Annotated in this window: 87 protein-coding genes and 1 tRNA gene (2 of these 88 cut by a window edge); 38 read left to right on the top strand and 50 right to left on the bottom strand. The window is 61.1% G+C overall.

The genetic code is table 11. The annotated features are described in order from the left end of the window. Together ACILSE_RS03355 and ACILSE_RS03360 are read right to left on the bottom strand one after the other, a co-directional pair. Nucleotides 1–534: the 5' portion of a bile acid:sodium symporter family protein gene (locus ACILSE_RS03355; protein WP_395715934.1), read on the bottom strand. 399 nt of this gene lie to the left of the window's left edge; only the first 534 of its 933 coding nucleotides appear in the window; it begins with the start codon at nucleotides 532–534; its stop codon lies beyond the left edge, outside the window. A 4-nt stretch (nucleotides 535–538) separates the two neighbouring features. Next, a complete protein-coding gene (locus tag ACILSE_RS03360) occupies nucleotides 539–5,836 on the bottom strand; it encodes a sialidase family protein (RefSeq protein WP_395715935.1) in 5,298 nt (1,765 codons plus the stop codon). 143 nt (nucleotides 5,837–5,979) lie between these two features. Here ACILSE_RS03360 and ACILSE_RS03365 point away from each other — a divergent pair, with 143 nt between their 5' ends. Next, a complete protein-coding gene (locus ACILSE_RS03365) occupies nucleotides 5,980–7,020 on the top strand; it encodes a LacI family DNA-binding transcriptional regulator (RefSeq protein WP_395715936.1) in 1,041 nt (346 codons plus the stop codon). A gap of 47 nt (nucleotides 7,021–7,067) precedes the next feature. After that, nucleotides 7,068–7,907, top strand: coding sequence for a glycosyl hydrolase (locus tag ACILSE_RS03370; protein WP_395715937.1), 840 nt, complete (start codon nucleotides 7,068–7,070; stop codon nucleotides 7,905–7,907). A gap of 2 nt (nucleotides 7,908–7,909) precedes the next feature. Here ACILSE_RS03370 and ACILSE_RS03375 read toward each other — a convergent pair whose 3' ends face one another. The 7 genes from ACILSE_RS03375 to ACILSE_RS03405 all read right to left on the bottom strand — a co-directional run bounded on the left by ACILSE_RS03375 (nucleotide 7,910) and on the right by ACILSE_RS03405 (nucleotide 21,257). Continuing rightward, a complete protein-coding gene (locus ACILSE_RS03375) occupies nucleotides 7,910–9,652 on the bottom strand; it encodes a LamG-like jellyroll fold domain-containing protein (RefSeq protein WP_395715938.1) in 1,743 nt (580 codons plus the stop codon). A gap of 261 nt (nucleotides 9,653–9,913) precedes the next feature. Next, nucleotides 9,914–11,833 carry a right-handed parallel beta-helix repeat-containing protein gene (locus ACILSE_RS03380; RefSeq protein WP_395715939.1) on the bottom strand — a complete coding sequence of 640 codons (1,920 nt, stop codon included), beginning with the start codon at nucleotides 11,831–11,833 and terminating at the stop codon, nucleotides 9,914–9,916. A 15-nt stretch (nucleotides 11,834–11,848) separates the two neighbouring features. Beyond that, entirely contained in the window at nucleotides 11,849–15,100 is a 3,252-nt protein-coding gene (locus ACILSE_RS03385; protein WP_395715940.1) for a PVC-type heme-binding CxxCH protein, read from the bottom strand. Nucleotides 15,101–15,114: 14 nt separating this feature from the next. Next, nucleotides 15,115–16,032, bottom strand: a complete 918-nt coding sequence (locus tag ACILSE_RS03390) for a hypothetical protein (RefSeq protein ID WP_395715941.1) — start codon at nucleotides 16,030–16,032, stop codon at nucleotides 15,115–15,117. Then, nucleotides 16,029–16,553 carry a sigma-70 family RNA polymerase sigma factor gene (locus tag ACILSE_RS03395; RefSeq protein ID WP_395715942.1) on the bottom strand — a complete coding sequence of 175 codons (525 nt, stop codon included), beginning with the start codon at nucleotides 16,551–16,553 and terminating at the stop codon, nucleotides 16,029–16,031. Before ACILSE_RS03395 ends, ACILSE_RS03390 begins: the two co-directional genes overlap by 4 nt. A 187-nt stretch (nucleotides 16,554–16,740) precedes the next feature. Beyond that, on the bottom strand, nucleotides 16,741–18,186 hold the full coding sequence (locus tag ACILSE_RS03400; RefSeq protein WP_395715943.1) for a DUF1501 domain-containing protein: 1,446 nt from the start codon (nucleotides 18,184–18,186) through the stop codon (nucleotides 16,741–16,743). Between the two features lie 20 nt (nucleotides 18,187–18,206). Next, the gene (locus ACILSE_RS03405) at nucleotides 18,207–21,257 is read right to left on the bottom strand and encodes a PSD1 and planctomycete cytochrome C domain-containing protein (protein WP_395715944.1); all 3,051 of its coding nucleotides are present in this window, start codon (nucleotides 21,255–21,257) and stop codon (nucleotides 18,207–18,209) included. Nucleotides 21,258–21,515: 258 nt separating this feature from the next. On the opposite strand from ACILSE_RS03405, the gene ACILSE_RS03410 reads away from it, so the two are divergent. Genes ACILSE_RS03410 through ACILSE_RS03425 form a run of 4 tightly spaced genes read left to right on the top strand, consistent with a single transcriptional unit; the run spans nucleotide 21,516 to nucleotide 24,649 of the window. Further along, nucleotides 21,516–21,767 carry a hypothetical protein gene (locus ACILSE_RS03410; protein WP_395715945.1) on the top strand — a complete coding sequence of 84 codons (252 nt, stop codon included), beginning with the start codon at nucleotides 21,516–21,518 and terminating at the stop codon, nucleotides 21,765–21,767. After that, on the top strand, nucleotides 21,764–22,198 hold the full coding sequence (locus ACILSE_RS03415; protein WP_395715946.1) for a TA system VapC family ribonuclease toxin: 435 nt from the start codon (nucleotides 21,764–21,766) through the stop codon (nucleotides 22,196–22,198). The genes ACILSE_RS03410 and ACILSE_RS03415 overlap by 4 nt, the downstream gene beginning before the upstream one ends. Nucleotides 22,199–22,211: 13 nt before the next feature. After that, on the top strand, nucleotides 22,212–24,233 hold the full coding sequence (locus tag ACILSE_RS03420; RefSeq protein WP_395715947.1) for a GNAT family N-acetyltransferase: 2,022 nt from the start codon (nucleotides 22,212–22,214) through the stop codon (nucleotides 24,231–24,233). Beyond that, nucleotides 24,230–24,649, top strand: a complete 420-nt coding sequence (locus ACILSE_RS03425; RefSeq protein WP_395715948.1) for an ASCH domain-containing protein — start codon at nucleotides 24,230–24,232, stop codon at nucleotides 24,647–24,649. The genes ACILSE_RS03420 and ACILSE_RS03425 overlap by 4 nt, the downstream gene beginning before the upstream one ends. 86 nt (nucleotides 24,650–24,735) lie before the next feature. Here ACILSE_RS03425 and ACILSE_RS03430 read toward each other — a convergent pair whose 3' ends face one another. From ACILSE_RS03430 to ACILSE_RS03480, 11 genes are all read right to left on the bottom strand, one after another. Beyond that, nucleotides 24,736–26,535, bottom strand: coding sequence for a right-handed parallel beta-helix repeat-containing protein (locus ACILSE_RS03430; RefSeq protein WP_395715949.1), 1,800 nt, complete (start codon nucleotides 26,533–26,535; stop codon nucleotides 24,736–24,738). Nucleotides 26,536–26,614: 79 nt separating this feature from the next. Next, entirely contained in the window at nucleotides 26,615–27,973 is a 1,359-nt protein-coding gene (locus tag ACILSE_RS03435; RefSeq protein ID WP_395715950.1) for a hypothetical protein, read from the bottom strand. 9 nt (nucleotides 27,974–27,982) lie between these two features. Further along, on the bottom strand, nucleotides 27,983–29,149 hold the full coding sequence (locus tag ACILSE_RS03440; protein WP_395715951.1) for an SGNH/GDSL hydrolase family protein: 1,167 nt from the start codon (nucleotides 29,147–29,149) through the stop codon (nucleotides 27,983–27,985). 360 nt (nucleotides 29,150–29,509) lie between these two features. Beyond that, nucleotides 29,510–30,739, bottom strand: coding sequence for a hypothetical protein (locus ACILSE_RS03445; protein ID WP_395715952.1), 1,230 nt, complete (start codon nucleotides 30,737–30,739; stop codon nucleotides 29,510–29,512). Between the two features lie 174 nt (nucleotides 30,740–30,913). Beyond that, entirely contained in the window at nucleotides 30,914–32,017 is a 1,104-nt protein-coding gene (locus ACILSE_RS03450) for a hypothetical protein (RefSeq protein ID WP_395715953.1), read from the bottom strand. Continuing rightward, nucleotides 32,017–33,426 carry an MBOAT family O-acyltransferase gene (locus ACILSE_RS03455; RefSeq protein ID WP_395715954.1) on the bottom strand — a complete coding sequence of 470 codons (1,410 nt, stop codon included), beginning with the start codon at nucleotides 33,424–33,426 and terminating at the stop codon, nucleotides 32,017–32,019. The genes ACILSE_RS03450 and ACILSE_RS03455 overlap by 1 nt, the downstream gene beginning before the upstream one ends. Before the next feature lie 4 nt (nucleotides 33,427–33,430). Continuing rightward, the gene (locus ACILSE_RS03460; protein ID WP_395715955.1) at nucleotides 33,431–33,892 is read right to left on the bottom strand and encodes a hypothetical protein; all 462 of its coding nucleotides are present in this window, start codon (nucleotides 33,890–33,892) and stop codon (nucleotides 33,431–33,433) included. Next, on the bottom strand, nucleotides 33,889–34,875 hold the full coding sequence (locus ACILSE_RS03465; RefSeq protein WP_395715956.1) for a hypothetical protein: 987 nt from the start codon (nucleotides 34,873–34,875) through the stop codon (nucleotides 33,889–33,891). Before ACILSE_RS03465 ends, ACILSE_RS03460 begins: the two co-directional genes overlap by 4 nt. A gap of 28 nt (nucleotides 34,876–34,903) precedes the next feature. Then, the gene (locus tag ACILSE_RS03470) at nucleotides 34,904–35,140 is read right to left on the bottom strand and encodes a hypothetical protein (protein ID WP_395715957.1); all 237 of its coding nucleotides are present in this window, start codon (nucleotides 35,138–35,140) and stop codon (nucleotides 34,904–34,906) included. Nucleotides 35,141–35,296: 156 nt separating this feature from the next. Then, entirely contained in the window at nucleotides 35,297–37,882 is a 2,586-nt protein-coding gene (gene clpB, locus ACILSE_RS03475; protein WP_395715958.1) for an ATP-dependent chaperone ClpB, read from the bottom strand. A 173-nt stretch (nucleotides 37,883–38,055) separates the two neighbouring features. Continuing rightward, nucleotides 38,056–39,243 (bottom strand): AI-2E family transporter, encoded by a 1,188-nt coding sequence (locus ACILSE_RS03480; protein ID WP_395715959.1) that lies wholly within the window; start codon nucleotides 39,241–39,243, stop codon nucleotides 38,056–38,058. 64 nt (nucleotides 39,244–39,307) lie between these two features. Between ACILSE_RS03480 and ACILSE_RS03485 the strand changes: the two genes are divergently transcribed. Beyond that, the gene (locus tag ACILSE_RS03485) at nucleotides 39,308–40,171 is read left to right on the top strand and encodes a M48 family metalloprotease (RefSeq protein WP_395715960.1); all 864 of its coding nucleotides are present in this window, start codon (nucleotides 39,308–39,310) and stop codon (nucleotides 40,169–40,171) included. Nucleotides 40,172–40,176: 5 nt separating this feature from the next. On the opposite strand, the gene ACILSE_RS03490 is transcribed toward ACILSE_RS03485, so the two are convergent. Beyond that, nucleotides 40,177–41,634, bottom strand: a complete 1,458-nt coding sequence (locus ACILSE_RS03490) for a sulfatase-like hydrolase/transferase (protein WP_395715961.1) — start codon at nucleotides 41,632–41,634, stop codon at nucleotides 40,177–40,179. A gap of 102 nt (nucleotides 41,635–41,736) precedes the next feature. Here ACILSE_RS03490 and ACILSE_RS03495 point away from each other — a divergent pair, with 102 nt between their 5' ends. The 3 genes from ACILSE_RS03495 to ACILSE_RS03505 all read left to right on the top strand — a co-directional run bounded on the left by ACILSE_RS03495 (nucleotide 41,737) and on the right by ACILSE_RS03505 (nucleotide 43,920). Next, nucleotides 41,737–42,522 carry a hypothetical protein gene (locus ACILSE_RS03495; RefSeq protein WP_395715962.1) on the top strand — a complete coding sequence of 262 codons (786 nt, stop codon included), beginning with the start codon at nucleotides 41,737–41,739 and terminating at the stop codon, nucleotides 42,520–42,522. 15 nt (nucleotides 42,523–42,537) lie between these two features. Then, nucleotides 42,538–43,266, top strand: a complete 729-nt coding sequence (locus ACILSE_RS03500; RefSeq protein ID WP_395715963.1) for an ABC transporter ATP-binding protein — start codon at nucleotides 42,538–42,540, stop codon at nucleotides 43,264–43,266. Between the two features lie 132 nt (nucleotides 43,267–43,398). Continuing rightward, a complete protein-coding gene (locus ACILSE_RS03505) occupies nucleotides 43,399–43,920 on the top strand; it encodes a glutathione peroxidase (RefSeq protein WP_395715964.1) in 522 nt (173 codons plus the stop codon). 4 nt (nucleotides 43,921–43,924) lie between these two features. Here ACILSE_RS03505 and recO read toward each other — a convergent pair whose 3' ends face one another. Continuing rightward, on the bottom strand, nucleotides 43,925–44,473 hold the full coding sequence (gene recO, locus ACILSE_RS03510; protein ID WP_395715965.1) for a DNA repair protein RecO: 549 nt from the start codon (nucleotides 44,471–44,473) through the stop codon (nucleotides 43,925–43,927). Between the two features lie 47 nt (nucleotides 44,474–44,520). Here recO and prfB point away from each other — a divergent pair. From prfB to ACILSE_RS03565, 11 genes are all read left to right on the top strand, one after another. Beyond that, nucleotides 44,521–45,670, top strand: a protein-coding gene (prfB, locus tag ACILSE_RS03515; RefSeq protein WP_395715966.1) for a peptide chain release factor 2 whose coding sequence is annotated in 2 segments (ribosomal slippage) — nucleotides 44,521–44,607 and nucleotides 44,609–45,670 — 1,149 coding nt in all. Because the reading frame shifts where the segments join, the coding sequence is not laid out codon by codon here. A gap of 67 nt (nucleotides 45,671–45,737) precedes the next feature. Then, complete coding sequence (locus ACILSE_RS03520; protein WP_395715967.1) at nucleotides 45,738–46,604, top strand: helix-turn-helix domain-containing protein; 867 nt, start codon at nucleotides 45,738–45,740, stop codon at nucleotides 46,602–46,604. Nucleotides 46,605–46,646: 42 nt separating this feature from the next. After that, a complete protein-coding gene (locus ACILSE_RS03525) occupies nucleotides 46,647–47,444 on the top strand; it encodes an Hsp33 family molecular chaperone HslO (RefSeq protein WP_395715968.1) in 798 nt (265 codons plus the stop codon). A gap of 10 nt (nucleotides 47,445–47,454) precedes the next feature. Further along, complete coding sequence (locus tag ACILSE_RS03530) at nucleotides 47,455–48,543, top strand: glycosyltransferase family 4 protein (RefSeq protein WP_395715969.1); 1,089 nt, start codon at nucleotides 47,455–47,457, stop codon at nucleotides 48,541–48,543. Between the two features lie 2 nt (nucleotides 48,544–48,545). Beyond that, complete coding sequence (locus ACILSE_RS03535; protein ID WP_395715970.1) at nucleotides 48,546–49,082, top strand: YkgJ family cysteine cluster protein; 537 nt, start codon at nucleotides 48,546–48,548, stop codon at nucleotides 49,080–49,082. Between the two features lie 48 nt (nucleotides 49,083–49,130). After that, entirely contained in the window at nucleotides 49,131–51,374 is a 2,244-nt protein-coding gene (gene rnr, locus ACILSE_RS03540; protein ID WP_395715971.1) for a ribonuclease R, read from the top strand. Nucleotides 51,375–51,499: 125 nt separating this feature from the next. Beyond that, nucleotides 51,500–52,507, top strand: coding sequence for a sugar phosphate isomerase/epimerase family protein (locus ACILSE_RS03545; RefSeq protein ID WP_395715972.1), 1,008 nt, complete (start codon nucleotides 51,500–51,502; stop codon nucleotides 52,505–52,507). Further along, nucleotides 52,504–52,812, top strand: coding sequence for a DUF2007 domain-containing protein (locus tag ACILSE_RS03550; protein WP_395715973.1), 309 nt, complete (start codon nucleotides 52,504–52,506; stop codon nucleotides 52,810–52,812). The genes ACILSE_RS03545 and ACILSE_RS03550 overlap by 4 nt, the downstream gene beginning before the upstream one ends. A 43-nt stretch (nucleotides 52,813–52,855) precedes the next feature. Further along, complete coding sequence (locus tag ACILSE_RS03555) at nucleotides 52,856–53,608, top strand: TSUP family transporter (protein WP_395715974.1); 753 nt, start codon at nucleotides 52,856–52,858, stop codon at nucleotides 53,606–53,608. Nucleotides 53,609–53,735: 127 nt separating this feature from the next. Then, nucleotides 53,736–55,148: a DUF1501 domain-containing protein gene (locus ACILSE_RS03560; protein ID WP_395715975.1), complete on the top strand. Its 1,413-nt coding sequence runs from the start codon at nucleotides 53,736–53,738 to the stop codon at nucleotides 55,146–55,148. A gap of 51 nt (nucleotides 55,149–55,199) precedes the next feature. Further along, nucleotides 55,200–56,633: an arylsulfatase gene (locus tag ACILSE_RS03565; protein ID WP_395715976.1), complete on the top strand. Its 1,434-nt coding sequence runs from the start codon at nucleotides 55,200–55,202 to the stop codon at nucleotides 56,631–56,633. Here ACILSE_RS03565 and ACILSE_RS03570 read toward each other — a convergent pair. After that, nucleotides 56,613–57,116: a DUF3592 domain-containing protein gene (locus ACILSE_RS03570; protein WP_395715977.1), complete on the bottom strand. Its 504-nt coding sequence runs from the start codon at nucleotides 57,114–57,116 to the stop codon at nucleotides 56,613–56,615. The two genes, ACILSE_RS03565 and ACILSE_RS03570, sit on opposite strands and share 21 nt — an antisense overlap. 75 nt (nucleotides 57,117–57,191) lie before the next feature. Between ACILSE_RS03570 and recJ the strand changes: the two genes are divergently transcribed. After that, entirely contained in the window at nucleotides 57,192–58,907 is a 1,716-nt protein-coding gene (gene recJ, locus ACILSE_RS03575; protein ID WP_395715978.1) for a single-stranded-DNA-specific exonuclease RecJ, read from the top strand. On the opposite strand, the gene ACILSE_RS03580 is transcribed toward recJ, so the two are convergent. From ACILSE_RS03580 to ACILSE_RS03590, 3 genes are read right to left on the bottom strand one after another with little or no spacing between them, the layout of a single operon-like run. Then, the gene (locus ACILSE_RS03580; protein WP_395715979.1) at nucleotides 58,908–59,492 is read right to left on the bottom strand and encodes a DUF1287 domain-containing protein; all 585 of its coding nucleotides are present in this window, start codon (nucleotides 59,490–59,492) and stop codon (nucleotides 58,908–58,910) included. 1 nt (nucleotide 59,493) lies between these two features. Continuing rightward, a complete protein-coding gene (gene nagA, locus ACILSE_RS03585; RefSeq protein WP_395715980.1) occupies nucleotides 59,494–60,702 on the bottom strand; it encodes an N-acetylglucosamine-6-phosphate deacetylase in 1,209 nt (402 codons plus the stop codon). After that, on the bottom strand, nucleotides 60,699–61,838 hold the full coding sequence (locus tag ACILSE_RS03590; RefSeq protein ID WP_395715981.1) for a Gfo/Idh/MocA family protein: 1,140 nt from the start codon (nucleotides 61,836–61,838) through the stop codon (nucleotides 60,699–60,701). The genes nagA and ACILSE_RS03590 overlap by 4 nt, the downstream gene beginning before the upstream one ends. Nucleotides 61,839–61,994: 156 nt before the next feature. Here ACILSE_RS03590 and ACILSE_RS03595 point away from each other — a divergent pair, with 156 nt between their 5' ends. Next, nucleotides 61,995–64,886, top strand: coding sequence for a PAS domain S-box protein (locus ACILSE_RS03595; protein ID WP_395715982.1), 2,892 nt, complete (start codon nucleotides 61,995–61,997; stop codon nucleotides 64,884–64,886). A gap of 2 nt (nucleotides 64,887–64,888) precedes the next feature. Here the strand turns inward: ACILSE_RS03595 and ACILSE_RS03600 are convergent, their stop codons facing one another. From ACILSE_RS03600 to ACILSE_RS03640, 9 genes are all read right to left on the bottom strand, one after another. Continuing rightward, nucleotides 64,889–66,223 (bottom strand): response regulator, encoded by a 1,335-nt coding sequence (locus tag ACILSE_RS03600; protein WP_395715983.1) that lies wholly within the window; start codon nucleotides 66,221–66,223, stop codon nucleotides 64,889–64,891. Nucleotides 66,224–66,257: 34 nt separating this feature from the next. Next, a tRNA-Pro gene (locus tag ACILSE_RS03605) sits at nucleotides 66,258–66,334 on the bottom strand. Nucleotides 66,335–66,445: 111 nt separating this feature from the next. Beyond that, complete coding sequence (locus tag ACILSE_RS03610) at nucleotides 66,446–67,576, bottom strand: mandelate racemase/muconate lactonizing enzyme family protein (RefSeq protein WP_395715984.1); 1,131 nt, start codon at nucleotides 67,574–67,576, stop codon at nucleotides 66,446–66,448. Continuing rightward, nucleotides 67,573–69,072: a M81 family metallopeptidase gene (locus ACILSE_RS03615; RefSeq protein ID WP_395715985.1), complete on the bottom strand. Its 1,500-nt coding sequence runs from the start codon at nucleotides 69,070–69,072 to the stop codon at nucleotides 67,573–67,575. The genes ACILSE_RS03610 and ACILSE_RS03615 overlap by 4 nt, the downstream gene beginning before the upstream one ends. A gap of 10 nt (nucleotides 69,073–69,082) precedes the next feature. Then, nucleotides 69,083–72,088 (bottom strand): right-handed parallel beta-helix repeat-containing protein, encoded by a 3,006-nt coding sequence (locus tag ACILSE_RS03620; RefSeq protein WP_395715986.1) that lies wholly within the window; start codon nucleotides 72,086–72,088, stop codon nucleotides 69,083–69,085. Between the two features lie 16 nt (nucleotides 72,089–72,104). Continuing rightward, nucleotides 72,105–73,679 carry a LamG-like jellyroll fold domain-containing protein gene (locus ACILSE_RS03625; RefSeq protein WP_395715987.1) on the bottom strand — a complete coding sequence of 525 codons (1,575 nt, stop codon included), beginning with the start codon at nucleotides 73,677–73,679 and terminating at the stop codon, nucleotides 72,105–72,107. Between the two features lie 19 nt (nucleotides 73,680–73,698). After that, complete coding sequence (locus tag ACILSE_RS03630) at nucleotides 73,699–74,811, bottom strand: formylglycine-generating enzyme family protein (protein ID WP_395715988.1); 1,113 nt, start codon at nucleotides 74,809–74,811, stop codon at nucleotides 73,699–73,701. A gap of 27 nt (nucleotides 74,812–74,838) precedes the next feature. Next, nucleotides 74,839–75,786, bottom strand: a complete 948-nt coding sequence (locus ACILSE_RS03635; protein ID WP_395715989.1) for a hypothetical protein — start codon at nucleotides 75,784–75,786, stop codon at nucleotides 74,839–74,841. Then, nucleotides 75,783–77,009 (bottom strand): MFS transporter, encoded by a 1,227-nt coding sequence (locus tag ACILSE_RS03640; RefSeq protein WP_395715990.1) that lies wholly within the window; start codon nucleotides 77,007–77,009, stop codon nucleotides 75,783–75,785. Before ACILSE_RS03640 ends, ACILSE_RS03635 begins: the two co-directional genes overlap by 4 nt. 175 nt (nucleotides 77,010–77,184) lie before the next feature. On the opposite strand from ACILSE_RS03640, the gene ACILSE_RS03645 reads away from it, so the two are divergent. Both ACILSE_RS03645 and ACILSE_RS03650 read left to right on the top strand, forming a co-directional pair. Beyond that, nucleotides 77,185–80,085, top strand: a complete 2,901-nt coding sequence (locus ACILSE_RS03645) for a PSD1 and planctomycete cytochrome C domain-containing protein (protein WP_395715991.1) — start codon at nucleotides 77,185–77,187, stop codon at nucleotides 80,083–80,085. A gap of 4 nt (nucleotides 80,086–80,089) precedes the next feature. Continuing rightward, a complete protein-coding gene (locus tag ACILSE_RS03650) occupies nucleotides 80,090–81,493 on the top strand; it encodes a DUF1501 domain-containing protein (RefSeq protein ID WP_395715992.1) in 1,404 nt (467 codons plus the stop codon). Nucleotides 81,494–81,502: 9 nt separating this feature from the next. On the opposite strand, the gene ACILSE_RS03655 is transcribed toward ACILSE_RS03650, so the two are convergent. The 8 genes from ACILSE_RS03655 to ACILSE_RS03690 form a co-directional block, all read right to left on the bottom strand. Next, entirely contained in the window at nucleotides 81,503–82,510 is a 1,008-nt protein-coding gene (locus ACILSE_RS03655; protein WP_395715993.1) for a succinylglutamate desuccinylase/aspartoacylase family protein, read from the bottom strand. Next, nucleotides 82,507–83,523, bottom strand: a complete 1,017-nt coding sequence (locus ACILSE_RS03660) for an alkaline phosphatase D family protein (protein WP_395715994.1) — start codon at nucleotides 83,521–83,523, stop codon at nucleotides 82,507–82,509. The genes ACILSE_RS03655 and ACILSE_RS03660 overlap by 4 nt, the downstream gene beginning before the upstream one ends. Beyond that, a complete protein-coding gene (locus ACILSE_RS03665; RefSeq protein ID WP_395715995.1) occupies nucleotides 83,504–84,736 on the bottom strand; it encodes a sialidase family protein in 1,233 nt (410 codons plus the stop codon). Before ACILSE_RS03665 ends, ACILSE_RS03660 begins: the two co-directional genes overlap by 20 nt. Before the next feature lie 32 nt (nucleotides 84,737–84,768). Further along, a complete protein-coding gene (locus ACILSE_RS03670) occupies nucleotides 84,769–85,818 on the bottom strand; it encodes a right-handed parallel beta-helix repeat-containing protein (RefSeq protein ID WP_395715996.1) in 1,050 nt (349 codons plus the stop codon). Continuing rightward, a complete protein-coding gene (locus ACILSE_RS03675) occupies nucleotides 85,815–86,426 on the bottom strand; it encodes a hypothetical protein (RefSeq protein ID WP_395715997.1) in 612 nt (203 codons plus the stop codon). The genes ACILSE_RS03670 and ACILSE_RS03675 overlap by 4 nt, the downstream gene beginning before the upstream one ends. A 128-nt stretch (nucleotides 86,427–86,554) precedes the next feature. After that, nucleotides 86,555–88,297 carry an L-arabinonate dehydratase gene (araD, locus tag ACILSE_RS03680; protein ID WP_395715998.1) on the bottom strand — a complete coding sequence of 581 codons (1,743 nt, stop codon included), beginning with the start codon at nucleotides 88,295–88,297 and terminating at the stop codon, nucleotides 86,555–86,557. 547 nt (nucleotides 88,298–88,844) lie between these two features. Then, the gene (locus ACILSE_RS03685) at nucleotides 88,845–89,636 is read right to left on the bottom strand and encodes a hypothetical protein (protein ID WP_395715999.1); all 792 of its coding nucleotides are present in this window, start codon (nucleotides 89,634–89,636) and stop codon (nucleotides 88,845–88,847) included. A 12-nt stretch (nucleotides 89,637–89,648) separates the two neighbouring features. Then, nucleotides 89,649–91,463 carry a right-handed parallel beta-helix repeat-containing protein gene (locus tag ACILSE_RS03690; protein ID WP_395716000.1) on the bottom strand — a complete coding sequence of 605 codons (1,815 nt, stop codon included), beginning with the start codon at nucleotides 91,461–91,463 and terminating at the stop codon, nucleotides 89,649–89,651. A gap of 107 nt (nucleotides 91,464–91,570) precedes the next feature. Here ACILSE_RS03690 and ACILSE_RS03695 point away from each other — a divergent pair, with 107 nt between their 5' ends. Together ACILSE_RS03695 and ACILSE_RS03700 are read left to right on the top strand one after the other, a co-directional pair. Continuing rightward, nucleotides 91,571–93,325 (top strand): serine/threonine-protein kinase, encoded by a 1,755-nt coding sequence (locus tag ACILSE_RS03695; protein ID WP_395716001.1) that lies wholly within the window; start codon nucleotides 91,571–91,573, stop codon nucleotides 93,323–93,325. Nucleotides 93,326–93,370: 45 nt separating this feature from the next. Further along, nucleotides 93,371–94,675: a serine/threonine-protein kinase gene (locus ACILSE_RS03700; RefSeq protein ID WP_395716002.1), complete on the top strand. Its 1,305-nt coding sequence runs from the start codon at nucleotides 93,371–93,373 to the stop codon at nucleotides 94,673–94,675. Nucleotides 94,676–94,745: 70 nt separating this feature from the next. Here ACILSE_RS03700 and ACILSE_RS03705 read toward each other — a convergent pair whose 3' ends face one another. From ACILSE_RS03705 to ACILSE_RS03715, 3 genes are all read right to left on the bottom strand, one after another. Further along, nucleotides 94,746–94,910, bottom strand: coding sequence for a hypothetical protein (locus ACILSE_RS03705; protein ID WP_395716003.1), 165 nt, complete (start codon nucleotides 94,908–94,910; stop codon nucleotides 94,746–94,748). 213 nt (nucleotides 94,911–95,123) lie between these two features. After that, a complete protein-coding gene (locus ACILSE_RS03710) occupies nucleotides 95,124–95,504 on the bottom strand; it encodes a hypothetical protein (RefSeq protein ID WP_395716004.1) in 381 nt (126 codons plus the stop codon). Between the two features lie 87 nt (nucleotides 95,505–95,591). Beyond that, nucleotides 95,592–96,749, bottom strand: coding sequence for a Gfo/Idh/MocA family protein (locus tag ACILSE_RS03715; protein WP_395716005.1), 1,158 nt, complete (start codon nucleotides 96,747–96,749; stop codon nucleotides 95,592–95,594). Between the two features lie 80 nt (nucleotides 96,750–96,829). On the opposite strand from ACILSE_RS03715, the gene ACILSE_RS03720 reads away from it, so the two are divergent. Next, complete coding sequence (locus tag ACILSE_RS03720) at nucleotides 96,830–97,915, top strand: Gfo/Idh/MocA family protein (RefSeq protein ID WP_395716006.1); 1,086 nt, start codon at nucleotides 96,830–96,832, stop codon at nucleotides 97,913–97,915. A gap of 1 nt (nucleotide 97,916) precedes the next feature. Here ACILSE_RS03720 and ACILSE_RS03725 read toward each other — a convergent pair whose 3' ends face one another. Then, nucleotides 97,917–98,792, bottom strand: coding sequence for a YicC/YloC family endoribonuclease (locus ACILSE_RS03725; RefSeq protein WP_395716007.1), 876 nt, complete (start codon nucleotides 98,790–98,792; stop codon nucleotides 97,917–97,919). Between the two features lie 112 nt (nucleotides 98,793–98,904). Here ACILSE_RS03725 and ACILSE_RS03730 point away from each other — a divergent pair, with 112 nt between their 5' ends. The 3 genes from ACILSE_RS03730 to ACILSE_RS03740 all read left to right on the top strand — a co-directional run bounded on the left by ACILSE_RS03730 (nucleotide 98,905) and on the right by ACILSE_RS03740 (nucleotide 102,001). Further along, nucleotides 98,905–99,816, top strand: a complete 912-nt coding sequence (locus tag ACILSE_RS03730) for a ParB/RepB/Spo0J family partition protein (RefSeq protein ID WP_395716008.1) — start codon at nucleotides 98,905–98,907, stop codon at nucleotides 99,814–99,816. 74 nt (nucleotides 99,817–99,890) lie between these two features. Then, nucleotides 99,891–100,406 carry a YybH family protein gene (locus ACILSE_RS03735; RefSeq protein ID WP_395716009.1) on the top strand — a complete coding sequence of 172 codons (516 nt, stop codon included), beginning with the start codon at nucleotides 99,891–99,893 and terminating at the stop codon, nucleotides 100,404–100,406. Nucleotides 100,407–100,435: 29 nt separating this feature from the next. Continuing rightward, nucleotides 100,436–102,001 carry a fused MFS/spermidine synthase gene (locus tag ACILSE_RS03740; RefSeq protein ID WP_395716010.1) on the top strand — a complete coding sequence of 522 codons (1,566 nt, stop codon included), beginning with the start codon at nucleotides 100,436–100,438 and terminating at the stop codon, nucleotides 101,999–102,001. 52 nt (nucleotides 102,002–102,053) lie between these two features. Here ACILSE_RS03740 and ACILSE_RS03745 read toward each other — a convergent pair whose 3' ends face one another. Next, the gene (locus ACILSE_RS03745; RefSeq protein WP_395716011.1) at nucleotides 102,054–103,466 is read right to left on the bottom strand and encodes a S41 family peptidase; all 1,413 of its coding nucleotides are present in this window, start codon (nucleotides 103,464–103,466) and stop codon (nucleotides 102,054–102,056) included. Nucleotides 103,467–103,528: 62 nt separating this feature from the next. After that, nucleotides 103,529–107,227 (bottom strand): PVC-type heme-binding CxxCH protein, encoded by a 3,699-nt coding sequence (locus tag ACILSE_RS03750; protein ID WP_395716012.1) that lies wholly within the window; start codon nucleotides 107,225–107,227, stop codon nucleotides 103,529–103,531. 558 nt (nucleotides 107,228–107,785) lie between these two features. On the opposite strand from ACILSE_RS03750, the gene ACILSE_RS03755 reads away from it, so the two are divergent. Genes ACILSE_RS03755 through ACILSE_RS03765 form a run of 3 tightly spaced genes read left to right on the top strand, consistent with a single transcriptional unit; the run spans nucleotide 107,786 to nucleotide 111,258 of the window. Then, nucleotides 107,786–109,054, top strand: coding sequence for a hypothetical protein (locus ACILSE_RS03755; protein WP_395716013.1), 1,269 nt, complete (start codon nucleotides 107,786–107,788; stop codon nucleotides 109,052–109,054). A gap of 19 nt (nucleotides 109,055–109,073) precedes the next feature. Next, on the top strand, nucleotides 109,074–110,051 hold the full coding sequence (locus ACILSE_RS03760) for an alpha/beta hydrolase fold domain-containing protein (RefSeq protein ID WP_395716014.1): 978 nt from the start codon (nucleotides 109,074–109,076) through the stop codon (nucleotides 110,049–110,051). A gap of 40 nt (nucleotides 110,052–110,091) precedes the next feature. Continuing rightward, entirely contained in the window at nucleotides 110,092–111,258 is a 1,167-nt protein-coding gene (locus ACILSE_RS03765) for a prenyltransferase/squalene oxidase repeat-containing protein (protein WP_395716015.1), read from the top strand. Here the strand turns inward: ACILSE_RS03765 and ACILSE_RS03770 are convergent. After that, nucleotides 111,241–112,053: a helix-turn-helix domain-containing protein gene (locus tag ACILSE_RS03770; protein ID WP_395716016.1), complete on the bottom strand. Its 813-nt coding sequence runs from the start codon at nucleotides 112,051–112,053 to the stop codon at nucleotides 111,241–111,243. The two genes, ACILSE_RS03765 and ACILSE_RS03770, sit on opposite strands and share 18 nt — an antisense overlap. 44 nt (nucleotides 112,054–112,097) lie before the next feature. Here ACILSE_RS03770 and ACILSE_RS03775 point away from each other — a divergent pair, with 44 nt between their 5' ends. The 4 genes from ACILSE_RS03775 to ACILSE_RS03790 form a co-directional block, all read left to right on the top strand. Beyond that, nucleotides 112,098–112,799: an orotidine 5'-phosphate decarboxylase / HUMPS family protein gene (locus ACILSE_RS03775; protein ID WP_395716017.1), complete on the top strand. Its 702-nt coding sequence runs from the start codon at nucleotides 112,098–112,100 to the stop codon at nucleotides 112,797–112,799. Between the two features lie 17 nt (nucleotides 112,800–112,816). Next, complete coding sequence (locus tag ACILSE_RS03780; protein WP_395716018.1) at nucleotides 112,817–113,845, top strand: zinc-binding dehydrogenase; 1,029 nt, start codon at nucleotides 112,817–112,819, stop codon at nucleotides 113,843–113,845. A gap of 43 nt (nucleotides 113,846–113,888) precedes the next feature. Further along, complete coding sequence (locus tag ACILSE_RS03785; protein WP_395716019.1) at nucleotides 113,889–114,569, top strand: family 16 glycoside hydrolase; 681 nt, start codon at nucleotides 113,889–113,891, stop codon at nucleotides 114,567–114,569. Between the two features lie 71 nt (nucleotides 114,570–114,640). Continuing rightward, nucleotides 114,641–115,343 carry the 5' portion of an FAD-dependent oxidoreductase gene (locus ACILSE_RS03790; RefSeq protein WP_395716020.1) on the top strand. 593 nt of this gene lie beyond the right edge of the window, so the window shows 703 of its 1,296 coding nt (coding positions 1–703); it begins with the start codon at nucleotides 114,641–114,643; its stop codon lies off the right edge, out of view.

The following is a 115,343-nucleotide window of genomic DNA, read 5'->3' on the forward strand; positions in this document are numbered from 1 at the left end:
AATCAGAACACCGAGCACCACCGGTGCGACGGTGAGTTGCAGCGCCGATTTGCACAGGCCCCACGCATCCACCGGCACATACTGCCCCGCCAGCGTGCTGGTCCACATCGGCGTGAAAAAGAACGCAAGGATGGTCGAGAACAGTGTCAGCACCACCGACAGCGCCACGTTCGCCCTCGCGAGGTAGCTGATCATGTTCGACGCCATGCCGCCGGGGCAGCTCGCGACCAAGATGATGCCCACCGCGAGTCCTGGCTCCAAACCAAGCATCTTCGCCGTGGCCCAGCCGGCGAGCGGCATGATCGTGTATTGCGCGATGAAGCCCAGCGCGACGCTTCCAGGCATGCGGCCGATCTCTTTGAAGTCCGCGAGGCTCAACGTGAGCCCCATGCCGAGCATCGAGGCCGCGAGCGACCAGAACACCCAGTCCGAATTGAACCACAGCATCACCGGCGGCTTGAAAAACGCGATGACGGCCAGCGTGACGAGCCACACGGGATACAGATTGTTGAACCAGTCGAAGAAGTGCTTCATGAGATCATTTGGAGGTGTCACGCACGCCGTTGAAGGCCGGACCACCCGCGCCGACATAACCGCCGCTGGCTCCGTTTTCATCCGAAGTGACCCAAAAGGCATACAACGAGCCCTTTGTCTGATGGAAGCGGAACTTCACATTCCGTCCGACCATGTCAGACAGGTCCGACGCGTCCGACCATTCCACTTTGAGCTTCGTTTGATCCCCGGAGGCCACTTTGGAGCTTTTCAGCACCCTTCCTGCTTCATCCAGCACTTCCACGCGCACTTCGCCGTGCACGTTCACGAAGAGATTTTTGCCTTTGAACTTCACCGGACGCGTCGTGAGTTCCCCAGGGCCTTCCATCGAGGCAAAGCCATCGCGTCGCAGCGTGGCGAGGCCGATGCTGCCGCCGGTATACATGCCGCGATGTCCGCTCGGCGCGATGCCGCTGGTGCCCATGTAGGGGAAGACGAGTTGGTCATCGAGCACGACAAACACACCCGCCGCGCCATGTAAATAAGCGCGGTCCCATGAACCCTCCGTGCGTGAGCCGACGATGAAGCCACGACGATCCGGGCGATCCCAATGAAAGCCGTCGCGACTGAAGCCAAGTTCGAGATCGACCAGCTTCGGGAACTTGCCCTTGTCGCAAATGCCGTTGTTCGGGCCGCGATGGATGTAGTGCATGCCGACCATGAGACTTTCATACGCCACCGCATTCAGGCTGTATAGCTGCGCAGGCTCCCCGCCGCCTGGATAACGATCTGCGGGCTCAGGGAGGTCGAGTTTGTCTGTGCAGGTCCAAAACACGCTCTTTTTCCAGTCGGCACCTTTGAGGAAGTCATCGCTTTCGTAGTAGTAGCGGCTGCGACCGCGTGAGGTGCCCATCTTGATGCTGAAGACCCACTTTTCGCGGAAGGGATTGTAGAAAAACGAGCAGTAATCATCCGCCTCGATGCTCGTCGTCACCGCATCGGAGAAGGTTTTGCCATCGGAGACGTGCAGCGAGTGCATGAAGCCCTGCGGACGCTGCTCCTTCGGCACGTGCAGCCAGCAGGTGAGGTATTTGATCTGCTCGGCAGGTGATTTGGCATTCAAATCGAGCCACACGCAGTTGTCAGAGCCGCCGGTGACGAGCTTCGGCCCCGTCCAGCGCAGGCCTTCATTCAAAAGCTGGCCTTTGCGCGTCCACGTCTTCATGTCCGGGCTCGTCGCGAGCGACAACGGCCCGCGCCAACCGGCGACATAAAACATCTTGAAGAGCTTTTCTGCCGGATAGTAAAACACACCGCCTTGGCCGGTGAAGGTGGTCGCTTCCTCGCCCTTCTCGCCTTGCGTGGCAGCGCCGAGTTCGCGCTCCGTTTCGGCTTTGAAGACCGGATTGCCCTCGAACTTCTTCGCCTGATGGAAAGTGCGTTTGAGCGTGGTTTTCTCGATGAGGAAATCATCCACAAAGAGCTGCCTGCCGAGGTCGATGGGGATCACTTTGGGCTTCTTCTTCAAATACGGCACCTCCATCACTGCGTCGCTCGGCTCGCGATAGCGAGGTGGCCATTGATCGGGCAGTTCGATGCCGTTGTAGAGCTTCTCGGGCTTCGGGCCGGTGGCTTTGTTGGCCAGCATGAGCAGCTTCGCCTCCTTCGACACGATTTTGCCCGCGAGCAGATCCTCCTCGCGAAACTTTGCCATCAGGATCTCCGCGTCGGTGTGGCGATTCCAATCATAGAGGATGTGGATGAGCCCGTCCGGCGATTCGAAGCCATCGGGATACGACACCGCATTGCGTTCATCGAGCAGCAGACCGCCCTTCCACGTCTGCCCTTCATCCTCGGACAGCCAGGCACTCATGTGCGTGCGCTTTGCCAGGCGCTCCGCTGGCGATCCATTCTTCACCAGCAGGATGCGGCCTGATTTGAGACGACGCAGGAAGAAGCGCGCATTCACATTCTGCACAGTCGCCGCTTGTTTCGGCTCGCTCCACGTTTTGCCGCCATCGGTCGAGAAACTCTCGTGTGGCTGCCCCTTCGTGCGGGCGAGCATCCACAGCCTTCCATCCTTCAGCTCGACCATCATGTGCTCGTCGAACTCCCAATCCGGGAACTGCAAGCTGCCGCGTTGCTTCCACGTCGCGCCTTCGTCGGTCGATTCAAAAACGCGGCAGGTCTTTTGATGCCAGTCCGACACCGGCAGCAGCCACGAGCCATCTTTGAGCACCGTCGGCTTGTTCAGCGTGCAACCTTCCGCAAACATCACCGGCTCGCTCCACACCGGCTCCGCCGCTTCGGGATCATCGCAGCGCATGAACCAGTTCGTGATGCGCTTCTGCGGATCACCGAGCTGCTGATCGAAAAAGAGCCACAGCCGCCCCTTCGGGTCCGTCCAAAGATTCCCCACTAGCGCCCCACTCACCTTCTGCGCCGCCTCCATCCGCGCCCCGACCGCCACGCGTGGCTTCGACCACGTCACGCCATCGTTATCACTCGTCGCCAGCAGGAAATACCCATCCGGCTTGTCCCCCGTGCCTGTCCAGCAGCCCCAGATGCGCCCTTTCGGCGTGCGATCCATCCCGATGATCATCGCGCCGCTTCGTTCGTCGTTTTGAAACTCCGCGCCAGGATTCAGGATGACGGAAGGAGTCAATCCATCCATCTCCTGCACCATCGCACCCTCCGCGAGCACCAGCAGCACCATCTTCTTGAACTGAAGTCGTTCACCGGCCATCACCGCTTTGCGATACAGGCTCACGCGATTCACCTCACCGGCGAAAAACTGCACCTCAGGCACATCCACCTTCGAGAAGCCCACTTTTTGCAGCGCTTCCTCCTGACTGGAGGCCTTCGGCCGGATCGTCGGCGTGAGCGCCAAAAGCGTGCCTGGCTTCGTGACGGTCACATCCGTCTTTTCGATGCTCGTGCGATGAAACGGCAGGTCGCGCACGGCTTCGGGCATTTCGTCGATCGCATACTCGCGATCCGTGAAAAGCTTCACGCCGCGTTTCATGAAGGCGGGCTCGGGTGGTGGTGGGGCGGGCCAGGCGATGCGTTTGTGGCCGGCTTGAGGCTCGAACTGGCCCGTGGACTCCAGTTTGCCGAACATGATGCGGTCGGTGCTGCCGCCGTGGTCGCTTTGGGTGACGGTGAGCCAAAGGGTGCCTTCGTGTTCGTGGAAGGTTGGGTATTGGAATGAGTGCGGCGACTCGAAGCGGTATTTGCGCTGCCAGGTTTTGCCGTCGCGGGAGATGTCCACGTTAAAGACGCTGCGATTGCAGTTCTGGATTTTGGTGTTCTCCTGCCAGCCGAGGTAATAGAGGCCGCCGAAGAGATCGAAGGTCGGCTTGGAGTTCAGGCCGTTGGGCACGAAGGGCTTTGGTTCGGCGACGGTCCATGTTTTGCCGTCGCGGCTGGTGGTAAAGTGGTAGTTGCCCGCGTCGTTGCGCACGATGGCCATCCAGGTGCCGTCGGGCAGGCGGTTCACGGCGGATTCGCTGAGTTGCTGCGCTTGCGGCTCGTTGTAATGGCCGATGACTTCGAAGGTGGCGAAGTCGTCGTGCAGCACGGCGAGGGCGTTTTGTTTGCCGGGGAAGTTGTTGAGCGCGATGTAGCGCTTGCCGTCGAACTCCTTGAACGAATCGAAGATGTAGAGGCCCTGATTCACGGCGGGTCGCTTAAAGCCCAAAGCGGCGGCGTCCGCATGGAAATGACGCGGCTCCATGTCGAAGGTGCCTGCGGCGGTCTTGAGCTTGGCTTTGTGGATGCTGTCCTCAAAGGTCTGCGAGCGCAGGTCAAAGTCGCGATACCAGGTCACGGCCTGTTCTTTGGCCGGCTGGCTGCAAAAGTAGGTGCGCAGCGTGTGCTCGTCCTTGCGGATGATGCGCGGCACAAAGACCTGCGCCTCCGGCAGCGTGATATTGGCGAAGGCCTGGCCCGCTTTGGCCATCGGATGCATTTTTTCGACCTGGAGCGTCTTCAGGTTCACCACCGTCAGCACGCAATACATCGCCACGCCCGCGCCGTGACCGGGTGTCACGTCGTTGTCATGCTCGACGATGTAAGCCCGCTCGCCGACACACACGAACTCCGCATCATGGGCCCCTTTCACCTGCGGTGCCGATACGCGGACGAGCCGCTGCATCACGATGTCGCCCGCAAGCGCGGGGTCCCAATTGGCGGGAAGAAGGCTCTGAGTAGCGGTTGTGGCCTTCTTTGCCAAAGCATCGGTTTCGCTGAGCTTGAAGCGGGTGCTGACGACGCTGCTCTTTTCAGGGCCGGCGGCATACTGGATGTAGGTTGTCGCGATGAGGGTGCCGTCGCCGAGAAGTTCGAGATCGGAGTAGCCGCAGTCGGTGTTGCCAGTGCCTGGCGCATCGGTGGGGCTGCGCTTGGTGTTGTGGAGAAGTTTGATGCGATACTGGCCTTCGCGGCGGTTCACGATGTCATCGAAGGTGCCGACCCATGCGACGTAGTGCCCGTAGGTGGTGCTCGTTTTTGCCATGTCGCGGAAGGCGATGACGAGGCGGCCATCAGGAGCGTGTTTGATGACATGGCGATCCCCGGTGAGCGCGGCGGGGAGTTCCTTGGGCTCACTCCAGGTGCGTGCGTCGTCATTGCTCACCGAATACAGTGAGTGATGCTGGCGCGTGTTTTCGCGCAAGAGCATGACGAGCTGTTTGCCATCATCGGACCGGGTGACGCTCGGCTGTGCCCATTGGCCAGGGACGACAAGGATGACGCGCTCCTTGCTCCACGTCAGGCCGCCATCGAGCGACTCGCTCTGCCACACGACGGGATGTAGATCCTTGGCATTTTTTGGATCGCGACGGTCAGACCACATGATGAGCCGCTTGCCGCCATCGAAGGAGAGAATGCTCTTCGGGGCGACTTCACCGACGAGGCCGAGTTCCTTCATCGGCGACCAAGTTTTGCCAAGGTCCGTGGAAAAGGCGCTCCTGAGATTGCCTGGGAAATCGCAGCCGCCGAAGATGAACAAGCGCTCGACGCCTTGCGGATCGGTGAGGCGGTGGAGCACTGGCGTGGTCATTGTCACAAGCTTCCAGTCCGGCGGCGTGGACAAAGGGGAAGTCCAGGTGAGACCGCCGTCATCGCTGCGGGCGAGCGGTCCGAGGTGTCCCGCGTGATTCATGCACCACGCGGTGAACATCGTCTTTCCATCCGCCATCAACACGGTGTCGCAATGGCCTTGGTATTCCTTTTCCGTGCCACGCGCGATGATGACATGCCGCGCCGCATCACCGGAGATGTCCACGGTCGGGATGGAAATGTCGCGCAAGGTGCCCGGCGTGGGGCCGGCAAAAGTGGGCACGTCTGCGGCATGGAGAAGCGGGCTGCATGAAATCGCGAGAAGGCAGGAAAGTGATCGAAGAGACATGATTCGAGAAAACGGGGCTGGTAGAGGAATTTCGCGGCTTGAATTCCGACATGGCGTGTTATGCTAACACCATACTCATGACCTCCACGCCCACGCTCAAAGACATCGCCCGCACCACCGGGGTATCGATCATGACGGTGTCGCGGGTACTGCGTGGGGCGCCGAAGGTGGCGGCGGCGAAGCGGGAGCTCATTTTGAAGGAGGCAAAGCGTCTCAACTATCAGCCAGACCCTCATTTGATGCGCTTGATGCAGGTGGTGCGCGGGAAGAAGCAAAAGCAGCTGCGGGCGGTGATCGCCGTCATCCGTGAACATGTGCCGCAGGATGGGTTGCTGGGGCCTTCTTATCAGTATGTTCCGATTGAGGACATCCGCCGTCGCGCTCATGGGCATGGTTATGCGGTGGAGGAGTTTTATCTGGGCAAGGACGGCCTCACGCCGAAGAAGCTGCAAAAGATCCTGCACGCACGTGGAATTGAGGGCGTGATCGTTTCGCCGCAGAGCATGACGCTGCCATGCAGCAGGCTCGATTACTCGCCCTTCGCCGCGGTGACGTTTGGCAATGCGATGAGCTCGCCCGCGCTGCACATGTGCGCGGGAAACATGACGCTCGGCATTCACATGGCAGCTGAGCAGCTCGCGGCCCGTGGCTACAAACGCATCGGCGTGGCGGTGACGAAGTGGATCGTGAATCGCTCGCAGTTTGGCTACAGCGGCGGCTTGTTTCACTGGCAGCACAGCCTGCCGGAGGCCGATCGCGTGCCGCTGCTGCTCTTTCCGAGCAACGACATCAGCCAGGGCTTCGACGCCTTCTCCAAATGGATGCGCGAACATCGGCCGGACGCACTCATCACCTTCGACACGCACGTGCCCGGCTGGCTGAAGCGGCTCGGCCTGCGATTCCCGAACAACATCGGTTTCGTGGTGCATGACTGGACACCGAAGATGGAGGGCTTCGCGGGTATCTACCAGCAGCGCGATCATTTGGCGGCTGCGGCGGTCGATTTGGTCGTCACGCAGCTTTCCCAGCATGAACACGGCGTGCCTGCGGTGCCGCGCCAGATCATGATCCCACCGAAATGGATTGAGGGGCCGAGTGTGAGGCCTTTCGGTGGCTGAACATGCTCATTGACCATCGCGCCGCCGTTCTGATACAAACACCGCGCATGATCACTCTCCCCACGCGCCGTCACTTTCTGCATTCAAGCCTCTCGCTTTCCACGCTGCTCCTTTCCGGCGCGGCTCAAGCGCAGTCCGCCAGCAAGAAGGCAGGCAAAAAAGGCTACGCGACCGGCCTGCGCGGCGCGATCACACCGGCCAAGCTCGCCGAGCTGAAGGTGAATTGGATCTACAACTGGACTTCGAAACGTCCCGCTGGTCTGCCGGAGGGCATCGAATGGGTGCCGATGGTCTTCAAAGACAACGAGAATCAGTTCGCCGCGAAAGCCGTCGATGAAATTCGCAGCGATCTTGCCAACAAACCGCCCGCCGTGCTCGGCTTCAACGAACCCGAAGGCAAAGAGCAGGGGAACACGACTGTCGAGCAAGCACTAGCCGTGTGGCCGAAGCTGGAGGAGCTCAACCTACCGCTCGGCAGCCCGGCGGGCGTGCATGCCGACAGCCCTTGGATGCAGGCCTTCATGAAGGAGGCGCTGAAGCGCAAATACCGCATCGATTTCATCACCATCCACTGGTATGGCGGCCCGATCGCATCGCAGCTCACCTCCCACCTCGACAAGATCGCCCGCCTGTATAAGCGGCCGCTGTGGATCACGGAGTTTTGCCCCGCCGACTGGAGTGCGACCAAAACAGGCAAGAACCAGCACGCCGAGAAGGATGTACTGCGCTTCATCAAGGATGCGCTGCCTCGTTTGGAGCGTTCGAACGATGTGGAGCGCTACGCGTGGTTCGGCACCGGTCCGGGAAACACACCCACCGGCTGCTCAGCCCTCTTCGACGCCAGCGGCAGCCTCACCAAGCTGGGCGAGGCTTACGCGGAGGCGTGAGCTTATTTCAGCTTCTCGATCGGGATCACCGCCATTTCGGCGCTGTTGTGATTGCCGCCACGGCCGCCGCTGTTGGAGAAGCCGATGTAGAGTTTGCCTTCGTGCTCGGTGGCGCAGGGATAACCCAAGGAGGCCTTCGGATTCGACTCGCCGGGGCCGCTGTGATCGGCGTGGCGGATGGCGAAGACCTTACCGAAGACCTCTTTGCCGGGCTTGCTGACGGCGATGGTGAGCGGTGAACGTCGGCCGCCGTTGTTCGCGGCATTGGTGCAGACGAGGTAGCGCTGTCCGTTGCTCAGCATGCCCGCAGCGGGCTTGCTGGTGGCCATGGGTAGGTTGCTTTCACCCATGGTGGTCCAGGTGCGGCCGTGGTCGGTGCTCTTTGAGATTAAGGCGAGCGGTTTGGCTCCGTAGCGGGCGATGTTGAACACGTTGGGGCCATCCACGATGAGGCTCGACTCGCCCCACATCTTCAGTCCGTCATGCACGGGGATGCTGACAAAGTCCCACTTCGTGAAATCATCGCCGTGACTGATCGCCACGGCGGCTGGGAAGGTGCCTTTGTTCGAGTAAGGCCCGGCGCTGATGCCGGGCATGATCCAGTTTCCATCGCGCATCTTCACGGGCTGATTCAGCGCCCAAAAGCCGTTTTCGAGCACCACGCCATGCTTGATCCATTCACCGGTGCTTTCATCGAGCGAGTAAGCACGCGTGTGGATGCGCTCCATGTGGTTGTAATAGGTGCCGTGGAAGGCCCAGAGCTTCCCGGCATGGGAAACGAATACGCCATGACTCACCGCGAGGTCCTTCTCCTCGCCCGCGTCGATCACACGCAGCTCGCTCCATATCCGGCCACCGTCCTCGCTCACGCGATACTGCGCTTCCTCGGTCACCGTGTTCTCATCGCCCTTGTTGTGACCGATCGACGCGTAGAGCTTGCCTTTGTGCCAGCAGAGGCCGACGCCATGCAGGAAGGTGTAGCCATCCGCCTCCTTGTCCCACTTCTTGATGACGTGAAACTCCACGCCATCGAGCACCGGCAGGTCTTTGGCCTCCGCGAGCCTCTGCGAGGCATCCCACAACGGGAAGTCCGCCGTTTTCGGCTTTGGCAGCTCATGCGTGGCTGTGACGGGCTGGTATGGAATATCGCGCAGCACTTGCGGCTCAATGCGCACTTCATCGAGTGCACCGAGGAACGTCTGGCGTGCGCGACCATCGTCAAAAATGCCGCCAAGCGTGACGGGAGCCTCCGTGGCCTCAATCGGCTGTTTGAGCTTCGTTTCGCCCACCAGCTTGCCATTAAAATAGAGGGTCGCTTTCGCCGATTCGACCACCAAAGCCGCAAAATGCCATGATCCGGCCTTCAGCGGCTCCGAGCAAGAAATCGTGCTCCAACCGCCTTGTTGCAAATAAGCCTTCAAATGCCCGTCCGGCTCAATCGTGAGCCCCCACTGCCTTTCACCACGCGAGTAGCGATTTTTGCCGATGATCATCTGCTGCTCGCCATCGAGCGCATACGGATTGAACCACAGTGAGGCGGTGAATGAACCCGTTGAGAGTTTCGCGCTGTCTTTGAGCTCGATCAAAGAAGCCCCATCCAGCAGCAGACTCGTTCCCGAGGCCCCCGCAGCCGTTTTGACGACACCACGAGCCAACATCGAACTATCCACGGCATCAAGAGGCCAGGTTTCGGCATAAACCGAAGCTGTGAGTGAAAGTAGAGCGAGAGTGAAGCGATGGAGCATGGAGGACAATTGGGTAGGTTTCGATTACTTTTCAACGACCTGCAAAGGCACATCCATCACCACTCCCTCACGGACATGGCGGCATGAGGTCAAATCCGACACCTCTCTAAATTCCAGGCGCTGCCTCGTCAGTCGCTTGAGAAAGTGTCGTCCTAGTCGTGGACAGCATCACGGGCCGCTGATCGAGTTGGCTTCGACAACGGTTGAAACACTCTTGAGGAACGGCGTTCAGAACGATGTCGGACAGGGTGACAGCGAGGCTCACTTTTTCTTCGGTTTCGCGCGTGCGGGCGCATCCGGCAGTTTGTTGCCATCCAGCGTGATTTCCTTCGTCGCATCGAGACCGAGGACGCGGCTGTTGCTCGTTGCATCGGGCTGCGTGTGGTTTTCGGGATCAATGAGCGTGTTGCCTTTCACGGTCACGCGGGTGCTGTGGCGGAGGAGGATGGCTTGGCGGTCGGTTTCGTCATTGGGGCGGGCGAGGAGGGTGGCGCGGACGGGGGAGTCGATGACGTTGTTTTCGATGCGGGAGTCTTGGATGCCGATGAGGTTCATGGCGGGGCCGCCGCTGCGGGTGATCGTGTTTCCCGTGATGATGAGGCGTTCGATGGGCGGGATGCCGAAGCCGCCTTGCGCATTGTGGGCGTGGGCCACGATGGCGGGCTGGTGGGGGCGTGAGCTGACGTCGATGAAGGTGTTGTCGGTGATGGTGATGTCGCTCGGGATGCCGCCTACGAGACCCATGCCGGTGTTGAGGCTGATGTTGCTGCCCATGCGGGTGAAGGTGCAGCCGCGCACGAGGCCGGGGCCGGACATGATGAGCAGGCGTTGGAAATTGTCCTCCCAGCGGCAGTTTTGCACCACCCAGCCCGCGCATTCGTGGTCGAGCCACTCGGCCTGCGCTTCGGCAAAGGGCGTGGCGTCTTGATCGAGGGTGAGTTGGTAATCGTGGTGCGAGATGAGCTTCGCCTCGCCGAGCAGGGTGCCGTTTTTGCGATGGATGAATCGCAGCCGGTCGCCTGGGCGGGCGTTGCGGAGCGTTGGAAGCAGCGCGCCATTCGTCTCCAGCGTGACCTGTTTGCCGGACACGGATTTCACCTTGCCCCAGATGCCGTGGAAGTTCTGCAAATCATCGGCAGTGTGGCGGATGGTGACGTTGTCCATCACGCAGCCATAGCGCGTTGAGCGGCAGAGGAAGCCGTCCGCGCCCTTCCACTGGCTGGTGCCGGGTCGCGGGCCGAAGTAGCAGTCCTTCCACAGATGCGCGCCATCGCCGCCGCTCTCGCTGGGGCCGCCTTTGGCCACATAAACGCTGACGCCGTGCAGGGTGATGTTCGCCGAATCATCGAGCACGATGGCTCCCGCGCCGGTGTAGAGGCAGGAGAGGCCGTCGCCCACGCGCACCACGCCGAGGTCGCCATAGGCACGCTCCCAGTTCGCATCGTGAAGGCGCTCCATGAGCTGCGGTTCGAGCATATTCACCCAATAACATCCGCCCTCGGAGGGCGTGATGTCTTTGTAGCGCAGCTTCCGCACACCGGCCTGCATGTCGTAGAGGGGCACGCAGAAGCGCCCGTCGCTCTTAAAGGGAAACAAGCGCTGCTCGTCGGCGCCTTTGTAGCTCGTGGGCACCACGACGCCGGGCGAGGGCTGGATCTCAAAGCGATTGCCCTCGCGGTCGATGCGCGTGATGCGGCCCTCGATGCAGCCGCGTGTGCCACGGTCGATGATGGCACCACGTAGCACGATGTTGCGGCAGTTGCGAAAGCCCACGCAGCGATGCCCCGGCGGCATCTGCTTGTCATCGAGGTCGAACCAAAACGTCGCTCCCGTGGCATCGATCACGAAGGGATGCGCGGCATCGCGCTGCAGGTTCTCAAAGCCGAGCGGGTAAATCACCTTCGCCCCCTGCCAGCGCTCCTGCCCGAAGCGATAATCCCCCGGCGGAATGCGCACGCCCTCCGCGCCACTCTCAAACGCCTTCATCACCATCGGCATCACCCCTTGGCCCAGCTCCCGCTGCGTCTCCTTTTCCGCCTCGGTGAACTGCGGCCCGGCGGGCAGATCAAAGCTGAAGCGATACTCCGCTGACGGTGGTGATGGTGTGGCGAGAATCTCTCGCTGAATCGGAGTGAGGTGGTCGAGGGCGGAGACTGTGGCGAGGAGAGCGGTAAGAAGCATGGTGTTGTGAGCCGATCATTTCAGTGTCTGAAGAAATGCCTGGATGTCTTCTAGTTCCTGCGGTTTGAGCAGGAGATTCATGGGTGGCATGGGCGAGACGCCGAGCTTTTCGAAGCCTTCGGCGAGTTTGGCATTCGGATTGATCAAAGACTGTACCAAGTAGGCGGCATCCTTTTTGGCGGCGATGCCATCCAGCGGTGGGCCGACGGCGTTTCCTTGGCCTTTGAGGACGTGGCAGTTTTTGCAGGAGGCGACGGGGTGATTCCAAAACAGCTCCTCGCCGCGTTTGGCATCGCCGGGTTGAGTTTGGGCGGCCAATGCCTCGCCGGGGATGAGTTCACAGAGCCTGATGTCATCGAAGAGAGCGCCGCCGCGCCCTGCGGTGGAGAGGAGGATGCGGGCCATCTTGCGGTCCTGGCTGTTGAAGATGGTCTCGACCTCGATCCAGCTTGTTTCGCGGGGCGAGATGGTGGCGCTGCGGGAGCCGCTGTGTTCTTCCATGAGGGTGACATCGCCCGCCACGCGATCCCAAATCCATCCGCTGAGGCGGTAGTTGGTGTTGGGTTTGATGGTCACTTCCTGAACCATGGCATTGCCTTGGGCTGTGTCTGATGGTGGGATGCCTTTGAGGCCGAGATTGCCTTCTTTGGCATCCTTTCCTTTCACATGAAACCAAGGCGTGATCTGCTCGGAAGCGGGCGGCTTGATGCGGCGATGATTGAAATACGCGGGGGACCAATTTGTCGGCAGTTTGTTCGGCCCGAGTTGCTCAAAGTTGCCATTGGTCAGTAGATTTGGCCCGTCTTTGTAGGCAGCGGCGCTGTGCTTCTTGGCCAGCATTTCCGCGGCTGACCTCAGCCATTCATCACGACGGATGCTGTCCTCCAGCGTGAGTTTGGCGATCAGCGTCTGCAACTCCGGCGTGGTGGCAAAGTCAGAGAGTTTTACCAAGGCTGCCAAGCGTGTGATGGGGTCGGGATCGGTCACCACGGTGGACGAGAAGTAGAGTGCTTGGGCCTTGGCATCAGCTCCCAAGGCACGGATGGCATTGCGGCGGAGTTTGGCCTCTTTTGCGGTCAAAGCATGACGCAGCGTGGCCTCGTCGAGCTGCTCCAGGCCTTTCAGCGTCCAGAGAGCGTGAATGGCGGCTGCGCTGGAGTTTTTATCCATCACGATTTTTCGCAGATCCGCAGCGGCGGCGGTCATGCGGCCCTCCACGAGCTTTTTTTGCGCGAGGAGCCGCCAGTATTGCACATCGTCACCGAGCGTCTTCACCAGCGTGGCGGCATCCGCGCCGACGAGTGACTTTTTCTCCGGTTTGGCCTCTTTTCCGATGATGCGGTAAATGCGGCCACGAGCGTGATCGCGCAGTTTGGTGAGGTGAGCGTTGCCTTCGCCCTTTTCGCCGTTCATTTCGCCGGTGAGCACGTCTTTGGCGGGATTGTGCTGAAGGATGAAGTTTTGCCAATCCGCGATCCACACCGCGCCATCCGGGCCGACCTCGGCAAACACGGGCGAGGTCCATTCATCACTGCTGGCGAAGAGATTCATGGCGTCCATGGCCTTGTAGCCAGCGCCATCGGGCCGCACATCCATCAGCGCCACGATCTTCACTGTTGGTTCGCAGATCATTGCTTTGCCCTGGAAACGAGCGGGCAGGTTCTTCGAGTAGATGAAGTGGCTGTTCGCCGCCGAGGTGTAGCCGCCGAATCCATCGACCTGAATCAGATTCGGCGTGATGGCGTGTGCCTCGCGAGTGACATTGATCTTCTTTGCGGTGATGACCGCCATGCCATCCGGCACAGCGGACTTCGGAATGCCGCCGAAGAGAATCGGTGCTCCATTCGCCAAGCCACCGAAGAGATCGCCAGCATCATTGGCGCTCCAGGCCCACGAGTTCAGGCCAAACTGATGCATGAACTCCAGCATCGAGCCATCCGCGCTGAACCGGTAGATCCCGCCAGTGAACTGCATCTTCTTCCCGCCCACCGTGCCATCAAAGCCGGAGTAGCCCACGCAGCCGTGGAGCCAGTTGTCATAGCCGTAGTGCAGATTGCTCGCCTGTGCGTGGGTGTCTTTGATGCCCCAGCCCTCCATGATGGTTTGGCGCACATCGGCTTTGTCATCGCCATTGGTGTCTTTGAGAAATAGAAAACGCATCGCCTGTGCGACGATCACACCGCCATTCGCCAGCACGAGCCCGGTGGGGATGTTCAGCTTGTCCGCGAAAACGGTGAACTTGTCCGCTTTGCCATCGCCATCGGTGTCCTCGCAGATTTTGATGCTGTCATGGCCTTCTCCATGGGCGGCGATCTCATGCGGATAGTCGCGAGTCTCCGCCACCCAGAGCCTGCCACGCTCATCCCAGGCAAAAGCGATGGGCTTGGCGATGTCTGGCTCTGCGGCAAAAATCTCCAGCCGGCAATCCGCAGGCACTTGCGTGCGCTCCATCGAGCCTTTGACCGAAAAAGGCTTCTGGAAAACCACGGCCGGTTTGTCTTTTTCATAGGCGGGCACCTTCACACTCGCATCACGCTGCTCAGGTTCGCGGCTCGCGAGGAACAGCTGCCACCCGGCTTTGCGCTCATCACCCACACACCACAGGATCGCATTGCGCAGCATCTTTTGGAAATCCGCATTCCCCCAGGTGCGCTCGTCATGCCCGCTGGCGGTGTAAAACACACGACCCTTGCCCTGCTCACGCACCCATGTCCACGGCTCGCGATGCTGCGGCTCCACACGCTCTGCCAGCAGCTTGCGACCCATCGGGTTGTGCTCGTCATGCACATAGGTTTCATCCCAGGTCTCGTATTCGTTCACGCCTTCCAGGATCGGGTGGGATTTATCGAGGAACACCGACTTGAAGACCTCCGCCTTGTGCGAAAGAAAACGCCCGCCCACCAGTCTGGCAAAGCGCGGCTCCCCTTTGAAACACGCACTGGAACTATGGATCGGCAGAAAGCCATGTCCGCTCTCCACAAAGCTCTGCAAGGCCTCAAACTGCGCGGGTGTTATCCCGCCGTGATTCCCGTAGTGCATCACCGCGTCGTAGTGCTGGAGGCGCTCCGGCGTGAAGCAGTCCGGCTTCACCTCATAGTCAAAGTAGATGCCCTCACGCCCGAGGTTCTGCATCAGCAGCGCACACCAGCGAGCCGAGGCATGAAACTTCTGCTCTTCGTGACCAAGAAAGAGCACACGAATGGGTCCGTCAGCAGCAGAGGCGCACAGAGCGAAGACGAGAGTGAATAGAGCAATGAGGCGAGGCATGATTTGAGGGTGTTTCATGGTGTCTGTTCATGTTGAGATGGGTTGCGCACGTTGAGCGTGAGAGACACGTCATCCACGAAGTGAGCCACCTTTGGCCCCGGTTGTGGCCGCGTGGATGCCCCCAGCCACAGGACGACTGACTTCACGCCTGGGGGGAGAGGCATCTTGATCGCGAATCGCTGCCAACCCGGATTTCCAGAGGACACCTCCAGCACCTGCGACAAGGTCACGATGCCACTTTCCTCCGTCTCCAGAGGAAACGTCGGCACTTCATCCGCCGTCTCCGCAAAGCCAAAGAGCCGCAGCTTGTAACGGCTCCCATGAGCCGGATCACTGGTGCGAAACGAGGCCGCCAGCTCCAGTTCGTGATCACTGCCCCCGTGCAAAGCACTCACGTCCACGATCTGCACCAGTCGCGAGTAAGGACGCTCATCGTCTGGCAAAAGTCGCAACACCCGACCGCTATCAGGCCCAGGCACCACCTCCGCGTGATCCGCCGCCCAAGCTCCCGTGGACTGCGGGAATCCTTCCGCTACCGCTCCGCTCAAGCCCTCAAAACTCCCTTCCGCTATCGTGACCCTCTCATGCTTCACCACATCTGGAACGGCCCGCATCCCATAAACGAGCGACGCACTGAAAACGCCGATGACCAAGCCTGCCGCCCCTGCGGTGAGCGGACGCCATCCCTGCCAGCGCGTGGAAGTCGCCCCCACGGGTGTTAGTGCACGTTGCGAAAGAGGCACCGGCAGGCTCAGCGCCGTCTGTGCAGACTCCGCAGCGGCTTCCAGCGCGGAGTCGAGATTGAGCGCATCGAGATACCAGTCGCGCAGCGCGGGATCGGTCTTGAGTTGCTGTTCCAACGCCTCCGTCTCGGCCTCGGTGATGGTGCCGGAGATGTAGCGTTGGATGAGATCATGCCAGTTCGTCGTCATAGGGGTTCCTCCTGAGCCAGGGTGCGCCGTACGCACTCCAGCAGTGCCTGCCGGATGCGGTGCAGCTTCTTGTAAATCGCCATCGCGGTCTCGCCGCGTTGCGCTGCCAGATCGTCCATGCGCGTGCCCTTCGTGTAGGCCGTGAGCACCAGCTCGCGTTGCACTTGCGGCAGCTTTTCCAGGCACTGCTCCAGCGCCTCGCGCTGTGTGACGTGCCGCTCCTCCAGCTCTGCCTGGCGGTCCGCGAGCTGCTGAATCAACTCCTCGCCAAACACATGCCGGTCGCGTTTACGACGCTGGAGATGATGCAGCACCTTCATTCGAGCCACACCGAAAGCCCAGTGACGAAAATCCACGGCACCCTCAAACTTCTGCCACAGCGTCACGATCACCTCCTGCATCACCTCCGAGGTCTCATGCCGGTCCGGCAGCATCGACCGCACATAACCATGCAACGCCTGCTCCTGCTCCGCGTAGAGGCGGAGAAACTGGTCGTGCTGTGGATCAAGCGGCGGTGGCATGGTGGTTAGTCACCCTAAAAGTCACAACAACCGACTTCGTTTGCCGAAAAAAGTTCGAGTCTGCGCAAATAAACAGCAGATGCTGCGCTCACGATGCGCCTGCTTCTGCGCCTTGGCCGTGCAAGCGGTCAAAGGCCTCAACATATCTGAGGGTTCGAGTTGAAAGGGGCGGATCAGGCGTCGCTCATCACGCGATCATCTTCTTCATCACATGCCCGTGCACGTCGGTGAGGCGGAACTGGCGGCCTTGGTAGCGGTAGGTGAGGGCTTCGTGGTTGATGCCGCAGAGATGCATGAGGGTGGCCTGCATGTCGTGGATGTGGACGGGGTCGTTCACGATGTTCCAGGCAAAGTCGTCGGTGGCGCCGAGGACGCTGCCGCCTTTCACGCCGCCGCCGGCGAGCCACATGGAGTAGGCGCGGCCGAAATGATCGCGGCCGTTCGGCTTGGCGGGGTCGCCCTGGCCGAAGGGGGTGCGGCCAAACTCGCCGCCCCAGATGACGAGCGTGTCCTGCAGCAGGCCGCGTTCTTTGAGATCGGCGACGAGCGCGGCGCTGGGCGCATCGGTGTCGCGGCACTGCTCTTCGAGCTGGGTGAAAAGATTGCCGTGCTGGTCCCAGCCGGCGTGCATGCACTGCACGAAGCGCACGCCGCGCTCGATGAGGCGGCGGGCGATGAGGCAGTTGTTGGCAAAGGTGCCCTTCGTGAGCACATCGGGGCCGTAGCGATCGAGGACATGCTTCGGTTCTTTGGAGAAATCGAGCAGGTCGGGCACGCTGGCCTGCATCTTGTAGGCCATCTCGAACTGCGTGATGCGCGTCTCGATCTCGGGATCGCCGTAGTCCTGGAGATGCGCTTCATTCATGAGGCGGATGTCATCGAGCAAGGCGCGGCGTTGCTCGCGGCTCATGCCGGCGGGATTGCGCAGGTAGGGCACGGGATCGCCGACATTGCGAAAGCGCACGCCTTGATACCGGCTGGGCAGGAAGCCGCTGCCCCAGTAGTAGTCGTAGAAAAGCTGGCCGCAGGTCTTGCCTTTGTCCGATGAGGTCATGGCGACGAAGGCGGGCAGATCGTCCGCATCACAGCCGAGGCCGTAGCTGAGCCACGCGCCCATGCTGGGCCTGCCGGGCACCTGCGCACCGGTCATGAAAAACGTGACGCCGGGGGCGTGGTTCACCGCCTCGGTGTTCATCGAGCGCACGAGGCAGATGTCGTCCGCGAGAGCGCCGATGTGCGGCAGCATGGTGCTCATCTCGGTGCCGCACTGGCCGTAGCGTTTGAAGGGCTTGATGGCCGGTGTAATGGGCCATTTTTTGTAGCCGGACGACATGGTGGAGAGGCGTGTGGCGCCGCGCACGCTGTCGGGGATGTCCTGCCCGGCCATTTTTTGCAGCACGGGCTTCGGATCAAAGAGATCGACATGCGATGGGCCGCCGCCCTGCCAGAGGCAGACGACACGCTTCGCCTTCGGCGCGAAGTGCGGGAGAGTCGGCAAACCGATCTGTCCCGCGTGAGCGCTTCGCTCACCGAGCAGCGAGGCGAGCGCGATGCCGCCGATGCCCTGCGCGGCGCTGCCGAACAACTGCCTGCGCGTGACACGCTGCTGATTGAGATGGAGATCGTGAAGCATGGTGGAGTGCATGACGGGGTTCATTCGCGGGTGAGGGCTTCGTCGAGATTCAGGATGCCGAGGCACACCGCGCTGAGCGCCGCGTGCGAGATGGCATCGAGCTTTGGCTGCTGCGGTGCTGCGCCGACGGCGAGGAGCTCGGCGGCGGCTTTGGCATCGTTTTGATAAACGGCACGCTGCCGCTCCAGCATCCGGCGCAGCGCGGTGAGATCGTTTTCGCCGGGCTGGCGACCGAGCACGCGTCGAAACGCGAAGATGAGCTGCGCATCCACCTTGTTGGAGGCCTGCATGGCCTGCGCCGCGAGCACGCGGGCGGCCTCCACCCAGGTCGGGTCATTGAGCGTGGTCAGCGCATGCAGCGGCGTGTTGGTGTTGCTCTGCCGCACCTTGCAGGTCTGCCGTGTGGAGGCATCAAACATGTTCGCTGGGCCCACGGTGCGCCGCCAGAAGGTGTAAAGGCTGCGACGATACAAATCCGCGCCGGTGGAGGCCGGATAGGTGAAGTCACGCTCCTTCGTGATGGCCAGCGTCTCCCAGATGCCATCGGGTTGATAAGGATAAACCGGCTTTCCACCGATGCGGCGATCCAGCAGACCGCTCGATGCGAGTGCGACATCGCGCAAGATCATCGCCGGTGCGCGGAAGCGTGCGCCGCGCCCCAGCAGGCGGTTCTCAGGATCGCTCTGCATGCCCTCGCGTGTGCTGCGGCTGCTCTGGCGATAGGTGGCGCTGGTGACGATGAGCCGGTGCAGATGCTTCATGCTCCAGCCGCGCTCACGAAACTCCACCGCCAGCCAGTCGAGCAGCTCCTGATGCACCGGCAGTTCGCTCTGCACGCCGAGGTCCTCGGCAGATTTCACAAAACCCGTGCCGAAAAACATCTGCCACATGCGGTTCACCTGCACGCGAGCCGTGAGCGGATGCTCGGGCTGGAAAAGCCACTGCGCAAAGCCGAGGCGGTTCTTTGCTGCATCGCCACGCTGTGCAGGCAAAAAGCCCGGCGTGCCTGCCGTCACATCCTCTCGCGGATTCAGGTAATCACCGCGATCGAGGATCTTCGTGGGGCGCGGACGACTATCCGACATGATCATCACTCGCGGCGCCGTGGCCCGGTAATCATTGAGCGCCTTCTCCGCAGCCTTCATCGTCTCACGGGCCTTCGCCACGGCGGGTGGCGGGCTGTTTTTCACGAGGTAGTCGCGCAGCTTCGCCGCGTCCTCCGGGCTGCGTGGCGACTTCTTGAGCAAAGCCGCGATGTCATCCGGCAGCGATGCCCGAGATGCAGGCAAACGCGTGGAAGTGACCCCCAGACGAAACCGCCCCAGCAGGTGCTGTTTGTTCGACGACTGGAACTCGAGCGTCACCTTCAGCCTGCCGCCCGCAGGAACCGCCTCCGCGCATTGCACGACGAGCGTGTAGGGCTTGTTCGTCTCCGGATAAAAGGCCCAACCTGTCTTCGCATCATCGTCAATCGCCCCCTGCGGTGAAAAACCGCCCTGCGAGTAGCTCGCCGTGGCGGCATCGCATTTGATCTCGCGACCATCAATCTCCAGGCGCAGTTTTGTCAGCACCGCATTGCCGCTGTCCGAGCGTCCCGCACCTTTCTTTGGAAGTCGAGTGTCAGGGATCGTTTCGAGGCGCAATCCCGTCACGGCGGCCGCGGCGGCTGGCAGTGTGAGCGTGTAGCTCGCGGTGTCTGGCAGCGCCCCTTCGGCATACACCGAGTCATCATCCAGGACGCTCAACTTCACGCCATCCGTCGCGGCGAGCGTCTCAGGCTTCACCGCGCTCCACTCCGTCGGTCGTTGGGCGGTCAGCTCTTGCTCCGTCGCTTCATAGAAGGCCTTCGTCTCCGGCGATTGCGCCGCTTTTTTCTCCTCCGCTCTCGCAGAGGCCAGCGTCGCCTCCAGCTCCTTGTGTTTCGCCTTCTGCTCATCATTGCCCGCCAGCATCCACGGGTCGGCGATGCGATACTGTCCGCTGCCCGATGGCACGCCGCTCTCCGGCACGTTGTTGAAGAGCGCCAGCATCGCGTAGTAGTCGCGCTGCGTCATCGGATCGTATTTGTGGTCGTGACATTGGGCGCAGGCCATCGTCAGGCCCAGCCACGTCGTCGCCGTGGTGTCCACGCGATCAAAGAGGATGTTAAACCGCTGCTCCTCGGCGATCGCGCCGCCTTCACCATTCAGCAGATGGTTGCGATTGAAGGCCGTGGCGATCAATTGCTCGTCCGTCGGCTTCGGCAGCAGATCACCGGCGAGCTGCTCGATGGAAAACCGGTCAAAAGGCATGTCCGCATTCAGCGCCCGCACCACCCAGTCACGCCACACCCATTGGAAAGTATCGCCGTCCTGCTGAAAGCCATTGCTGTCCGCATAGCGTGCCGCATCCAGCCACGGCAGCGCCATCCGCTCGCCGTAGTGCTCCGACTTCATCAGCCGCTCCACCACCTTCTCATAAGCATCCGCCGCCGTGTCCGCGACAAACGCATCCACCTCCTCCGGCGTCGGCGGCAGGCCGATGAGATCCAGCGAAAGCCGACGGATCAACGTCGCACGATCCGCCTCCGGCGAAGGTCGCAGCCCTTCCTGCTCCAGCTTCGCGAGCACAAAGCGGTCGATCTCATTTCTCGCCCAGCCAGCCTCCTTCACCGCAGGCAGCGCCGGCCGCGAAGGCGCGGCATAGGCCCAGTGCGTCTCATACTTCGCCCCCTCGTTGATCCAGCGCCTCAGCATCTCCTTCTGCTGCGCCGTCAGATTGCGATGCGAGTTCGGCGGCGGCATCAGCTCATCACTGTCCTCGGAAAACACACGCGCGATGATCGAACTCTTCCCCGCATCCCCCGGCACGATCGCGATGTCCCCGGACTCCACCGCCTTCATCGCCTCCTCCCGCACATCCAGCCGCAACCCCGCCTTCCGCTTGTTCCCATCCTGCCCATGGCAGTAAAAACAGTTCTCCGACAAGATGGGTCGGATGTCGCGGTTGAACTCGATCTTCCCCGGCAACAACGCCTCCGCCGCAGGACTCAGCGGATGAATGGCGACAAGAAAAAACAGCGTGGCTCGCATAAGCGCAGATTACGACCAGAACACAGGGTTGCTCACGGACTTTGTTTCGAACAGACAGCCCGATGAGCCCGAGCAGGAACGAACGTGATCTCAGAAGGCAGAAGAATGGGGGCAGAAGAATTAAAACCCTATTCTCTTGCCCCCATTCTCCTGCCTATTTCCGGCCCCCAAGTCGCGAAGCGCCCCGTGGCTGACGTGCTGATCGCTGCCTTCGCCGACGGTTTGACGGCACCGCCTCAATGATGTATAAAAGACATCATGACACGAACTCAAATCCAGTTCCCCGACCCGCTCTATCAGCGGCTCAAAGTGATCGCCGAGCAGCAGGACTGGTCGCTCTCGGAGGTCATGCGCAAGGCTGCCGAGCACTTCATCACCCGTTTCCCGGAGGACCCAAAGCCCAAAGCCGTCTGGCGCTTCCCCACGCTCGACTGCGGTGGCGATTTCCTCACGGATCCTGCCCATCTTCGTCCTGAAGCCGATGCCATCCTCCAGCGCTCCGGCTCATGATCCTCTCCGCCGACACGAACCTCTTCCTCTACGCGGCGAACCCCGATTCGCCGCACCACGAGACCGCCCAGCGATTCTTTGAGGAGGAGGCATCGGGAAAGCAGCGCTTTCTCCTCTGCGGCCTCGTGCTGGTGGAGCTTTACATGCAGCTCCGCAATCCCGCCGTCTTCAAAAAGCCCAAGACCGCCAAGGAAGCCACCGCCTTCTGCGATGCCCTCCGCGCCAATCCCGCCTGGGAGTTCGGCGACTACGAACCCGAAGTCGCCAAACCCCTCTGGAACTGGGCCGCCAAGACCACCACCGGCTTCCGCCACATCATCGACGCCCGCCTCGCCTTCACCCTCCGCCACCACGGCGTCACCCACTTCGCCACGGCGAACGAGAAGCACTTTGAGGGCTTTGGGTTTGAGAAGGTGTGGAATCCCATTTAGTCGCCAAACGATCATGGCCGTCCAGATATCTCACCTCACTGATCTTGCAAAATGCGATGAGGTTTTTGCGCTTTATCGAGGTGATAGCGGCACTTTGGGGTGGATGCCAAAAGGTGCCTTCGCTGAAGGAATAGAGAATCGGCGGCTACTCGTCGCAAAAAGTGATTCGGGAAGCCTTCTTGGCTATCTCCTCTATCGAGTTGTCGGGCGGAAGGCAACGATTGCGCACCTTTGTGTATCCAAAGAAGCCCGGGGTAAGGGGGTAGCGGCTAGTCTGGTTGACGAGCTTAAAAAGCAAACTGCTGATCTTGATGGTATCACGCTCAAGTGCCGAAATGACTTCGATGCACATCGGTTCTGGCCAAGAATGGGATTCGTAGCCAAGGGAGTAGCTCGCGGCAGAGGGGCTGACCGAGCAGAGCTAACCATTTGGCACGTGGATCACGGCCATCCTGATCTGTTTACGATTGAGCCGACAAAAACGCGGGTGGTCATTGATGCGAACGTCTTTTTCGACTTGTGGGCACCAGACCGGCCAAAGCGGGAGGTTTCTGGGGCTCTTACCGAACCTTGGGTGGAAGACACGGTAGATCTGGTGCTCACACCCGAGATCTACAACGACATTCAACGCGCTGGCACCTCAGAAGAAAGGGAGCGCAGCAAGGCGATAGTCAGAACTTTTGAAGAGATTCGGCCGCCAACTATCGATGTTGATCGGGTAGTGCCCCAACTTCGTGAGCTCTACCCGAAGTCCGTGCTGCTGAACCAACGTGACGAATCCGACATCCGACACCTCGCGAACACGATCGCTGCTGGAGTGAAGTTTTTTGTGACACGTGACGAAGGGCTGTTGGACAAAGCTTCCGAGGTGCTTCAGCAGTTTGATGTCCAGGTGTTTTCACCCGTTGAGTTGGTTTCCCACTTGGATTGGGTAGCTCGTGAGCAAGCTTACCAACCTCTGAGATTAGAAGGCTCTTCGGTTAGCACCAAACGCGCGGAAGCTCTGATGCTGGACGAGTTGGCAACCACCTTTTGCGACACTCCATCAGAGCGTCGCATGACATTCCGGGCCAGCCTTGAAAAATGCTTGGTAGATCCTCGGAAGCACAACGTCCATGTCAGCTTCTCAGGCAAAGACGGTCATTTAGCTCTAATCGCTGTTTCATCATTCACTGAAGAAGAGTGGATCATCCCCTTGGTCCGGCATGCCAAGCAAGAGTTGGCCCCCACTGTTTTGAGGCATCAACTGATGGTGGTTGTTCGTGAGGCAATCACCAAAAACGCTCGAATCATACGCGTTCTGGATGCTTGCATCCCTGCTTCGGTGGAAACTGCTCTCGAAGAGATTGGCTTCCGAAAGGTGTCAGGAGTGTGGCTAAAGCCCCTGATATCAGGCTTTATGCCGCGCGATGAAATCCTGGAGTTTCTCTCAAGATTGGGAGTTGTTCCAACATCCCTGAGTGAGGACAAAATCGATGATTTGGAGACAATTATCTGGCCTGCAAAAGTCTCCAAGTCCGACGTCCCCTGCTATCTGATACCAATAAGGGCTGAGTGGGCTGAGCACTTCTTCGATACCGATCTAGCCAAGCAAAGGCTGCCCGGCTTGTCGGGCATTCGAGAAGAGCTGCACCTAGGAATCGAGGCAGCCTACTACACTTCATCCAACATTGGGTTTCGTGCTCCTGGACGAATTCTTTGGTATGTGAGCCAAGGAAACGAAAAGGTTGGCACAATGGAGGTAAAAGCCTGCTCTCGACTTCGCGAAGTCGCCAAAGCTGGTCCGAAACAGCTATTTAAACGCTTTCGTCGGCTTGGGGTATATGGCTGGAAAGACATCTATTTAAAGGCAGGCAAGAAGGTGGACGCCGAGCTGACTGCTTTGAGGTTCTCGCATACTGAACGCTTTCCGAACCCAATCGGCACCGACTTGCTTTCTGGATTGGGGGTTTTGCCCCCATATCCAGGCCCACGACCGATTCCACATTCCACTTTCGTATCAATCTACAACCAAGCGCTATCGCCCAACGCATGAGCAAAACAGCCGTCTTAATGTCGATCAAACCCGAGTATGCAGAGATGATCTTTGATGGCCGCAAAACCGTCGAGCTTCGTAGAGTGTGTCCCAAGGTCAGCCAAGGTGATCTGGTGCTTGTTTACGTTTCTGGACCGAAGATGGCGTTGGTAGGAGGATTTGAGGTCGAGGGTATTGTCTCGTCGCATCCCACGAAGCTCCGCAAAGAGGTATTGCTTGAATCAGGTGTATCGGCAGAAGTTTTTGACGCATACTTCAAAGGATCTGAAGTTGCCTATGGCATCAAAATTGGACGGATATGGCAGATGGAGAAACCCACTCACCTTCGCACCTTGCGGCGTCGCAAGGGTGGCTTTCAACCACCACAGTCATATCGCTATATTCGGAGTGGGGAGTTCTCGTCACTTTTAACTTAAACTGCCAAAAGAGTCTCGGACACCCCCGGCAAGATAACGCTGAGCCGCATCAGACGGAGAATGATTCGGCTAAAGCCGAAGCCACTTTATGGGTCCGTGAGCGGTCGGTTGTCTTTCACGACGATGTCTTGGCACTGTTTCAGCAGCACCGGCTGCGAGTCCTCCTGGGGCGATGCTTTGCCGCTGAGTGCACGGGGTTTGCCGGAGTTTTCGAAAGTGTTGCCCGTGATGCTGCCGCCGGACACGAGGTTGAACTCAATGGCGCGTCGGCCTGAGTTGAGGAAGCGGTTACCTTGCACGGTGAGGTCGCTCAGCAGCGGCGTGCTGGCGGCGTGGTTCAACGACTGAAAACCGGCCGCCAACGCCACGCCATCGGGATGGATGGCGACATCTTCGAAGACGTTGTCGAGGATGCGGATGCCCTGACAGATGCCGCCTTCGTTGCGGGTGAAGAAATTGCTCGCCAGGACGATCCCGGAGCCGATGCGGGTGAAACGGCAATTGCGCAGCGTGCCACCGTGGCTGCCCTGAATGAGGAACCGCTGGTAGCAATCGCGGAAATCGCAGTCGCGGACTTCCCAGCCGTTGTTTTGCCAACGCGGATTCTCCGCCACAGCCCGGGCCAGTGGCGCGGCATCGCGGTCGAGCGTCAGCTCGGGATGCTTCGCCGATTCGACGACGGCGCTTCCCAGCGGTGCGCCGGTTTGCGCGCCATAGAACTGCAGCCGATCACCGGGATGCGCGGGCATCTCGGAGTCGCGATGCAGCGTGATCGTGCGGCCTGAGACCTTCTCGATATAACCCCAGAGGCCGTTGAAGTTGATCAGGTCATCGGTGGTGTGCAGCATGGTGCAGCCATCGAGCGTGCTGCCACGCTCCATGCCGCCGCTCAGGAAGCCATCGGAGCCCTGCCAGTGACAGGTGCCCGGACGCGGGCCGAAGTAGCAGCCTTTCCAAAGGTGCCCGCCGCCGCCACGCGCCTCGAGCAGGCATCCTTTGGTGATGTAGTTGCTCACGCCGATGAACTTCATGCCCGTGCAGCCGATCACGCCAATCGCCGTGGTGGAGGTGCGGATCAGGCACAAGCCATCGCCCACTTGAAGCGTGCCGCTGGTGCCATAAGCACGCATCCATGCGGGATCGTTGTTGGCCTTCAGCAGTTCGGATTTGGCATCCAGCACCACCCAAAAGCGCCCCTGCGCCGTGCCTGGCTCCACGCGGCTAAAGTTCAACCCCGCCTGGCTGCTGACCTGAAAGGAATAGAAAGCAGCGCAGAACGTGCCGTCGCCATTGAAGGGCACCAGCCGCCCGCTCGTGGTTCCGCCGGACTTCGTGAGATCGAGCGTGCCTTGCGTCGCCTCGATCTCGATGCGGTTTCCGTCCGTGTCGATCTGCGTGATGCGACCCTCCATGCAACCACGCGGATCACGATCCAGCGTGGCACCCTCCAGTGTCACATGGCTGCAATCGACAAAGCCAAGCGCGAAGTGATTGCTGGGCCATGGGTCCGGCGGCAGATCGAACCAAAACGTGACCCCATGCGCGAGGATGCGAAACGGCTTCGCGGAGTCGCGCTTCAAGCCGCGAAAATCCAGCGCATACACCGGACCGTCCTTATCCCAAGTCTCCTGTCCAAAGCGATAGTCCCCCGGAGCCAGCGTCACCGACTCCGCCCCCGCCTCAAACGCCTTCCGCACCATCGGCACGACCTGCGCTCCCTTCGCCCGCTGCGCCTCCTTCTCCGCCACCGTGAACTCCGGCCCGGCGGGCAGATCAAAGCTGAAGCGATACTCCGCAGCCGGTGGCGGCGAGACATGATTGCGAGCATCAGCGGCATGGAGCGAAGTCAGCGGCATAGCTGCGAGGAATAGAAGCGTGGATCTCATGAAAGTGGCTGCGGGTTCGCTTCGCGGCTTCGCAGTAGCCGCATGGTATGGCGGATTCGGCTAAAGCCGCAGCCACTTTTTACGGCTCGATCTTCAAGAGCTGCCCCTCTTCGATGAGCATCGTCCCTTCGACGCCGTCCAGGGTGTAATCGACCTTCAATTGCTTCTCGATGCCCTCCGCCGGATCGCCAAAGTTTTCGGCGGTGGCGTGAACGGGGAGTGCCTCCTCGACCCAATCCGCGATCTTTTGCGTCACGTTGACCACGGCGTTGTTGGCGAGGTCGCCATAGACGGCGTTCTTGATCACGAGGCGCGTGTTGGCCTCGCGTTTCACGGGTTTGAGCATCAGGAAAGGGTTTCCGATCATCAGAATACCGGAGACGATGTCACCCGGAGTTTTGTCGCCCATCGCGTGCTCGATCTCGTGCGCTTGCTTGCAGGGAAGATAGGCTTTCCCGAGGTAGTCACCGGCTCGCAGACGATGGTAAATGAGATCATCGAAACCGACGCCACCACTGCGGACCTGACCGACGACCGCCTGGCCGAGGTGCTTGCCGAAAACCCAGCTCAGGCCGCAATTGGGGCCGTTGTCATCGTGTTCGGTCTTGATCCAGTTCGCCGCGAAACAGCCGTGGCTGATGGTGATGAGCGATCCCGTCTTCAAATCGAAGATTTCCTGCGCCATGAGATCCTCGTCAAACAACGCGTGTCCCGTCTCATCCGAATGCAGCGCCACGCAAGTGAGTGAGTAAGTGTGCTTCTTGAGCGCCTCCAGCGCCGCCTTGTGCGTGCATGACTTGCCCTCCAGGATCGTCACATCACCCGGCGCAGAAAAGCGGGTGCCACCTCGCCTCTTGAACCAATCGCCAGTCCCCGCCCAATCCTCCGTTGGCTCCTCGGAGCTGAAGAGCAGCGTGCGCAGTTCGGGCACGACTTTGCCCGTGTAGTAATCGTGCGTCTTCGCAAAGAACCGACGCAGCGCAGGGACGTCATCGTGGTTGGCCTTTTCGGTGGCGCGGATGTTGGCGACCCAGAGTTTGAGCTGAGGTTTGCCACTGTAGGCCTCGTCCACGCCATCCTTGTTGTTGTCCACGAACCGCAGATCGAAGTCCTCATAGTAGAGCGGATTGGGATTCGGATGCTCATGCATGAAGAAGCGGTGCATGGGCATCGCGCCAATGAGGATGACACCGCTGATGCCACTTTGGTCATGCAGGCTCTTGATGGCCGCTCGGACTTCCGCAGGCGTCTGCCAATCGCGGGCCACGACATGCAGCTTCACGGGAAAGCGCTGCTCCACATCGGCAACGTAAGTGCGCAGAGGCTCCGCGAGCGCTTTCAGTGTCGGCTCGCGCAGCAGGATCACCACACGATCCGTCTCCTCGGCGAGCAGTGTCGAGGCGACGAGAAGATGGAGGAGGGTGAAGATGCTTTTCATCAGTCGTGTCTATTCGAGCGCCCCGGCGGCACCGACGGACCAAATCTTCACCTTGGCATTTGATCCGGCGGGCACTTTGCTACCTGCAAAGTCGATACGCACGTTGTGCTCGCCTGCGGGTAAGTCATCGGCGAGCGGCAAACGGTTCGGACTGTTTTTCAAGGGCTGCGCTTGGCCGCAGTCGATGGAGAAAGTGGCGAAGGCTTCGGAGTCCTTATCGATGTCGTATCCGACGAAGAGCAACTTGCCCGCGAAGCCAAACTCGATGCTGCCATCGGTCGAAGCGGGGCTTTCCCACTTGGTGTGGTCCGCGTTTTGGGTCCAGCCGATGTTTTGAGTGGGCTTCAAGTCGGTGCCTTGGGCATAGCGACAGGTGGCGAAGAGGTCGGTGATCATCGGCGCGGGGAGGTCCGCACGGCTCGCAGTGGCACTCGATTCGGGCTTGGCGTTCACGTCATTGAGCAGCGCGATCAAAAGCTCGGAGGCGAGGATGTGTCCGGTGTCGTTTGGATGCACCACATCGGCATACATCGTCTCCCACACCGCACGTCCGCTGTAAATCTCCGGCCACCACGCATCGCGGAAACTGACCATCGGCAGGTCATAGTGACGACCGAGCATGTGCTGCGTCTCCTGGGCGTTTTCGCCCTTCCGCTGCATGAAGAACAACTGCACCAAGGCTGGCTGCTGCGGCTCGCGAAGGATCTGCCGCAGCACGCCCTCGTAACTGCCCCAGAACATCGGCACCGGATGATTGTCGTTCACGGCATACTCCACAATCACGAGGTCCGGCTTCTTGCTCAGCACATCTCGTTGCACACGCATCGCACCATAGAGCGAGTTCGTGCCGCCGATGCCTGCATTCACAAAGCGCACCTTCGCCTTCGGAAACGTCTTCGTGAACCAATCCGCCACCCGCGCGATGTAGCGATTTTTCGGGTCCTTCGTCTGCAAGCCGCCCGCCGTGATCGATCCCCCAATCGCCGCCACGCAAATCTCCTCCCCACGCCGCGCCTTCGCCATCACCGCCGCCAATCGGCTCACATCTCCTTGGGAGACAAGGCCTCGCTGCTTGATGGATGGCGTGGTCACAGGTGACTCCGCATGAACCACGGCAGTGAGTTGAAACGAGATGCCCGTGAGCAGGGCGAGGCAAAGGGGCGAGATATTGATCATGGAGGCAAGAGCATGGACGCAGAGAAATCGAATCGGAGACAGACCGGTTCATTTCCTCGCTCGCATTTCTTAGCAGCCCGCTCATTGAAATCTACCTCCGTAGTGCGTTGATCAGCTCATCCACTTGTTCAGCACATCCTGTATCTGGAACCGGTTGTAACCGCCGTGGGCACTCATGCCGTTGGAGTTGTTGCTGGTGCCCGCGAAGGCATATTGAAAGGTGGCCCGCACAATCCTCTGTGCTGGGTTTTGGGGTAAAGGCAGCCGCACAGGGGACTGTGCGGACCACTTTGACTCGATACCGCAAGGCGCATGGGCAGCCTTGGAACGCGGGAAAGTGGCTGGGGCTTTAGCCGCAGATCATCGAGATGATTCGGCTGAAGCCGAAGCCACTTTGCAGAGCCTTGCCATTTCCTCAGCGGTCAACGCCCGATCAAACACCGCCACGCCGCCGATCCAGCCGGTGAAGCCGACGCTGCGGCTGCTGTGGATGACGCGGCCGATGGTGAAGGGGCCGCCGCTTTGGGCGTCTTTCGGCGTGTAGAGGTCGTGCGGATACCACCAGGGGTTCAGGCGCAGCGCCACGAGATCACGGGCGACCTCTTTTCCACCGCGCAGGATGACTTCGATCTTCGTGAAGCGATGCTCGCGCAGCTCGACGCGTTCATCGGCGGAATCGCGGAGCACTTTCACGCTCAGCGGCTCGGCTTCAGGCGGGTTGTAGTATTGGTCTTTCGGGAATGCTTCGTCTTCGCCGTCTTGTTTGCCCGGCAGCTTCGCGTAATGGCCCTGCATGTAGGCGTTGTAGGCGTAGGAGATGAGTTTGTCCTTCTTCGGGTTGTCGAGCCAGCGATCACCGGAGACGCCGTTCAACCAGCCGGTGAGTTCGTCTTTCTCATGATCAAAGGTCATCGCAAAGCACTGCCAGGACTTGTCGAGCACCTCGGCAGGCGAATCAGCAGCCACTTCGGGCGAGAGATCGGCGGAGTTGGATTTGTGCAGCGCATACTTGTTCAGGAAGGAACTCGCTCCGTTCTCCGACACATGGCCGCAGGCGCTGCCTTGCTTGTTCAGGCCGGCAAAGAGCGCGTATTGTCGCTGCCCGCGCTCCACCTTCGCGATGGTGGTCGTGGTCTTTTCCTTCAAATCGGTGCCCTCATGCCAAATGCCCGCCAGCGCATGATTCCCACTCTCGCGGATCGCCCACACGACCACCGTGACCGACTTGCCCGCGCCCTTGATGTCGAGCGGCGTGTCATGCAGCCGCGAGCGAGGCACGAAGAGGAAGGGCCGGAAGTCAGCATCGGTTTCTTTGACGATGCGAATGGCATTCCCAAACGGCCCACGACCTAATTGCGGAAAGTCCGCATACGTCGCCTCACGACCCGCGCCCCAGTAGTCTTTGATGTAGTTCGCGGCATCGAGCGGGTAGTCCGTCTTCGCTCCAGCTGGCACATGCGCCGTGAAACGCTTCTGACCGTCCGCTTCACGCTTCACAAAATCCCAGAAAGCGACGAGTCCAGGTGTGCTCGTGACCGTGGCGACGGGTCCGGTAATGCTATCTGCGGAGTAGGCGCAGAACACGGACATGAATAATAGGGTGAGTAGGCTTGATGACTTCATTGAAAGAGTAGGAACTGTGCCGCCACCCTGTTCATGGTAGAGCGTTGATTGCGGGCATTGAAATAGAATATAAGAGGTGTCGCGTCCAGGCTGATGAAGGCTGTTGAGTCGGCCTTGATGCCGATACAACGGAGAGATGTATCATGGCGGGGTGAGTGAAGTGGTTGGAGGAAGAGGAACAATTTGCCAACCTTCCATGCCGAGTCGGAGGTCGCGTTCGGTGAATTCCCAAAGGACGACCTTCGCCGTCACGAGGAGTTCCGGCCTGCGGAAAAGCTCCTGACGAACAAGCGTGGATGCTCCACCGTCATTCACCAGACTGGCAACAGGATGACCGAGTTGCCGTGCAAGATGGGCGATGAATCCGGCATCTCGCGGTTCGTCGGTTTGGAAAATGCGCGAGAAGCTGTCGCCGAGCACGAGCACCGGCGCAGTCAGGGTCGAGGTGCCGGGGATTTGCGTGGTCTCGATGTGCTCAGGGGTGAGTCCTGATTCGATAACAGGCGACTGAAGCATCTTCACGAGGTCGCCATGGGCATCGACCGTGACGGCGCGGGTTTCAAAACGGGCCTTACCGCGGGTGCCGATGCGCTCAGCGACAGCCTGCGCCGCAGCTTCGATTCCGTGCGGGGACCAGTGCGTGTCCTGCCTTAGGTAGTAGGGAAAGCGGCTGATTTCCCGATAGCGTGCAAAGAGGTCCACGACCTCGACGCCTGCGGCCGCGCAGCCATCGAAGAACTCGCGGGTATCGGGATAGATGATGCGCTTCGGCGGCTCGCTGCCGGACGAGAGCCATTGCGGATAGACGCTCTCCTTGTTTGGCACCGGCATGACGATGAGACGTATGCCGCGGGCTGCCAAGGTATCGCGGAAGGCGGTCACCGCAGCGATGGCATCCCGTGCCGTGCTTTCGCCGGGCTGGCGACGCTGGGTGATGGCATTCACGCCGGGCGTGTAGAACATCCAGCCGTTTCGACCGACGTGAACTTTGGCTCCGCCATCATTCAGCGCAAAGAACTGAGCCGCCTGCATCCACGGGCGAAGCGTGCGGGCCGTCACGCTCGCATCTTCCAGCGAGCGCTCGAATGAAGCGAGCGAGGCGCGGGTGGGGCGCTCAAGGAACACCCGGAGCACTCCGGGCGTTTCGCCGCGCCGCCATTCCACCACACACTGCGTCACGGGCACAGCGGCGAGCAGTGTCAGGAAGGCGATGATGAGTGCGCGGCTGGCTGCGGTGGAGTTCATCAAAACTGAAAATAGAGAAACGGATTCGACGACTGTGAAATCATGGCGAGCAGCGCCAGAATGAACACCAGCAACACGACCGCGATCTTCGGCCACGTCACGGTTTCGCTCCACTCGTGAGCCTGCCGACGGGCGAAGAGAAAGCATAAGGCGACAGCCATGACCGCGAGTTTGCCCGGCGCGAAAAGCTGTCCGGCCAGCAGCGCACCAACCTCCGACGACCCGCCACCGCCGAGCATGGCACGAAAATATAACAGTGCATCGCCCAGCGTGGCCGCGCGAAACCACACCCACGAACCCAGCACGAGTAAGAACGTTGCGGCGATGCGCACGGGCTTTGGCAGCCGCTGATAGGCCGGTCGTTTTCCCGCCCACCGCTCGGCAATGAGCAAGCCGCCGTGCCACGCGCCCCACACGATGAAGGTCCAGTTCGCGCCATGCCACAACCCGCCGAGCAGCATGACGATGGCTAGGTTCGCATAAGTGCGCGTCGTGGTGCCGCGGTTTCCTCCGAGCGGAATGTAGAGATAGTCGCGCAGAAAGGTGCTCAGCGATATGTGCCAGCGCCGCCAGAAGTCCGTGATGCTCTCGGCACGATACGGCGCGTCGAAATTCTTCATGAACTCGAACCCGAACATCCGCCCGAGGCCCACGGCCATGTCCGAGTAGCCGCAGAAGTCGAAGTAGATTTGCAGCGCATACGCCACCACTCCGAACCACGCTCCCACGGCATCGAGTGACTGCGCGCCGAACGCGGCATCGGCCACCGTGCCGAGCGGATTGGCGAGCAGCACTTTTTTGGCAAAGCCGAGAATGAAGAGCGTAATGCCCGAGGCGAATTGCGCCGCCGAGTGGGAGCGGTCGCGCAAGTCGTGTTCGACGGTGTTGTAGCGGATAATCGGCCCGGCGACGGACTGCGGGAAGAGCGCGATGTAGCAGGCGAAGTCGGCGAACGACCGCGCCGCGCGTGCCGTGCCGCGATAGACATCCACCGCGTAGCTGAGCGCGTGGAAAATGTAGAACGAGATGCCGATGGGCAGCACCACCTGCCAAACGGGAACGCCCCCGACGCCGAATGCCGCGAGGATGTGGTTCAGGTTCGTCTGCAGGAAGACGAAGTATTTGAAAAAGCAAAGCGTCCCGAGGCTGAGCACCACCGCGGAGGCGAGGCTCCAGCGTCGCTGCCCGGGTGTTGTGCCAGGGCGGGCGATGAGTCTGCCGCAGACGTAGTTGACCGCAGTCACGCCGGCCATCAGCAGGACAAACCACGGGTTCCACCAGCCGTAGAAAACGTAGCTTGCGAGCAGCAGCCAAGCATTCCGCCATCCCGAACGCGCCGGCAGCGCGTAGTATCCCGCCAGCACCAGCGGCAGGAAGTAGAAGACGAAAAGGTAGCTCGTGAAGACCATGCGCTCAGTCCGCCGGATTGGTCCACACCGCCCAGTAAGCGGGGCCGTCGTGCTTTCCGAAATACTTGTCCACAATGCCGCCGAGGTAGTGCTCATCCATCGGCGTCTCCAGTGCCATGCGATGGGCCTCTCCCGCGCGGAATTCGCGCAGCGTGCCGCCGATGTCCTTCACTTTCCTGTCAGCCGCTTCGGCGCGCGGTTTCCACGGGTTGTAGTGGCCGACGAAAATGACCGCGCCCTTATCCAAAGTGCCGCGATGCACGGCGGTGACTTCGTATTTCAGAATGACCGCGTAATCGTAGAGGTCGCGTTTGAAAATTGCGCCCTCGGGCACTTCGACAAGGCGCGCAGTGACCTCCACGGTGCCGCGCGCGGATAGCTGCGGGTCGGGCGCAGCAGGCTTCTTGTCGCAGGCAACAACGACGATGCTGACGAGCAGCAGGGAAAGGAAGTGGCGGGCTCTCATCTGGTGAACGTGATTTCGTGATAGGTCCAGCACGGCTCCCAGCCTTTGGGCAGTGTGAGCACAGGACCGCTGCGGGCTTTCGGATGCAGTTTGCGCAGCGCCGCACTGTCACCGCCGATGACGGGCGCATCGGCGAGACGCATCAGCGCCATCGGCGCGCCGCCATTCGCGGGGTCGCCGTCCTCCTGCGGATTCCCGGTGAAAAGCACATATTTGCCGTCCGGCGAGACATGGCCGCCATAGATGTGCCGGCCATCCTCGGCATAGACGAGCTGCGGATTTTTCCCGTCCGCATCGGCCATCCATAGCTGTGTCCAGCCGGCCTTTCCCTGCGCCACGTCGGATGCGTGGCGATTGGAAAAAATCATGCGCTTGCTATCCGGGAACCAATCGGGCGTGCAGTTGTCCGTGGTGCTCACGGAATTGGTCTCGCCGGTCGTCGCATTCATGCGGGCCACGCTCCATGCGGTGCCGAACGAATTCGACACCCCGCTGAGCCACTTGCCGTCAGGCGACCACGTGAGCTGCTGGAAGAAACCGCTGCGCTTCAAAGTGCGCGTCACCTTTCCCGTCGTCGCATCGGCGAACGTCACGCCCTTGAGCGAGAGGCAAACTAACTCCTTGCCGTTCGGGCTCCAGCTCGCCCACGGCAAGTCGCCCTCGCCGCCCAGCACCCTCGCATCAGTGCCGTCGCTGCTCGCGACCACGGGCACGCCCTGACGTCCGTAGTCGTTGCCATCGATATTCTCACCGCGAGCCAGCCGCCGGAAGAGCACACGCGTGCCGTCGCGGGAGAACAGCGGATAGGATTCATTCGCGTCCGGCGTGTTCGTGATGTTGCGCCGCTGCGAGCCGTCGGGCCGCATGAGATAGACGTCCCAGTCGCCCATCTCAGTCCGCGCCGGGAACACGATCCAACCCTTCCCCCGCACCTCTGCAGCCAGCGTGTCGTCGTCCGCGTGGAGCACAGCGGGGAGAAGCATGGCGCACAGGCAGGCAAGCATGCGGCGGTCAGTCGATATAAATGAATTCATTGGCGTTGAGCAGCATGTGGCAGAAATCGATGAGCACCGCGGTGATCGACGCCATCACAGCAGCCGGACTCGCGTCGCAAACGATCATATCCGCATCTTCCGTGAGTGGAAGGCCCCGCGCAAGGCTCGTGAAAGCCGCTGGCTGACACCGCAGCGAGGAGTTGTGCAGGACTGGCTGCACCACCCGCCAGCGTGGCGGTGAGAAAGTGACCACGAGAGGCGGGTAAGGCTTCCCGAAGGTTTCGCCTCTCAAATTCACGATCACAGGCCGATTTTCGCGAGATTTGCGAGGCTTTCCCTATGCGTCCTCATTCGGAGGTGCTTCGAGGATGTTTGATAGACATCCAAAGAAGCACAAGGCGGCACTTCGTCACCTCTTCTCAAACACCACCTTCCCGCCCTTCAACTGCGCGGTGATGTGGTCGCCTTCTTTGAAGTTGCCTTCGAGGACGGCGAGGCTCAGCGGGTCGAGGAGGTGCTTTTGGATGGCGCGTTTGAGGGGGCGGGCACCGAAGACGGGATCGAAGCCGGCATCGGCGAGGTGGCGGGTGGTGTCGTCGGTGACGGTGAGGTGGATGTTCTGCTTCGCGAGGCGGTCGATGACGCGCTGGAGCTGGATTTTCACGATCTGGTCGAGCTGCGCGGCGTCGAGGCGGTCGAAGATGACGATCTCGTCGATGCGGTTGAGGAACTCGGGACGGAAGAACTGCTTCAGGCTGTCGCGCACCAAGGCGTCGCGCTGCTCGGGATTGCTGACATCCTGGATGGCGGCGCTGCCGATGTTGCTGGTCATGATGAGGACCGTGTTCTTGAAATCGACTGTGCGGCCTTGGCCGTCAGTGATGCGACCGTCGTCGAGCACCTGGAGCAGGGTGTTGAAGACATCCGGGTGCGCTTTTTCGACCTCGTCGAACAAGACGACGCTGTAAGGACGGCGGCGCACGGCCTCGGTGAGCTGGCCGCCTTCTTCATAGCCGACGTATCCGGGAGGCGCACCGATGAGGCGGCTGACGCTGTGCTTCTCCATGTATTCGCTCATGTCGATGCGCGTCATGGCGTTGTCGTCGTCGAAGAGGAACTCGGCGAGCGCTTTGCAAAGCTCCGTCTTGCCGACGCCGGTGGGGCCGAGGAAGAGGAAGCTGCCGATGGGGCGATTCTCATCCTGAATGCCCGCACGGGCACGGCGCACGGCATTGCTGACGGCGGTGATGGCGTCCTTTTGCCCGATGACGCGGGCGCTGAGGCGTTCCTCCATTTTGACGAGCTTTGAGCGCTCGCCTTCCTGAAGACGTGAGACGGGAATGCCAGTCCAGTTCGCGACGACGCGGGCGATGTCTTCTTCGGCGACTTCTTCACGCAGAAGCGTGTTCGCGGTTCTCGGTTCGCGGTTCTCGGTGGGGGCGGCTTGGAGCTTCTTCTCCAAATCGGGGATGAGGCCATATTGGATCTCACCAGCGCGGCCGAAGTCGCCTTTGCGCTGGGCTTGTTCGAGTTCGGTGCGGAGGCGGTCGATCTCTTCTTTGACCTTCCGACCGGCCTGCACGGCCTCTTTTTCCTTCATCCACTGCGCTTTGAGGGCGGAGGACTTCTCTTTGAGGTCGGCGGTCTCTTTGTCGAGCTTTTCGAGGCGGGCCTTGGAGGCGGCGTCCTTCTCTTTTTTCAGCACCTGGCGCTCCATCTCGTGCTGCATGATCTCGCGCTCGATGACGTCGATCTCCGTGGGCATGGAGTCGAGTTCGATCTTGATGCGGCTGGCGGCCTCATCGACGAGGTCAATGGCCTTGTCCGGCAGGAAGCGGTCGGTGATGTAGCGATTGCTGAGCGTGGCGGCGGCAATGATGGCGCCGTCTTGAATGCGCACGCCGTGGTGGACCTCGTAGCGCTCCTTCAGGCCGCGCAGGATGGCGATGGTGTCCTCGACGCTGGGCTCACCAACGAGCACAGGCTGGAAGCGGCGCTCGAGCGCGGGGTCCTTCTCGATGTACTTGCGATACTCGTCGAGCGTGGTCGCGCCGATGCAGCGGAGCTCACCGCGAGCGAGCTGGGGCTTGAGCAGATTGCCCGCGTCCATCGCGCCCTCAGCCTTGCCAGCGCCGACGATGGTATGCAGCTCGTCGATGAAGAGGATGATCTCGCCTTCGCTCGACGTGACCTCCTTCAAGAAGGCCTTCAGGCGCTCCTCGAACTCGCCACGGAACTTCGCGCCGGCCATCATGCCGCCGAGGTCCATGCTGATGAGGCGCTTGCCCTTGAGCGAATCCGGCACGTCGCCGGCGACAATGCGTCGCGCGAGACCTTCCGCGATCGCCGTCTTGCCCACGCCGGGTTCGCCAATGAGCACGGGGTTGTTTTTGCTACGGCGGCTGAGCACCTGCATGACGCGGCGGATCTCCTCATCGCGACCGATGACGGGGTCGATCTTGCCCTGCTTCGCGCGAGCAGTGAGATCGGTGCCGTATTTCTCCAACGTCTGATATTTGCCCTCCGGGTCCTGATCGACCACGCGCTGCGATCCACGCACGGCAGTGAGGGCCTTCGAGACCGTGTCATAAGTCAGCCCGGCCTGCTTCAGCACATCAGAGAGTTCCGACTTTGTTTTGAAAAGCGCCAACAACACATGCTCGACGCTGAGGTATTCATCCTTGAGCTTCTTTTGCTCGTCCTCGGCCTTTGTCATGAGCTCGCGGAACTCACCGGAAAGGTAAAGGCCGCCAGAGGCGCCGGATACCTTCGGCAACTTGGCCAGCACGCCCTCGACGCCGCTCTTCAAAGCCTGCGCGGCAGAAGGATTGACCGCGGCTTTTTCAAACAGTGGCGCGGCGATGCCGCCTTCTTGTTCGAGCAGGGCGGTGAGAAGATGCACAGGCTTCAATTCCTGCTGCCCATGCCGCGTGGCGACGGATTGAGCGGCATTGAAGGCCTCTTGAAGCTTCACGGTGAATTTTTCGGGGGACATGGTTGGTCAGGTGGTTGGTTGTTTGAACACTTCTTTGCTAAAAGCATGCCACAGGCATGCATGCGGCTGCCAACCTTGATTTGTCGAGGCTACGGCGTGTTTTGAGGTGTCTGGCAGTCCTCTTCACAAAGAGGCTCGATGGCACAAGTGTGCTGCAACAATAGGCAGACGCGTCACTTCTGCCCAGGGATCTCCGTGCTTGCTCCGCTGCCAATTGTCTCGCCTTCGTTGAGGTGCAGGTCGTAGCCTGCGACCTCGACTTCGCCGTGGCGCACTTTCTTCTTCGCCATGGCGACGGAGATCCATTGAAACTCCGCGCTGTTGTCGAGCAGCACCTTGAGCACCATCGTCAGCGGCACGGCCAGGAACATGCCCAGCGGGCCCCACAGCCAGCCCCAGAAGATGACCGAGAGGATCACCACCAACGGCGAGATGCCGAAGCGGTTCCCGAGCATCGTGGGCTGCACGAAGTTATCGAGGCAGAAATTGATCCCGCCGTAACCGATGGCAACTAAAACCGCGGTCACAGGCCCGTGCTGGACGAGCGCCTCCACAATCGCGGGAAGCGAAGCCGCCGTGCTGCCCACCGCCGGGATGAAATTGAAAAGGAAGGCCAGCAGGGCCCAGAGCAGCGGGTAATGCAGGTCGAAGAACCAGCACCAAAAGCCCGCCAACAGTCCTGTGAGCGCGCTGATGAGCGTTTTCACGCCGAGATACTTCTGGATGTCGTCCGCGCTGCGCATCAGGCCGGTGAAATCCGGTCCGCCGGAGAGGTTCACCGCCTGGAGCCGGCTGTGGGTGCCCCGCGCCTCCATCAGTATGAACATCATCACGATTAGCGTCATGATGAAGCTGGCGAGCACGGTGGCCAGTGTGCCGAAGGTGCTCCCCAGAAATCCCGTGAGATTGCTCATCACGTCCTGCTGCGTGGCGTAGCCGACCAGGGTGTTCCAGTCAAAGATGCCGCTCATGGTGGTCTTCGCGCCTTCCACGCCCTTTAACTCCAGCCATGCGCCGATGTCGTTCGAGTACTGTTCCAGTCCGCGCAGGTAGCGAGGCAGGTCGGCCCAAAAGCTGATCAGCAGGCGCACACCCACGGTGAGCAATCCTGCCAGCACGCTCAGGTTCACCAGCATCGTGGCCCCCAGAGCCAGGCCCGCGGGCACGCGGTGCCTGCGCAGCCAGCGCACAAGCGGATAGCTCAGCACGGCGAGAAAAAACGCATAAGCGACCGGCACCAGCACGCCGGCGGCAATTTTCAGTCCGGTGAGGACGATGAACAGGCACGCGAGCGTGACCACTGCCTGCGAGCCCTTGCGGCCCCAGTCCACCACTTGCTCGTGCTCCTGAAACAACGACATGCTTCTGCCATGCCGCAAATTCGTCGCTGGCTCAAGGTTTTTCCATGCGGTATAAGCAGGCCGCATGATCTCCACGTTCCAACGTCTGCTGCGAGCCGGGCTGGCCTTTTTTGATGGTGATTACCGCGGCCGACGCGGCTGCACCATGCATCCGCGCGTCCTGATGGCCCTGCTCATCATTGGGGGCACGCTCGCCTATCACTGGCTCGGCACTACAGAGTATCAGAACGAGTTCACCGGCCGCACGCAGAAGCTGGCGCTAGCCACGCCGCAGGAGGAAATCGCCCTCGGCCTGCAATCCTCGCCGCAGATGATCCGCGAGAGCGGCGGCCTGTCACGGGATGCCGCCGGACGCGCGCTCGTGGAGCAGGTGGGTGCGCGTCTGATCGCCTCCACCGCCGCGAAACAGACGCCATACCGGTTTCAGTTCCATCTGCTGGCCGACAACCAGACCGTGAATGCCTTTGCGCTGCCGGGCGGGCAGATTTTCATCACCGAGGCGTTGTTTCGAAGGCTCAAGTCAGAAGACCAGCTCGCCGGAGTGCTCGGGCATGAGATGGGGCATGTCGTTGGCCGCCATTCGAACGAGCAGATGGCGAATTCACGGCTTTGGAGCGGGCTGGCACAAGGGCTGGGCGTGCTGCTCTCCGACGGCCACAACAACACCGGCGCGCAGATCGCGCAGATGGTGGCGCAATACAAGGTGATGAAGTTCAGCCGCGATGATGAGTCGGAATCCGACGCGCTCGGCGTGCGTTTTATGATCCAGGCAGGCTACGAACCCGAGGCGCTCATCGGAGTGATGGAAATCCTCGCGGAGGTCAGTGGTGGCGCCGGCCGCTCCGACTTCATGAGCTCGCATCCGAGCCCTGAGAACCGCATGGAGCGAATCCGCGAGGTGATCGCGCAAGAACGGGCGCGGCGGTGATCAAATCATGGCGCCATGCCCAGCGGGCGGTTCTCCGCGCCCTTCGTGCCTTGCAGGGCATCGCCCAGCTCTTTGCGTGTGGTTTCCGCGAGTGCCCGCAAGCGTTTCACGATTTCAGGATGCTCCGCCGCGATGTTATGTAATTCACCTGGATCGTCTTTGAGGTTGAACAGCGACAGATCGACGTTCTCCACGCGATAACCATGCCGCGAGGCGATGCCCGCGATGCCGCTTTGCATGATCGATTTCGGCTTCATCTGGCCAAACTTCGCCGGTTTGCCATCGCGGCCTGGCTCGCCATCCACGGTGATGTAAGGATGCGGGAAATGCAGCTTCCACTCGCCGCTGCGCACGGCCTGCAACTCATCACCGCCGTAAAAAAACAAGGCTTCATGTGGCGACTTCACCCCGGCTCTTCCTTCGAGCAGCGGCAGGATGTCCAGACCGTCGATTTTGCGCTCCGAGAGCTTTCCGCCGGCCAAACCGGCGATCGTCGGGAGCAAGTCGATTTCCATCACCGGCTCATCGCAAACTTTGCCCGCAGGCACACGTCCCGGCCAGCGGGCGATGAAAGGCACGCGCACGCCACCCTCAAAGGTCGTCAGCTTGCCCTCACGCAGCGGCTTCGCGCTGCCCGCATGGTTGCCGTAGCTCAGAAACGGGCCGTTGTCGGAAAAGAAGATGACGAGCGTGTCGCGTTCGAGGCCGCAGCGCTGGATCGCATCGAGAATCTTGCCCACGGACCAGTCGAGTTCCTCCACGACATCGCCGTAGAGGCCCGCGTCCGATTTTCCGCGAAACGCGTCGGAGGCGAAGATCGGCACATGGGGCATGACATGGGGGAGGTAGAGGAAGAAAGGCCTGGATTTGTTGCGCTCGATGAAGCTCGTCGCCCGTTCGGTGAAGCGGCGGGTGAACTGGCTTTGGTCAGGATCGGTCTCGATGATTTTCAAGCCATCGTAGAAGGGCAGGGGAGGCATTTCCTTCGCGAGCGACGGGTGGTACTTGCTGTTGTCGTTCGAATAGGGAATTCCGAGGAATTCATCGAAGCCGTTCTGCAGCGGATTAAACATCGGGTAGGTGCCGAGATGCCATTTTCCAAAGGCACCGGTGGCGTAGCCGGCCTCACGGCACATCTCAGGCATCAGCAGCTCGTCGGGATGAATGCCCTCCTTGCTCGTGTGATTCAGCGCGCCCTGCATGCCGACGCGGTTCGCATAGCAGCCGGTCATGAGCGAGGCCCGCGACGCGCTGCACACCGCCTGCGACACGTAGAAACTCGTGAGCTTCATCCCCTCCGCCACCATGCGGTCGATGTTCGGCGTCTTGATCCGCGTGTTGCCAAAGCAGCCGAGATCCGCGTAGCCGAGATCGTCGGCCAGAATGATCACGACGTTCGGCGGTCGCGTTTCGGCGGCGGAAACAACGAGCGAGATGAAAACGAAGGCGAGCAGCAGGCGCATGGGCGCATCGTGGCAAGGCTGCGTGATGATGGCGAGAAAGTTTTCGCCTGAATGCCGCAAGGCTTGCCAGCGCGGAGGTTTCCTGCCAAAACACGGCGAAACATGATCTGGCGCGCGGCGGCAGTTTTGACGGTGCTTTTCTGGGCGGTGATGTCCGGACTGCTCGTGCGTGATGTCTATTTCCCCGAGGCTTCACGTTTTGCCGTGGTGCCGCCCAAAGTGGTGATCGACTTGTTTTTGCGCCAGTCGGACTCCTTTGGCAGCCAGCTTCATCTGTATCATCACCGCGAGAAGATCGGCCACGCGAGCTTTCAGGTCAGCCAGCGCATCAAGCCGAATCACCAGACGGTTTATGACATCCTGGCGCGTGGCGTGGTGGAGCAGCCGGACGGTGAAGACCGCCGTCATGTCGAGGCATCCTGGAGCGTGGCCTGCATCCTCGCCGACGCCGAGCGCTGGCAGCATCTGACCATCTTTGCGGACTTTCCCCGACGAGATGCCAGTCTGAGGATGTCCTGGAGCGACAATCAGGGCGCGCCCGATCTTCTCGTGAAACAAGGCCGGCGTGTCATCATGAACTCGCAGGATGTGAAGCTTCTTCTCGGCGGCGGCCAGGAGGGCCTGCTTGCGCTGCTGCCCATGCTCGCAGGCGGCATGCCGGCTGGAGGCGCGGGCCCGAACGCGATGAAGCTCCAGGCGCGCGAAGGGCTGATGATGCTGGCCGGACGCGAGCGGAAGTGCTTTGTGCTCACATTGCCGCTGTTTGGCATGCATGAGGTAAAAATGCTCTTCACTGAAGCCGGGGAACTGGCCCGCATTGACATGCCGGATGGCTACTCGCTGCTGGAGCCGACCATCAACGGGCTGCAGGAAGGCGGACACCGGTAGATTTTTTTCACACGCATGATCGAGATCGAAAACCTCATGATGAACTACGGCGACCTGCGGGCGCTCGATGGACTGAACCTCACGATCCAGCCCGGCGAGCTGTTTGCCTTCCTCGGCCCGAACGGGGCGGGCAAGACGACCGCGATGAAGCTGCTCACCGGCCTCATGAAGCCCGACGCTGGCCGTGTGCGCCTTTGCGGCCACGACATCCAGCAGGAGCCGCTGAAGGCGAAGGCGCTGCTCGGCTACGTGCCGGACGTGGCCGTCTTTTATGAAAAGCTCACGCCGTTCGAGTTCATGGACTTCATCGCGGAGCTGTTTGAAATGGATCGTGACCACGCGGCGGCGCAGACGAACGAGTTGTTCACGAAATTCGCGCTGCACGAGCACACGCGTCAGCGCATCGAGAATCTCAGCCACGGCACGCGTCAGCGTCTCGCCATCGCCAGCGCTTTGCTGCATGATCCGAAAGTCTTTGTGATCGACGAGCCGATGGTCGGCCTTGACCCGATCCACGCGCGCACGGTCAAGCGCGAGATCAAGGAGCGCAGCCAGCGCGGCACGACTGTCCTCATGAGCACGCATCTGCTCAACATCGCCGAGGAGCTCGCCGACCGCATTGGCATCATCAATCACGGCAAGCTCATCGCGCTCGGCACGCTGGCCGAACTCCGGGCGCAGCATGAGCGGCACGGCCAGCGGCTGGAGGACATCTTTCTCAGCATGGTGGAGCACAAGGAATGACGAAACCAGAATGGCGAATGACGAATCAATGATGAAGTCCGATTGAACCAAGATTTGAAGCATTCGGGCCTCATTCGGCATTCCTCATTCTGGTTTCGTCATTTTCCTCTCCGCGCACGTATACCTCAGACCATGAAAACCATTCTTCTCTCCCTCCTCATGACCTCCCTCGCCATCGCTGCTGATTCCAACGTCCAAGACATCACTGTCAAAGACATCGACGGCAAGGATACAGCGCTCAAGGCCTACGCGGGCAAAGTATTGCTCATCGTCAATGTCGCCAGCGAGTGCGGCTACACACCGCAGTATGCCGGTTTGCAGGCGCTGCATGAAAAGATGGGTGGCAAGGGGCTCGCCGTGCTCGGTTTTCCCTGCAACGACTTCGGTGGCCAGGAGCCTGGCAGCGAGGCCGCCATCAAGACCTTCTGCACCGAAAACTACAAGGTCACCTTCCCCATGTTCTCCAAAGTTTCGATCAAAGGCGATGCGAAGCACCCGCTTTACGCCGCTTTGCAGTCCAGCGCGGGCGAAGTCGGCTGGAACTTCGAGAAATTCCTCGTCGGCAAGGACGGCAAGATTTTGAAGCGTTTCGGCTCTGACGTGGAGCCTGACTCGCCCGAATTGTTGGCAGCCATTGAAGAGGCGTTGAAGTGACTTCTCAAGTCTTCTCCGCCATCCAGTCAAACACCTGCCGCCTCTGCACTGGCAGCTTGCGTTGAAAGCTGTCTTCGATCGCGGTGGCGGCCAGGCCGCTTTCACCTTCGGGGATGATGCCTAGCATTTCGGCGAGGCGTTGTTCAAAGCGCATGATCAGCGCTGGCACGGGATCCTTTGCGCCGAGGTAGTCGAGCGCTTTGACGAGGAGTTCGTGAATGTCCGGGATCGGAGAGCCGGTTTCGGCGACGAGCGCGATCAATTTGACGAGATAGGTGGCGGCAAGCACGCGGCCGTAGCTTTCACGCAGGCCGAGACGCGGATTTGTCCACCGAGCCTCGGCCAGTGTGTGCAGATCGCTGGACTTGCTGCGGACGAAGCGGAGTTCGGCGGACACGAAGAGGTCCAGAACGCCATTGAGCGGTGATTTTGGCCGCAGCGCGCCCTTCGCCATCGTTTTGAAGAGCCCGATCTCGGGCGAGCACCATTGCACGATGAGGCTGGTCTCCGCGTAGCGCGTGCGTCCGATCAGAATGGCCTCCGTTTTCTCCATGATGACAAAGGCGTTGAACTCACGCGCCCAGCCGCTATTTACCCCGTATGGAAAACTCCAGCAAGACCATCCTCACCGACCTGCAATCCCTCGACACCGCCGCCCTGAAGGCCCGCCTGGGGGAGCTCCGGAGGTATCTTTGACGTCCCGAAATTAAAGGACGAGCTGGCAATGCTGGAGGACCGCATGGGCGCCCCCGGCTTCTGGGATAACGCGAACGCTGCGCGGAAGATCATTGACCGCGCAAACGTCATTAAAAAGAAGATCGGTCCTTTGACCGACCTTGAATCCCGCGTGAATGACTTCGACGGGCTCATCGAGCTCGGCAAGGAGGCCGGGGACATGGAGACCTGGCGCGAAGTCGAGCAGGAATACAAGAAACTCACCGGCGACATTTCCGCTTACGAGCTCGAGCTGCTTCTCTCGGGGCCGTTTGATCGTGGCAACGCCTTCATCACCATTCATTCTGGCGCGGGCGGCACGGAGGCCTGCGACTGGGCGGACATGCTCATGCGCATGTATCAGCGCTGGTGCCAGCGCAAGGGCTACAAGGTTGAGTTGATCGACCATGAGGCCGGTGACGATGTCGGCACCCGCTCCGCCACGCTCGAAGTCATCGGCGAGAACGCTTTTGGCTTCCTGCAAACCGAGCGCGGCGTGCACCGCCTCGTGCGCATCTCGCCTTTCGACGCCGCGAAGAAGCGCCACACGTCCTTTGCCTCCATTGATGTCACACCTGACTCCGAGGACGACATCGACATCCAGATTCGCGAGGAAGACCTCAAGATCGACACTTACCGTGCCGGCGGCAAAGGCGGCCAGAACGTGAACAAGGTGGAGACGGCCGTGCGTATCACGCACATCCCCAGCGGCGTCATCGTCGCCTGCCAGGTGGAGCGCAGCCAGCCGAAGAACCGCGCCAAGGCGATGGCGATGTTGAAGGCGAAGCTTTACCAGATCGAGGAAGACAAGCGAAAGGCCGAGTTGAACAAGCAATACGGCGAGAAGAGCGACATCGGTTGGGGCTCTCAGATTCGCAGCTACGTCTTCCAGCCCTATCAGATGGTCAAAGACCTTCGTACCGGCGAAAAGACCAGCAATATCTCCGACATCATGGACGGCGACCTTGATGCCTTCATGGAAGCCATGCTCCGCGGCAAGAAGGCCGGCGAAGGAGACAAGGATGAGGACGTGTAGATCCTGGATGCTTGATCCCGCATGCCGGATGGAAGACAATCCTTGTTGAAACTTCAACCATCCAGCCATGAAGCCTGTCTTTGAAAAAGTCCCCAAGCGCCAATGGGAGTCCTTCCATTGCGAGGTGGTGAATGGTCCGGACTACGGCACACGCTGGCATTTCCATCCCGAGTACCAGCTCACGCTGGCGATTGAGAGCCGCGGTCATCGGGTGGTGGGGGATAACATCGGCACGTTGTCGGATGGAGACATCGTGCTGCTCGGCTCGAACCTGCCGCATGTATGGCATCAGGACACGGGGCCGAAGGCCCGCGATGTGAAGGCGATCATCGTGCGCTTCGACGAAACCTTCCTTGGGCGTGATTTCTTCACGCTCCCAGAGGCGGAGCCGCTGAAACGCCTGCTGCAACGCGCCGCGCGCGGACTGGAGGTGCGCGGGAGCACCCGTGCCGCCGTCACTGAGCACATGAAGCGCCTCGCGAACAGCGAGGGACTCGCCCGCGTGATCGAACTGCTCGCCATCCTGAACGCGCTGGCGAATTCGACCGAGCTGAAGCCGCTCGCGAGCGCCAGCTACGAGCCGAAGCTCGAATCCGCCGACCAGGGGCGGATGGAACGCGTGGTGGACTTCATCCACACGCATCTCACCGAGGAGATCGACCGCGAGAGGCTGGCGAAGCTAGCTCATCTCAGCCTCGGAGCCTTCAGCCGCTTCTTCCATTCGCGCACGGGCAAGACGGTGCCCGAATATGTGAACGAGGTGCGCATCGGCCGCGCCTGCCGCATGCTGGCGGAGGACGCGGGAAACATCACCGACATCGCGATGGACTGCGGCTACCGCAACCTTGCCAACTTCAACCGCCGTTTCCGCGAAGTCATGGGCACCACGCCCAGCGCTTACCGCCAGAAGTTTCGTGGCGTGGCGGGGCAGTAGCGCAGGCTTGCGCCCTTCTTTTTCCAGTGAGATAGCAGCGCCATGAGTCAGATGCTTGAACCGGACCTTTCCGTGGTGGAACTCCGCTCCTACTTTGTGCGGAAGCGCAACGCCATGCTCGTTCGCGGGCGTTTCAGCCCGTTGTATCTCGATTATTACCTGCACCTCATGCAGCACGGCATCCAGCATGCGGAGCCGCTGGATCAAATACTCAAAGATGGCCTCGCCGCGCTGGCGCTGCATCTCTGCTCGCGCCCGCATGATGAAACGACGGCGTGGACGATTCATGTGAAGGAGCCGCAGCGGGCGAACCTGTTCGTCACCGGCAGCACGCAGCCGGGTCGCGTGACAGGCCGGATTTTCACCGAGGATGTGAAGCAGGAGGGCGAGGCGCTTTTCATATCGCAGACCACGCGGCCGAATCATCCCACGCGTCAAAGCATGATCGAGTTCAAGGGCGGCGACATCTTCACCGCCGTCGAGCAGTTCTACACGACAAGCGAGCAGCGCCGCACGCGGCTGTTCCGCCTGCAGGACGAGGAATTCGTCCAAATCTCCGCCGAGCCGGACTGCGACGAGATCTGGCTGACGGAGCTCGCCCTCGAAAACGTGCTTGAGCTCGAGCAGACGGAGCACCTCACGCTGCTCGAAACACGCGGCTATGTCTTTGAGTGCGGCTGCTCGGTGGAGCGGCTTATGCCCATCATCATGCGTCTGCCGCAGGATGACCTGGATCATATTTTTGAAGACGGAGTGGCCCAGATCACCTGTCCGCGCTGCGGAGCGGTCTTTCGCACTCCGAAGGCCAGTTTCGACGAGTGGAAGAAAAAGCAGTCGTGAGCATTCACCGATGAAACTCGCCCTCATCCGCCGCCAATACTCCGCCACCGGAGGCGCGGAGCTTTACATGCAGCGCCTGCTGGCGGCGCTGACCGCCGCGGGTCATGAAACCCATTTGTTCGCCGAGAAATGGCAGGGACAGGCCGATGGCGTTCAGTTTCACACCATCAACGTCGATGCGCCCCGCGCGGAGCGTCCCCTGCGTTTCGCGGAGAATCTGAAGGAGGCTTTGCAGCAGGAAAAATTCGACTGCGTCTTCAGTTTGGAGCGCACGCTGAAACAAGATGTCTATCGCGCCGGAGACGGCTTGCACCGCGTGTGGCTGGAGCGCCGCAAACAGTTCGCCCCGTGCTGGAAGCGTCCCTTCGTCGGCCTTGGGGCGTTTCATCGGAACATGATGGCGCTTGAGGCGCGCACCTTTGATCCGAAGAACACGAAACAGATCATCGTGAACTCAGAAATGGTGCGTGGAGAGATCGCGCGACACTTTCCGTCCTTTCCACAGGAGCGCATTCATCTCGTGCGCAACGGCGTGGAGGTGGGGCGCTTTCAAAACGCCGACCGCCAGGCTTCGCGGCGGCGCTTTGGCCTGAAGGACGATGATTTCGTCCTCATCTTCGTGGGGTCTGGCTGGGAGCGCAAAGGGCTGCCATGGCTGCTACAGTTCATGGCCGCTCGAAGCGACGACCCGTCGCTCAAGCTGCTCGTTGTCACGCGTGACCGCATGCGCGGCAGGATTCCGCCCAACGTCATCCTCACCGGTCCGCTGTCCGATGTCGAGGCCGCTTACGCCGCCGCTGATGTGCTCACGTTTCTGCCAATCTACGAGCCCTGCTCGAATGTGGTCACTGAAGCCCTGGCTGCCGGCCTTCCCGCGATCACGACCAGCTTTAACGGCGCATCCGAATTGATCGACTCCGGAGTCAACGGCCACGTCCTCGACGATCCACGCGACTTTGCCACGCTGGGCATGTGCGTGAACCACTGGCGCTCGCGAAGGGATGCCGGCCCGGTCAAAACGCGGGAGCCGCTCGATCTGGAGGCCAACGTGCGGAAAACAATCCAGGTGCTCGAGCTGGCCGCAGGGCGCTGTGACTGACCATGAACGCGGAAGTTTTCTCCAGCATCGCCTCGCGCCTGTGCACTGCCTGCGGGTTGTGCTGTGACGGAACAATGTTTCAAATCGTGAAGATGCAGCATGGGGATCGGCCGTCCGAGCTGGCGAAGCTCGGGATGCGAATCCGCGGCAAGGAAGGCGAGTTTCACATGGAGCAGCCCTGTCCGGCGTTGAAGGAACTGTGCTGCACGATTTACGAAAGGCGTCCGGCGCGCTGCCGCCTGTTCCTCTGCCAGCAGTTGCGTCTGCTGCAGGCTGGTGAGACAACAGAGAACGATGTGCTTGCCCTGATCGAGGAAACCCGCGCTCAAGCCGCGCAGGTGCGCGATTTGATCGAACGATGCGGCCTGCGTGAGGACGGGCAGCCTCTGATTGAGCGATTTGAACGCCTGACGAGCACTCCGGTGGATGAAAAGCTTGAGCCGGAGATCGCGGCGATGCGTGAGGATTTGGAGAACGCCATGAAGAAGCTCCGGTTGTTCATCAATCGGGAATTCAGGCCGCCGCCGCTCTCAAAATGACGAATGATTCGTCTTTTCCGGCTTTCGTGCGATGGTGGTCGGATGGAAATGAAACTACTGAGGTTGCTCGGCAGTGAGGACTATATCCCCTCGAATGTGCCGGAGCTTCTCTCCCAACTGGGCATGAAGCCCAATCAACAGCAGGTGCTGCAAAGCCTGCTCAAAAGCCTGGAGAAACAGGGAAAAATCGTCCGCACGAAGGGCAACCGCTACATCGTGGCCAAGGAGGCGGACCTGGTCCCCGGTGTGATCCAGATCACACGCGGAGGACGCGGCTTTGTGCAGCCGGACGAGGCTGGCATCGGCGAAATCAGCATCCCGGAAAGCGCCACGGACACCGCGATGCACGGCGACCGCGTGCTCGTGCGTCTGGACGTGCGTCCGCAGGGACTCCGCAAACCCGGGCCGCAGGAGCAAAGTGGCAGCGTGGTGCGTGTGCTGGAACGCAAGCGCACTCGTTTCGTTGGCACGCTGCAACGCTCCAAGACATCGCTGCATGTGACGCCGGATGATCCGCGACTGCCGGGGGCCGTTTATGTGTCCGAGCCTCGTGATGTGGGCCGCAAGCCGAACGTCGGAGACAAGGTGGTCGTTGAAATCACCTTTTGGGAGTCCAAGCAGACTTCACCCGAAGGCGAGATCGTCGAAGTGCTCGGCCCGCCGGACGCGGAAGGTGTGGACATGCTCTCCGTGATTCGCCATTACGACCTGCCGCTGAGCTTTCCGAAGAACGTGCTGCATGAGGCGCAGACGATCGCCAAATCGCGGCCGGACAACCAGCCTGGCGCCGACGAGTGCAAAGGCCGCGTCGATTGCCGCTCGCACAATGTCATCACCATCGACCCGGATGATGCGAAGGACTTTGACGACGCGATCTGCATCGAAAAGCACGGTCATGACCAATGGCGGCTGTGGGTTCACATCGCGGATGTGTCCCACTACGTGCGGCCTGGCAGCGCTTTGGACGTGGAGGCGAAGAAGCGCGGCAACTCGACCTACCTCGTCGATCGCGTCATTCCGATGCTGCCGGAGGCGTTGAGCAACGAATTGTGCTCGCTCAAGCCAAGTGTGGATCGTTTGACCAAATGTGTGGAGTTCGTCCTCAGCAAGGACGGTCACGTGGTCAGTTCCAAATTTTATGCCGCGGTGATCCATTCCAAGTACCGCTTCACTTACCAGGAGGCGTTCGCCACCTTGCAACGCGCTCCGCAGGGGGAGATCGAGCACATGCTGCATGACGCGCATCATCTGGCGCAGAAAGTGAGGCAGTTGCGTTTCAAAAACGGCTCGCTCGACCTCGACTTCCCGGAGAACAAGATCCGCCTCGATGATCGGGGGCGCGTGCTGCGCATTGACCGCATGGAAAACGACGCATCGCATCAGTTGATCGAAGAGTTCATGCTCCTGGCCAACGAGGCCGTCGCAGGCCGGCTGATGGCCCTGAACAGGCCCAGCGTGTATCGCATTCACGAAGCACCGAAGGAGAAGAAGCTGAACGACTACCGGGAGGACGTGCTCAGCCATCGCGTGCCCTGCGGAAACCTCAATCACCGGCCGGAGGTGCAAAAATTGCTCGGCAAGCTCGGCACGCTACCCATCGGCCAGGCGTTAAAGATCGGCTTCCTGCGCTCGCTCATGCGCGCTCGTTACGCTGTGGAGCCGCTTGGGCATTACGGCCTCGCGAAAACGAAATACACCCACTTCACCTCGCCAATCCGCCGCTACGCCGACCTTGTCGTGCATCGCTCGCTGTTCGATAAAGTGGAGCTGCAATCCCAGGCAGCGAAACAGATCGCCGATCACATCACCACGACGGAAAAGAACTCGGCCGACGCCGAGCGTGACAGCAAGGACGTGAAGCTCTACGCCTTCCTCAAGTCCCAGCTCGCCTCCAAAAAGCCGCAACAGTATTCCGCGCTCGTGACCGACGTGCGGAACTTTGGCTTCTTTGTCGATGTGCCGGAGCTCGGCATGAGCGGCGGGGTGCCGCTCTCCGCGATCCCCGACGACTTCTACATGTTCGATCCCGCCAGCGGCCAGCTCATCGGTCGCCACACCCGCCGCGTCATCCGTCTCGGAGACAACGTCATTGTGCAAATCTACAAGGTGGACAGCGTGAAGAAGCAGGTCGATTTCCAGCTCGTGGTGCAGCGCGGTGGCACACCGCTTTCAGACAAGCCGGAGAGGCGAAATCGGCGCGAATCCCGTGAAGGAGATCGTAGAGAAATTAAAAGCGCGCCGCCTTTGAAGCGGGGGCATGGACACAAGCGCTCCCAGAAAAAGCGGCGATAGCCGCTGAAACACCGAGACTCCGATGCGCTAACCACATTGATATGTGGTTAGCGCATCTGCTTGGCGAAAAAATGACAACCATGTTCCTCTTGCCAGTCTCCGGGCGTTCTGATTGCATTGGCAGCATGAACCCGCCTGATTTTCTTTCTCGTCGTGATGCTCTGAAAGCCACCATCGCCTCCGTGGGGCTCACGGCGGCTGCGTTTGAACCAGCGAGAGCTGCTCCGACCACCACACCGGATGTGCGACGTGGTTCGACGAAGCGGTATGACATGCTCAAGTCGATCAACCTCTGGGCCTTTCCGTATCCGGAACGCATGTCGCTGCGTGAGTGCCTGCAACTCGCGAAGGACGCCGGATTCGACGGCATCGAGCTGAACTATGACCTCGACAACGACCTCTCGCCGAAACACGGCACGGCGGACTACGTGAAGATCCGCAAGATGGCCGACGAGATCGGCATTCAGATCAGCGGGCTGTGTTCGTTTCTGTTTTGGCCATATCCGCTGACGAGCAACGATCCCGCGAAGCGTGCTCAAGGCATCGAGCTGGCCGGAAAGATCGCGCAATGTGCGCATGACCTCGGCGTGGAGAATGTGCTCGTCGTGCCCGGTGCCGTGCACATCCCTTGGCGCACGGATCATGAGCCCGTGGCGAATGATGTGTGCGATGCGCGGGCCCGCGAGGCCATCGGCCAGCTCGAAAAGCATGCGGCGAAGCTCAAAGTTTGCCTCAACATCGAAAACATCTTCTTCAACGGCTACCTCATGACGCCGATGGAGATGAACACCTTCGTGGACAGCTTCCACAGCGAGCATGTGCGTGTGCATTTCGACACGGGGAACATCAGCATGTTCCAGTTCCCCGAGCACTGGGCGAAGGTGCTCGGCAACCGCACGAAGAACGTCCACCTGAAGGAGTTCACCAAAAAAGGCACCGACTTCAGCCTCGAAACCTTCCGCCCGCTGCTCGACGGCACCACGAACTGGCCCGCCGTCACCGACGCGCTCGCCGAGTCCGGCTACAAAGGCTTCCTGACCTTCGAATACTTCCACCCGTATGCCCATTACCCCGAGGCACTGATCTGGCAGACCTCCGACTCGATGGACCGCATCCTCGGCCGCAAATCATGAGAGAACTCCTCACCAGCCTGGATTGGACACGGCTCGGCTTTTATAAGTCAGTGCTCGATGAGGCCGGTATCGCCAGCTTCATCCGTAATGAGCACACCGCGCAGCTCATCAATGTGCTCATCGCGCCGTGCCAGCCTTCGTTGTGCGTGGTGAATGATGACGACTACGACGCGGCGATGGCGCTGCTGCGGCCGCATCATGACCAGACGGCCTCCAGCGGCGTCGAGTGGACCTGCGCGGGCTGCGGGGAGGCGAATCCGGCGGAGTTTGAGCTGTGCTGGAAGTGCCAGAGACCGCAGGTTTGATGCTTGCGGAAGGCCGGAATGCCGCGCTTGGATGGCTGGAATCATGACTTGGGAAATCATCGCGCTTCTCTTCTTCGCCGGGCTCAGCGCCGGATTCATCGACGCCATCGCGGGCGGTGGTGGATTGATTTCGGTGCCGGCTTTGCTCGCGGCGGGATTGCCGCCGCAGATGGCGCTGGGCACCAACAAGATGCAATCGACGTGGGGCACGCTCATGGCGGTGCGAAAGTATGCGAAGGCGGGGCTCGTCTCATGGCCGCAGGTGCGTCTCACCGTTCTCGTGACGTTTGTGTTTGCCTGGCTCGGCACCTGGACGGTCACGCAGGTGAGCAACGAGGTGCTGAGGAAGATCGTGCCATGGCTCCTGCTGGGGATCGCGTTTTACGTCCTGCTGAGCCCGGGACTCGGCAAGGTTTCAAAATCGGCCCGGCTCGGCCTGGTGGGTTTCGCGTGGCTGATGGGCGGAGTTCTTGGATTTTACGATGGTTTTTTCGGCCCCGGGACAGGTGCCTTCTGGGCGCTCGCATGCATCGCGCTTCTCGGTCTCGAGCTGACGCGTGCGACCGCGTTCACCAAAGTGGTGAATCTCACCAGCAACATTGCCTCCCTGCTCGTCTTTGTGATTTCAGACCGCGTGCATTATCCGATCGCGTTCGCCATGATCGCAGGGCAGCTCATCGGCGGCCGGCTCGGTGCTTCGATGGCGATACGCCATGGAGCGCCGTTCATTCGCGTTATTTTCATCACCGTCGTGTTCGCAATGGTCGTCAAACTGCTGTGGGATCAATTTGCGTAGAACGTGGTGATTCTCGTTCCGAGAGTGTCGCACATTTTGCGCGCTCGGAAGCCCGAAGATGCTCCGGTCAGAATTCTCCCGTCTGATGCGGGCAAGGATGTTCGGATTGGGGCGTTGTTCCCTGCGAATGATGCACTCCCTCACCCGCCGACAGATATTGCAGCAGGCCGGGGCCGGTTTCGGCTCGGTCGCGTTGCAATCGCTGCTCGGAGCGGAAGGCGTGCTGTCCTCGACGAATCCGCTGGCTCCCAAGGCGCCGCACTTCGCGCCGAAAGCGAAGTCGGTCATCTTTCTGTTCATGTATGGCGGGCCGTCGCATGTCGATCTTTTCGATCCGAAGCCCGAACTGGAGAAATGGCACGGCAAACCGATTCCCGTCTGGAAGAAGGAGGACGCCTTCATGGGCGGGAAGACGAAAAACGTCGCCATGAAGAGCTACTACCGCTTTGGGAAGCACGGCCAGGCCGGCATCGACATGGCGGAGACGTTTCCCAATCTCGCCCGGCATGCCGATGACCTCTGCGTGATCCGCAGCATGCACGCGGAGAGCAACAATCACGGCCCCGCCATCTTTCAGATGAACACCGGCTTCATCCTGCCTGGCAGGCCGTGCATGGGCTCATGGGCCACCTACGGCCTCGGCAGTGAGAGCGAAAATTTGCCCTCCTTTGTCGTGCTGCTCGATCATCAGGGCGCACCGGTGAATGGCGCTCTCAACTGGTCGAACGGCTTCATGCCCGCCGCGTATCAGGGCGTGCCCTTCCGCAGCAGCGGCGAGCCCATCGCCTACCTCACGCCGCCGAAAAACGTCTCGCGGGCGCAGCAGCGGGCACGGCTCGATCTGCTGAAGCAATGGAACATCGAATTCGCCGCCGCGAATCCCGCCGAGTCGCAGCTCGCCGCCCGCATCAACACCTACGAGCTGGCCTTCCGCATGCAGATGAGCGCCAGTGAATGCACCGACCTCAGTCGCGAGCCGGAGAGCGTGCGGAAGATGTACGGCCTCGACAACGCGGTGACGGCCCACTTTGGCAAAAACTGCCTGCTCGCGCGTCGCCTCGTCGAGCGTGGTGTGCGCTTCGTGCAGCTCTACAGCGGCGGAAACGAAGGCCCGAAGGCCTGGGACGCTCACGACGACCTCAAAAAGAACCACGACCTCCACTGCGCCGAGACCGATGGCCCCATCGCCGCGCTGCTCGATGATCTCAAAATCACCGGCCTGCTCGATACCACCCTCGTCGTGTGGGGCGGCGAGTTCGGCCGCTCGCCAGTCGCCGAGAACGGCAAGGGCCGCGATCATCATCCGAAGGGCTTCACCATGTGGATGGCCGGCGCCGGCATCAAAGGCGGCCAGATGTATGGCTCCACCGATGAGTTCGGCTACGCCGCCGTCGAAAACCGCGTCTCCGTGCCCGATCTCCACGCCACGATGCTCCACCTCCTCGGCTTCGATCACGAACAACTCACCTACCGCTTCCAAGGCCGCGACTTCCGCCTCACCGATGTCAGTGGCGAGGTGGTGAAGGCGGTGCTGGCATGATCAAGGGCTTTTCTTGAAGCAAGGAGCGAGTTCCTGCGTTTCGTGGAGCCCATGAAGTCGCTTTGCCTAGTAACGCTCCTTTTTCTCGCCTCGTTTGCCGCCGCCAAAACGCCGCCGAACATCATCTACATCCTCGTGGATGATCTCGGCTATGGCGATCTGGGATGCTACGGGCAGAAGATGCTCAAGACGCCGAACATCGACCGCATGGCGGCGGAGGGGATGAAATTCACGCGGCACTACTCCGGCAGCACGGTGTGTGCGCCGTCGCGTTGTGTGCTGATGACGGGCCTGCACACAGGACACTGCCGCGTGCGCGGCAATGATCCGTGGATCATTCCCGATAGCGATGTGACGGTGCCGTCGCTGCTGAGGACGGCGGGCTATCACACGGCGTGCATCGGCAAATTCGGCCTCGGCAAGCCGTTGCCGTTGGATGATCCGCAGCGGAAGGGATTTGACGAGTTCTTCGGCTACGTGGGCACGAGCCACGCGCACAATTTTTATACGAAGGCGCTGATCCGTGACGGCAAGATCGTGGAGCTGTCAAACTCTGTGATCGAAGGCTCGTTCAAGAACGCGCAGGACTACAAGGACAGCGATCTCGTGGGCACGGGAGTGGCCCCACTGGACGGAAGAAAGGCGTGGGTGCCGCAATTGCTGGCTGACGACGTGCAGCGTTATCTCGGCGAGCGTGCGAAGGCAAAGTCGCCGTTTTTCCTCTACTACGCGCTGAACGTGCCGCACACGAACAACGAGGCGGGCAAGAATTCACCGCTAGGGCATGGCATGGAGTGCCCGGACTACGGGGAGTTCAAAAACAAGGACTGGCCGGACGCGGAGAAGGGTTTTGCGGCACTGATCCGCTTCCTGGACAACGAGGTCGGCCGCATCACGGCGCGTTTGAGGGAGCTGGGCATCGCGGAGAATTCGCTTGTCATGTTCTCCAGCGACAACGGCCCGCATCAGGAAGGCGGTCATCAAAGCGACTTCTTCAACAGCAACGGCGATTTCAAAGGCACGAAGCGCGACATGACCGATGGCGGCATCCGCGTGCCCTTCATCGCGTGGTGGCCGGGCAAGGTGAAACCCGGCGGCGTGAGCGAGCATGTGAGCGGTTTTCAGGATCTGCTGCCCACGGTGGCCGAACTGAGCGGCGCGAAGCTCACCACGGAAACCGACGGCATCTCGTTTGCACCGACGCTGCTCGGAAAAGAAGGCCAGAAACAGCACACGCATCTGTTTTGGGACTTCAACGAGCAAGGGGGCAAGCGTGCGGTGCTGAAGTGGCCGTGGAAGCTCATTCATCTCAACACCGGCGGAAGGCAGGTCGCCCCGAAAGCCAAGGCGAAGGCCAAACCGCTCGAAAAACTGCTCCACAACCTCGAAATGGACATCGGTGAGGAAAAGAACCTCGCTGCCGAGAGGCCGGAGATCGTCGCCGAACTCGAAAAGCTCATGCAGTCATCGTGGCGCGCGCCGTAAGGCCCCGCGCAGCATGCCGACGCCGCCGGCGACGAAGAGCAGCGGAAACCAGATCGAGTAAAGCGCTGCGCGTGTGGCGTGCTCCAGCACGGCCTCGTCCGGATTCACGGGGTTCACGAAGCAGACGCGCACGGAGCCGGGCGGATATTTGATTTGTTTTTCACGCGCCACCTCAAGATGCTGCGTCGGCGCGGCCTCCACCTGACGCATGCGAGCACTGTCGTGCTTCACGCCTTCGATCTCATACTCGTAGCGCACCTCGACGCGATGCGCCGGACTGGAATTCGGCGTCGGACGCTCGCTGACGATGCGTGATGACACGATGCGGCACGGGACCTCCCGCCAGCCGCGTGTGATGCACGCTTTTTCATACGAGAGCCACATGCGCCACGAGAAAAACGATCCGGCGGCGATGAGAAACAGGCCCATCACGCCAAGCCACCAGCGGCCGGAGTTTGAGGATGATGATTCAGGCGATGACATGCGGTTTGGAAGCGCGGTTTGACTCGGCATCACGCGTGTTCCATACAGAATCGCGCCATTCGCGCAAACCTCCTCATGTCCGAATCACCATCCATCTCCATTCGTCCGCCACGCTGGCTGCTGAAGCCTGCCGTGGAGGGTGCCGCGGAGCTGGCGGCCGACACGGGCCTTTCTCCACTCATGGCGCAACTGCTGACGCAGCGCGGCTTCACCACGGTTGAGCAGGCGCGTGATTTCCTGGTGCCAAAGCTCGCCACGCTGGGAGATCCGACGGTGCTGCCGGAGATGGGCACCGCCGTGGAGCGCATCCTCCGCGCGGTGGACGAGAAGCAGAAAGTCGTCCTCTACGGCGACTACGATGTCGATGGAGTGACGTCGATGGCGCTGATGCACCTCATTTTGAAGGCCTACGGCCTCGACACGCACCTGTTCCTGCCCACGCGCATGGAGGAAGGCTACGGGCTGAGCCACGACGGCATCGCCAAATGCTACGAGCAGTTTGGGAAGCCTGACCTGCTCATCGCGCTGGACTGCGGCACGACCTCACTCGGCGAGGTGGCGAAGTTGCGCGAGGACGGCGTCGATTGCGTCATCATCGATCATCACGAGCTGTCGCCGATGGGCCGTCCGGACTGCCTTGCACTGGTGAATCCGAAGCTCGGCGACTCGCATCACTACTTCTGCACCGCCGGGCTTGTGTTCAAAGTCTCGCACGCGCTGCTGAAGGCGCGGATGATCGAGAGTTACGACCTGAAAGAGACGCTCGATCTCGTGGCGCTGGGCACCGTGGCTGATCTGGTGCCTCTCATCGACGAAAACCGCCTGCTGGTGCGGCGCGGACTCGAAGCACTGGCGCAAACGACGCGCCATGGCCTGCGCGCCCTGAAACAGATCGCCGGCGTCGAGGGCCTAGTGCAGACGCATCACGTCGGTTTCCGTTTGGGGCCGCGTTTGAACGCAGCAGGCCGCCTCGACACCGCCGCGACGGCGCTGCAGCTCCTTTTGTCCGAAGATCCCGAGGAGGGCGCCATGCTGGCCGCGCTGCTGGAGGCGCACAACAAGGACCGGCAGAACGTGGAGCAGCAGGTGCATGCCGACGCCGAGGCGATGCTCGCCAGCATCGGTGACATCGAGAAAGTCTCCGCCATCGTGCTCGGTTCGCGCAACTGGCATCCCGGCGTGATCGGCATCGTGGCCTCCCGCCTCTCGCGTCTGTGTCATCGCCCGACGATTCTCGTTTCGTTCGATGAAAACGGCGTCGGAAAGGGCAGCGGGCGCAGCATTCCCGGCTTCTCCCTCGTCGAGGCCATCGACATCTGTCGCGATCACTTGCTCGGCGGCGGTGGTCATGCGATGGCGGCGGGCATCTCGGTGCATGAGACGAAGCTGGACGCATTTCGCGACGCATTCGCCGCAGCAGCCAGGGGAGCCTTGAGCAAGGAGGCGATGACCCCCGTGCTCGAACTCGATGCCGAGGTGAAGGTGCGTGATCTGTCCCTGACCTTCTTTGAGAACTACAAGCTGCTGGAGCCTTTCGGGCAGAAGAATCCGGAGCCGCTCTTCCTATGCCGTCGTGTGAATCCGCGCCTGCCGGGCCGCGTGATGAAGGAAAAGCACCTGCGCATCATGCTGACACAGGACGGCGCGTCGATGGAGGCCCGCTGGTTCAACGCGCCGATCGGCAACCTGCCTGCTGCCCCGTGGGATGTGGCCATGCGCGTGCAGCGCGGCTGGTTCCGCGGCCAGGAGCAGTGGCAGCTCACGCTGGAGGCGGTGCGCACGGCGGAGTGATCACTCCGCACGTGGATGAAAGCGGTAATGACCGGTGAGCGGGAATTCGAAGAGGCGGTTCTCGCATTTCGGTCCCTGCCCGATGTTGTGGACGATCCAGGGCGTTTCGCCGCCATCAGGAGCGGGAACCACGATGGCGATGTGCGGCAGATGCGGCGGAACGGTGCACGTGATGAGATCGCCGGGCTGGTAATCGGCGGCGTTCCGCGTGACGGGCAGCGAGGCGCCGCGACGCTTCAAAAAGGTCTGTAAATTCGGCACGCGGCGGTGGTCGATGTTCTTGTCGGTCGATTTCAGCCCCCAGATCCTCGGATAAGCGGAGAAGGATCGCCTCATGTCCTCATGGACGAGTTTTTGCAGGTCGAAGCCGAGCGCACGGTAGATGCGGATGATTTCATCCGTGCAAACACCAGTGTCAGCCGCCACATCCCCGCCGGGATAGTCGATGCGGACATAGGCAGGCTCGTAACGGACGGTGCGCGTGGTGCGTTCCATCGCGGCTTTGACGAGATGTTCGGCAAAAGACGATGTCTGCGCCTGGCAGGTGGCAACGAGGAGGAAAATGGCGGAAATCCGGCGAATCATATCAGTCACGCGGCACTTCGACGCCGGCGATGAAGGTTTGCTTCACCTCCAATTTGCGATTCAGCACCAGAATATCTGCCTGCTTGCCTTTTTCGAGGCTACCGCAGGTTTTCGCGATGCCGGCGCGCTCCGCGGGCGTGAGGCTGGCCATGCGCACGGCCTGCGGCAGCGTGGCGGAGGTGTTCTGCTTCATGTGACGCATCATGTGGTCCATGCCGACGACGGCGCTGGCCAGTCCGCTGCCGGGTACGAAGCCGACGGTGCCGTCGCTCTCAAAGAATGGGCCGTCATCGTCGGAACCGAAGCGGTAGCGGCCCGGCGGCATGTCGAGCGCGCGGTTGGAGTCGGTGACGAGGCAGAGCTTTTCCGCGCCTTTCATGCGGAAGGCGAAGTCGAGCAACTCAGGGGCGAGATGCTTGCCATCGGCGATGACCTCGGTGCTCATGTCGGCATTGGCGAGCACGAACTGCTCCATCGAGGCCTGCATTGGGGTGCCGAAACGAGCGCGCAGCGAGGTGACGCTGCTCATGGCGCACCAGAAATGATCGACATGGCGCATGCCGGCCTTGAAGGCGCGCTCCATCTCCGCCCAGTTCGCGTTTGAGTGGCCGCAAGTGATGAGGCAGCGGGCTTTGCGGGCGGTTTGATAAAACTCTTCCGCTCCCGGCAGCTCCGCAGCGCATGTGGCGATGCGCACGAGGTCATCGCGGAACCACGCGGCGTATTCGGCGGGATTTGGAGCACGACGGCCTTCGCGTGAGTGGCAGCCGGCTTTGTCCGCGGCGAAGTAAGGGCCATAGACATGCACACCGGCGATGCGGGAGCCATGCGCGGCCTGCCAGGTGCGCTTGGCCTCACGGCAGGCCATCAGCATGCCCATGATCTGCGGCGGTGAACCGGTGGTCGTTGTCGGGAAAATCGAGGTGGTGCCATGCATTGCATGCGCCTTCAAAATGGTCCGCACGGCGGGCACTGTGGCGTCCATGAAATCAGCGCCGCCGCCGCCGTGAACATGGATGTCGATGAAGCCGGGGCAGATGTAGTTACCCTTGGCGTCGATCACCGTCGCGTTCTTCGGCGCGGCGATGCGTTTGCCGACGGCGGTGATTTTTCCGCGTTCACACAACACCGCGCCTCCCTCGATCAAGGTGTCCGGCAGGATGAGCGTGCCGTTTTGAACGAGGAGCGGCGGTGTGGGCGGTGTTTTCATAGAAGCGTGAGCGGATTGACGCGTGTCTGCAGCGGGAGGAGAACACGCTGGCCATTCAGGCGGTGGGATTCGAAGACGGCGCTGATCATTTCGGTGATCTGACGGCCCTGAACGGCATCGCAAAGCGGTGCGCGATTCTCCTGGATCGCGGCGATGAGGTCGAGGCCGGAAATCTCATGGCTGGAGACTTTTTTGGCGATGTCCTTATCCTCCAGCACGGGTCTGCGCGGTTCCTTGGCCGTCTGAATCCACGCGAAGGGCTCCTGGTCCATGCGCAGGTCGATGACGCCGGAGTTGCCGAAGATTTGCAGGCCGAAGGAGGCCGGATCGTCGTAGGCGGCTTTTTTGAGACGTCCGTCCTTGATGCTGTCGAAGAAGAACGGCACACCGTTTTCCATCTCGAACCGGGCGTGAACCTCGTCACCGGCGAGCGGGCCGATGCCTTCCGCTCCTTCTTTGACATCGGCCTTGGTAACAGGTTTACTGTTTTGATAAACGCCCGCCGTGCAGGCTTTTGCTGAGCCGGCGAGCGAGAGCGCACAGCCCATGACGTGCGAGCCTAGCACCCACATGTCGAGGCTTCCGCCACGTGGATCCTCCTTGCCGCGTCCGCGCATCTCCAGCACGCGCCCGATGACGCCATCAGCAATGAGTTTGCCCACAATAGGTAGGGCAGGGTGGTAGCGGTTGCGGTGGGCGATGGCGATCTTCGTGCCGGATTTCTCGGCAGCGGCGATGACCTCGTCGCACTCGGCGAGGCTGCGAAGGAAGGGTTTTTCGATGTAGATGCCCTTCGCGCCGTTTTGGATGGCGGCGAGCAGCATGTCGCGGTGCTGATCGATTTCGCGGGGGCCGATGGCGACGATGTCGGGCCTCACTTCGGCAAGCATGGCCTTGTAGTCGGCGAACCCTTTGCCAGTGCCGATTTTCTTCAGCTCGGCCGCGAGTCCTTTTTCGTCCGCGTCGGCGATGGCAACGATCTCCGTGGCAGGAATGGCCCGCCACATGGTGTCGAGGCCATGACCGTAGCCGCCGCGCCCGGTGTGGCCGATGATAGCGACGGACCATTTTTTCTCAGCGGCAGGGGAGGCGAACGGGGCTGCGGCGAGGGCGGCAAGCAGATGGCGGCGGTTCATGCAACAACATGAACGACGCAAGAAGGGCGGAACACGCAAGCCTCTTCACGCTTGCAGCAGTTCCCGTGCCCCTCGGAGGCTTACTTTGCGTCTGATGCTCAACCTTTTGAGTTTGTCACAGGTGATTTGTGCCTATTAGGTGAGTGCACCCAACCCATGTCAGACACCCATGAGCAGGCCGCACACGACTCCGTGCCGGAGTTGAAGCAGCGCATCCAGGAGCTGGAGGCTCAACTGCGCGTGTGCCGCCAGATGTCGATGGAAGGTGGGCAGCGCGGGTCGTTGGAGCGCCAGTTGATCGAAACGACGCGCATGCAGCAGGCGATTCTCGACAGCGCGAATTTTACCATCATCTCGACCAGGGCCGACGGCGTCATCCAGACGCTCAACGCGGGCGCGTTGAAGGAACTGGGCTACCAACCCGAGGAGGTGATCGGAAAAGCCACACCCGCTCTCATCCACGATCCCGAGGAGGTGGCCCGCCGCGCCAAGGAACTCAGCATCGAGCTCGGCAGGCCGGTTGCACCCGGTTTCGAGGCCTTCGTGGCAAAGGCCCGCCTGGGCCAGGTGGACGAGAATGAATGGACCTACATTCGCAAGAATGGCACTCGATTCACGGTGCTGCTGTCCGTGACGGCGCTGCGCGACGAGCAGGGGAACATCACCGGCTTTCTCGGCGTGGGCAGCAACATCACCGAGCGGAAGCAGATCGAGCGCGCTCGCGAGGAGACCGAGGCGCGGTTGAAGGCCATCCTCGACAACACGCCTGCGGTCGTCTTCATGAAGGATCTGCATGGCCGCTACCTGCTGGTGAACAAGCGCTGGGCCAAGCTCTTCCACACCACCCCCGAGGAGACGGTCGGGAAGTTTGACCACGACATTTTCCCTCCGGACATGGCACATGCCTTCCGCGAAAACGACGCGAAGGTTGCCGAGGCTGGCGTGCCCATGCAGATGGAGGAGGTCGCGCCGCACGAGGACGGGCCGCACACTTATCTGAGTGTGAAATTCCCGCTGCGCGACGCCACAGGCGCGGTTCATGCGGTGGGCGGTGTCGCCACGGACATCACCGAGCAGAAGAAATTCGTCCGCGCGCTGGAGCAGAGCGAGGAACGCTTCAAGCTGGCTGTGCGCGGCACAAACGACGGCATCTGGGACTGGGACATCCGCACGGGCGAGGTTTTCTTCTCCCCGCACTGGAAGAGCATGGTCGGCTACGAGGACGATGAGATCGAAAACAACTTCTCCTCGTTCGAAAAACTACTGCATCCCGACGACCACGACCGCGTGATGGCCGTGCTGAACGGCTACCTGAACAGCCGGACCCCGCGTTACGCGGTCGAGTTCCGCTTCCGGCACAAGGACGGCTCCTGGCGCTGGATCCTGGCCCGCGGACGCGCCCTGCGGGATGAGAGCGGTAAACCCTACCGCATGGCCGGCTCGCACACCGATGTGACCGAGCGCAAGCATGACGAGGAGGAACTGCGCCAGGCCCGCCATGCCGCCGAGGCCGCGAACAGCGCGAAAAGTGTCTTCCTGGCCAACATGAGCCACGAGATCCGCACGCCGATGAACGGTGTCATCGGCATGAGCGAGCTGCTTCTCGGCACAAAGCTGGACGATGCCCAGCAGCAGTATCTCGAAATGCTGAAGCAGTCCGCCGACTCGCTGCTGGAGCTGCTCAACGACATCCTCGACTTCTCCAAGATCGAGGCCGGTAAAATGGAGCTGGAATCACATGAGTTTGACCTGAGCACCATCGTGACCGAGACCGTGCAGGCCATGAGTGTGCGCGCTTACCAGAAGCGGCTCGTTCTACTTCACCACATCAGCCCGGACGTGCCTCCGAGGCTCATCGGCGACGACGGTCGGCTGCGGCAGATTTTGATCAACCTCATCGGCAACGCGATCAAGTTCACTCACAAGGGCGGCGTCACGATTGAAGTCGGCGTCGAGTCCGGCACCGCGGACCTGCTGATGCTGCACTTCAAGATCAACGACACCGGCATCGGAATCGCGGGTGACATGCATGAGCGCATCTTCGAAGCCTTCACACAGGCGGAAAGCTCCACCACGCGGCGCTATGGCGGCACCGGCCTCGGCCTGGCCATCTGCCGAGACCTTGTGGAGCTCATGCACGGACGTATCTGGGTGGAGAGCCAGCCGAATGTCGGCAGCACCTTCCATTTCACCGCCGCGTTCGGGCGCACCAGCGGCATCTCCATCCGCCCGGTGTCCCCACGCGTCGAGCCGGTGGTCACGGCCCATGCTTCGATGAAGCTGCTCGTGGTCGAGGACGGGCATGTGAACCAGCTTGTCAGCGCCCGCATGCTCGAAAAGCGCGGCCATCTCGTCACGCTCGCCTCCAGCGGCGAGGAAGCGCTCGACTTCTTCAAGAGCGAGTCCTTCGACGCCATCCTCATGGACGTGCAGATGCCTGGCATGAACGGCTTGGAGGCCACCGCCCGGATCCGCCACATCGAGCAGACCCAGGGCGGCCACGTTCCCATCATCGCCATGACGGCGAACGCAATGAAGGGCGACCGCGAGCTCTGCCTCGCCGCCGGCATGGATGATTACATTTCCAAGCCCCTGCGCTCGACCGAGCTGTACCAAGTCGTCGAACAATTCGCGCTCCGAGCCCCCCTGCCTCCCCCAGCGCGAGTCCCGGTCAAATCCGAACCTGTGCCCGTGCGCGCGCCGGTCGAGGGCCCGCCGTTTGACGCTGTCGCATTCCGTGAGTCCGCTGGAGACGACAAACTGATGCGCAAACTCATCGCCATCTTCCCGGAGGACTCGCAAAAATACCTGCGCAAGGCCGAGAAGGCGCTCGCCGCTGGAAAAGCACAGCCGCTTTACGAGGCCGCGCACTCGCTGAAGGGCATGCTCGGCGTTTACGCGGCACCAAGGGCCCTCCGCCTCTCATCCGAGCTGTGCGAATACGCCCATGCGGGCGACTTGAAAGGCGCGCAGATCATGTACGACCAGCTCAAACGCGAATGCGCCCTGATCGCCGAGGCGCTTGGCGGTTTTGATCCCGTCATCTGACCTCACCGGTACTCCGCCATGCCATCATAGGCATGCACCACATGCGTCGTGCCGCCGATCTCTCGCATAATCTGTCTCGTAAGGTTCAGCTTCGCATGCAGTGCCGTGTCATCGTGATCCGGATCGTGATGGACCACGATCCACTTTTTCGCGCCGACAATCTTCGTCAGCGCGCAGGCCGTGGCGAGGTTTGAGTGTCCCCAACCGATCCGTTTCGGATAGTCCGTCGGCAGATACTGCGCCTCGTGAACCAGGAGGTCCACGCCGTCGAGAAACTTTACGATGGGCTCGTAAGGCACGACAAGATGTGAGTCGCGTGACAGCAGCGCCGGCGAGCCGATGTAACCTTGGAGAAACTCATTGTCCGGCACGAAGGCGACGCTCCATCCCTCGTGCTCGACCTTGAAGCAGACCGTCGCGCCTGGGTGCTGCGTGAACTCGCGCGTCACCGTCACATCGCCGATTTTCACCGGGTTGTCGTCGAGGAAGACGAAGTTGATCTTCGCGCGCAGATCCTCGCGCTGGATCGGGAAATAATCGCGGTCCATCTGGCCGCAGAGCAGAGACTCGATGTTTTTCCCGAAGCCTCGCTCGCCATAGACGGTGATCTCGAAGCCCGGCACATAAATCGGCGTGAAAAACGGGAAACCTTGGATGTGGTCCCAATGCGTGTGCGTGATGAAAAGATGAATGTGGCAGGGGCCGCCCGCTAGAAACGACTGCCCCGCCTCGCGCAGGCCCGATCCCGCGTCGAACATGATGCGGTCTTTTCCTGTGCTGTACTCAAAGCAGGTCGTGTTGCCGCCATGCTGAGCGTAACGCGCCCCGCACACCGGAATCGACCCCCGCGTGCCCCAGAGCTTCACATGCGGACGCTTCGTGTCGAGCACGGGAGCATACTGGTCCGCTGTGGAAATGAGATGCTCGCGATGCGTGATGCCTGTGGCAGTTGCCGCCTCGTGGAAATACTGGCGCAGCTTCGCCAGCAGCAGCTCGGGGTCGAATGGCTTGATCAGCACGTCCACAGGACCGGTTTGCTGCAGATGCTTCAGCTCCGTCGAGTAATCCTTCGCGGTGGTGACGATTACCGGCATGTGCTGCGTGGACTGCTGTGAGCGCACTTGCCGCAGCACCTCCAGCCCGTTCATCTTCGGCATGATCAGGTCCAGCACCAGCAGGTCCGGCTTGAACTGCTCGATCTGCTCCATGCACTCCTCCCCGTCCTCAGCCACGCGGACCGTGTATCCGTTCGTCTCCAGCGCGTGCGACATGCGCATGGAAATGGCCCGCACATCCTCGGCGAGCAGGATTTTCTTGGATTGGGTTGGATTCGCCATGTGCTTGCTTCTGTACTTTACGCGCAAGATGCGTTGGTCGGGCTGGCGGGATTCGAACCCACGACCTCTTCGTCCCGAACGAAGCGCTCTACCAGGCTGAGCCACAGCCCGCCGTTTGTCATTGCTGACGAAATCTGCGGTTTCTCGCGGGACCGCCGCGAGCGGGGCGGATTGTTAGCCTCTCACGGCCAAGGCGCAAGGGGGAAGATGCGTCGTCCCCAGTCAGAGCAGCTTCTCGCCGCGCGTGTATTTCGCCACCGCGTCGGGATCGAGTTCGAGGCCCAGACCGGGCTTCGTCGGGATTTCCAGCATGCCGTCCGCATCCAGCTTCCAGCCGCCGAGCGTGATCTCGTCGATGAAGGGCGAGCCCGTGAGATACTCGACCAGATCCGTGCCCGGAAACGCCGACGCGAGATGCAAATCCGCCGCAAGCCCCACCGCAGTGTTCCAGCCATGCGGGATAAACTGCACGCCATGCTCCTGCGCCATCCACCCGATGCGGCGCTCCTCGCTGATGCCGCCGACCTTGGTCACGTCGGGCTGGATGATGTCAAAGGCACGCGCTTCGAGAAACGGCTGGAAGGCTTGACGCCGCGTCAGCACCTCGCCGCCGCTGATCGGCACGGGCGAGTGCTCACGCAGTTTCGCGAAGTCTTCGAGCGCATCGGGCACCAGCGCCTCTTCAAACCAATGCACGTCGTAATCGGCGAGCATCTTGGCTGTGTTCAGGGCCCACTTGTAGCCGTTGGTCCAATGCGCGTCGCTGCCGCCCGCATCCACCATCAGCTTGTTGTCCGTGCCCACTGCCTCGCGCGCCGCCTTCACGATGGCCTCATCGGTCTTCGCATTGCGTCGCCCAAACGGACCCCAGCCGATTTTGAAGGCGCGGAAGCCCTGTGACCTCACCTGAGCGAGATGATCTCTCATCTTCTCCGGCTCATCCATCAACAGCGAGGCATATGGCTGCACGCGCTCACGATACCGTCCGCCCAAAAGTCGGCCCACTGGCTGTCCCGTCGCCTTCCCGAGCAGATCCCACAGCGCGATGTCGATGCCGCTGATCGCATGCGTGATCGCGCCGCCGCGACCGAGCCAGAACATGTGCTGGTGCAGCTTCTCGCTCACCCGCTCCGGCTCCAGCGCATTCTCACCGCGATAGAGCGGCTCCAGCACCGCCAGTGCGGCCTTCACCAGCGCATCGTTTGTGAACACACTGCCAAGACCGACGAGTCCCTCATCGGTATGCACGGTGACAAGCGTGTGGACGCAATCTTCGGGCCGGAGCTCGTTGCTCCAACCGCCTTCGGGAGTGGCACCGCGCAGGCCTGCGCAGCGGATTTCGGTGATCTTCATGAGTGTCGTTGGAAAAGCTTTGCTTGAGGTTGAAAGGATACGTCCGCATCGAGCGGAAACATCGGCCGCACACAACGGGTGTGGCCGAGGTAGGGCAGATTGGCGCTGGAGGAGCCCGGCGCATCCACATGCACCATCTGTGCGCACCAGTCGGCATACATGTGCGGCTGGCAATGGGGCGATTTGATCACCACGGCATCAAATCGTGCCGGATTCTTGCCGTGTGCATAAAAGAACGAGCGGTCGTAGAGATTCACGGCGCGGCTGCTGACGACGAGCGTGAAATTCCCGGCTTCCAGCACGGCAGTGGGTCCGGCGAGCCATTCCTCACCAAACGATTCGCTGCGGAAACGTCCATCGGCGAGCAGGCGCACCTTCGCAGTGATTTCGAGCGGCGTGAAGCGTCGCGGATCAAGCGTGCCGCCGATCATGGTGGTGATGGTGGTGCCGATGCCGGCTGCGAATGCCATCTTCACTGCCGGTTCATCGACGATGGGCAGTAAAACGCGGGCAGTGCAGCCAGATGCGATGAGCTGGCGCAGGATCGCGTTGCTGTCGCCAGACGCGCCGGAGCTGGTGGCGTCTGCGGCATCGACGAGGCCGAGCGTGCCGCTGGTGTGCGCCTTCACGATGGCAGCCATCTCGTTGAGGCTCTTCAAAGGCACGCGCATCTTCTCATGGTGCTCGCAAAACAGTTTCGCGATGCGCAAGGCTTCGCGCTCCGCCATCGCATGATCGTTGTCAGTCACCACAAAGGCCCACGAAGCGAGCTCGGGCACATCGGTGAAGGGATTTCCCCACATCATCGCCGCAGAGAGGCCTCGTGCGCTTTGCTCGATTTCCTTCGCTGCGTTCACCGCGTGCCGGATGGAGCCGCTGGCCGTGATGAGCTCATCGCCGCGCACCAGCGCTGGCACGGTGACTTTGGCTGTCACCGGCTTCACTGCACCGCTCATGATGCGCAGCAGCAGCTTCGCCGCGCGCTGGCCAGTTTCGAAGAAATCGACGTGCGGATAGGTGTGATAGGCCACGACCGCATCGCTCTGCTCGATCATGCGATCGGTCAAAATGCCGTGCAGATCGAGCGACACGACGATAGGCACGTCTTCTCCGACAATCTTCCGCGTTTCGGCCAGCAGCCAGCCTTCGGGGTCAAGCTCCGTCTCGCTCGCCATCGCGCCGTGGAGGCAGAAATACACACCATCGACCACTCCAGCCGTTTTGACGGCTTCGAGCAGTTCGGAGGAAATCTGCTCCCACGCGGCTTGGGCGAGCGTGCCGCCGGAAGTGATGAAAAACGCGCTGTAGGCCGGCACGAGTTCGATCTCGGTCTCTGCATCGAATACGCTCAAAGCTCCGCCGACCTCGTTCCGCACCGTGCGGTGGTAATCGAGGATCGCCTGCCCGCGTCGGATGCCAAAGTCATCATACCCGCTGAGGTGCGGGTTGAAGGTCGAAACCTCCTGTTTGCATTCGAGGATGAGGATGCGGCGCATGAATTCACTTCTACGGACGAACCGGCTCCGCCTTCCGCCACTCTTCATCAAAGTATCCCGCCGCCACCGGTTGATCGTCCTCGAGCTTCATCACGGCCCAATCGCCGAGACGCGGAAAAAGCAGGTAGTTGAAGGCCGCGAACTCCTTCTCGTGAAAGGTATGGCCGCTGTTGATGACGATGTAGCGGCTCGGCGCGAGCGGGCTGGCGCAGATGAAGGCTGGCGCGTGATTGGCAGCCGACTGCGTTTGTTCGCCGAGGCGAACTTCTTCACGTGTCCACGCCACTGGCAGCTTCGGCAGCGCCTTGGCGATCCATGTGTTGCTGCCGGGATCGCCGAAAAGAATGAGGTGTTTGTCCCGCATATCGGCCTCGGTGACGTCGGTGTCGTTCTTCACGGGCAGATCGCCGCGCATGTAGCGCGCCCATTCGTATTCGAAGCGCTCCAGGTTTTCCTGCGCCCAGGCATCGACTTTGGCATTCCACGGCTTCCCGGTGCCCCGCACGCACAGGAACGGCGTGGCGAAGGCATCATCGATGGGGCCTTGCAGGCCGGGTTGCTTGCCAGTGAGCGTGATTTCATCACGCAGGCCATCGCATTTCCATGCGCCGCCTGTTTGGGAGAAGACGAGCGCCTTTTCATGCGGATGGGCGGGCAGGACGATGTCTTGGCCCGCGATGCGCACCTTTGAAACGGGCCGATGGATGGCAAATCGAGTGACGTTTCGCGCCTCGCTGACCTCCAAGACATCTCCATCTCCCACCGTTGCGCGAAACTCCGCTCGTTCGTAGTGCTTGCCCAGCGCCAGCAGCTCCAGCCAGTGGCAGCGGTTGTATTTGAGCGTCCAGGTGACGAAGCGCATCTGCTTCGGATCGTGATCGATCCCCTTGGCCGCGTAGTCGCCGATGCGCCGCATTTGCTCAGCGTGTGTCTTCGGGTCAATCACGTGCTTGGTGCCAGGAGCGATGAGATTCACGAAGGGAATGCCTTCCTTCAAGAAAACCTCGCTCATGTGGACGTGCGATCCGAAGAACGTGTCCTGATCGCCAATGGCCGCGATCTCCGGCACCATGCTGGCGTTCGCGGCGTAGTCGATGGAGTCGAGCAGGTGCAACCCAAGTTCCTGATGCGGCGGCAGCGGACCGACCTTGATGAAGCCGGGAATAGGCGTCTCGGAGAAACGATGCGTATCGACGTAACCGCAATACGGCCCGATCGCGACGAAGCGGTCCGGATGCTTCAAACCGAGATGCCATGTGCCCGAAGCGCCCATGCTCATCCCACGCAGCACAATGCGGTCACGGTCGATCTTATAGTTCCGGCACACGGCCTCAATCGCCTCAAACACATCCGTCTCACCCGCCCAACGGTAACAGTTCTCGACTCGACCGAGCGGATGCAGTTCGATGTAGTCCACATCCGGCGCATTGCCTTTGTCCTCATCGCCCTCGTCGAATCGATTGATAAACTTCAACTCACTCATGCCAACCGGCTTTGAGCTGCCATGCAACACCACATCGAGCCGCATCGGCTTCGTGCCATCGTAGCTTTTCGGAATGATGACGCCGTAAGGCTGCACCGAGCCATCGACGGAGGAGATGAATCCGCGCGCGACTTTGCCTTTCTTCGAGGTCCATGAGGCCGCGGATGCGGCCCCTCGTTCGGAAAACCGTCCACGCGCCTTCTCGATCAGAGCCTGGTCTGCGGGCAAAAGAGCGAGATCATATCGAAGCGCCCAGATGATGCCCTTGGCAAAGATCTCCATGTCAGCCCGCAGGTCTCTGCCGCGTTCTGATTCGGTTGTTGGCGGATCAGAGGTGACTTGGGCGTCCTTCGCGGCATTGAGCTCGTGCTTCCAAAGTTCGACGTGGTTGTTGGCGAGCCGCACAACGGCACCAGATGGCGCCCAGATGGCATTCGTCGCCCTTGGACTGCCGCCGATGAACCGATTGTCGCGGATCTCAGCTGTGCCTTTGACCAATATGGCTGCCACGCCTCCGCCACGAATGGTGTTTCCCAAAATGGATGCTTTGGACTGATCCAACACGGCGATCATCGGCGGCGCGCCACCTTCCCGCACCAGTTCATTATCGCGGATCATCGCCGAGGATCCTCCGGTGACGCCGATGGCGACGAGCTTGTTGTCGATCAGCCTGTTTTCGAGCAGCAACGGACGGGCGCCATCCTCGATTCCAATGCCTGCCATGGCGTTGTCCCGACATAGATTGTGCTCGACGATGGGACGCGTAGCGCCCCCCGTGCGGATGCCAATGCCGGCACGGCGATTGTGGTGGCAGCGATTGCCGCTGACGAGCGGCGACGAACCTTCACTGATGCCAATGCCGGCGCGGATGTTGTCGTGGCAGAAGTTGTCGCGGATGGCCGGACTCGACGCATCGCAGCCGATGCCGGCGTAGAAGTTTTCAAAGCACTCATTCTTCTCGATGATCGCCGTGCTGCCCTTCATCGAGCCGATGCCGCCGCCCATGTTGCGATAGCAGATGTTCCCCGCGAGGCGTGGCGAGCCTCCGGTAATGGCGATGCCGGTGTAGCCGATGTGATGCACGATGTTGTTCAACACTGAGCACTCCACAGCCACCGCGATGCCCGGCGTTCCGTCCGCGCCGATGTGCTCGTGCGGTTGCTCGTTGCCCTGCGTGTCAAAATGATGCTGCCAGAGCTTCTCATCGTAGTTTCCGACGCCGGTGACCGTGAATCCGTCCAAAACGGCCTTTGCCGCCATTTCGACACCGCCTTCGAGAATCGTCGCCTCGGCCCGTTTGAGGCCCACTTTGCCTTTTTCGTCGTTTCCGGCGCTTTTCACGATCACGCCAGGTTTGAGCTTCAAAGGCTCGCGATACGTTCCCGCGGCCACGAGCACGATGTCGCCCGGTTTGGCGGCATCAATGGCCATCTGCACGCTGGCATGATCTTGCGGCACGTGAATCGTGGCTGCGAAAACTTCACAGCACACGGCGCTGAGCATCAGCAGCACGAAGAGGCATGGTCGAGACATGAATTTCATGGGCTGGTCATTTTCCAGGACGCCGCGCGGCCAGTTTTGCGATCTCTTCCGCCGAGATCGCCCGCGGGTGGATTTGCAGATCGGCGAGCTGGCCGTTGAAGGGGCCGTTCATGCCGGTGCCGAGGCGCAGCGGGGCTTCGCTGCTGAGATTCCAGGCGCTGGCATCAAAGCCGGTGCTCTCGGCGACTTGTTTGCCATCCACATGGAGCGTGAGGCGGTCTTTTGTCTTCACGGCGGCGATGTGATGCCAGTCAGCGGGCAGCGAGTGATCCCACGATACTTGACGGCCATGACGCGCGGCCCAGACCTTGCCCGAAGGGAGCGTGGCGCAATACACCTCGCCGCCAAACTCGGCCATCGTCCAGGCGCGGCGGTATTCGACATCCGGCGTGAGATCGAGCCGCTGCCAGAGCAACCATTTGCCCGCTCCATCATACGCATGCACCTGCGCGAGCGGCAGCGTGCCGGCGATGAAGCGCCCGTTGTGAATCAGCATGCCCATGACCTCCAGCTCGTCGCCGAGACGGCCGATGTCCGTCCAGCGGCCGACGTCTTCAAAGCGGAACACGCGACCGCTGCGCCACGTCGCCACATGCAGATGGCCCTCGTAGCGGGTGAAGGCATAGGTTTGCGTGTTGTCGGTGGTGCCGACCTGTCCGCAGTCCGTCCACACCTTGCCATCAAAACGATACACACGACCGCCATCGTAGCTGCTCGCGTAGAGGAAACCATCATGCACGGTCAGCGACACGACACGACGAGACGCCATCTCGCTCGTCTGGTAGTCCGGGCCGATGGCATCCGGCAGGCGCGTCCATTGCGTGCCGCCCTCATAGCGGAAAAAGCCCACCGGTTTATACAAGGATGAGGCGAACAGCCGCCCCTGAAACACCACCAGCCCACCGACCGCCTCCGTGTCCGGCAACTGGCCGCAATCCGTCCACTTCGCGCCGCCGTCATGACGAAACACGCGGCCGCCCAGCGTGGTGTTGGGCGATTCCGGCAAATGCGAGCCAGCGACACGATACTTGCCCGTGCCCGCATACAGCGAGCCCTCATGCGCGGCGAGCGCGGTGACGGAATTGCTGTCGTCGAGACTGCCGCAGTCCGTCCATCGCGTGCCGCCATCGTAGCGATACACATGCCCCGTGTCGCCCGCGCCCGGCTCGCAGGTGCCCGCGTAGAGCGCGCCCTCGTGCGCGGCCATGGCAAAGGCGAACAACGCCTTCCCCGGCCGCCCGCAGTCACGCCACGCGCCCGGCTTGTCATCATCGATTCCGAATTGCAGGTGCCGCCAGTTCGCCTGGTTCGAGGTGACTCCAGGATTGCACTTCAGCGTGAGATGAAAGCCGCGTCGCGTCTGCGCATCGTATTGACTCACCAGATCACCCGTCACGCGATCCGCCGCATCCGCCCGCGCCCACACCGCGATGGAAAAATCGCTGCTGCCCAGCCGCAGTGTTTTCTCGGCGGGGATGTCGCTTGGCCTGTCCACTCGCGGCCATGATGCGACGGGAGGTTCAGCAGCGCGGAGGCTGGCGGGCAAAATGAAAGCGGCGGCGAGAATGATGCGGTGTGTCATAGCGGACGATTGTTTGCGATCAATTCAATGGCACCGCTATGCCGAGACAGACGCGGAAGCCGTCGCGCGAGTCGGAGTAGGTCACGCTCCTGATCCCGAGGCGGACGGCGCAACGCGCGTTACCCGGGACATCGAAATAGTTTCCGCCACGGCAAACGGGGCGCGATATGCTGCGCTTCCCCGCGTCTTCAAAAAAGACCTCCTCGTGCCCGCCCTTGGGATCGAAGTGGTCGATCACGAACTCCCACACGCCTCCGCACATGTCGGCGAGGCCGAAGCCATTACGGCCCTTGTCGCCGTAATGATCCACAGGCGAAACGAATGGAAAGCCGTCGCTCCATGGTGCCTTCGCCAGCGGCCAGGCTTTCGTGCGTCCTGGCAGCGGGTCCATGGCGGAGATGTTCAGCCGGCCCTCGCCTTGCTCGATCTCATTGCCCCACCAGAAATAGAGGCTCTCCTTGCTGCCGCCGCGACAGCCGTGCTCCCACTCCGCCTCCGTAGGCAGCCGATACTCCATGCCTGCGGGCATCCGCCCCGCCTTCTGCTCGCGGTCCCCCAGCCATCGGCAGAAAGCCTTCATGTCATTGTAGCTCACGCACACGACCGGGAAGTCATCACGATTCGGGAATCCCCAGTTCGGATCACGCCAGCTTTTGCCGGGCATTGATTTCCACGGATGCACGACCTTCGTGGTGAGGTGATAGCCGTCCCAGGCGGGATCGAAGACCTGGGTCTCACCGCCGGGCTTCTCGGCATCCGTGACAAAGCCCGTCTCCTCCACGAACCGCCGGAACTGGCCCACGCTCACCTCCGTGCGGCCCATCCAGAAACCGTTCCTCACGCGCGTCAGCCGCGGCTTTTCCCCCTCGAACGACTCGCGCGTCGTCCCCGGCTGCGCGCCCCCCTCGATGCCGGTGGCCCACACCTTCTCCTCCGTCGTGCTTCCCATCATAAACTCGCCGGGCGGAATGAACACGGCCTCCAGCGGCACACCAGCGCCAAGGTCGATTCGCTTCACGTCGCCTTTCACAGGCTCAGCAGCCTTTGCGCCAGCCAAAAAGAACACCACGAGTGATGTTCGCAGCAGTGTGACGAGTTGTTCGTGCCTGGATCGGCGGATTGTGGTGTTCATGTCGATGTCCTTGGGGTGTTGTGAGCATCAGGGTGCATTCTTCCATCGCTGAAACTCCGCGAGTATCTCCTCACGCGAGCAGTGCGGGCGCAGCACGGTGCGCACTTTGAAACCGTAGTCTTTCATCACTTCCGGCTTCTGAATGAGGAACTGAAAGTCCCACGCGGGATTCGTGGTCTTCAGTTCTGCATTGGCGCCGCCGCCAATGGGCGAGTGGGTAAGGCGGATGCCTTCCGTGCGGTCGAACATGACGATCCACACGAGATCGTCGAAGTGGCCATAAAAGAACGGCAGATCAAAACGTAAACGCGAACGGCTCTTGAACAACGCGTCGCGTCCGTCCTCGGGAAACGTCATTTCGAACGTGTCATCGCGGTGCAGCACGCTGCTCTGATCGTTGTGCCACTGCGTGCAGAACTGCGTCCACAGATTCTTTTGCGAATCGAGGCCGCCGAGGAAGTACATGCTCTTGTCTGCGGGCGCGTTAATGTAGCTGGCCCAGAAAAGCGATAGATAACCGCGTGAAAACACATCGCGGTGCGCGCGGCAGCGGAAGGTCATATCGAGGTAATGCGGCTCGCTAAGGGCGAAGCGCGTCCAGCTTTCCACGCCAAAGGTCGGTGTCGGCGGCTGATGCAGTTCCGCCTCGGTGTCGCTGAGGCGTGTCAGCGTCATGGGGGCATGGCGCGGCTCGAAGAAGGTCTTCACGTCCTCCAAGTGCTCGCCAGTGACGATGTGCTCGAGATTCAGACCCGCGACGGCAGGCACGAAGAGGCTGCGAGTGCTGTTCGTGTGCCGGAGGCTCCACAGGCCGTTGTAACCGGCGCGGTGCTGCTCGTGCGCGTTGTTGTCGCCGATGACGGCGGTCAAATCGCCTGCCTGGAGCGTGGTGGACACCGCTTTGGACTCGGCACGGGCCGCTGAGGCTAGGGCGGCGGCGCTGGCGGTTCGGAGAAAATGGCGTCGGGTTTTCATGATCGATGAGAAAGGTGATCGCGGGTCAGCAGGCAGCGAATGCCGATGATGACAGCTGCCGCAGCGGCAAGATAGCCGACCGCAGTCATCGTGAGCAGCCGGTCGATGCCGAGCGACTGCTTCCACAGACCGCCGAAGAGCGTGGCGAAGCCGGACATGATCGCTCCGCAGAAGTTGAGGAGGCCGACGGCGGTGGCGCGGGCCTCGGCGGCCACGACATCGAAGGCGGCGGGGAAAATGTTGGCGATGAAAAGGCCGCTGAAGAGCCCGAAGCCGGTGGCGGCGATGCGGGTGATGAGCAGCGTGTCGCTGTTGCCGAGCAGATGGATGCACGGCGCGGAGAGCACGAGTCCGGCGACGATGAGGCAGAAGCGCGCGGACTTCACCCGCGTGTGCAATTTGTCCGCGATGATACCGCCGATGAGGATGCCAACGAAAGTGGCGGTTTGCAGGAAGACGGTGGCGTTGAAGGCAGCGTCGGCCTGATTGAGCGCGAATTTGTCGTGCAGGAAGGCGGGCAGCCAGCCGTAGAGCAGCCACAGGCCGAAGACGAAGACGGGAAACACGACGCAGAGCAGCAAAAACGTGCGTGAGCGCCCCAGCGCGGCAAAAGAGGGCCTCGCGCCGTTTTCAGGCGCTGGCTCGCGCACTTGGCGCAGGAAGGTGAAATACGGCAGCGCATACAGCACGCCCACCGCGCCGAGAATGAAGAACGCCTCGCGCCACTGGCCGCGATCCGCCATCCAGCCGCCAAACCAACTTCCAGCCACGGTTCCGGCGATTTGTCCCGTCATGAGCACGGAGACAGCACGCGAGCGTTTTTCCGCCGTGTAGGCATTCGCAGTCAAGGCGACGGCGCTGGACATGTAGAGCGACTCGGAGACGCCCATCGCCGCACGCATCGACAGCAGCATCACACCACTCGTGACGAGGCCCGTGCCGACCGTGACGAGGCTCCACACGACGAGACTGAGCACCACGAGCAGCCGTTTGGAGAAGCGATCGCCGAGATAACCGGATATCGGGCAGCCGAAGGCATACACCCACAAAAACATCGCGCCGACATAGCCGAGCTGAGCGTCACTCATGTGCAGATCGGCTTTCAGCGATGGAAACATCGAGAAGACCGCCTGACGGTCGCAGTAGTTCAGGAAATAGGCGAACCACATGAACGCGACGAGTGCGCCGGCACGGGTCATGGGAGCTGCGGCTGTAGTCGGCATGGCGTGGGTGATTACGCAGCTCGGAGGAGGACAAAATCATGAAGGGTAGAATCATTTTTCCGCCTCCCCTGAATCGCAGGCCATGATTTTACGCCCCATGACTTTGTCTTCATTCCTCAGGCATGAGACGGCGTGCTGCCACCGTAGGAAGCGGGCGTCTTTTTCCCTCCACTGCATGTTCCGCCCCTGCTTTCTGACACTGCTGACCCTGTCCGCGCCGCTGGCCGCTGCGCCTCTCAGCTACAATCGCGAAGTCCGCCCGGTTTTGAGCGACAACTGCTTCGCCTGTCACGGACCGGACAAAAACAACCGCAAGGCCGACCTGCGGCTGGACCAGCCGGGCGAGTTTGACCGCGAGGAGTTCGTGAAGCGTCTCTTCACCGACGACGCGGACGAAGTGATGCCGCCGCCGAAGTCACACAAGAAGCTTTCGGCAGCGCAGAAGGACGTTTTGAAGCGCTGGATCGCAGAAGGCGCGAAATACGAGGCGCATTGGTCCTTTGTGCCTCCAAGGAGGGGCGCTTTGCAAGCGCCCTCGGCGGTTGAAAACCGCCGCTCCTTGAACTCCATCGACGAATTCATCCGTGCTGAACTGCCGAAGCATGGCCTGAAGCCATCCCCGCGTGCGGATGCGGCCACGCTGGTGCGGCGCGTGGCGCTCGACCTCACAGGGCTGCCGCCGAACGTGGAGGAGCAGCGACGTTTTGCCGCGCCGGAGTCGTATGCGGCGATGGTGGATCACTTTTTGTCGAAGCCTGCCTTTGGCGAGCACATGGCGGTGGCGTGGCTCGATGCGGCCCGCTACGCCGACACAAACGGCTACCAGGTGGACCGTGATCGTGAGCTATGGCCGTGGCGTGACTGGGTGGTGCGCGCCTTCAATGCGAACATGCCCTTTGACCAGTTCACCATCGAGCAGCTCGCAGGCGACCTGCTGCCGAACGCGACACTTGATCAACGCATCGCGACCGGCTTTCACCGCAATCACATGCTCAATGAAGAGGGCGGCATCATCGCGGAGGAGTTCCTGGCGGAATACACCGCAGATCGCGTCGAAACCACGGCGACGGTCTGGCTGGGACAGACCTTCAACTGCTGCCGTTGTCATGATCACAAATATGATCCGTTCACGCAGCGCGACTTTTATGCGATGAAGGCTTTCTTCCACAACGTGCCTGAGCGCGGTGTCGGCATTTACTCGAATCCGGTGCGCACCAACGCTCCGCCGTTCGTCAAGCTGCCTGCGCCGCAGGTCGAGGCGAAAATCGCCGCGCTGAATGCGAGGCTGAAGCCCGTCGAGGAACAATTGAAGGCACTCGGAGCGTCCGATCTCGAAGCGTGGGCGCAGAAGCTCGTGCAGACGAAAATCGAGTGGCAGGCGCTCGCGGTGCAAAAAGCCACGGGAGGCGATCAGGAGCCGAAGATCGCCGAAAATGCCGTCTTGATCGGTCCGCAGGAGACGCGGGCGAACAACATCCAGATCACCGTGAAGCTGCCCGCAGGCAAAATCACCGCCGTGAAGCTCGAATGTGGCACGGCGGACCCTTCGGCGAGTTTTCAGTGGAGTGAGTTGAAGGCGGGCAAAGCCAAGCTGCGCGCCCTTGATGCCACGCACGTCACGTTGCTCGACAACGACCGCCGCACGAAGGCTCCGCTGTCCGTGACGCCTGCGAAGCCGGTGCAGACGCTGTTTGAGATCGAAACGCCGCTCACCGGTGCCGAGGCCGTGATCACGCTCGGCGTCGAAAACGCGGGCGGCAGCACGCAGTGGCGGCTTTTTGCCACCACCGCTGCCACCGAGCTCATCGCGCCGGAAAACATCATCGCCATCGCGAAAGTGCCACATGCGAAACGGCCCGCGCGCGACCGCAAGCTGCTCGCGGACTATCGTCTGTCGCAGATGACGGAGTTTCGCCGGCTCAATGATGAGGCGGCCGCATTGCGGAAAGAAATCGCCGCTGCCGAGGCGGAGATTCCGACCACGCTTGTGATGGAGGAGCAGAAGGAGCCGCGTGCGACGTTCATCCTCATGCGCGGCGCGTATGACAAGCCGGGTGAGCAGGTCAGCGCGGCCACGCCTGCGGTGCTGCCGAAAGCGGATGACGATCTGCCGAAGAACCGCCTCGGTCTGGCGCAGTGGCTTGTGAGCCGCGAGAATCCGCTCACGGCACGCGTCACGGTGAACCGCTTCTGGCAGCATTTCTTCGGGACAGGTCTGGTGCGCAGCAGCGAAGACTTCGGCATGCAGGGCGACCTGCCGAGCCATCCGGAGCTGCTCGACTGGCTCGCGGTGACGTTTCAAGAGTCAGGATGGGATGTGAAGAGGCTGATCAAGCTCATCGTGATGAGCGAAACGTATCGCCAGTCCTCGCGACACGCTGCGGATGCCAGATCGCGCGAATTCGATCCTGCGAATGTGTGGTTGTCCCGCGGTCCGCGGCATCGCCTGCCTGCGGAAGTCATCCGTGATCAGGCGCTCGCGGCCAGCGGCTTGCTCGTCGGCAAGATCGGCGGCCCGGCGGTGAAGCCGTATCATCCGCCCGGCCTTTACGAGCAAGTGGTGGCGCAGCGCGACAACCCGAAGGCCACTTACCAGCAGGGCAGCGGCGAGGATCTGCATCGCCGCAGCCTCTACACCTACTGGAAGCGCAGCGTGCCGCATCCCGCGATGATGCTCTTTGACGCGCCCTTCCGCGAAGTATGCGCGATGCGCCGCACGCGATCCAACACGCCGCTCCAGGCCCTGAACCTCATGAATGACCCGACGTATGTCGAAGCCGCGCGCTTCCTCGCGCAGCGCATGATTCGAGAAGGCGGCGCTAGCGCGGAATCGCGACTCGTTCACGGCTTCCGCCTGCTGCTCGCCCGCGATCCTTCGCCGCAAGAGCGAAAAGTCCTCACCGCCGCGCTCGAACGCACGATCGCCGATTTCCAACGCGATCCCGAGTCAGCCAAGCAACTCCTCACTGTCGGCGAAAGCAAAACCGAAGCCTCCATTTCACCTGCGGATCTCGCTGCCTACACCACGCTGGCCAGCACGCTGTTCAATCTCGACGAAACCATCACGAAGGAGTGAACTCATGAGCTCTACACCCTCCCTCACACCTTTTTCCCGCCGCAACTGGCTCAAAACGCTCGCCTTCGCGTCGCTGGCTGATCCGCGGCTGTTTGCATCGTCGGCGGCGCATTTTGCTCCCAAGGCGCGGCGCATCATCTATCTCACGCAGGCGGGTGCACCGTCGCAATTGGACCTGTTTGATTACAAGCCGGGCCTCGCGCCGCAGTTTGACAAAGATCTGCCGGATTCTGTGCGCAACGGCCAGCGGCTCACAGGCATGACAGCGGGGCAGAAGCGGTTTCCCATCGCGCCGTCGGTGTTCAAGTTTCAGCAGCATGGCCAGAGCGGCCTGTGGCTGAGCGAGCTGCTGCCGCACACATCGAAGTTCGCCGACGAGCTGTGCGTCATCCGCTCGATGCAAACGGAGGCGATCAATCACGATCCTGCGATGACGCTGCTGCAAACGGGCCATCAAATCGGTGGCCGTCCGTCGTTTGGCTCGTGGGTGTCGTATGGCCTCGGGTCGGAGAATGCCGATTTGCCGGCCTTTGTCGCGCTTATCTCGCGACCGAGCGGGCCCACGAACGCACAACCGCTGCACGAGCGCATGTGGGGCAGCGGTTTCCTGCCATCGAAGTTTCAAGGTGTGCGCATGAGTTCGGGCAAAGATCCGGTGCTCTTCCTTTCGAATCCGCCGGGCATCACCAGCGAGCGACGTCGTGCGATGCTCGACGACGTGGTGGCGCTGAACCGGCTGAAGCTCGATGACTTTCACGATCCGGAGACGCAGGCGCGCATGGATCAATACGAGATGGCCTTTCGCATGCAGGCCGCCGTGCCGGAACTGGCCGACCTTTCGAAGGAACCCGCGGACATTTACGAGCGCTACGGCCCCGAGTCGAAAAAGCCGGCCACGTATGCCGCGAACTGCATTCTCGCACGACGCCTCGCGGAGCGCGGCGTACGCTTCATCCAGCTCTATCATCGCGGCTGGGACCAGCACAACAATCTGCCCAGCGGCATCAAGAGCCAGTGCCACGATACCGACCAGCCCACCGCGGCGCTGCTCGGCGAGCTGAAGGAACGAGGGCTGCTGGACGACACGCTGGTGATCTGGGGCGGTGAGTTTGGCCGCACGGTTTACTCGCAGGGCGTGCTCACGCGTGACAATCACGGTCGTGATCATCATCCGCGCTGCTACAGCCTCTGGATGGCGGGCGCGGGCGTGAAGAAAGGCCATGTGCATGGCGAAACGGACGACTTCAGCTACAACATCGTCAAAGACCCGGTGCACATCCACGACCTCAACACCACGGCGCTGCATCTGCTCGGTCTGGAGCACACGCGGCTCACGTATCGCTTCCAAGGCCGCGATTACCGCCTCACTGACATCCACGGAGAACTCGTGAAAGGTGTGCTGGCATGATACGCGACGTCAGCCGCGCAGAACGTCGCGTTCGCTGACCTGTTTCGCGATCACCGCCACGCCATCGCCTTGCTGCGTCAAACACGGCGCCCGCATCGTGATGAGGTGGCCGCTGCTCGCAGCCACGATTTGCTCGGGCGCGCGGTCTGGACGCTCCAGATGATGAATCCAGCCGACGGTTTGCCCTTTTTTCACCTTCGCACCGAGATCGAGCGCGATTTCAAAGATGCCGGACTCGGGCGCGAGGATGTAGTCCTCGCGGTTCAGCGCCTGAGTGAGGATCGGCGGCTTTTCGCGCGGTGTGACGCGGCCTTTGAGCACGCCGAGATGCGCGAGCACGTTGCGCAGGCCGCTTTGGGCGATGCGATGCACGCTGGCGGGAATGCACTCGCCGCCGCCGAGTTCGGTGGTGACGACGGTTTTGCCTTGGTTCTCGGCTTCGACGGGCAACAAGCCGCTGCCGGCGATGTCGGCGTAGATGAAGCAAAAATCCGTGCCCCAGGCGAGCATGGCATCATACATGCGGCGGCGCTGCTCACGATCCGGCACGAGATGCATGTGCGAGCACGGCACAAACTCCATGCTGCGACCGCCGCTGTGGATGTCGATGACCGCGTCACTGAGCGGAAACAGCACCGTGCGCAGGTAATGCGCGATCTGGCTCGTCACCGGCCCCTCCGCGTCGCCGGGAAAGGCGCGGTTCATGTTCATGCCGTCGAGCGGCGACAAGCGGGTGCTCGTGCGAGCTGCGGGAAAGTTCAGCGACGGGATCAAAATGAGCCTGCCGCTCACCTTTTCCGCCTCTAACTCGCGCGCGAGCTTCATGATGGCGATCTGGCCCTGATACTCGTCACCGTGATTGCCGCCGAGCACGAGCACCGTTGGTCCTTTGCCTCGAGTGACGATGGTGATAGGGACCATCACATTCGCCCAGCCGCCGAGGTTATGAGAATACGGCACCTGCAGGAAGCCCTGCTGCTTGCCGGGTTTGTCGAAGTCGAGAGCGGTGTGAATCATGAGCGCAGCTCACTGAACGGCACTCGCAGCTCGATTTTCGCTGCTTCGTCCTCGCCAAAGATCTTCGCGGTGATGCTTTGCGCGGCCCAGTCGATGCTCAGCAGGCCGACATTCGGCAGATGATAGGTTCTCGGCACGATGCGGTGCTTGTTGGGCGTCGGTGTGCCGCGCGGATGCTTTTGCGTCATCGAACTGGAGGTGAAGTCGAAGACGCCGTTCTTCGAAAACTCGCACCAATGCCGATCACCGCTCAAAACGACGGCTTGGTGGCCTTGGACGAGCGAAAGCAGCCGTTTTTGCTCATGCGGGAAATTCGCCCAGCATTCGCCGCCGTGTGCTTCGGGAGCGAATTGAACGCTGGAGACGACCATTCGCAGTTCAGCAGGCTCCTGGAGCACTTTCGCGAGCCAAGCCCACTGCGCCGCGCCGAGGATGGTTGTGTTTTCATCGTCCGTGGGCACCGAAGTGCCGCCAAGCATCGCTTTCTCCTTCGGCACCTTCTTGAGCGCACTGCGAAAGTAGCGCGTATCGAGGAGGATGACCTGCACACGCTTTCCAGCCGGTCCGAAGCTCTGCGCATGATAAACGCCCTCCTGTTTCCGACGCGGTGAGTCGGCAGGTTCGTCGAGCCAGTTCCAAAACTCGACCTGCGCCTCTTTTTTCTGCGCATACTCGCTGCCGCCGTCATTGAGGCCGAAGTCGTGATCATCCCACGTGGCGAGGATGGGCTTGTTCTTGAGTCCACGGAAGAAGCGGCTGTTTTTCAACAGCGCATACTTCTCCTGCATCATGGGGATGCCGCCTTTGTCGGCATACACATTGTCGCCCATGAAAATGAAGAGGTCCCGCGGCAGCAACAAGGCGCGGTCGAGCATGGGATGGTCATGCGTGTCGAGACAGGAGCCGAAAAGGATGCTTTCGAGCGGCTTGGACTCTTCCGCATGCACGGAAAGCAATCCAAGGGCGGGAAGTCCGGCGATGAAGCGGCGGCGGTTACTTGCGAAGTTTGGCATCGAGTTCCTCCAGTTTGAAGCGGACGCTGACGACATAAGCTTCCTCGCCTTCGGTCCAATGGCCGTAGGTGGTGGTGACGAAGGTGCCGTCGGGGAGGAGTTCGACGCCAGGATAGGTCGTGTCCTGGCCTTTCTTATTGTCCATGATGCGAACGCGGTATTGGCCTTCGGTGCCGTTCACGATGTCGTCGTATTTGCCGACCCAGCCCACCCAGTCGCCTTTCGTCGCGCTGACGTGTGTGGTGTCGCGGAAGCTCACAAACAGGCGGCCATCGGGCGCGTATTTCGCAACGTGACGATCGCCGGTGAGCGCAGCGGGCAGTTCTTTCGGCTGCGACCACGTGAGGCCTTCGTCGTCGCTGAAAATGACGAATGAGTTGTGCTTGCGGCTGTTTTCGCGAAGCAGGACGGCGATCTGTTTGCCATCGGGCGAGCGCAATGCGCCGGGTTCGCAGAGATTCGCGTCGGGAAGCATTGCGATGGGCGCGGGCACGCTCCACGTCAGACCGCCGTCTTTGCTCAAGGTCGTGTAAACCCAGAACCGCCACGGTTTGGCGGTCGCAGACGAGTAATCCGGCACGTGCGGGCTTTTGATGCGGTATTTCTCCACTTCGCCACCGCGGATGAAGCGGCCGTCATCGTGGAAGAACGCGAGGTAGTGCCCAGGTGTCTTCAAATCGAGCACGGTGGCCATCGTGACGACGCCACCGAAGTCGCCGATGGGTTTCAGCTCGCCCCAGTTCGCGCCATCGTCCTCAGAAACTGCCATGCGAATGGGGTACAGGCCGCTGAACATGATGAGGCGCTTCTTCCCGCTCGCATCGACGGTGCGATGCAGCGTGGGCACTTCGAGCGAGGTTTCCCAGGACTTCGGCGTGGGCAGTCGCTCGCACCAGGTGAGGCCGGTGTCCTCGCTGCGCTTGTAAACGATGGCACCGCGGCCGTGGCCTTTTGGATAGACGGTGAGCATGCTCTTGTTGTCTTCGAGCAGCACGGTCGTCGGATGGCCGAGATACTGGCCTTTTTCGCGATCGACGATGATTTGCCGCTGCGTCTCGCCGCTGATGTCCACGATGGGAATGGTGTAACCGGGCGGGAGGGTTGTTTTGAGGTTCTTGGGTGGCGCGAGGGTGACGTCGGCCTTTTGCAGCTTCGTCTGCGCGAAGGCAGACGAGAAGACAAGCAAAAGCACGGCGAGTGGTCGGAGGATCATGGTGCGGAACAAACGGCCCGCAGAATGATGACCTAACGCGGATCAACACCGTGAACGCCGTTCTTTTCCTCGATGGGCAGCCTGGGCTTCGAGGATTCCGGCCTGTCCTCAGCGAACCAGCGGTTGTTCTCGAAGCGGAAAGTCTCGGGGGCGGTGCCGTCACCGATATTGACTTCGATCTGCACTTGGGAGCGACGGAAGACGATGCGGTTGTCTTTGAGGAGCACATCACGGCAAGGCACAAAACCGGGCTCCTTCGTCTCCTGAAGAATGCGGAAGATCCACTTCGTCGGGAATAGTATCGTGTTGCCGCTGAACTCAGCGCCATCGACGCCGACGAACGCGGCAGCGCATAAACTGCCTTCGATGATGTTGTCGCGGGCGATGATACGAGCTGCTTCGTGTTTCGCTCCCTGCGGTCGGAAGAAGGGCATGCCCGTGGAGCCGCCGATGTTCAGCGGACGCTCGCCCGCATTCGTGAAATGGCATTTTTCGACCATCACATCGCTGGTGCCGCCTTTGAGCTGGACGGCGGCACTGGCCGTGAAGCCTTCTTTGCCGGTGAAACGGCAACCAGTGATCATCGACTGATGGCAGCCGACAAAGTCGATTCCCTGCCCTCCCCAGCCGGTGATCGTGCATTCGCGGATCGTGAGTTTGTCGAGGCCTGAGCACTTGATGCCATCATGATTGCCCTTCGGGCCGATGTCGCTGATCTCGACGTGCTCAATCGTGATGCCGGTGACCGGATTCGCCAGATCACCGCCGTCGTCGAGATTGAGGCCGTTGGCCGTCTGGCCGCTGAGGCGGATATTGCGCAGCGTGAGGTGGTTGCAGCGGGAGAAGTGCCATGCGTTGGCTCCACCTTTGAAATGCGGCGGTTTTTTCGGATCAAGCGCCTCAATGGTGAGCTTTTCGATGCTGCTCACATGATGACCGCCAGGATAGTCGCCGGGGGCGATTTTGAGCGTGGTTGCGGGCTTTAGATCACGCAAAGCGGCGCGGAGGGAATCAGCATCACGCACGATGATTTCATCGGCCGTGGCGAACGTGACTGAGACCAAGAACAGCAGCGCCCTCATGGCTTGGCGAGACCTTCGGGCAGTTGGGCGAGGCGCTCAATCTCGGTGACCTCGTGGAAGAACCAGGGTTTGCCGTCCTTGAGTTTGAAGATGATCGTCTTGCTCGCGAATTTAAGGCCGTCGTGCTCCTTCCAGTCGCTGAAGCGGTAAAAATCACCGCGCCAGTCGAGGCGGTGGAGCAGGTTGGTTTCCTTGTCGAAGTAGAACTTCATCGCTGGCTCGACGCTGCCGCTGACTTGGAGGCCAAAGCAGGTTTTACCTTCATCCGTGAGGTCGGGGACGACCTCGACCTTCGATTTGGGATCGACGAGCAAGTCGAGCGACCACGCACGCACGTCATCTTTGGCTGGTTCAGCACCGCGTTCTTTTTTGTTGATCCACCACTTGTCCGGCTGGGAGAGGATGGACTCGCGCGTGGAGCGCTTTTTGCCCTCGGCAGGCTCAGGTGTGCTGCCAAAGTGGAAGATCTCCTTGATGCGGAAAATCTTGAGCAGCTTGTCCTTCCCGCCGACGGCAGAAAGGGCTTTGTCCACGAGAGGTTGAGTGTCTGCGGCTTGAGCGAAAACCGCGCTGACGAGCAGAAATTGAAGAAAGAGAAGGCGACGCATGGATGTGTGATTGCAGAACGCACTGCATGCGTTGCTTCTTCCCATGCAGTTTCCTTGGGCGATCCGTCGGTGGCGAATGACGGCAGGAGAGTAGCAGCATCCCAGCGGAATCGGAGTTCATGGTAAAATCAAAAAATATCCGGCTCCGGCACCGCAGGGCCGTGCTGGAGGAAATCGAAGTCGGCGCCTTGGTCGGCCTGCGTGACGTGCTCGACGAAGAGCTTCGCGTAGCCGCGGTGGTAGCGTTGCGGCGCGGGTTTCCAGGCGGCGCGGCGTTTTTCGAGCTCCTCATCGCTGACGTGGAGGTGCAGTTTGCGGTTGGGAACGTCGAGTTCGATGAGGTCGCCATTCTTCACGAGGGCGAGCGGGCCGCCGACGGCGCTTTCGGGCGCGATGTGGAGCGCACACGCGCCGTAGCTGGTGCCGCTCATGCGGCAGTCGCTCAGGCGCACCATGTCGCGGATGCCTTGCAGGATGAGCTTCTTCGGAATCGGGAGCTGGCCCCACTCCGGCATGCCGGGAGCACCCACCGGCCCCGCATTGCGCAGGATGAGCACGGTGTCCTTCGTCACATCGAGGTTCATGTCCTCTATGGCGGCCTTCATCTCGGGATAGCTGTCAAAGACGAGCGCAGGACCTTTGTGCGTGCAGAGTTCCTTCGTGGCGGCGGCGTGTTTGATCACCGCGCCGTTCGGGCAGAGGTTGCCGCGCAGGATGGCGGTGCCACCATCGGGCTGCAGCGGATTCTTCGGCGTGCGGATGACGTCTTCGTCGTGAATGATCGAATCGGCGATGTTTTCGCCGAGCGTCTTGCCGGTGATGGTGGCCACGTCCGTGTGCAAAAGCTCACGCATGCCGTTCAGCAATGCGGTGAGGCCGCCGGCGAGGAAAAACTCCTCCATGAGGTATTTGCCCGCGGGACGCAGATTCGCCAAAAGCGGCACTTTGCGGCTGATCTCGTCGAATTTCTCCAACGGAAGCGGAATGCCGAGACGTCCGGCCATGGCGATGAGATGCACGATGGCATTCGTGCTGCCGCCGAGCGCCATATCGACCGCGATGGCATTTTCGAACGACTTCTCGGTGACGATGCCAGACGGTTTGCGATCGAGCCAAACGTTCTCGATGATCTGGCGGCCCGCGGCGGCAGCCATGCGTGTGTGCGCACTGTCCACGGCTGGGATCGAAGAAGCACCCGGCATCACGAGGCCGAGCGTCTCCGCCAACGCAGTGAGCGTGCTCGCGGTGCCCATCGTCATGCAATGACCGGGGCTGCGGGCGATGCCGTCCTCGATCTCGCACCACTGGCCCCAGCTCAGATTGCCCGCACGCTTCTCATCCCAGTATTTCCACACGTCACTGCCGCTGCCGAGCGTCTCACCGCGCCAGTTGCCCTTCATCATCGGGCCGCAGGGCATGTAGATGACGGGGATGTCCATGCTGAAGGCGCCCATGAGCAGTCCCGGCGTGGATTTGTCACAACCACCGAGCAGCACCGCGCCGTCGATGGGATTCGCGCGGAGCATTTCCTCCGTCTCCATCGCCAAAAAATTGCGATGAAACATCGCCGTCGGCTTCGTCAGCATCTCGCCGACCGACATGACCGGGATCTCCATCGGATGACCGCCCGCCTGGAGCACGCCGCGCTTCACTGCGTCCGCCGTGAGGCGCAAATGCATGTGGCAAGAGTTCAGATCGCTCCAGGTATTCAGGATGCCGATGATCGGCTTGCCCACGATGTCCTCGTTGCCCCAGCCCGCCTGCTTTGCACGGGAACGGTGGCCAAAGGAGCGCAGCTCATCGCGGCCATACCAGCGCCAGGAGCGGAGTTGTTCAGGAGTTTTGCGGGAGGGAGTGATGGGGGAGGACATTGGGGCAGGATGGGCAGGATTTCAGAGTATTAACAGCATGCTTTGGAGTTAGCTCCCTTGCAGCAGATTCCTCACGTTTTTCTCAAATTCAGACGTGAGCACAGTCTTGTGTGATTAACCCAAGCTTGGAAGTTCGATCCATCAGATAAAAAGCAGATAATTGATTCTTTTCCACGGCGGGCGAGTGCATGATCATTGCCGGGAGACGTGGGGAGCGCACAGCTTGATCAAGCCGTTTATCCACCGGGTGGACGGCAAGGCAGCGAGGGTGCATCGACCACCAATGCCCTAACGCAGGCTCAAGAAGCAAGGGTTTGGGAGACGCTGGCTTGCGGTACAGCCTGTGCCCCGTCGCTCGGCTCCTCACACGCATGAAGCGGTTGTGCGGGGCGGCGTTGAGCGCCCGGCACGACATTTACGAGCGCCCGCAAACTGCTCTGGGAGTGCTCGCCCACGCCCTGACCGTTTGTGGGACTATTTCCTTATTTATCCTTTCAACAGGCCAATCGAATCGATTTGGCGCAACAGTTACGACTGCCACTCGCAGCTAGTTGGCCTGCTCCAGCTTCACGTTGTCGATGAAGTAAGCGGTCTTCTTGTCCGCCAGCGAGCTGAAGAGCAGGTAGCTGGCGGCGTTCCATTCTGGCTTGCAGGGGATGTCTTTGAACTCCTTCTTCGTGCCGTCTTCGCGGGTGAGGGTGAGGTCATACTTGCCTGCGCCGGTCGTGGCGGTGATGGCTATGCGGCACCATTCGCCGGGCTTGATGTTGGCCAATGAAATGCTCTTGCCGTTGTTGGCGACGAGTTTGCCTTTCTGATAACGCACATAGGGGCCGGCGGCGAACTCGCCGCCTTTCACGCGCATCTCGTAGAACCACTCGGCGCTTTCCTGCGCCATGATGTCGAAGCTGACGTGGTAGGTGCCGGACTCGGCCCACTTGGGGTAGATGTCGAGCACGGGGTCGTAGCTGTGCTTCAAGCCGGAAACGTCCTGCACTTTGAGGCTGCGCTTCGACGCTCCGCCGATGGGCGAGCCGGTTTCGTCGGTCACGCCGATGCTCTCGCCTTTGTTTTCGGTGGAGTATTTGGCGTTGCGAATGCCGAGTGTGCCAAGTGAGGCGCGTTCGAAGCTTTGATCGACCTTGTAAGGCGGTGCAGGCCAGGGTTTGGCGTCGGTTTGCCACGTTGGATAGTCGTGACCCTTCGCGGCGAGTTCATGCCACTTCGCGTCGGTTTTGCGGACTCCGGCCAAGGTGAGGTCCCAGGGCTTGAAACCGAGCTTTTCGGCCGGAGAACCGGGTTTGAGGCGAAAGTCGCGTTTCGCGATGTCTTCGAACATCGGGTCCGCAAACTAGCTTTCGCGGTCGCGGCCCATCTTGCGCCATTCGTCCCACGAGAAATGCGACTTCGTGAGCTTCGCGGGGATTTTGCCGTCGGTGGGCCAGTAGAGGTTTTTGCGGAAGATGAGGCTGTCCTTCGGATCGCCGCGATCGATCTTGTCGAAGAACTTCCAGTTCCATTCGCCGCCATCGAGCAAGGGCGATGCGGGGTCCCACACGACGATGTTGTTCATGTAGCGAAAGCGCAGGCGGGCTTCGTTGCGGCTGGCTTGGATCTGCGCGGAGTTGCCAAAGGCGAAGATGTTGTTCCGCACGGTGTTGAAGTAGCCGTAATGCTGATGGAAACCGGCGTTCCAGGTATCGTGGACGAGGTTGTTTTCCATCAGCGTGTCGGTGGCACCTTCGTCATTGTAGAGACCCCAGCCGCCGTAGCGATGGCTGGCGATGTGATGGACGTGATTGCCGCGAATAATCGTGCCGGGAGAGGTGCCGAGACCGTAGAAGCCGCCCATGTCGCTCAGATATGCCCAGCCGAGGTGATGGATGTGATTGTTCTCCACCAGCGTCTCACGCGAGGCCGTGTCGCCATAGCCCCAGTTCCATCCGGCGCTGATGCCGGTGTAGTAAAAATCGCCGATGTCGCAATGCGTGACCGCGCAATGCTGCGTGTGCGTGAAGACCACGCCGCAAGCGCTCGGATGCAGCCGTCCGCCGTGCTGCATGATGCAATCATCGACGACGATGTGATGATTCACGCGCTCTTCATTGGGCCGCCCTGTTTCGCCGACATACACGCCACCGCCGCCGAGGTCGTGGAGGTGGCAATGCTTCACGGAGGAATCCGCGCAGCCGTTTTTGAACCAGATGCCGTGCAGGCCAGTGTGCGCGATCTCGCAGTTCTCGAAGTGAATGCTGCGTGAGTCCTCGATCTCGATGCAGCCATCACTCGTCGTCGCGGCCTGGCCGTCTTGCAGGCCCTCGGCGGGATACAGATGCTGGCTGTATTGAAACGAGATGCCTTCGAAGCGGACGTCGTGAGCGCCTTTCATGACGATGAACTTCGTCAGCATGGGCGCGATGACTTCGGCCTTCGTCATGTCCTCGCCGGGCAGCGGCAGGTAAAGCACCTCGCCCTTCGCTTTGTCGAGAAACCACTCGCCCGGTGCATCCAAAGCGGCGCGATAGTTCTCCATCCAGAAGCGCTGATCCGGTTCGAACTCGACGAAGGGATACCGCGCCCGGCCTTTGATCTGCACGGCGAGTGCTTCGTCATTCAATGCCTTGATGCGGCACTGCCCCACGGCCCAGGCATGCGTCACGGTGAGCAAAACGTCGTCTCGTTCGGCCTGTGGGATGCCTTTGAGCACCTCGAACTGCTCCGCCGGGATGCTGAAGGCGTGGAAGTTCATGTTCTCCTTCAAATCCGGGAACACACCCGCGCCGACGGCCTCGGTGATGTGGTGGTAGCCTTTGTTCGGCGAGCGAGCCAGCGTGGCGCGGCGGCCATTGATCCAGAGCTGCTCAAACTTCCACGCCTTGTCCGGCAGCGGGGCTTTCCACATCGCGCCTTCTTTGACCCAGCCGGTGATTGGCTTTCCAGCCATGAAGACGGCGTTTTTGCCACTCCAGGTCACCTGCGAGTCGTCTTTGCCGAGAGTGATCGTTTCCGTGACCGGATGCACACCATCCTCGACGACGATGCGCACGGGTTTTGGAGCCTTGCGGGCCTGTTCGAGCACGGCGGGGAGGTTGCCGGGCTTTAAAACGAGGTCGGCGGCGAAAATCGTCGAACTGATGAAGAAGAAACAGAAGGCGAGTCGGATCATCCCGGGAGTGTCGGGCGTACGAAGGCGTCATCAAGAGCCGGATCGTTGACTTGAGGTGATTTTACTCGCCGATTGGCCGCGTTTCGATACTGTCCGCCGCCATTTTCATGTCCCAGGAAGCCCCCGCCACTCACCAACCGCCGTTTGACGTGCCCAGCGTCGAGGAGATGGCCGCGCTTCTGCCGCAATATGAGTTTGAAAAGCTGGCGGCCTTTGGAGGCATGGGTGCGGTTTACAAGGCGAAGCAGCAGAGCCTGGACCGGCCGGTGGCGATCAAGATTTTGCCGCCGGAGTTCGGCGCGGAGCCGGAGTTTGCGGACCGCTTCAAGGCCGAGGCTCGTGCGATGGCGAAGCTGAACCACACACACATCGTGGCGGTGTATGACTTCGGCATCACGAAGAGCGGGCACCTTTATCTCGTGATGGAATGGGTGCAGGGCCATACGCTGCACGAGATCATCCAGAAGGGCAGCGTGCAGGTGAAGCGGGCCGCGCACCTGGCGGCGCAGCTCTGCGACGCGCTGTCATACGCGCATACGCACAAAATCCTCCACCGCGACATCAAGCCGGGCAACATCATGGTCACCGAGGACGACCAGGTGAAGGTGGCCGACTTCGGCCTCGCGCGACCGATCACCGGCGAGGCGGAGGAAAATCCGTACGGCACGCCGGACTACGCCGCGCCGGAAATTCTGGGCAAAGGCGCGGTGGACCAGCGGGTGGACATATTCGCGGCCGGAGTGGTGCTCTATGAGATGCTGACCGGCCGCGTGCCGCAGCAGCCGCGACGTCCGGTGACGGAGTTCGCGCCGGTTTCACCGCGCTGGGATGAGTTGATCGGCAAGGCCACGCATCCCGAGCCTGAGAAGCGCTTCCAGGACGCGCGTGATTTCCGCGCCCAGATCGTGCATCTGATCAGCCAGGCCGCGCAAGCGGCGGCCGTGCCGGTGGCGGAGGCAGTTCCCGTCGTGGTGGAAGAGGAGACGAAGGTGAAGCCCGCGCTCCAGCCGCTGCACCTGGTGCTCGTCGGCACGGCGGTGGTGCTGGTAGGTGTCGTGCTGGGTTCGATGTTCAAAGCAGAAACGGAGCCTGAGCCGCGGAAGCGCAAAAATGCCTCCTCCAAGGCAACGGATGCCGAGCAGCAAAAAGCCGTGCCGTCAAAAGGCAATCAGCCGGACAAGATGGCGCAGCCGGAGCCGAAAGCAGAACCCGTCGTGGTGATGCCGGCCAAAGAGCCGGAGAAAAAAGCGCCGGAGCCCGCGATGGCCGCCGCGCCCGCTGCCTCGCCAGCGTCGATGCCCGCACCGGCCACCACGCCGCCGGTTCCCGTGCCGGAAAATCCGCTGGAGGCCATTTTGAAGCTGGAGGAGCGCGACCCCGAATTGACAAAACTGGTGACGGCCTTTGGTGACGAGTGGGCGGCGAATCCCGAGATCGACACCGAACCGGAAGTGAAGGAACTGGACGCGAAGTACATTCCCGCTTTGCAGCGCAGCTTGAACGGACTCATGCCGGAGCAGCGGGATCACATTCTGAGCGAAATCTCCCACGTGGCCAATAAAGAGCCCTTGAACGAGCCGGACCCCGCCTGGCCATCGGTGCTGCAAAGCCTGCGCAAGACCTACGCGGCGCAGATGGAAGCCATCCGATCCGTTTCGGACGCCGCCGCACAGAAGATGCGCGCCGCGCAGTGCGAACTGGTGCTGGCGAAGGCGAAGGAACGCACCGCTGCGGGCAGCCCGGAGGCGGCGAAACGAGCCGAGGCCGTGGCCGCGGAACTGGCGAAACTGCGCGTCGCGCCCTCATTGAAAGACTTGAAGCAGGCCGTGGCCGAGAGCGTCTCCTCCCCGCGAGCGCCGTAATTTTTTCTCGTCTTGGCAGGCTGCCAGCGCGCATAATCCAGCATTATGTCCGAAAACGCGCCCAATCCCTCCCAAGACGCCCCGACCTTCGATGTGCCGAGCATCGATGAGATGTCCGCGTACCTCCCGCAGTTCAAGTTTGAAAAACTCGCGGCCTGCGGTGGCATGGGTGCGGTTTACAAGGCTTATCAGGAAAGTCTGGCGCGCCGCGTGGCGGTGAAAATCCTGCCGCCCAAGTTTGGTGCCGAGCCGGCCTTCGCCGAGCGCTTCAAGACCGAGGCGCGGGCGATGGCAAAGCTGAACCACACGAACATCGTCGGCGTTTATGACTTCGGCATGACGCCGGGCGGCCATCTTTATCTCGTGATGGAGTGGATCGAGGGTAAATCGCTGCATGATTTGATCCACAAAACCACCCTGCCGCTGCGCAAGGCGACCAACCTGGCCATGCAGCTCTGCGAGGCGCTGAGCTTCGCCCACGAGCACGGCATCATCCACCGTGACATCAAGCCGGGGAACATCATGGTCAATGACGCCGACCATGTGAAGGTGGCCGACTTCGGCCTCGCCAGACCGCCGAACGAGGCGGAAGAGGACAACCCGATGGGCACGCCGGACTACGCCGCGCCGGAAATCCGCGGCGGCAGCGTGACGGACCATCGCGTGGACATTTTTGCCGTCGGAGTGGTGCTTTATGAAATGCTGACCGGCCGTGTGCCGGAGACGCCACGCCGTCCGGTGACCATCTATGCAAAGGTTTCGCCGCGCTGGGATGAGATCATCGCCAAGGCCATTCATCCCGACCCTGACAAACGCTACCAGGACGCCGGCGAGTTCCGCGCGCATATTAACATAGCCATGAAACAGGAGGCGGGCGTGGCGGTGCCCGAAATGGCCGATTCCAGGCCGAAGGGCGCGCCGCAGAAGAAAAAGGCGCCGGCGATGTCGCAGAAGCAGCAGATGGTGCTGACCTTTTCGTTTGTCGGTGTGGTGTTGCTGGCGCTCCTCGCGCTTATCTTCTGGCCTTCATCCAAAAAGGGCTCCTCCACCTCCACCGCTTCAGAGGAAGTGACTTCAGATGACATCCGCTCGGTGATCACCACTCTGGATAAAAGCGATCCCGAGCTCACGCGCCTGCTTCAATCCTTCACGGAGGACTGGAAGGCCAGCGGAGCTGATAGAAGTCCGGCCACGGCCGAAAAGCTGCGCTCGGCATTGAACACGGCGTTGCAGTCAAAAATGAAGGAGCGGGCCGAGGCGGCGCGCCGTGCGGTCGTCGTGAACGCCGCGTTGGAAAAGCTGGCTGGAGAACCCTCATTAAGGGCGCTCAAACAGGCTGCGGAAAAGTAGCTGTGTGACACGAGGCACAAAAATGAAGCCGCCGCCTGTTTCCAGGCGGCGGCGTGGTTTTCGGCGCGGGTTATTCGCCCTTGCAGCAGTCTTTGCCGCAGGCTTTGCCCTTTTCCTTGCAGCAGGCGGCGCAGTTGTCCTTGCAGCACTTTTCGCAGGCTTTGCCGGCGGCGAGGGCGGTGGAGGACAATGCGGCGACGGAGGCCGCGGCGATGAGTGTGAGGATGGTTTTCATGATGTTGTGTGTTTTGCTTTGGTGTTGCCCGCTTGAGATGACCGGCACGCGTCGCAGGCATGCGCTGGCCGGTTTTGCCATGAACTGGCAATCGAACTGGCGGTGAGGCCAGACGGCCGGGCAGGCGTCTGGATGCGGCGCTGTCAGCGGCCGCGAGAAAAAAGAGTGATCACTGCCCGGTGCGTCTGACTTCGAGAAGGAGGCTTTTTCTCTTCAAAGAAGCAGGGCGCAGTGCAGCGCATAAACCGGCGGCGTGCTTCGCGGCGGCCCGTGATCGTGACGGGGCGCGATCTGGCTGCTGGAAGCGGTGAAAGCCGGCCTGGCGGTGGATTCGTGCCACGCGGGCTGAAACAACGGCTTTAACTCAGGAACAGGCGCTTTGACCGCCGTGACGGTCAAATCCCGCATGTCTTCGTGCCTGGCGCAGGGGCATTTTTTGTCGTCTTTTTGGGGCGCGGAAGATTCATCACCGCAATGTCCGCTCATGGCGCAGCAGGCGGTTTGTTCCGGCTTCTGGCTCTCGCCTGCGCAGCACCAGCACACCGGCAGGGCGATGCAAAAGCTGAGAAGGAAGGCTGTGAGGTACCGGATCATCGTGAGTGTATGCGATGGTAAGACACCAGCGGATGCCCGATATTCCCAAAAACTTTGCGCCAATCTTGCGGTCTTTCTGCGCGCAGGTCAGCGGAAGCTCTTTGCAAAGTCGTCGGACGTCGCTTTGGCGACGACCTTGGTCTTCTGGAAGGTGCTTTTTTCGCCTTTCTCGATGAGGATGCGCTCGTAGTCGGCGCTGCTCATCGGAAGCTCGATGGTCTTGTCCTGCCAGGTGGACAGGAGGATCGCATTGGCGAGTTCCACGCTGCGGATGCCTTCCTCGGCGGGCGAGAGGAGCTTTTCGCCCTTCAGGATGGCGTTGGTGAAGTTTTGCAGGATCTCGACGTGCTGGCCGCCGCTTTCGGCGACGGGAATGTCCATGTGCCAGGATTCGGGCATGGCGAAGGCGGCCTCCGCCTCCATGCAGAATTTGCTCATGGGCACGCGATTGCGTTGGAAGTGGATGCGTGTTCCGTCGGTGACTGTGAGACGGCCCTGCTCGCCGGTGATTTCGAGCTTGTTCACGCCCGGAGCCTCGCCGGTGGAGGTGACGAAAGTGGCGGTGGTGCCATTGTCGTATTGCAAAACGGCGGTGACGTCGTCTTCGACCTCGATCTCATGGAATCGGCCGAACTGGCAGAAGCCGCGGACTTTTTGCGGCATGCCGAACATCCATTGGAAGAGGTCGAGATTGTGCGGGCACTGGTTCATGAGCACGCCGCCTCCCTCTCCCTTCCAGGTGCCGCGCCACCCGCCGGTGGCGTAGTAGTAGTTCGTGCGGAACCAGTTGGTGACTTCCCAGTGCACACGACGGACGGCGCCGATCTCACCGCTGTCGATGAGGTCCTTGACCTTCTTGAAGCAGGCGTTCGTGCGCATGTTGAACATGGCGGCGAAGATTTTGCTCTTGTCCGTGTGCGCGGCGATCAGGCGCTCGCAGTCGGCCTTGTGAACGGAGATAGGTTTCTCGACGAGCACATGCAGCCCGGCCTTCAGCGCCTCGATGCCGATGGTGGTGTGGCTGAAATGCGGCGTGCAGATGAGGATCGCGTCGATATGACCGCTGCGGATCATCAGGTTGACGTCTGTGAAGGCTTTCTCACCCTCGATCAAGTTTGGCAGCGTGCCGACGCTTTCGCACAGCGCGGTGACGCGCAGCCCGGGGACCTTGCCCGAGCGAATGTTCGCAAGGTGTGCCTTGCCCATGTTTCCGAGTCCAACGATGCCAATTCTGACGGTTTCCATGAACGCGAGCCTAGCAGGCGGGGTGGGACGGTCAAGCGACTCAACAGTTGCGCGTCGTGGTCCGCGCGACACTTTTCCGCATGCGACCGCCACGCAGCCTCAACCTCTGCATCATTGCCATCGCGGGATGGCTGTCGGCGCTGCTCATCAGACCTCTCATGGCAGACGACCTCCGCATCGGCATCATCGGCCTCGACACCTCGCATTCGGAGCAGTTCACGCTGCGGCTGAACGACCCGGCCAACCCCAACCACATCCCCGGGGCGCGTGTCGTCGTCGCCTTTCCCGGAGGCAGCCCAGACATCGAGGAGAGCAAGTCTCGGCTGGAGGGTTTTACTGCCACGCTGCGTGACAAATTCGGCGTGCGCATCGTCGGCAGCGTGGCCGAAGCCTGCAAGGACGTGGACGCCGTCATGCTCCTCAGCCTCGAAGGGCGTCCGCGGCTCGAGCAGATGAAGCAGATCATTCGCGCAGGCAAACCGGTGTTCATGGACAAGCCGGTGGCCGCGTCATTGAAGGATGCCGTCGAAATCTACAAGCTCGCCGCCACCACCCAGGTGCCGGTCTTCAGCGCCTCCGCCATCCGCTGGTATCCAGGCGTGCTGGAGGTCGCGAACGCGGAAAAGACACCCGCCCGTGGCGCCATCTCCTACGGCCCGGCGCATGTGCTGCCGCATCATCCCGATCTCTTCTTTTACGGCATCCATCCGGCGGAGGCGCTGTTCACGGTCATGGGCTCTGGTTGCCTGACTGTCACCCGCGTCACCACGCCCTCGGCCTCCATCGTCACCGGTTTGTGGACTGGTCATCGCACCGGCACGCTGCATGCCATCCACGATGGCGCGAAGGCCTACAAGCTCATCCGCTTCGGCGATACGCAGGTCTTCGAGCAGAAATCCGAGGGCGATTACACGCCGATGCTGCGCGAGATCGTGAAATTCTTCCAGACCAAGCAGCCGCCTGTCAGTGCGAAGCAGACGCTCGAAATCTATGCCTTCATGGAGGCTGCCGAGGAGAGCAAACGTCGCGACGGCAAGTCCATCTCCCTGCGCGAAGTCATGGTCAAGGCCGGTGCGCCCGAAGCTTGGCTGCCCGAGGACGGCAAAGCGAAGCCTCCTGCGCCGCAATCCGGCCCCAAAGGCCTGCCGCAGCCGGGCGGGACGTGAATCATTCCGCATTCTGCACCTGCTCGCGGATCTTTTCGAGCTCCGTCTTCGCGGTGACGACGTGATGGGCGATCTCGGCGTTGTTGCACTTCGAGCCCATCGTGTTGAACTCGCGGAAAAACTCCTGCAGCAGAAAATCCAGACTGCGGCCCGAGGGCGTGTCGGCGTCGAGATAGGAGCGGAACTGCTTCACATGGCTCGCGGCGCGAGTGAGCTCCTCGGAGATGTCCGTGCGGTCGGCGAAGAGGGCGATTTCCTTCACCAGGCGTTCGTCATCCAGCGGCACCGGCAGTCCGGCCTCCTCCAACCGCTGCCGCAGCAGCTTGCGCTGGTTCTCCGGCACGGTCGCGGCTTTGGATTTGATCGATTCGAGAAGTGACTCGATCACGCGCAGCCGTGCTTCGATGTCCGCTCGCAGACTCGCGCCCTCGGCGGCGCGCATGGAGTTCAATTGCTTCAACGCAGCGGCCAGCGCCTCCTGCACGAGCGGCCAGGCATCTTCCGTTGCGATCTCGGACTGCGCCTGGGTGATCACGCCAGGCAGGCGCGTGATGTCTGTGAGTGAAATCTCCGGCGGGACATCCAGTTTCAGCGCCAGCGAGTGCATGGCGTGGAAATAATGCGCCGCCAGGTCGTGATCGATGCGAACGGCTTCCGCCAAGGCGGCCGCCGCGTCCCGCCGCACGGCCACATTGACGCGTCCGCGTGAGACGGCGGCGGAGACCTCGTTGCGCACGGCGGTCTCCAGCTCGGACAGCTCGCGCGGCAGGTTCACGGCCACTTCGAGCTGCTTGCGGTTCACGGAGCTGCATTCCACGCACCACGTCACACCTTCGCGTTTTGCCTCGCCCCGGCCGAATCCTGTCATGCTTTTCATGGCCATCAGATGAAGCGGAATTTGACTTTGGCAAAGCCTTGGATCGCGATGTTTCAGATTCGTCGAGATTCTGGTTTGCATCGCCGCGCAGGCTCCCTAGTCTCGCGCCCCCATGGCAAAAGCAGCACTCGGCAAAGGACTCGGCGCCCTCATCTCCGCACCTGCGGCGGTGGCGGGAGTGTCGCGCCTGCCCGCGCTCGCCCAGCCCGCCCCGGGAGACGTGGTGAACCGCGTTTCGCTCGACCAGATCGTCCCCAGCCCGCTCCAGCCGCGCAAGGAATTCCAACCCGAACATCTCGCCGAGCTCATGGAGTCCATCCGCGAGCACGGCATCATCCAGCCGCTGATCGTCCGCCGCGTGAACGGCAAGCTTGAGCTCATCGCCGGAGAACGCCGTTTCCGTGCCTCCCGCGAGCTTGGCCTTAAGGAGCTGCCAGTTATCGTCCGAGAGGCGTCCGACAAGGACGTGCTGGAGATGGCGCTCATCGAAAACCTCCAGCGTGAGGGGTTGAACCCCATCGAAGAGGCGCAGGCCTACTCCCGGCTCGCGAAGGATTTCAGCATGCGGCAGGAGGACATCGCCCAGCGCGTCGGCAAGAACCGCGCCACCGTGGCGAACACGATGCGCCTGCTCGACCTGCCGCAGAATGTGCGCGACATGCTCGCCACCTCGAAGCTTTCCACCGGCCATGCGAAGGTGCTACTGATGCTGAAAAACGGCACGGAGCAGGAGCGCGTGGCGCTGCAGATCCTAACGAAAAGCCTCACCGTCCGCGCCACCGAGAAAGTCGTCGATGCCATCCTGCATCCGCCGCCTCCGCCGAAGCCTAAACCGGCCGAAAACGAGTTCTCCCGAGCCATCGAGGCCGTGGAGCAGAAGCTCATCCAGCATCTCACGACGAATGTCAGCATCCACCATGCTGAAAAGAAGGGGAAGATCGAAATCGACTACTACGGCGTCGATGACCTCAACCGCATCCTCGCGGTTCTCGGTGTCGAGGAGGAGGCGTTCGCTGGAGATTAAAAAGGCGCCTTGCAGGCTGCCTAAATGATGAACGACGAATGACGAATGACGAACCCAGAACGTTGTTCATCCTGATGAAGCTCTTCCGCATTCACTCTGCATTCGCCATTGATTCACTTCGCTCACCCCTGCGGGGCAGCCTGCGGCTGTCTGTCTTGCTTTGCGCGGCTCTGGTTTCGTCATTCCTCGCCAGTTGCAGCCCCGCAAACACCCCGGTGGCCGGCGATGACACCGACGTCCGCGAATTCCTCACCCGCTACTTCTCCACCTGGTCCGCGAAGGACATGGACGGCTACGGTGCTTGCTTCCACGAGCAGGCCCGCGTCACTTTCGTGCATCAGGGCGCGCCGCAGACCCAGGGACTCACCGATTTCCTGCATGGACAGAAGCTCTGCCACGCCACCGCGTCGGTTCCGATGACCGAGGTGCCCACGGACATGAAAATCCTCCGCGATGAGCGCACCGCGCAGGCCAGCGTGCGCTGGAAGCTTACCAAGGGCCCCGAGATCACCACCGGAACCGATTGCTTCACGCTCATCAAGACCCCCGCCGGCTGGAAAATCATGAGCCTCGTCTTTTACAACGACTGAGCATTAACCGCGAACAGCGAACCAACAGCATGTCACGCACCACATTCAAAAAACAGGAGCCTGCGGCAGAGGCGGGCTCCTCCAGCAGCAAAGGCACGCGCATCTTCCTCGGCATCTCCTGCTTCCTTGCCGGAGCGGCGATGATGGTCATCGAAATCTGCGCCTACCGCCTGCTCGCGCCGTTTTTCGGCAACAGCGTTTACACCTGGACCGCGCTTATCGGCGTCATCCTCATCGCGTTCAGCGCGGGCGGATATCTCGGCGGCCATCTCGCGGACCGGAAGATGGCGCTCGATCTTCTTGGCTGGCTGCTGGCCGGCTCCGCGGTGCTCACCTTCTTCATTCCGGCGCTGCACACAGTGTTCGCGCTCAGTTTGAGCGCGAAGGGGCTCATCGCCGGACCGGTGATGATTTCACTGCTGCTCTTCGCGATTCCCGGCGTGCTCCTCGGCGCGGTGTCGCCTGCGGCGGTGCGGTTTTACAGCCTCACACTCAAGGACACCCATGTCGGCGCGGCGGCCGGCACGATTAGCATGCTGGGTTCGCTCGGCAGCTTCGTCGGCACCTTCCTCTCCGGCTTCTTCCTGCTCTCCACCTTCGGCGTGCGCAGCATTTTCTTCGGCACGGCGGCGGTCCTGCTGCTGCTGGCGGCCATCGCGTTCTTCCTCGCCAAAAACTCGCTCAAACAGCAGGCGCCGGTGCTTTTGAGCGGCGTTTTCGCCTTTGGCATGAGCTGGATGACCGCGCCGAAGCCCAAGCCAGGTGTCATCTTTGAACACGAGTCGTTTTATCACCACATCGAGGTCAGCGAGCAGCAGGACGGTGATGTGACCCGCCGAGTGCTCCAGCTCGACTCGACGATGGAGGGCGGCATGGACGCGAAAACCGGCGACCTCATCCTCCCGTATCAGGAATACTGGAAGCTCGCCCTGCTGCGCGAACCGGCGAAGGTCGGTAGCGCATTGTTCATCGGCGCAGGTGCCTTCGGCATGCCGGAGAACGTCTCGCGTGAATTCCCAGACGCCGCCGTCGATGTCGTCGAAATCGACCCGCAGGTCATCGAGGTCGGCCGCAAATTCTTCAAGCTCGACGAGCATCCGCGGGTGAAAGCCCATGCCGGCGACGCGCGCCGTTTTCTGCTGCAAAGCGAAGGCAAAAAATGGGACCTCATCTTCGGCGACGCCTACAACGGCATCCGCCAGATCCCACCGCATCTCGCCACGCAGGAGTTTTATCAGCAGGTCGCCGATCATCTGGAGCCGAAGGGTGTCTTCATTATGAACGTCATCTCCGCCCTCAAGGGACCGAAGGCCGAGCTGACCTCCGGCATGCTCGCCACCGTGCGCAAGGTGTTTCCTCACGTTGAAATCTTCGGCGTCGGCTTCCGTCACGAAGAGACTCAGAATGTCATCCTCATGTGCTCGCGTGAGAATTTGAAGCCCCTGGTCGAGGAACGCTACGTCACCGCAGGCTCCTGGCAGGAGCGCCTCATCCGCTCGCGCATCCCCGCGGGCACCGTTCCGCGTTCAGAGATCGTCTTCACCGACGACCATAATCCCGTCGATGCCATTATCGCCCGCGGATTGCTGGAATAAAAGAAGCGAGGCCATCCTGACCCAGGTTTGAGGAATCAGAATGATCCTTCTCCTATTTTAACGGCTTCGCCGCCGGGGCCAGCGCCGGGGCCACAAACGCGTCGAACACCAGCACGCCCTTGAGCGCGTCCACCGCGCGTTCGAGCTGATTGTCACCGAGATTGGCGAGTTCGAGCGCTGCCGCCTCGCCCGTGCCGTGTGAAGCCCGCCATTTCGCGACGCGGCTTTCTTCCTCCGAGGTCAGCGCGGAGATGATGTTTGGCTCCACGCCGTTCTCATGGATCGTGCGATGGCCCGGCGTGTAATATTTCGCCGTCGTCAGCCGCATCGCCGCGCCGTTCTTCATCGGCAGGATCGTCTGCACGCTGCCTTTGCCAAAGCTCGTCGTGCCCACGACAATCGCGCGCTTCAAATCCTGCAGCGCGCCCGCCGTCAGTTCGCTCGCGCTCGCGCTGCCGTGGTTGATCAGCACGGCGATGGGATACTTGCGCGGCTCCTTGCCGTTGCGCGAAGGCGTGCGGAACGGTGGCGGATTCTGCGAGGCCACGCGGCCCTCGGTCGTCACCACCACGGTGCCTTCCGGCAAAAACTCGCCGCAGATCGCCACCGCGCTGTCCACCAGGCCGCCGGGATTGTTCCGCAGATCGAGCACAAAGGCCTGCATTCCGCCTTTTTCGAGCTCATCGAGCGCCTTGCTCAGCTCGCCCGCCGTGGGCGCGTTGAATTGCGAGATGCGCGTGTAGCCGATCTTGTAGTCACCCGCCATTTTTGGCGAGAGCAGCATCGCGTCATGCACGGACGTCTCCGCGAGCGTCTCGTGCTTCACCTTGAACTCCAGAAACTGCTTGGTGCCCGGCCGCCGCACCGCGAGACGCACCTCATCGCCTGTTTTGCCCTTGAGCAGTTGCATCGCCTCCATCACGCCGACCGAGTCCGTGAGCACATCGTTGATGCGCACGAGCTGGTCGCCGGCCAGCACGCCCGCCGCTCCGGCCGGACCATCCTCGCGCACGGTGATGATCGTGAGCTGGTTCTGCCGCAGGGCGATCGTGATGCCGATGCCCTCGGAGGTGTCGCTCTGCTCGCGCTGCATGTCCTCGAAGAGCGATTTGCCCATGTACTCGCAATGCGGGTCCAGCCGGCGCAGCATGCCCTCCAGCGCTCCTTCCACCAGTTCCGCGTAGGTGATCTTCGATTCGTCCACGTAATTCTGCCGCACCATTTCCATCGCCCGCGTGAGCATCTCAATCTGCACATAAGCATCCTCCGGTGGCGGTTTCACCGGCGCTGCAGCGGGCTTCGGTTCGGCTTTGGGCTCCTCTTTGGACGCGGGAATGGCCTCCGCTGGTTTCACGACAGGCTTTGGCGCAGGACTTGCGGCCGGCGCGGGAACCGGAGTCGTCGGGGCCGCGTGCAGGCACACGCTGGCAGCCAGAAGGAAAAGAAATGCGGAAACACAACGCATGGCGGCACAGTGCATGAATCGGCGCGTTGGAACAGGGGAAATTCAGGCGGCCGGCGAAGTGGTCACTCCAGCGTGATCCCATGCCAGTAGGCGAACTCCCAGGCCCAGCCGTTGGCGTGGGCTTCGAGGCGCAGGGTGATGTCCTGGCCCTTCCACTTCGCCAAATCGACCTGCACGGTCTTCCAGCGTGGCTTTTCGTGGTCCACCGTCACCGCCTTGACCTCTTGACCATTGACCACGGCCTTGACGAGCCAGTCGCCGCGATCATCGGCGGCCACGCTGAACTTCAATTTCGTCTTCTCGACCTTCAGTTGCCGCTCAAAGCTCGCGGGCGTCTTTTTGTCGGTGAACGGATGCAGGAGCAGCACATTCGTTTTGCCGTGGTATTCGGCGAGTTTGACCGGTGTGCGCTCGAAATCGGGCGCAGAGACCTTCCAATCGGGATTCCACAGGCTGACGCTCTCCCAGTCGATGGCGCGCCAGTTGGTCTTTTTCGGCTGTGAGGCCGTTTCAGGCAGTTCGACGCCCTGGATGAGCAGTTTCTTCTTTTCGGGCGTGAGCGGGCCTTCTTCCGGTGGGGCCAAAATATACCAGATGAGGTCGCGGAAGGCTGCGTCGGGCAAATTGCCGAAGCCCATCGGCATGAGGCTTTGCTTGGTGTTCGTGAGCGTGGCGATTTGATCGCGCGACACGATCTGCGCCGCGCCACCGGCTCCGAGCAGCTTCACGTGCCCCGGCGTGTCCTCCACGATGCGTCCGGCGAGTGTGCGGCCGTCCTTCGTGCTCACCGTGATGTTTTCGTAGCCGTTGCCGATGATTTGGTTGGGGTCGATCACGTTCGCGAGCAAGGCATCGAGATTGCTGCGTCCGCTGCCGATCAAATCCGGCCCCACCTTCTGCCCGCCGCCGTGGAATTCGTGGCAGACCATGCACGTCGCCGTGAACATGAGCTTGCCGTTCGCGAGGTCCGGCTCGCCCGTGAGGCAGGCCTGCTTCTTCTGCGCGATGAGCGATTTCACATCGTCAGACGAGTCCTGCCATGCCCCGAGCACTTGGAAGGCGAGATCGCGGATGCCCTTGTCCTTGCTCGTCGCCAACGCCCGACGCACCGGAGCCGGGAAGCCGCTCGCGGGCACCTTTTTCTCCGAGATGGCGTTGAGGAGGGCCTTGGTCCAAGTCCCGCGGCTCGCGAGTGCTTCGATGGCGGCAGTGTGGTGCAGTCCTCTGGACTGCGGATCGGAACGCAGGCCGGAGGCCTGCACCACATTAAGCAGCGGCTCGATGAATTCATCCCCACCCAGCTCCGAAGCCGCGCGAATCGCCGCCACGGCAACTTCCGGTCCATGAGCACCGAGGCCATCGCGGAGCAGTTGAAGCAGCGACTGGCGATAAACCGGTGTTCTGACGCCGCGCAGCCGTTGCAGTGCCTCGATCACTTCCTTGCTCGGAGCCTTCGCCGTCGTCAAAACCGCCGCGAGGCTCGTTATTGCCTCCTCATCGCCCCACAGCACCGCGAGCGTGAATGCGTGCTTGCGAACGTCCGCGTTCGGCGACGCACGCCACTTCGCGAGGCTGGCGGAGACATCCTTCACCGGTTTGATCACGCCGCCTTCCTGGCCTTTGACGAGACCATCGAGCGCATGAGCGAGGAGGATGTCGTGCGCTGCGATCTTGTCGCAGAACTCGACGGCGAGATCGAGGTTCTCCGCTTTGCGTGTGTCACAGAGCCTGCGCATGGCTTTGTGGGAGAGGACGCGGGAGAGGGGTTGGGTGGTTGGAGCCAATTCGGCAAGCCACAGACTCGCAGATTTAGAATTGATGGCGAAATCGTGCTCGACAGCCATCCAGACTGAAAAGGCCAACCGGGAGTCGGCTTTCGGATTCGAGATTAGAATGGGCGTGACAATCTCTTTTGGGTCTGCGGCTGCCACTTCGATCTGATCAACAGTCAGCGGCATGCCCGCCAACTGTCTTGCAGCAACGGCAACGGCTGCCTGAACGAGGGGATCGGAGCTTTTGGCGACTCGATCGAGCCAGCTAGGTGTAGGCATATCGCTTGGGCCGGCCTCACCCTCGGCGCGAATCACGGCAAGCTGAATGGAAGGACTTGAGTCAGCCACGAAGACCTCTGAAAGCTCAACGTCCACATTGTTAAGCAAATTTAAAATGCTCATCGTCCAGATGGATTCCAGTCTGGAATGAATCGAGGCTCGAGATTGAACCAGTCTCGTGAGTTGAGCTTTTGCGGAGGAATCTCGGCGTTCCACCAGCATCCGCCTCGCCATTCGGCGCATCCAGTTGTTGGGATGCTCCAGGGTTTTGACGAGGTCGGCGGTGGGGAGTTTTTTGAGGTCGAGGTTGGCGTGGTCGCGGCTTGGCGTAGAACGAGTTTTCGAACTCGTTTCAACGGACTGGAAAGTCCGTTCTACGGTCACGACCCGCCAAATCCGCCCATATTGGCGGTCCACGCCTTCGGGGTTGGCTTTGGCGTTTTGGTAGCAGGGATACTTGTCGCACCAGTCCATGATCCAGAGGAAGCCATCGGGGCCAGTTTGGGTGCTGACGGGGCGGAACCAGCCGTCGTTGGCGCGGAGGAAGTCGCGACGCGGCTCGCATTTGAACGTGGCATCGACGGGCGTGAGCACTTCCTCGTGGATGGCATTGTCGTGGATGTTGCCGATGAAGGCGTGGCCGTGCGTGTCGGCGGGATAGCGACCGCCTTGGTAAATCTGCACGCCGGCATACGCGGCGCGGAAATGTTTGTGCTTCACGATGCTGGGAAGCTGCTCGTAGGCATACGGATTCTCCGGCGCACCGCCCTGGCGCACGTAGATGCCGCCGGGAGCCATGTGGAAGAAATGATCGATGACGCACGCGCTGACGAAGAAGTTCCCCGCCGCGTCGTAATCGCAGCCCCAGGGATTGCTGGTGCCATCAGCGAAGACTTCGAATTCCCAGGAGGGTGAGGCAGGCACTCCTGCCTGCCCTTCTTTGCGGGCAAGAGTGCCCGCATCACTTCGCATCGGCCTCGCGCGCCCAATCCCCGCATCAAACTTGAAGCCCTGGCTCTCCGGCTGGCCGGGGCGGCGGACTTTGCTGTTCGTGAAGACGCCGTGCGTCATGTAAAGCCAGCCATCGGGGCCCCAGGTGAAGCTGTTCACGAGCTCGTGCGTGTCCTCGCGGCCAAAGCCGGTCAAAACGACACGCCACGCGTCGGGTTTGTCGTCGCCATCGGCATCGCGGAAGTGGATCAAATGCGGCTGCTGGCCGATGTAGATGCCGTCATCGCCGCAGAGGATGGCGGAGGCGAGATTGAGGCCCTGCACGAAGACGGTGCGCTTGTCGGCTGCGCCGTCGTTGTCGGTGTCTTCGAGGATGATGACGCGGTCGCGGGGGATTTCTGATTTCTGATTTTTGATTTCTGATTTGGGCAGGCAGATCGCAGGCACCGGGTGGTATTGGTCGTCTTTGGCCTCGCCACCGAAGGGAGCGGGGTGTGGGGAGCCGTTCGGGTATTCGTAGGCTTCCACGACCCACAAACGACCGCGATGATCCCAGGTCATGGCGACGGGATTTTGCACCATCGGCTCATGCGCGAAGCAGCGGACCTCGTAACCTTCCGGCACGGTCATTTTCGCCCGCGCCTGCTCTGGCGTGGGGCATTCGTTGGTTGTGGGCAGGTAGGTGCCGGTGAGTTCTTTGCCTTGGGCGAGGAGATGCGTCGTGAGCAGACAAAGCGGGAGAAAGAGAAGCGGGCGCATGATGAGATCGGTTTTGTATCAGGAACTACGGGACGACGACAAGCGTGATGTCAGGTGTGATGGAAAAGAGGACGATTTACCCCGCATTTTTCTGTGCTGTTGGTCCTGTGGAAATTGGATACAAAAGCAGGATCGTCGCTTGCAAAAGCCGAATGGATCAGCCTCCGGCGTCTTAACGACAAAGTTCGGCAGACCCGCTTGTTCGAGGCTTTCCAAAGATATGTTGTTGGCCGCCGGACGATGTCTCCAACAAGATGGGATCAGCGACATCACACCTCCAAAACTGCACGCTCCTGATTTTGGCGGCAGGCTTGCAGAAATGTGATGAAATCGCGGATTGAACAAATTGCACGAATCTCGATGAAGCTCGGAGAAGGGCATCTAAACATAGTACGATTCAATCAAAACCTGCCGGGGTCATTGACTGAATGGAGCCGCACAACTCCAGCGCCAGCAAACCGATCTGGGAGTGCTCGCCCATGCCCCGCACCTTTTGGGTGGCAATTTCCCCCATTTATCCTTTCAAAAGCCAATGGCCAATCGAAGCTGCTCAGCATCATGACCCGCCTCTCATTCATCTTCCTCTGCGCTTTCCCCATCTCTGCGCTCCAAACCATCGCCGCCGATGCCTCCAAGACTGCCGAGCAAGTCCATGCCGAGATCTGGCGTCGCTTCATTGATAAACACGGCATCATGATCGACTTCGCCGACATGGGCGGCAAGGTTTCGCTGCCCACACCGGAGGAGTGCAAGGCGGGTAAACCCAACGCGCTGGGCTGGTGGGCGCCGATCGAGAACGGGGCGATGTTCAACGGGCTTTACATGGACGCGGCGGTGAACCGCTGGAAGCGCACGAAATCGGCGGAAGATGGCATCAAGGCCCGCAAGCTGATGGAAGGCCTTCTTTTACTCAACTCGATCAGCGATGTGAAGGGCTTCGTCGGTCGTGGCGTGAGCACGGATGGCAAGTCGCATTATCCGATGGGCTCGAATGACCAGACGATGCCTTGGTTCCTCGGCCTGTGGCGCTACTGGGAGTCGGAGCTTGCCACGCAGGAAGAGAAGGCACGGATCGTGAAGCACCTCGTTGAGACGGCGGAGGAGATCGTGCGCCTCGGGTGGAAAATGCCAGCCGAGGAGCCTTTCAAAACGCGAGGCAGCTTCAACGGCTTCCACTTTGAGGAGGCGGCCCGGATGCTTTTCACCATGAAGATGCTGCATCGCGTCACCGACGATGAAAAGTGGCGCGCGATGTATCTGGCAGAGCTGGAGAAGCGCGGCGGCGAGAAGAACCAAAGCAAGCGCGAGCTGTGCGCGGGAGGCATGGTCTTTTGGTACTCTAAACGGCACAACTGGACCTCATGCGCAGCAGTGGGCGGCTTGCGCGGCCTGTGGGAGCTGGAGACGAATGCGGATTTCAAGACGGACTTCGCCAAGGGCCTTGTCGCGAGCGCCAAACTGGCCGCGGAGAGCCTTTCATTGGCGCAGCAATTCGACAACGCTGACACGAGCCGCTTCGAGATGGACTGGCGCGTGATGAACAAGGAATGGAAGCCGCAGACCACCGAGCACGAGGCGCAAAACCTCGCCCTGACACAGTTGAAAAGCTTCCTCAAAGTGGCGCCGCGTCGTGCCAAGGAGACCGCATTTGTCCGTGAACCCACCGCCGCCGCCTGGATCGTCACCCTCTGTCCCGATGCCGCTGTGTTGGAGCAGCATGCATCCGACGTGGAGAGGGTCATCGCGCATTACGACTACGCGAAGCTCTATTACTCGCAGTTCTTCTGGGCTGAGATGGCCTGGGAGCGGCTGAAGAATGCCCGGTGAGCGGACGTTTTTCCTGCACATGAAACATCTCATCGCATTCCTGCTGCTCGCAGCCTCACCGTCCTTCGGACAGCAACTGTCCGCGCAGAAGCAAATCATCCTTTCCAATGCCGGGAAAAGCGAGGTCGAGGTGAAGCTCGACCAGCCCTACGCGGGCAATGAGAATCCGAAGCAGATGGTGGATGTGTATCTCCCGAAGAAGCGGAACAGCGACAAGCCGCTGCCGGTCATCGCGATGATCCATGGCGGCGGTTGGGTGAATGGCGATCGCATCGGCTATGCTTCCCTGGGCATTCAGCTCGCACGCACCGGTGACTATGCTGCCGTGGGCGTCGGCTATCGTCTCACGAAGGAAGCGCGCTGGCCCGCACAAGCTCACGATTGCAAGGCGGCGATCCGCTGGATCCGCGCGCACGCGAAGGAACTCGGACTCGATGCGGACAAGATCGCGGTGTGGGGCAGCTCGGCGGGCGGGCACCTATCCTCGCTGCTCGGCACCAGCGGCGACGTGAAGGAACTGGAAGGCGATCTCGGTCCGAACACGAGCTTCAGCAGCCGCGTGCAATGCGTGGTGAACCTCTGCGGCCCGGAGGACTTCACGCAGGCGCTCATGTTTGACAAAGAAGGCCAGCCCATCTGGAAGGACGACGCGGTGAGCGGCCTGCTCGGCGGCAATGCACCGGACAAGCCTGCCGAAGCGAAGGCAGCATCCCCATTGACGCATGTGAGCAAGGATGATCCGCCCTTCATCACCTTCCACGGCACGAAGGACCAGCGCGTGGCCTTCCTGCATGCGGAGGTCATTCACGCCGCGCTGCAAAAAGCCGGCGTCAACTCGCTGCTCGTGCCGATCACCGATGGCGGCCACGGCTCCGTCAGTCATCCGGAGGTGAAAGTGCGCGGGCAGCAGTTCACGGACAAAATCCTGCGCGGCATTGAGTCCACCATCGACACGACGCCGCTCGAGGCGTTGTCAGAGCCGACGAAGAATCAATAGCCACGAAGGAGAGCCCGTTTCCGTGGCGTATTCCAGCCGCATGAAACTCGTCCTTTGTGTCCTTCTTGTCCCCTCGGTCCTTGTCGCCGCGACCACGCCCGCCCCGAAACCGAAGCCTGCGTTTCAATATAAATCGGGCGATATCAAGGTGAGCATTCCAAGCGCGGACGAACCGCGTGTGATCAAATTTGGCCCGGAGTCTGTCAAGGCGGCCGTGAAGTATCTGGATGATGGCTCGACGTGTTGGGTGCGCGAGAAAAGCTGCGTGAACTGCCATACGACAGGGCCTTACCTCAGCGAGCGGCCTGCCTTGATCCCGCAACTCGGCAAGCCGAGCGAGGAAATCGTGGCGGACTTCATCGAGTTCGTGCCGAAGGACATCAAAGAGGTGAAGGAGACAGCCACGAAGAGCGGTTACAAGCACATGCCGGGCGCGTTTTCGGCTGTGTGGCGTTCACTAGGCCTTGCGGAGTGGGACAAGCATCTCACCGGTAAGACGAGCGAGCACACCGAGAGGTCGATCCGCGACATGTTTGAGCGCCAGGCGGCCAGCGGAGCCTTTGTGAGCCATGGCGAGGTCGAAATCCCGCACATCACGACCGACTTCGAACTCTCACTGCAAGCCGTGCGCACCATCACCTCGGCCCCCGGATGGCTTTCCGGCCTCAAGGACGAAAAACTGATCGCGAAGGTCGAAAAGCTCAAAGCCTGGCTGCGCAGCGCGGAGCCGAAAAATGACTGGGATCGCGTTTTGAGCCTGCAACTGGCCTTTTACATGCCGGAGCTCGTTTCTGCCGAGAAACGCGATTCCGCGCTGAAGCTGCTCTCCTCCAAACAATACGCCGACGGCGGCTGGAGCACGCGTGACTTCTCCGCGCTCGATGACTGGCACTTTGAGGTGAGCGACACCGTCAAAAAGCTCATCACCGGCCTCCCCGATGCCGCAAAGCCGGAGAGCGATGCCTACATGACCGCGCTCGCCATCGTGCTGATGCGTCAAAGCGGCGTTCCGGCGAAGGACGAGCTCCTGCAGAAGGCTGTGACCTGGCTCAAAAAGGAGCAGCGCGTCTCCGGCCGCTGGTGGATGCACTCGCTTTACCGCGGGAACTACCACTACAGCACCTACATCGCGACATGTCAGGCGTTGAAGGCGCTGGCACTGTGCGGTGAGCTCGATGCCGCGAAGCCTTCAACGGTCGCCCGCTGAACGCTTCCGGTATGCGCCGGGTGAAACGCCGATGCGTTTGCGGAAATGCTGGGAGAAGCTGCTTTGATCGACAAAGCCGCACTGAGTCGCGATCTCGCTTGCGGAAAGCGCGGTCTGCTCCAGCAGCTTGGTCGCCTCCAAAACACGTGTGCGAATCAGAAACTCCTGCGGCGTGATGCCAAACGCGCTTTGAAAGCGCCGCTGAAGCTGGCGCAGCGATTGTCCGCAGGATTTTGCCACGTCTTCAATCAGCAGCGGCTTGGAGAACTCGCGCCGGATGATCTCCACGGCCTGGGCCACGGTTTGAAACACCGGCAGACGACGTTCCGCCTCATCGGGCCGTCGCAAGATGCCCATCACACCCTGCGCGCGGCGGCGTTTGTCGTAGAGAGGCAGCTTCGTCACCAAAAACCAGTCAGGCATGCCCTGCCGGTCCCACCACAGCTCGATGCGCTCGACGATTCGAGCCTTGCCGTCGAGGATGCGCTTGTCGTCATCCACATAGGCCTGCGCCATGCTGCCTGGATTGAGGTCGAAGTCGGTCATGCCGAGGATTTCCGTCTCGTCGCGCATCGAGTAGCGCTGCCGCAGCCCCTCGCTGGCGAACATGAGGTGCCCGTCGCGGTTCTTGGCGAAGAAATAGACGCCGGGGATGTGGTCGAACAAACGCTGGAACAACGTCGTCGGCTCCAGCGCGGCCATCCAGCGCTCCCGTTCGCGTTTCCAGCGCTCGATTACCGCCCGCGTGCGGCGGGGACGGTCGAGCGGTTTCAGCGGTGTCGCATTTCGCATCATCTTTGTCGTGACGAGGATGCGTGGCTTTGCTTTGCTGTGCAATCATGAAACCGATCGTCCAAATCAGCCTCGATCTCACGAACATCGACGAAGCACTCGAAACCGCAGCGCTCGCCCTGCGGGCCGGGGTGGACTGGCTGGAAGCCGGCACGCCGCTCATCCTCGCCGAAGGTTTGCATGGCGTCCGCGCCCTGCGGAAGGCTTTTCCGAGCACGCCGATCGTCGCCGACCTCAAAACGATGGATGGCGGTTATCTGGAGGCTGAAATGATGGCGAAGGCGGGCGCCACGCATGTCGTCGTGATGGCTCGGGCGCATGCGGAGACGGTGAAATGCGTCGTGAAGGCCGGGAAGGACTTCGGATGCAAGGTGATGGGCGATAACATGATCTGCGAAGACATGGTCGCCGGTGCCAAATGGCTCGAAGACCTCGGCTGCGACTACATCATTCATCACATCGGCTACGACGAACGCCGCGGCATCGCCGCCGCCGGCCACCGCATGCCCAGCCCGCTCGACAAGCTCCGCGAGGTCGTCCAGGCCGTGAAAGTGCCCGTGCAGGCCGTCGGTGGTCTCAGCCTCGAACAAGCCATCCAGTGCCCCAAATACGGTGCCCCTCTCGTCGTGCTCGGCGCCCCGCTTACCATTGATGCCGATGCTTTCAAAACCGCCGATGGCAATCTCGAAGCTTCCCTGCGCATGATCTGCGAGGCCGTGCATGCTCAAGACGTTCCCGCTTTCGAATAATCCGACCTCTTCCAACCATGAAATCCGCCGCCGTCGTCAACTTTGCGCCTGAAAAAGGCTCCGTCGAAATCCGTGAGATCGAAAAGCCAACCATCGGTGCCGAGGACGTGCTCCTCGAAGTCGCCAACGTCGGTGTTTGCGGCTCCGATCTGCATCAGTGGACCTCCGATCACTCCTGGCCGGTGAATTACCCCGTCGTGCTCGGTCATGAGTTCGGCGGACACATCGTAGAAGTCGGCAAGGACGTGGAAGGCTGGAGGGAAGGCGACCGCGTCGTCTCCGAGACCGCCGCCATCATTTCCAAAGACAACCCGATGACGCGTCGCGGCCTCTACAACCTCGACAGCACGCGCAAAGGCTTCGGCTACGGCGTGAACGGCGCGATGACGAAGTATGTGCGCGTGCCCAGCCGCATTCTGCATCATGTGCCGGATCACGTGCCCTTTGAGCAGGCCTGCCTCACCGAGCCCTGCTGCGTCGCCTACAATGCGGTCGTCAAAAACGCCCGCATCGAGCCCGGTGACCGCGTAGTCGTGCTCGGGCCGGGAACCATCGGCATCCTTTGCGCCGCCATGGCGAAACAATGCGGCGCTCAAGTCGCCATAGTCGGCCTCCAGCAGGATGCGCATCGACTTGAACTCGCCCGCAAGCACTACGGCTGCGAAGTCATCATCGGCGACGCGAAACCCTGGGCCATGGAACGCGACGGCCTCGGCTGCGACGGCGTGATCGACGCCGCCGGTGCCAGCATCACGCTCAAGATCGCGCTCGAACTCGTACGCCCCGCCGGATGGATTTCCAAAGTCGGCTGGGGACCGCAACCGCTCGGCTTCAACATCGACCCGCTCGTGCAGAAAAACATCACGCTGCAAGGCAGCTTCAGCCACAACTGGCCCATCTGGGAGCGCGTCATCGCCCTCATGAGCAGCGGCCAGTTCGACGTGAAACCCATCATCGGCGGCGTCTGGCCCGTCACCGAATGGCACGAGGCCTTCGAGAAAATGCACAAAGGAGAAGTGGTGAAGAGCGTGCTGCGGCCGGTGTGAGTTCGGTGAAGGTTTGTGCCTCCCGGGGCGTTCCTAACGCCCCATGAGACTCGCTTTCCTTTCCGCCGCCCTCCTCGCCACCACCGCTTTCGCTGCTGATTTTCCGCGCGTCATTTTCTCCGATGATTTCTCTGCCGAGGGCTTTGGCAAGGCTTGGGGGCACTACAAGAGCTCCAGCGTCGTCAAAGATGGCATGCTCATCGGCATCACGGCTCCAACATCCGACCACAGCGCGGTGGATAACATCAAGTTCACCGGCGAGAAGGATCTGCAGGTCGCCGTGAAGTTCCGCTTCACCAGCGACAAGGCGAAGAGCTTCAACGTGTGGTTTGACGACAAGAACTACAAAGGATCCCATGCTGGCCACATCTGCCAGGCCACGATTTCCCCAACCGGCGTGAACCTCGCCGATGCCAAAACCGGCGGCTTTGATCTCAGCAACGGGCTCTACGAACGCAAGAAGGCCAACCAGCTCACCGACGACGAAAAGAAGATGCTCGCCGGCAAGCAGAAGCGCATCCCGGCGAAGATCAGCCTCAATGAGTGGCATACCCTCGTCGTTACCACGCAGGGCGATAGCATCAGCGTCTCCATCGACGGCAAGGAAGTTGGCAGCTTTCAGTCCGCGGGCATCGCGCATGACACCAAGTCCCTTGTCAGCCTTACCACGAATCCAGTGGATGTGCATTACGACGACTTCAGCATCAAAGGCGTGGCGAAGTGACCTGGCCGGTCGCATTTCGCACAGTCTTTGTCGTGGCGTGAATTGGGGCCTGTTCGTTATGCTCGGGCACCATGAAAACCATCCAAACTGACGTCCTCGTCTGCGGCGGCGGCTGCGCGGGCATCGCGGCGGCGCTTTCCTCGGCTCGAAATGGAGCGCAAACACTGCTGATTGAACGTGCTGGCTTCTCCGGCGGCATCATCACGACGGTCGGGCTGCCGTATTTCGATGGCCTCATCGACAAGCCGAGCGGGCGCTTTGTCGTGAAAGGCATCGCGCTGGAGTTGCTGCAGCGGCTGGGTATCGCGAAGCCGGGGGCGAAGTCGATCGACGATCTGCCGCCGGAGCTGGTCACGAAGTATTGGGGCAGCATGTGGATTCCAAATGTGGAGCACTTCAAGGTGCTTACCGATGAGCTGATTCTCCAGCAATCGGAGAAGCTCAAAGTGCTCTACCACAGCGTCGCCTGCGATGTGGAGGTGAAGGAAGGTCGCGTGGCCGCGGTGATCATCGCGAACAAGGATGGTCTCACCCGCGTGGAGGCGAAACAGGTCATCGATTGCACTGGCGATGGCGACATCGCTCACTGGGCGGGCTGCCCGACGATCTCGTCGAAGCCGCTCATGCCGCTGACGCTGCATTTCCGCATCGGCAATGTCGTGCCGACAAAAGAGACCACCCCCACCGCGAAGAAGGTCCTCATCGAGGCGCACAAGGAAGGCCGCCTCGTGAACTTCTACGGACCTGGGCTGATCTTCGCCTTCGCGAAGGACG

This window comes from Prosthecobacter sp. (genome assembly GCF_044236155.1).
Lineage (GTDB): Bacteria > Verrucomicrobiota > Verrucomicrobiia > Verrucomicrobiales > Verrucomicrobiaceae > Prosthecobacter.

Excerpts from the sequence above, each read along its gene's own strand:
- ACILSE_RS03365 (WP_395715936.1), top strand. The coding sequence starts at position 5,980 with ATGACCTCCACGCCCACGCTCAAAGACATCGCCCGCACCACCGGGGTA.
- ACILSE_RS03370 (WP_395715937.1), top strand. The coding sequence starts at position 7,068 with ATGATCACTCTCCCCACGCGCCGTCACTTTCTGCATTCAAGCCTCTCG.
- ACILSE_RS03375 (WP_395715938.1), bottom strand. The coding sequence starts at position 9,652 with ATGCTCCATCGCTTCACTCTCGCTCTACTTTCACTCACAGCTTCGGTT.
- ACILSE_RS03380 (WP_395715939.1), bottom strand. The coding sequence starts at position 11,833 with ATGCTTCTTACCGCTCTCCTCGCCACAGTCTCCGCCCTCGACCACCTC.
- ACILSE_RS03385 (WP_395715940.1), bottom strand. The coding sequence starts at position 15,100 with ATGCCTCGCCTCATTGCTCTATTCACTCTCGTCTTCGCTCTGTGCGCC.
- ACILSE_RS03390 (WP_395715941.1), bottom strand. The coding sequence starts at position 16,032 with ATGACGACGAACTGGCATGATCTCATCCAACGCTACATCTCCGGCACC.
- ACILSE_RS03395 (WP_395715942.1), bottom strand. The coding sequence starts at position 16,553 with ATGCCACCGCCGCTTGATCCACAGCACGACCAGTTTCTCCGCCTCTAC.
- ACILSE_RS03400 (WP_395715943.1), bottom strand. The coding sequence starts at position 18,186 with ATGCTTCACGATCTCCATCTCAATCAGCAGCGTGTCACGCGCAGGCAG.
- ACILSE_RS03405 (WP_395715944.1), bottom strand. The coding sequence starts at position 21,257 with ATGCGAGCCACGCTGTTTTTTCTTGTCGCCATTCATCCGCTGAGTCCT.
- ACILSE_RS03410 (WP_395715945.1), top strand. The coding sequence starts at position 21,516 with ATGACACGAACTCAAATCCAGTTCCCCGACCCGCTCTATCAGCGGCTC.
- ACILSE_RS03415 (WP_395715946.1), top strand. The coding sequence starts at position 21,764 with ATGATCCTCTCCGCCGACACGAACCTCTTCCTCTACGCGGCGAACCCC.
- ACILSE_RS03420 (WP_395715947.1), top strand. The coding sequence starts at position 22,212 with ATGGCCGTCCAGATATCTCACCTCACTGATCTTGCAAAATGCGATGAG.
- ACILSE_RS03425 (WP_395715948.1), top strand. The coding sequence starts at position 24,230 with ATGAGCAAAACAGCCGTCTTAATGTCGATCAAACCCGAGTATGCAGAG.
- ACILSE_RS03430 (WP_395715949.1), bottom strand. The coding sequence starts at position 26,535 with ATGAGATCCACGCTTCTATTCCTCGCAGCTATGCCGCTGACTTCGCTC.
- ACILSE_RS03435 (WP_395715950.1), bottom strand. The coding sequence starts at position 27,973 with ATGAAAAGCATCTTCACCCTCCTCCATCTTCTCGTCGCCTCGACACTG.
- ACILSE_RS03440 (WP_395715951.1), bottom strand. The coding sequence starts at position 29,149 with ATGATCAATATCTCGCCCCTTTGCCTCGCCCTGCTCACGGGCATCTCG.
- ACILSE_RS03445 (WP_395715952.1), bottom strand. The coding sequence starts at position 30,739 with ATGTCCGTGTTCTGCGCCTACTCCGCAGATAGCATTACCGGACCCGTC.
- ACILSE_RS03450 (WP_395715953.1), bottom strand. The coding sequence starts at position 32,017 with ATGAACTCCACCGCAGCCAGCCGCGCACTCATCATCGCCTTCCTGACA.
- ACILSE_RS03455 (WP_395715954.1), bottom strand. The coding sequence starts at position 33,426 with ATGGTCTTCACGAGCTACCTTTTCGTCTTCTACTTCCTGCCGCTGGTG.
- ACILSE_RS03460 (WP_395715955.1), bottom strand. The coding sequence starts at position 33,892 with ATGAGAGCCCGCCACTTCCTTTCCCTGCTGCTCGTCAGCATCGTCGTT.
- ACILSE_RS03465 (WP_395715956.1), bottom strand. The coding sequence starts at position 34,875 with ATGCTTCTCCCCGCTGTGCTCCACGCGGACGACGACACGCTGGCTGCA.
- clpB (WP_395715958.1), bottom strand. The coding sequence starts at position 37,882 with ATGTCCCCCGAAAAATTCACCGTGAAGCTTCAAGAGGCCTTCAATGCC.
- ACILSE_RS03480 (WP_395715959.1), bottom strand. The coding sequence starts at position 39,243 with ATGTCGTTGTTTCAGGAGCACGAGCAAGTGGTGGACTGGGGCCGCAAG.
- ACILSE_RS03485 (WP_395715960.1), top strand. The coding sequence starts at position 39,308 with ATGATCTCCACGTTCCAACGTCTGCTGCGAGCCGGGCTGGCCTTTTTT.
- ACILSE_RS03490 (WP_395715961.1), bottom strand. The coding sequence starts at position 41,634 with ATGCGCCTGCTGCTCGCCTTCGTTTTCATCTCGCTCGTTGTTTCCGCC.
- ACILSE_RS03495 (WP_395715962.1), top strand. The coding sequence starts at position 41,737 with ATGATCTGGCGCGCGGCGGCAGTTTTGACGGTGCTTTTCTGGGCGGTG.
- ACILSE_RS03500 (WP_395715963.1), top strand. The coding sequence starts at position 42,538 with ATGATCGAGATCGAAAACCTCATGATGAACTACGGCGACCTGCGGGCG.
- ACILSE_RS03505 (WP_395715964.1), top strand. The coding sequence starts at position 43,399 with ATGAAAACCATTCTTCTCTCCCTCCTCATGACCTCCCTCGCCATCGCT.
- recO (WP_395715965.1), bottom strand. The coding sequence starts at position 44,473 with ATGGAGAAAACGGAGGCCATTCTGATCGGACGCACGCGCTACGCGGAG.
- ACILSE_RS03520 (WP_395715967.1), top strand. The coding sequence starts at position 45,738 with ATGAAGCCTGTCTTTGAAAAAGTCCCCAAGCGCCAATGGGAGTCCTTC.
- ACILSE_RS03525 (WP_395715968.1), top strand. The coding sequence starts at position 46,647 with ATGAGTCAGATGCTTGAACCGGACCTTTCCGTGGTGGAACTCCGCTCC.
- ACILSE_RS03530 (WP_395715969.1), top strand. The coding sequence starts at position 47,455 with ATGAAACTCGCCCTCATCCGCCGCCAATACTCCGCCACCGGAGGCGCG.
- ACILSE_RS03535 (WP_395715970.1), top strand. The coding sequence starts at position 48,546 with ATGAACGCGGAAGTTTTCTCCAGCATCGCCTCGCGCCTGTGCACTGCC.
- rnr (WP_395715971.1), top strand. The coding sequence starts at position 49,131 with ATGAAACTACTGAGGTTGCTCGGCAGTGAGGACTATATCCCCTCGAAT.
- ACILSE_RS03545 (WP_395715972.1), top strand. The coding sequence starts at position 51,500 with ATGAACCCGCCTGATTTTCTTTCTCGTCGTGATGCTCTGAAAGCCACC.
- ACILSE_RS03550 (WP_395715973.1), top strand. The coding sequence starts at position 52,504 with ATGAGAGAACTCCTCACCAGCCTGGATTGGACACGGCTCGGCTTTTAT.
- ACILSE_RS03555 (WP_395715974.1), top strand. The coding sequence starts at position 52,856 with ATGACTTGGGAAATCATCGCGCTTCTCTTCTTCGCCGGGCTCAGCGCC.
- ACILSE_RS03560 (WP_395715975.1), top strand. The coding sequence starts at position 53,736 with ATGATGCACTCCCTCACCCGCCGACAGATATTGCAGCAGGCCGGGGCC.
- ACILSE_RS03565 (WP_395715976.1), top strand. The coding sequence starts at position 55,200 with ATGAAGTCGCTTTGCCTAGTAACGCTCCTTTTTCTCGCCTCGTTTGCC.
- ACILSE_RS03570 (WP_395715977.1), bottom strand. The coding sequence starts at position 57,116 with ATGTCATCGCCTGAATCATCATCCTCAAACTCCGGCCGCTGGTGGCTT.
- recJ (WP_395715978.1), top strand. The coding sequence starts at position 57,192 with ATGTCCGAATCACCATCCATCTCCATTCGTCCGCCACGCTGGCTGCTG.
- ACILSE_RS03580 (WP_395715979.1), bottom strand. The coding sequence starts at position 59,492 with ATGATTCGCCGGATTTCCGCCATTTTCCTCCTCGTTGCCACCTGCCAG.
- nagA (WP_395715980.1), bottom strand. The coding sequence starts at position 60,702 with ATGAAAACACCGCCCACACCGCCGCTCCTCGTTCAAAACGGCACGCTC.
- ACILSE_RS03590 (WP_395715981.1), bottom strand. The coding sequence starts at position 61,838 with ATGAACCGCCGCCATCTGCTTGCCGCCCTCGCCGCAGCCCCGTTCGCC.
- ACILSE_RS03595 (WP_395715982.1), top strand. The coding sequence starts at position 61,995 with ATGTCAGACACCCATGAGCAGGCCGCACACGACTCCGTGCCGGAGTTG.
- ACILSE_RS03600 (WP_395715983.1), bottom strand. The coding sequence starts at position 66,223 with ATGGCGAATCCAACCCAATCCAAGAAAATCCTGCTCGCCGAGGATGTG.
- ACILSE_RS03610 (WP_395715984.1), bottom strand. The coding sequence starts at position 67,576 with ATGAAGATCACCGAAATCCGCTGCGCAGGCCTGCGCGGTGCCACTCCC.
- ACILSE_RS03615 (WP_395715985.1), bottom strand. The coding sequence starts at position 69,072 with ATGCGCCGCATCCTCATCCTCGAATGCAAACAGGAGGTTTCGACCTTC.
- ACILSE_RS03620 (WP_395715986.1), bottom strand. The coding sequence starts at position 72,088 with ATGTCTCGACCATGCCTCTTCGTGCTGCTGATGCTCAGCGCCGTGTGC.
- ACILSE_RS03625 (WP_395715987.1), bottom strand. The coding sequence starts at position 73,679 with ATGACACACCGCATCATTCTCGCCGCCGCTTTCATTTTGCCCGCCAGC.
- ACILSE_RS03630 (WP_395715988.1), bottom strand. The coding sequence starts at position 74,811 with ATGAACACCACAATCCGCCGATCCAGGCACGAACAACTCGTCACACTG.
- ACILSE_RS03635 (WP_395715989.1), bottom strand. The coding sequence starts at position 75,786 with ATGAAAACCCGACGCCATTTTCTCCGAACCGCCAGCGCCGCCGCCCTA.
- ACILSE_RS03640 (WP_395715990.1), bottom strand. The coding sequence starts at position 77,009 with ATGCCGACTACAGCCGCAGCTCCCATGACCCGTGCCGGCGCACTCGTC.
- ACILSE_RS03645 (WP_395715991.1), top strand. The coding sequence starts at position 77,185 with ATGTTCCGCCCCTGCTTTCTGACACTGCTGACCCTGTCCGCGCCGCTG.
- ACILSE_RS03650 (WP_395715992.1), top strand. The coding sequence starts at position 80,090 with ATGAGCTCTACACCCTCCCTCACACCTTTTTCCCGCCGCAACTGGCTC.
- ACILSE_RS03655 (WP_395715993.1), bottom strand. The coding sequence starts at position 82,510 with ATGATTCACACCGCTCTCGACTTCGACAAACCCGGCAAGCAGCAGGGC.
- ACILSE_RS03660 (WP_395715994.1), bottom strand. The coding sequence starts at position 83,523 with ATGCCAAACTTCGCAAGTAACCGCCGCCGCTTCATCGCCGGACTTCCC.
- ACILSE_RS03665 (WP_395715995.1), bottom strand. The coding sequence starts at position 84,736 with ATGATCCTCCGACCACTCGCCGTGCTTTTGCTTGTCTTCTCGTCTGCC.
- ACILSE_RS03670 (WP_395715996.1), bottom strand. The coding sequence starts at position 85,818 with ATGAGGGCGCTGCTGTTCTTGGTCTCAGTCACGTTCGCCACGGCCGAT.
- ACILSE_RS03675 (WP_395715997.1), bottom strand. The coding sequence starts at position 86,426 with ATGCGTCGCCTTCTCTTTCTTCAATTTCTGCTCGTCAGCGCGGTTTTC.
- araD (WP_395715998.1), bottom strand. The coding sequence starts at position 88,297 with ATGTCCTCCCCCATCACTCCCTCCCGCAAAACTCCTGAACAACTCCGC.
- ACILSE_RS03685 (WP_395715999.1), bottom strand. The coding sequence starts at position 89,636 with ATGTTCGAAGACATCGCGAAACGCGACTTTCGCCTCAAACCCGGTTCT.
- ACILSE_RS03690 (WP_395716000.1), bottom strand. The coding sequence starts at position 91,463 with ATGATCCGACTCGCCTTCTGTTTCTTCTTCATCAGTTCGACGATTTTC.
- ACILSE_RS03695 (WP_395716001.1), top strand. The coding sequence starts at position 91,571 with ATGTCCCAGGAAGCCCCCGCCACTCACCAACCGCCGTTTGACGTGCCC.
- ACILSE_RS03700 (WP_395716002.1), top strand. The coding sequence starts at position 93,371 with ATGTCCGAAAACGCGCCCAATCCCTCCCAAGACGCCCCGACCTTCGAT.
- ACILSE_RS03705 (WP_395716003.1), bottom strand. The coding sequence starts at position 94,910 with ATGAAAACCATCCTCACACTCATCGCCGCGGCCTCCGTCGCCGCATTG.
- ACILSE_RS03710 (WP_395716004.1), bottom strand. The coding sequence starts at position 95,504 with ATGATCCGGTACCTCACAGCCTTCCTTCTCAGCTTTTGCATCGCCCTG.
- ACILSE_RS03715 (WP_395716005.1), bottom strand. The coding sequence starts at position 96,749 with ATGGAAACCGTCAGAATTGGCATCGTTGGACTCGGAAACATGGGCAAG.
- ACILSE_RS03720 (WP_395716006.1), top strand. The coding sequence starts at position 96,830 with ATGCGACCGCCACGCAGCCTCAACCTCTGCATCATTGCCATCGCGGGA.
- ACILSE_RS03725 (WP_395716007.1), bottom strand. The coding sequence starts at position 98,792 with ATGAAAAGCATGACAGGATTCGGCCGGGGCGAGGCAAAACGCGAAGGT.
- ACILSE_RS03730 (WP_395716008.1), top strand. The coding sequence starts at position 98,905 with ATGGCAAAAGCAGCACTCGGCAAAGGACTCGGCGCCCTCATCTCCGCA.
- ACILSE_RS03735 (WP_395716009.1), top strand. The coding sequence starts at position 99,891 with ATGAAGCTCTTCCGCATTCACTCTGCATTCGCCATTGATTCACTTCGC.
- ACILSE_RS03740 (WP_395716010.1), top strand. The coding sequence starts at position 100,436 with ATGTCACGCACCACATTCAAAAAACAGGAGCCTGCGGCAGAGGCGGGC.
- ACILSE_RS03745 (WP_395716011.1), bottom strand. The coding sequence starts at position 103,466 with ATGCGTTGTGTTTCCGCATTTCTTTTCCTTCTGGCTGCCAGCGTGTGC.
- ACILSE_RS03750 (WP_395716012.1), bottom strand. The coding sequence starts at position 107,227 with ATGCGCCCGCTTCTCTTTCTCCCGCTTTGTCTGCTCACGACGCATCTC.
- ACILSE_RS03755 (WP_395716013.1), top strand. The coding sequence starts at position 107,786 with ATGACCCGCCTCTCATTCATCTTCCTCTGCGCTTTCCCCATCTCTGCG.
- ACILSE_RS03760 (WP_395716014.1), top strand. The coding sequence starts at position 109,074 with ATGAAACATCTCATCGCATTCCTGCTGCTCGCAGCCTCACCGTCCTTC.
- ACILSE_RS03765 (WP_395716015.1), top strand. The coding sequence starts at position 110,092 with ATGAAACTCGTCCTTTGTGTCCTTCTTGTCCCCTCGGTCCTTGTCGCC.
- ACILSE_RS03770 (WP_395716016.1), bottom strand. The coding sequence starts at position 112,053 with ATGATGCGAAATGCGACACCGCTGAAACCGCTCGACCGTCCCCGCCGC.
- ACILSE_RS03775 (WP_395716017.1), top strand. The coding sequence starts at position 112,098 with ATGAAACCGATCGTCCAAATCAGCCTCGATCTCACGAACATCGACGAA.
- ACILSE_RS03780 (WP_395716018.1), top strand. The coding sequence starts at position 112,817 with ATGAAATCCGCCGCCGTCGTCAACTTTGCGCCTGAAAAAGGCTCCGTC.
- ACILSE_RS03785 (WP_395716019.1), top strand. The coding sequence starts at position 113,889 with ATGAGACTCGCTTTCCTTTCCGCCGCCCTCCTCGCCACCACCGCTTTC.